This window comes from Acidimangrovimonas sediminis (genome assembly GCF_002871005.1).
In the GTDB taxonomy this organism is placed as follows: Bacteria; Pseudomonadota; Alphaproteobacteria; order Rhodobacterales; family Rhodobacteraceae; genus Acidimangrovimonas; species Acidimangrovimonas sediminis.
This window is the reverse complement of the sequence record NZ_PHSN01000001.1, coordinates 285156-397043: the sequence shown is the minus strand read 5'-3', so window position 1 is coordinate 397043 and position 111888 is coordinate 285156. Positions and strand designations below refer to the sequence as shown.

Below are 111888 nucleotides of genomic sequence, written 5' to 3'. Positions count from 1 at the left end.
AGGACCGGCTGGATACCGGCTGCCTGACGGTCACCGGCAAGACGCTGGGCGTGAACCTCGAGGGCGCCGAGGTCTACAACGACGACGTGATCCGCCCTCTGTCGAACCCGGTCTACCACGAGGGGTCGCTTGCCGTGCTGCGCGGCAACCTCTGCCCGGACGGTGCGATCATCAAGCCTGCCGCCTGCGACCCGAAGTACTATACCCACGAGGGGCCCGCGCTGGTCTTCGACAGCTACCCCGAGATGAAGAAGGCGGTGGATGACGAGACGCTGGAGGTCACCCCCGACCACGTCATGGTCTTGCGCAACGCGGGACCGCTGGGGGGGCCGGGCATGCCGGAATGGGGCATGCTGCCGATCCCCAAGGCGCTGATCAAGCAGGGGCACCGCGACATGCTGCGCATCTCCGACGCGCGAATGTCGGGGACCTCCTACGGCGCCTGCGTCCTGCACGTGGCGCCCGAAAGCTTCGCGGGCGGGCCGCTCGCGCTGCTGAAGACCGGGGATATCGTGCGTCTCGACCTTGGCGCGCGACGCCTCGACATGCTGGTGGATGACGCCGAGATCGCGGCGCGCAAGGCCGCCTGGACCCCGCCGCCGGCCCGGTTCGAACGCGGCTGGGGCTGGATGTATTCGCGCCACGTCACCCAGGCCGACCAGGGCTGCGACTTCGACTTCCTGCAATCCGATTTCGGCCGCACGGCGGGCGAACCCGATATCTTCTGAGGCCCCCATGACCCATGATCTCGACGCGGCCCTCGCCGGTATCTCCGGCATCCTCGTGACCCCCTATGACGCGGGCGGCAAGGTCGCCCCCGACCGCCTTTCCCCGATCCTCGACAGGGCATTGGCGGCCGGGCTGCACATGCCGGTGGTCAACGGCAACACCGGCGAATTCTACGGCCTGACGACCGACGAGGCCTGCCTCATGGTGCGCGAGGTGGCGCAGCTGGTGGGCGACCGCGCGCCCCTTCTGGCCGGGGTCGGCAAATCCATCGGCGATGCCTGCCGGCTGGCCGAGGAGAGTGCGAAGGCCGGGGCCACCGCCCTCATGGTGCACCAGCCGCCTGACCCCTTCGTCTCGCCCCGCGGCACGGTCGACTATGTGCGGCAGGTGGCCGAGGCCGGCGGCGGGCTGCCGCTGATGCTGTACCTCCGGAATGACGCGATCGGCACCGACGGGATCCGCGCGCTGTGCGAGATCCCGGGCGTGAAGGGCGTGAAATGGGCGACGCCGAACCCGATGAAGCTTGCGGCCGCCATCGCCGCCTGCGATCCGTCGATCACCTGGGTCGGCGGCCTCGCCGAGGTCTGGGCGCCCAGCTTCTACGCCGTGGGCGCGCGGGGCTTCACCTCGGGGCTGATCAACGTCTGGCCCGAACGCTCGCTTGCCATCCACGCCGCCCTCGAGGCGGGGGACTACCCGCGCGCCAATGCCCTGATCGCGGAGATGAAGCCGTTCGAGGATATCCGGGCGGAGGAGCTTGGCGGCACCAACGTGACCGGGGTGAAGGCCGCGCTGATCGCCACCGGGCACGATTGCGGGCCGACGCGGCCGCCCTCGGCCTGGCCCCTGACGGACAGCCAGCAGGCCCGGATGACGGCGTTCCTCAAGGCCAGCAGGCTGGCCTGAACGCCCGGGGAACTTCGCGATCACATGACCAGGGGCACCCTGTGCCCCGGATTGCCCGAGGAGGAGGCATCATGAACGAGGACACACGCGAGAAGCTGATGGGGGTGTCGGTCGCGACCCTGGCCACGGCACTTTACAAACGCGGATTGCGCAATCAGGTGATCCAGGACGTCCACCCGGTGGGCGCCAAGGGCCGCAACATGGTGGGCCCGGCCTTCACCCTGCGCTACATGCCCGCGCGCGAGGACCGCAACCAGCTGTCCGAGTTCCGCAACCCCGACCACCCCCAGCGCAAGGCGATCGAGACCTGCCCGCCGGGCCACGTGCTGGTGATGGACAGCCGCAAGGATGCCCGCGCGGCCTCGGCCGGCGACATCCTGATCACCCGGCTGATGGTGCGCGGCGGCGCGGGCGTGGTGACGGATGGCGGCTTTCGCGATGCGGCGACGATCGCCGATCTGGACATCCCCGCCTACCACCACCGCCCCTCCTCGCCCACCAACCTGACGATCAACGAGGCGATCGAGATCAACGGCCCGATCGGCTGTGGCGATGCACCGGTCTTCCCGGGCGACGTCATCGTGGGCGACGACGATTGCGTCATCGTCATCCCCGCCCATCTGGCCGACGAAGTCGCCCGCGAGGCGGTGGAGATGAGCGCCTACGAGGATTTCGTGGTCGAGCAGGTGAAGGCGGGGGCGACGATCATCGGCCTCTACCCCCGCACGAAGGACGAACACCTCGCGACCTTCAACGCCTGGCGCGAGAAGACCGGGCGCTGAGGCGCCCCTCCTCAGCCGGCTGCTCACCACGCTGCATGCGCCGTGCCCTGACACCCGGCGCCCTGACACCCGGCGCCCTGACACCCGGCGCCTCGTAGGGTGCGTTTGAACGCGCCCTACCCCTGACCCGACGCTGCCACCTGCCTGCCCCCGAAGACGACGATTGACAGGCCGCCGCATGGGCCTATGCTCACCCCCACGTCAGGGGAGTCCCGCCAAGGGGACTGAGAGGCTGACAGGGGGAAACCCCGGTGACGCGACCCTTCGAACCTGACCCAGTTGATACTGGCGTAGGAAGACCGAAGGGTATCCCCCCCAACCATCGACATGGGGGCCCTTTCGGGCCAATGGGCCCTTTTCCCTTTCACCGGGCGGGCCCCTGCGGCCCCTTTCTGCCTCCGTTTCACACTCGGGTCTTTTCGCGAGAGGAGACCAGAATGAACCGTGTCGTTCCACAGATCACCACCACCCCGCTCAGCGCCTCGCGCAAGATCTATGCCGAGGGCGCGCTGCACCCCCTTCGCGTGCCGATGCGCGAGATCACCCTGACCGATGAGGCGCCCTTGCGCGTCTATGACAGCTCCGGCCCCTATACCGACCCCGACGCAAAGATCGAGATCGCCAAGGGCCTGCCCGAGGTGCGCGGCGGCTGGCTGCAATCCCGCGGCGCGGTCGAGGCCTACACGGGCCGCACCGTCACCGCCGCCGACAACGGCTTTGCCGAGGGCGGCCGTCTGACCCCCGCCTTCCCCGTCCGCCGCGATCCCCTGCGCGCGACCGGCGGGCAGGCAGTGACGCAGCTCGCCTTCGCCCGCGCGGGCATCGTGACGCCGGAGATGGAATTCGTGGCGATCCGCGAGAACGAGGGGCGGAAGGCCGCCCACACCCGCGACGGCGACCCGATGGGCGCCGACCTGCCCGACCTCGTGACCCCGGAATTCGTGCGCGACGAGATCGCGGCGGGCCGCGCCATCATCCCCGCCAACATCAACCACCGGGAGCTTGAGCCGATGATCATCGGCCGCAACTTCCTGGTGAAGATCAACGCCAATATCGGCAATTCGGCCGTCACCTCCTCGATGGAGGAGGAGGTCGAAAAGATGGTCTGGGCGATCCGCTGGGGCGCCGACACGGTGATGGACCTGTCGACCGGCCGCAACATCCACAACATCCGCGACTGGATCCTGCGCAACGCCCCCGTTCCGATCGGCACCGTCCCGCTCTATCAGGCCTTGGAAAAGGTCGGCGGCGTGGCCGAGGACCTGACGTGGGAGATCTTCCGCGACACGCTGATCGAGCAGGCCGAACAGGGCGTGGATTACTTCACCATCCACGCGGGCGTCAGGCTGCACATGATCCCGATGACGGCCAAGCGCGTCACCGGCATCGTGTCGCGCGGCGGGTCGATCATGGCCAAATGGTGCCTGCACCATCACCGCGAAAGCTTCCTATACGAGCATTTCGACGAGATCTGCGACATTTGCCGCACCTATGACGTGTCCTTCAGCCTTGGCGACGGCCTGCGCCCCGGTTCCATCGCCGACGCCAACGATGAGGCACAGTTCGCCGAGCTGCACACCTTGGGCGAGCTGACGAAAATCGCCTGGGCCAAGGATTGCCAGGTGATGATCGAAGGGCCTGGCCATGTGCCGATGCACAAGATCAAGGCCAACATGGACGAGCAGTTGAAACACTGCCACGAGGCGCCGTTCTACACCCTCGGGCCGCTGACCACCGACATCGCGCCGGGCTACGATCACATCACCAGCGCCATCGGCGCGGCGATGATCGGTTGGTTCGGCACCGCGATGCTTTGCTACGTCACGCCCAAGGAACACCTTGGCCTGCCGGACCGCGACGACGTGAAGACCGGGGTGATCACCTACAAGCTGGCCGCCCATGCCGCCGACCTTGCCAAGGGGCACCCCGGCGCGCAGGCCCGCGACGACGCGATCAGCCGGGCGCGGTTCGACTTCCGCTGGGAGGATCAGTTCAACCTCGGCCTCGATCCCGACACCGCGCGCGAGATGCATGACGAGACGATGCCGAAGGAGGCGCACAAGCTGGCGCATTTCTGTTCGATGTGCGGGCCCAAGTTCTGTTCGATGAAGATCAGCCACGACATCCGGGCCGAGGCGGAAAAACGCGACGGGATGGAGAAGATGGCCGAGAAGTACCGCGACGGCGGCGATCTCTACATGCCGGCCGAAGAGGTGGAGGGGTGACATCCGCCGCCGACTTCCCACCGGACTTCCCACCGGACTTCTCGGTCCTCGGTGCGGGCGTGGCGGGGCTTTGCACCGCCACGGCCCTGGCCGAGCGCGGGGCGCGGGTCGAGCTGATCGACACCGACCCCGCGCCGCGCGGTGCCTCTTGGTACGCGGGCGGCATGCTCGCGCCTTTCTGCGAGGGCGAGGCCGCGCCCGAGGCGGTGGTGCAGGCCGGGCAGCTGGCCTGCGACTGGTGGGCGGCACGGGTGCCGGGCGTCGCGCGGCGCGGCACGCTGGTCGTCGCCCCGCCCCGCGACCGGGCGGAGCTTGACCGCTATGCCCGGGCCACGCGGGCGCATGAGCGCGTCGACCCCGGCGCGCTGGAACCCGCGCTGGCGGGGCGCTTCGCCACCGGCCTGCATTTCCCGACCGAGGCGCACCTCGACCCCCGCGCCGCGCGCCGCGCGCTGGCGGACCGCCTGCGCGGGCTGGGGGCCGCGCTGCACTTCGGCGCCGCCACCGAGCCGCGAGGCAGAATCGTCGATTGCAGGGGCCTTGCCGCCCGCGACCGTCTGCCCGACCTGCGCGCCGTCCGAGGCGAGATGCTGATCGTCGAGGCGCCCGACGTGACCCTGACCCGCCCGGTCCGCCTGCTGCATCCGCGCTTTCCCTGCTACGTCGTGCCCCGCGCCGACCACCGCTTCATGATCGGCGCGACGATGGTGGAGAGCGACCTGACCGGCCCGGTCACCGCCCGCGCGATGATGGAACTGCTGTCGGCCGCCTACACGCTGCACCCGGCCTTCGCCGAAGCGCAGGTGATCGAGACCGGCGCGGGCCTGCGCCCGGCACTGCCCGACAACCTGCCCCGGGTGATCGAACGGGGCGACCGTGTCTTCGTCGCCGGCCTCCACCGCCACGGTTTCCTGATGTCGCCGCACCTGGCCGAAACCGCGGCGGCCATCCTGACCAAGGAGAATGCCCATGCAGATCCTGCTTAACGGCGCCCCTGTCGAGACCGCCGCCCGAACCCTGGCCGATCTGGTCGAGGAACGCGCGCTCGACGCCACCTCGGTCGCCACCGCCCTCGACGCCGAATTCGTCCCGCGCGCCCTGCGCCCCGCGACCAGCCTGACCGAAGGCGCCCGGGTCGAGATCGTGGCGCCGATGCAGGGGGGCTGAGCCATGTTCTACGGCACCGACCTGACCAGCCGCCTGATGCTGGGCACGGCGCAATACCCCTCTCCCGCCGTGCTGGCCGAGGCGATCGCCGCCTCGGGCACGCAGGTGATCACCGTGAGCCTGCGGCGCGAAGGCCCGGGTGGCGCGGGTTTTCGCGACCTCGTCGCCGCCTCGGGCTGCCGGGTGCTGCCCAACACCGCCGGCTGCCACAGCGTCTCCGAGGCGGTCACCACCGCCCGCATGGCGCGCGAGGTCTTCGCCACCGACTGGATCAAGCTGGAGGTGATCGGCCATGCGGACACGCTTCAGCCCGATCCCTTCGCCACGGTCGAGGCCGCGAGGATCCTGTGCGACGAGGGGTTCGAGGTGTTTCCCTACACCACCGACGACCTGATCGTCGGCGAGAAGCTGATCGAGGCCGGGTGCAGGGTGCTGATGCCCTGGGGCGCGCCGATCGGCTCCGGTCAGGGGCTGAGCGATGTCGGGGCGCTGCGCCGGATGCGGGCGCATTTCGACGGCGTGCCGCTGGTGATCGACGCGGGGCTGGGCGCGCCGAGCGAGGCGGCGCGGGCGATGGAACTGGGCTTCGACGCCGTTCTCCTGAACACTGCCGTGGCGCGCGCGGGCGATCCGGTGGCCATGGCCCGGGCCTTCGGGCAGGCGGTGGCGGCAGGGCGCGCGGCCCATGGCGCGGGGCTGATGGAGCCGCGCGACATGGCCGCCCCCTCGACCCCGGTCTTCGGGCTGGCGGTGCTGTGATGCTCGATCCGTTCTACCTGATCACCGCCACGGCGGCGCGCCTCGAACGCCTCGTCCCGCAGGGCGTGCGGCTGGTGCAACTGCGCGCCAAGGATCTCTCGCCCGATGCCCTGCGGGCCGAGGCCATCCGCGCGCAGGCCTGCTGCGCCCGCCATGGTGCGCAGCTGATCCTCAACGATCACTGGGAACTGGCGCTGGATCTGGGCATCGACTTCGTCCACCTCGGGCAGGAGGACCTCGACCGTGCCGATCTTGCCGCGCTCAAACGGGCGGGCGTGCGCTACGGTCTGTCGACCCACGACCATGCCGAACTGGACCGCGCGCTGGCCTGCGCCCCCGCCTATATCGCGCTCGGGCCGATCTACCCGACGCTTCTGAAGAAGATGAAATGGGCCGAGCAGGGGCTTGCGCGAGTCACCGAATGGAGGCGGCTGGCGGGCAGTGTGCCGCTGGTGGCGATCGGCGGGCTGACGCCCGACCGCGTGGCGGGCGTGCTGGCCGCAGGCGCCGACAGCGCCGCCGTGGTCACCGATATCCAGCAGGCCGCCGACCCCGCGGCCCGCTGCCGCGAATGGCTGGCTGTCACCGCCGCCACCTCCGCCGCCGCCGGGAGGGGCGCGCCATGAGCCGCTATGACCGCCAGGCGATCCTGCCGGAGGTTGGCGCGGACGGGCAGGCCCGGCTGGCGGCGGCGCATGTGCTGGTGGTCGGCGCCGGCGGGCTGGGCGCGACCGTGCTGCCCGCGCTGGCCGGTGCCGGGATCGGCCGGATCCGGATCCTCGACCCCGACCGGGTGGAGGAGAGCAACCTTCACCGTCAGACGCTCTACCGCATGGACGACCTGGGCCAGCACAAGGCCGACTGCGCCGCGCGGGAGCTGACACGGCTGAACCCCGCCTGCCGGGTCGAGCCGGTTGCCGCGCGGCTGACCGCCGGCACCGCCGCCGCCATGCTCGATGGCGTCGGGCTGGTGATCGACGCGGCCGACAGCTTTGCCGTGACCTACATCCTGTCGGATCTCTGCCGCGACCGCCGGATCCCCCTGATCGCGGCCTCGGTGCTGGGGCGCGCGGGGCATGCGGGGGGCTTCTGCGGCACCGCGCCCAGCTATCGCGCGCTGTTCCCGGACCTGCCGAGCAGCGCGGCAAGCTGTGCGACGGCGGGGGTGATGGGGCCCGCGGTGGCGGCGGTGGGCGCGCTGCAGGCGCAGATGGCGCTCGGGGTGCTGCTGGGGCATGCGCCCTCCCCCCTCGGGCAATGCGTGACGCTGGACCTCGCGCAGTGGCGCTTTGCCAGCTTCCGCTTCGACGGCGCGCCGGAGCCGGGGGCCGGGTCCTTCCCGTTCCTGTCGCCCGACGCGCTGGCCTCCGGCGACACCGTGGTCGAACTGCGCGACACCTGCGAGGCCCCGGTTCCCGTGGTGCCCGGTGCGCTGCGCCTGTCGCCCGGGCAGGTGACGGGCTGGCAGCCACCGCCCGGTCGGGTCGTGCTGTGCTGCCGCTCGGGCGTGCGGGCCTGGCGCGCGGCGCAAGTGCTTGCCGCGCGGGGGCATGGTGCGCTCGCCGTCCTCGCGGAGGCGGGATGAACCTGCCCGCGCTTCTCCTGATCGGCGGCATGGACAGCAGCGGCGGCGCGGGGATCGTGCGCGACACGGTGACGGTTGCGCGGTTCGGGCTGACGCCGCGGGTCGTCGTGACCGCCGTCACGGCCCAGACCGATGCGGCGGTCGAAGACCTGCACCCGGTGCCCGCCGCCAGCGTCGCCGCCCAGATGCAGGCCACGACCCGGGGCACGGTCGGTGCCGTCAAGATCGGGATGCTGGGCCGCGCGGGTATCGTACGCGCGGTTGCCGCCGCCCTGCCCTCGGCGCCCCTTGTCCTCGACCCCGTGCTGGCCGCCAGCTCGGGCCGCGCGCTGCTCGATCCCCAGGGGGTCGCGGCGCTGATCGCGGAGCTTCTGCCGCGCGTCACGCTCCTGACACCGAACCTGCCAGAACTTGACCGGCTGGGCCACGCGCTGGGGCTGCCCGAGGGGGTGGACGAGGGCGCGAAGGCCGCGGCCTGCCTCGACCGCGGCTGCGGGGCGGTTCTGGTCAAGGGCGGGCACGGGACCGATCCCGCGCGGTGCGAGGACCGGCTCTACCGCCCGGGCACCGCCCCGCAGGTCTTTTCCGCGCCGCGCCAGCCGGTCGCCCTGCGTGGCACGGGCTGCCACCTTGCCAGCGCCATCGCTGCGGGATTGTGCCACGGGGCGGATCTGGCGGAGGCCATTATCCGGGCCAGGGAAGACCTGGCCCGGCGGTTCGCTTCTGCCCCGCCGCGGTGCGATGCGCCCTAGTTCGTCGCGGCGTCCAGCGCCGCGGGGGCCATGTAGGCCGCGACCTCCGCCCGGGTCAGCGGCTTGGCGCGGACCACGCCCTGCTTCAGGATCCAGTTCGATTCCGACAGGATCAGATCGGTCAGCCCGTCGTCGAGGGTCAGCCCGATGTCGACATCCTTCCACATCGCGGCCAGCGCATCGGGCGACATCGCCCCGTTCATGTCTTTCGCGACGGCGGCCATCGCAGCCTTGGGATCGGCGGCCACGTCACGGTCGGCGCGCTTCAGCGCCGCCATGAAGGCCTTGAGGTCCGCCGCCCGCTTGCCGGTCATCGCAGGCGTCGCGGCCAGGATGAAATGCACCTTGTAGCCTGGCACGCGCAATTCCTCGTAATTCGCGCCCAGCGTCTTCTTCGCCGCACCGTAGAACGTCGGGAACGGCGCGATCGCATCCACATCGCCGCGCGACACGGCGGGCACGAGGTCGGAGGGTGCGGCCGAGACGATGGTCGCCTTCACCCCGGCCTCCGCCAGCGCGGTGTCGAGGAAGTAGTGCACGTTGGTGCCGATCGTCGTGCCGATCTTGCGCCCCGCCAGATCCGAGACGCCGGTCAGCGGCCCGGCCTTCCTGTTGCCGATGATGCGCGAGCCGGTGAAGCGCGCCAGATCGCCCACGATGACGAATTTCTGCTTCATCAGCGCGCCGGTGGCGGCGGGAAACTCGGCCATGAAGGCCACGTCGACCTGCCCGCCCAGAAGCGCCTCGAACCCGGCGCGGCCGGAGTTGAAGGGCACGATCTTCACGTCGAGGCCCGCGTCCTTGAAGTACCCCTTCTCGAGGGCGACATCGACCTGCGGCGTCTGGGGGTTCGGGCTCCACGCAAAGACCAGCTGGCCGGCATGCGCCAGCGCCGGGGCGAGCGCGAGCATGGCGCCCAACGCGAGATGTCTCAGAAGGCTCATCGTCTCTCTCCTGTCGGTCTAGTGGATTGCGGCCAGCACGCCCTCGGGGCGCAGGAGGCCAAGGATTTCTTCACGGATGTCGAGCAGTTCCGACCCCGAGCGGTTGAACGCGCGCGGCCGGGGCTGCGGCAGGTGATACTGGCGGATCAGGCGGCCGGGCGCCTGACTCATCACGTGCACGTCGTCGGCCAGCAGCAGCGCCTCGTCGACGTCATGGGTGACGAACAGGACGGTCGCGCGGTGCTTCTGCCAGACCCCCATCAGCAGGTCGTGCATCCCCAGCCGGGTCTGCGCATCCAGCGCGCCGAAGGGTTCATCCATCAGAAGAACCTTGGGCCCGCAGGCGAAGGTGCGGGCGATGGCCACGCGCTGCTTCATTCCGCCCGAAAGCTGCTGCGGAAACTTGCCCGCATGGGCGCCGAGGCCCACCTCGGCCAGGGCGGCATGGGCGCGCTCGATCTCCTGCGCCCTGGGCAGGCCGAACCGGCGCAGCGCGAAACGCACGTTGCCGAGCGCGGTGAACCACGGGAACAGCGCGTATTGCTGGAAGATGACGCCCACCTTGGCCGAGGGGCCGGTGACTTCGGCCCCGTCGATGGTGATGGCGCCGCCGCTGGGGGCCACGAAGCCGCCGATCGCGTTCATCAGCGTGGACTTGCCACAGCCCGAGGGGCCGATCAGCGCGGTGAAGGTGCCGGGCCTCAGCCGCAGCGTGGTCCGGTCGAGGGCGGTCACCGGACCGTCCTTGCCCTTGAAGCGGATCGCGACGTCGTCGACGCGCACATCGCCTTCTGCGGTCATCCGGGTCATGCGTCCTATCCCTGTTGCCAATGGACGAGCTTGCGCCCGATCTGGTGCACGACCATGTCCACCGACGCGCCGAGCGCACCGAGGATGATCAGCAGCGAGAACATGCGATCGGTGCGGATGTACTGCCGCGCCTCCTGCAGCCGGTAGCCAAGGCCTGAGGACGCCCCCGACAGTTCCGCCGCAACGAGGCTGAGGAAGGCCAGCGCGACGCCCAGCCGCAGACCCGCGAAGATGTAGGGGGCGGCGGCGGGGATGATCACCGTCAGGAACTCGCGCCGGCGCGAGGCGCCGAGGCTGCGCGAGGCCCGCAAATAGATCTCGGGCACGTATTCCATGCCGTGGTGGGTGTTGAACCAGACCGTCAGGAACACGGTGTAGGAGATTACGAAGTACTTCGACCCCTCGCCGATCCCGAACCACACGATCGCCACCGGCACCAGCGCGATCGCCGGGATCGGCCGCAGCAGCGACAGGAACGGGCCAAGAAGCGTGCGGATCAGCGCGATCCGCCCGGTCATCAGCCCCAGCGCAACCCCCAGCGTGGCGCCGATGGCGAAGCCGATCGCCGCACGGCTGAGTGAGACGGCGAGGTCCCCCGCCAGGGTGCCCATCTGCCACATCTCGACCGTCGCGTTCCAGACCGTCCAGGGCGCGGGAAAAATGGTTTCGGGCACCAGTTGCGCGGCCCCAACCCCCGACCAGATCGCCAGCACGAAGACGAAGGAGATCAGCGGCCGCACCACCCGGGCCGAGCCCGCCAGCAGGCCGAGCGGCATGACGCGCGCCCCCCGGCGGGGCACGGCGGGAGGATCGCCAAGATCGCTCACAGCCATGACACCTGCTCCGCCCGGTACCGATGCGCCCGGAAGCACGAATTGTGCGCGCCCAGGATGAAGCGGTTCAGCGGCGCGGGGTATTCGTCGAAATCCGGGATCACGTATTCCCACACGGTCTCGCCCGCGGGCGTCACCTCGAACAACCGCCCGAAGGCGCTTTCGCAGATCAGCGTGTTGCCGTTCCAGAGCCGCTGGCAGCTGCCCATGTAGGGCGAGAAGAAGGTGGGCGGCATCGGGTCGGTATAGGACCAGACCACCTGCCCCGTCTTCGGGTCGAACTCCAGCGCGCGACTGAAGGGAGAGGTCGACCCCTGCCTGAGGTTGCCGTTGTCGAAGACGAGGATCGAACCGCCCTCCATCTCCATCGGGGTGTGCTGCTGGGCCACCACGTCGGGGCCGACGTGCCAGACGACGCGACCAGTTGCACGGTCCACCGCGATCACGCCGGAGGTGGTGCGCAGGCTCATCAGGATCAGCCCGTCGCGGGTCACCGACAGGCCGTTGATCATCGGCCAGTGACGGCGGTCGAAGATCGGATGGATGGGGAAATCCGCCGGGTCCAGATGCTCCCACGCGCGCCATTCCCAGACGGTTTCGCCCTTGCGGTTCACCTCGCGCACGATGTCGGACTGGATGACCCCGTCGGCGCCGTCCTTGCGCGGGTCGCCCCCGGTCACGCGGGTCGCCCGCTCTGCCGGCATCGGCGCAGCGGCGGTGTAGAGGAGGTTGCCGTTCGCCAGCCATTGCGCGTCGTGATGGTGATGGATGTCCTCGTGACGCCAGACGATCTCACCCTCCGGCGTCGCCTCGTAGAAATCGCCGCCGTGCCAGAGATCCCACGCCGGGTAGAGCGCGGCCGAGGTCGCGTGACTGCCGTTGTAACCGAGGTTGCCGTTGGGCAGGATCACCGCGTCGCGGCCCGCGCGCACCGGCATCTGCCATTGATGCGCCACCCGTCCCTCGATATCGACGAGGTCGACCCGCCCCGCGGCCGTCTGGCCCGCGAAGAGGGTGAAGCCCCCCGCCGTCCGCTGCGGGCTCAGCGCCGTCAGCCCGGTGCGGCGGCGCCGCAAGGTGATCTGGTCGGGCAATGTCGTGGCGGCCCTGTCGAGGATGGTCGCGGTCATGGCCTCTCCTTTCCCTGCGACGTTCCCGGCGCCCGGCGCCGCTTCCTGTCGCGTTAAAACGTTTTAATGACCATATGCGCTTGCTCGCCTGTCGTTAAAACGTTTTAATCAAAAGGGGGCAGCAAGTTCCCACCGGCGCCCGCCGGGCAGGCGCAGTTTCGGCGGAAATGCACAGAAAATGGACGCAAGAAGAATGGATGATCCGGAAAAGCCGGGCGGACGGCGGGCGACGGTGGTCGATGTGGCGCGACTCGCCGGTGTGTCGGCGGGCACGGTGTCGAACGCGATCAACGGCAAGCGCCGCGTCGATGCTGAGACCCGCGCCCGCATCGACGCGGCGATCCGCGAGCTGGGCTACCGTCCCAACATGGCGGCGCGCGGCATGCGCACGGGACGTGCCAACACCATCGCGCTGTTCTCCTCGATGTCGACGGCGGTGGCCGCCGGCCCCTCGAAGCTGGGCTTCATGATGGAGATCGCGGGGGCGGCGGCGCTCACCGCGCTTACCCGCGACGTGGCGCTGGTCCTCGTGCCACCGATCGCCGACCCGGAGGCGGCGCTGCGGGCGGTTCCCCTCGACGGCGCGCTGCTGGTCGAGCCGGCGCGGGACGATCCCTTCCTGCCGCTTCTCTCGGCGCGGGCGATCCCCACCGTGGCGATCGGTGCGGCGCACGGGCAGGTCGCGGCCCATGTCGATCTGCACTACCCCGAGACGGCCGACCTCCTGATTGCCCACCTGCTGGACAGCGGCGCCCGGCGCTTTCCGCTGATGATCGGCACCAGCGCACGGCGCTACTACGAGGCCTTCGAAGAGCGCTACCGCGCCCGCGCCGCCGAAATCGGCATGCCGCCCCATGTGCTGCGCGTCGACGAGACCCGGGGCGAAGCCGCCGCGGCCGAGGCGCTGACCGCACATCTCGCGGCCCACCCAGATCTCAACGGCGTGCTGGTGCCGGTCGACGCCCAGGCCACCGGTGCGATGATGGCGCTGCAGACGGCCGGGCGCGACGTGCCGCGCACTGTCCGGGTCGCGACGCGCTACGACGGGCTTCGCGCCCGCTCCGCCACCCCGCCCTTGACCGCGGTCGACCTTGACCTCGACGCGGTCGCTCGTGCCGCAACCGGTGCGCTTCTCGACCTCATCGACGGGCTGCCGGTGTCCCCCGTGATCCCCAGTCCGGCGCCAAGGCTGATCGCCCGGGCCTCCACCGGTCCCACACCGTGACCCCGCCCGGGTTCCCTCGCGCAGAGCGGGAGACGCCCGACGCGTTCCTTCCGCCGGATAAATGACGGGGGCCGGCTTTGGCCCGCCCCCCGGTCACGGTGACATCGTCAGGGCGCGTGCGCCCCCTTCCCGTCAGTCCTTGGCGCGCTCGACGTAGGTGTTGTCGGCGGTGTTGATCACCACGCGGGTGCCCACGTCGATATGCGGCGGCACCATCACCCGCACGCCGATGTTGGTCTGCGCGGGCTTGTAGCTCGACGATGCGGTCTGCCCCTTCACCACCGGCTCCGTCTCCACGATCTCCACCGTCACCTTCTGCGGCAGCTCGATCGCAATCGGGCGGCCCTCGTAGGTCTGCAGGAAGACCTTCATCCCCGGCTCCAGGTAGGCCTTGGAATCGCCCACCACTTCCTCGGTGGCCACCGTCTGGTCGTAGGTCTCGGGGTTCATGAAGTGGAACCCCTCGCCGTCGTCATAGAGGAAATCCCACTCCCGCTCGTCGACGTTGGCGCGCTCCACCTGCTCGGTGGTCTTCCAGCGCTCGGTCGTCTTCACCCCGTCGGCGATGCCGCGCATGTCGACCGAGGTCGTGGGCGTGCCCTTGCCGGGGTGGAAGTTTTCGGCCTTGAGAACGACGTAGAGCTTGCCGTTCATTTCCACGACGTTGCCCTTGCGGAGCGAAGAGGCGATGACTTTCATCTCTGGTGTCCTTGCAGATCTTGCAGATGGAGGGTGCGCGGCTTATGCGCCTTTGGCCCCGGCCCTAGCCGAGTTCGCCAGCAATTTCCAGTGGAGAGGTGCCTTGCCATGACCGAGAGCCCGTGGTGGTCCCCCGCGCGCCACGCCGACCGCCGGCCCATGTTGATGGCGCGCAACCGCGCCCAGGCGGCGATCCGTGCGCTTCTCGGGGCGCAGGACTTCGTCGAGATCGACCCGCCCGCGCTGGTCCCCAGCCCGGGGAACGAGACCCACCTGCACGCCTTCGCGACCGAGATGATCGGGAATGACGGCGCGGGGCAGCGGATGTACCTGCACACATCGCCCGAATTCGCGATGAAGAAGCTGCTGGCGGCGGGCGAGACGCGGATCTTCTCTTTCGCCCATGTCTGGCGCAACCGCGAGCGCGGGCCGCGCCATTCGCCCGAATTCACGCTGCTGGAATGGTACCGGGCGGGCGAAGCCTACAGCGTGCTGATGAACGATGTCGCCGCCATGGCCCGCGCCGCCTGCAAGGCCGCGGGCACGCCCCTGTTGCGCTTCGGCGCACTGTCCTGCGACCCGTTCGAGGCGTTCGAGCGGCTTTCGGTGGCCGAGGCCTTCCGCCGCCATGCCGGCCTCGACCTGCTGTCGACGCTTGCCGCCGACGGCACGACCGACGCCGCCGCCCTGGCCCGTCAGGCCGCGGCCGCGGGGGTGCGGACGGCGGCGGACGACAGCTGGTCCGACATCTTCTCGCGCGTGCTGTCGGAACGGGTGGAACCCCACCTCGGTCACGGCCGGCTGACCATGCTCGACCGCTACCCCGTTGCCGAGGCGGCGCTTGCGCGGGTCTGCCCCGACGACCCGCGCGAGGCCGAGCGGTTCGAGGTCTACGCCTGCGGAGTGGAGCTGGCGAACGGCTTCGGAGAACTGACCGACGCCGCCGAGCAGCGCCGCCGCTTCGAGGCCGAGATGGACGAGAAGGAACGGATCTACGGCGAACGCTACCCGCTGGACGAGGATTTCCTCGCGGCGCTGGCCCGGATGCCCCCGGCCTCGGGCATCGCTCTGGGTTTCGACCGGCTGGCGATGCTGGCCACCGCCGCACCGCGCATCGACGACGTGCTCTGGGTGCCCGTCTCCGGCGGCGCCTGACCGCTCCGCCCGCCCGGCCACGCCCCTGCCGCGCCCTCGTCGCACCAAAGCCATCGCCCCATGCCCCGCGGCACTTCCCCCGCAGGCAGACAGGCCCCTTCCCACTTTCTGTTCGAAAATATCCCACGGGGGTGCGGGGGTGTGAAACCCCCGCAGATGCGGCGGGTGCGGGGGTGTGAAACCCCCGCGGATGCGGCGTCACAGGGAATGGGCACCCCCGGCGCCGCACCTCCGGGGCAGCCGCGGCGCCCCCCCAGTCCGTGCAATCCCCGCGCGACCCCGCTTGACCCGGCGCGCGCGCGGGGGCATGACCTGCCCATGCTGATCTACAAGATTTTCCGCCGCCCAGAATGGGACGCATTCCGCAAGGCCGGCGAGACGCTGGGCGCGCCGGTCGACCTGGCCGACGGCTTCATCCATTTCTCGACCGCCGCGCAGGTCGCCGAGACCGCCGCGAAGCATTTCGCGACGGAGAGCGACCTTGTCCTCGTGGCCTTCGATCCCGACAAGCTCGGCCCCGCGCTGAAGTGGGAGCCGTCTCGCGGCGGCGCGCTGTTCCCGCATCTCTACCGCGCCCTGACGCTGGACGAGGTGGTCTGGGACAAGTCGCTGCCGCTGGGCGCCACCGGGCACATCTTCCCGGCGGGCGTGCCGTGACCGCTGTCGAGCGGCTGGGCCTCGCCGCGCTGCACCGGCTGGACCCCGAACAGGCCCACGGCCTGTCGCTCAAGGCGTTGCAGCTGGGCCTCGTGCCGCTGCCCGGCACCGTCACCTCGGAGCGGCTGCGCACCCGGCTCGCCGGGCTCGATCTGCCGAACCCGGTGGGCCTTGCCGCGGGGTTCGACAAGAACGCGACCACGCTCGCCCCTCTCGCCCGTGCGGGCTTCGGCTTTCTCGAGGTCGGCGCCGCGACGCCCCGCCCGCAGCCCGGCAACCCGCGCCCGCGGCTGTTCCGGCTGAGCGCGGACCGCGCCGCGATCAACCGCTTCGGGTTCAACAACGACGGCGCCCCGGCGATCGCCGCACGGCTGGCGCACCGGCCCGCTGCAGCGGTGATCGGCCTCAACCTCGGCGCCAACAAGGACAGCGAGGACCGCGCCCACGATTTCTCGGCCGTACTCGCGGCCTGCGGCGCGCATCTGGATTTCGCGACGGTCAACGTCTCCTCCCCCAATACCGAGAAGCTGCGCGACCTGCAGGGCAAGGCCGCGCTGTCGGCGCTGCTGGCCGGCGTGCTGCAGACCCGCGCCGCGCTGGCCCGTCCGATCCCGATCTTCCTGAAGATCGCGCCGGATCTCGCCGAGGCGGAGCTTGCGGACGTGGCCGAGGTGGCGCTGGCCTCGGGTATCGACGGGGTGATCGCCACCAACACCACGCTTGACCGGAGCGGCCTGCACGGGCCGCATGCGCAGGAAAAGGGCGGCCTCTCCGGCGCGCCGCTCTTCGAGAAATCCACCCGCGTTCTGGCGCGGCTGTCGCAGATGACCGAGGGGCGGCTGCCGCTGATCGGCGTCGGCGGCATCACCACGCCCGAGGACGCCTATGCCAAGATCCGCGCGGGCGCCTCGGCGGTGCAGCTTTACACCGCCATGGTCTACGAGGGGATCGGCCTCGCCGCGCGCGTGGCGCGGGGCCTCGACGCCCTGCTGGCCCGCGATGGCTTTGCCAGCGTGGCCGAGGCGGTGGGAACGGGACGGAAGGATTGGCTGTGACCCTGACGCTCTGGCACAACCCGCGCTGTTCCAAGTCGCGCGAGGCGCTTGCGCTGCTTGAGGACCGGGGCCTCGCGCCCACGATCCGCCGCTACCTCGACGATCCGCCGACCGAGGCGGAGATCCGCGCCGCGCTGGCGGCCCTCAACCTGCCGGCAATCGGTCTCGTGCGCACCAAGGAGGCGCTCTTCGCCGAGCTGGGGCTGACCCGCGACGCGGCCGAAGACCGCCTCATCGACGCGATGGCGGCGCACCCGAAGCTGATCGAGCGGCCGGTTCTTTTCAACGGTCCGCGCGCGGCGATCGGGCGCCCGCCCGAGGCGGTCACCGCGATCCTCTGAGCATCCGCTCAGCCCAGCTTGCCCGCGGCCGACAGCCCGCCCCGCACCAGAAGCAGGCACGACAGGATGAACAGGAAGATCTGGATCGTCCGCATGTAGACGCCCTCGGGCAGCAGCGAGGTCAGCCAGCGCCCGAGGAAGGTGCCGACGATCCCCGCGACGGCGAGACCCGCGATCAAGCTCCAATGCAGGCCATCCAGCTGGCCGATGGCATAATAGGCCGGCAGCTTGGCCAGGTTGCCGATGGCGAAGGAGATCGCCACGGTGCCCGCGAATTGCAGCTTCGGCAGCTTCTGCGGCAGCAGGTAGGCCTGCGACGGCGGCGCCCCGGAATGGGTGATGAAGCTGGCGATGCCGGTGAGCGTGCCCCAGAAGATGCCGGGCACGACGCGGGCAGGCTTCTTCTCGGGCTCGCCACGCTTGAGCCAGACCCGGGCGCAATACCAGAGGCCGATCGCCCCAGTGAAGACCAGAAGCGCCCATTCGAGCGTGTAGGGCGTGATCAGCATGGCGATCGCGACGCCGAGCACGATCGACGGCGTCAGGATCAGCAGGTTCCGCGTCGAGAAGTTCTTGCGGTAGAGCCACACGCCGATCCAGTCGGTCACGATGTAGACCGGCAGGAGCGTGGCCGCCGCCTTCACCGGGTTCATGAACAGCGCGAGCAGCGGCACGCTGATGGCGGCGGCCGAGGCAAGGCCGCCCTTCGACGCGCCGACGATGAGCGCGGCGAGGAAGAGGAGAAGGGTATCGAGCATCTGGAATCCCGGGAAACGTCAAGCGGGAGGAGGCGACGCACCGCAGGGGCGCGCCACGCATGGCGCCTGAGGGAGGAGGTGGTGAGGTGGAAACGGGGTGTCGGGGCGACAGCCCGGGGGGCCGCCACCCCGAAGACCGGCGGATCAGGCGCCGGCGTCGTTCAGCCGCGAAAGATCCTCCGCGCCCAGCGTCAGCGACGCGGCCCGCGCAAAGCTCTCGACCTGCGCGACCGAGGTCGCGCTGGCGATCGGTGCGGTCACGCCGTCCCGCGTGAGGATCCAGGCAAGCGCCACTTCGGAGGGGCTGGCATCATGGCCCGCGGCCACGTCCTCGAGCACGTCGAGGATCGCCATGCCCCGCTCGGTCAGGTACTTGCCCACCATGCCGCCGCGCTGACGACCCGACAGGTCGGCCTCGCTGCGGTACTTGCCCGACAGGAACCCGGCGGCGAGGCTGAAGTAGGTCACCACGCCGATATCTTCCTTTAGGCACAGTGTCTGCAGCGCCCCCTCGTAGGCGGACCGGTCGTAGAGGTTGTATTCCGGCTGGACCACGCCGTAGGCCGGCAGGTTCCCCGCCCGGGCGGCCTCGAGCGCGGCACTCAGCAGCGCGGCATCGTAGTTCGACGCGCCGATCGCACGGATCTTGCCGGCCTCGATCAGCGTCTGGTAGGCGCCCAGCGTCTCGGCATGCTCGACCGACGGATCGGGCCAGTGCGAGAAGTACAGGTCGATCGTCTCGACCCCCATCCGCGCCAGCGACCGGTCGACCGCCTTCAGGATCCAGTCCTTCGACAGGCCCTTCTCGCCCGGGCCGCCCATGTCGGAGCCGACCTTGGTGAAAAGCTTCACCTTGTCGCGCATGCCCGGGCGCGCGGCGAACCACTTGCCCAGCACGGTTTCGGATTCGCCGCCCTTGTGGCCGTCGACCCAGGCCGAATACACGTCGGCGGTGTCGATCGCGTCGAAACCGTGGTCGATGAAGGCGTCGAGAACGCGGAAGCTTGCGGCCTCGTCCGTGGTCCAGCCAAGAACGTTGCCGCCAAAGACGACGGGGGCGATCTCCATTCCGGTCTTGCCGAGGGTCCGGGGTGTCACGGTTGCGTCTCCTTGCTGTTTCAGGTTCGGGGCGGTCTTGCGGCATTCCGCCGCGCGGCGGACGGGCCGGACCACGCAGGCAGGGGCCTTGCCGCCCCCCCGGTCGAGATAGAGTTCGAGGCAGGGGAAAAATAGGCCTCGCATCGCACGGAGCTTTCGATAGAACCGAAAAATGGACGATCCGAAGCTCATGCGCCTGCTTGTCGCCATCGTCGACGCCGGCAGCCTTTCGGCGGTTGCGCGCCTCTGGGGGGTTGCGCCGTCGACCGTGTCGCACGGCCTGCGGCAACTCGAGGAACGGCTGGGAACCCAGCTGGTCGTGCGCTCCACCCGACAGCTTTCGCTGACCCCCGAGGGCCGCGATTTCGCCGAGCGCAGCCGCCAGATCCTGGCCGATATCGACGAGGCGATGGCGGGGGTGCGCGATGGCGGGCCGGTCACCGGGCACCTGCGGATCACCGCGACCAACGACCTTGGCCGCCAGCGCATCGCACCGCTGATCGACGCCTTCATGCGCCGTCACAAGGGCCTGTCGGTGCAGCTTTACCTCAGCGACAGCCTGGTCGATCTGGTCGAGAACGGCTACGACCTTGCGTTCCGCACCGGGCCGCTGGCGGATTCCGACCTGCGCGCGCGGCTGCTTCTGCGGGCCCGCAAGTGCATCTGCGCCGCCCCGTCCTACTGGGAGGCGCATGGACGGCCGGAACATCCGCGCGACCTGGCCGGGCACAATTGCATGATCTTCGCCCTGCCCGGCGAGACCCAGACGAACTGGCCCTTCACCGAGAACGGCCAACGCTTCCGCGTCCGGGTCAGCGGCGACCGCAGCGCCAACGACGGCCAGGCGCTGCGCGCGTGGGCGATCGCCGGCGCCGGGGTGGTGATGAAGTCCCACACCGACATCGCAGATGACATCAAGGCCGGGCGGCTGGAGACGGTACTTGAAAGCTACGCGCAGGAGGCAAGCAACCTCTACGCCGTGACGCCGCCCCGGGTGCATACGCCGAGGCGCCTGCAACTGCTGCTCGACTTCCTCTCGGCGGAACTCTCCGGCGCGGATTGAAGCCCCTGTCCCGGGCACCCCGCTTCAGCGCCGCGATGCCCCCGGTCAGGCCGCCGCCCGCTCCAGCGCCGGGTAGCGGCGCCAGAGGGTCAGCGCGCGCAGGCCGTTCAGGACCAGAAGCGCGGCCCAGAGGCCGTGGTTGCCCATGGCCGGGATCAGCACCGCCAGCGCCACGGCATAGACCGCCACCGACACCGCCATTGCGTTGCGCATCGCCGCGGTCCGCGTGGCGCCGATGAAGATGCCGTCGAACATGTAGCTGGCCACGCTGACGATCGGGATGAACGCGGCCCAGGGCAGGAAGACCCGGGCCGTCCCGCGCACGTCGGGGGCCCTGGCCATCAGGTCGATCAGCGCGGGCCCCGCGAACCAGAAGACCGCCGCCAGCACCAGTGCCGCCATCACGCCCCATTGCGACGACACGACCGAGGCGCGGCGGATCCTGCCGGGCGCCCGCGCGCCCACCGCCTGGCCCACCAGCGACTCGGCGGCGAAGGCAAAGCCGTCGAGGGCATAGGCCGTGATCTCGATGAACTGCATCAGCACCTGGTTGGCGGCCAGCGTGACATCGCCGAACCCTGCCCCGAGGAAGACGAAGGCGGTGAACGACCCCTGCAGCAGGAGCGATCGCAGCATGATGTCGGTATTGACCGAAATCATCCGCTTCAGCCGCGCCCGGTCGAACACCCGCGCCCAGTCGCGCCACTGGTCGCCGCCAAAGGCGCCGCGGCAGAACCACAGCCCGAGGGCCAGCCCGGTCCACTCGGCGATAAGCGAGGCCGCGGCCACCCCCTCGACACCCCAGCCGAGGCCGAGCACGAACCACAGATCGAGACCCACGTTCAGCGCGTTCATCGCGACCTGCATTGCCAGCACGCCCCGGGTTCGTTCCAGCGCGATCAGCCAGCCGGTGACGGCGTAGATCGAGATCGTCGCGGGCGCGCCCCAGATCCGGATCGCAAGGTACTGGCGCGCCAGCGCCTCGACCTCGGCCGAGGCGGGTGCGACCTTGAAGGCCAGCCAGAAGAGCGGCAACTGCAACACGATGAACATCAGCCCCGCGCCCCAGCCGGTCAGCAGGGCGCGCATCAGGATGGCACCGGTCTCGGGCACGTCGCCGGCGCCATGGGCCTGCGCCACCATGCCCGAGGTGCCCATCCGCAGGAATCCGAAGATCCAGTAGACCGACGACAGCACCACCGCGGCCACCCCGACCGCCCCGATCGGCGCGGCAAGCCCCATCTGCCCGACCACCCCGGTGTCGACCGCGCCGAGGATCGGCACGGTGGCGTTCGACACGACGATGGGCAGCGCGATCTTCAGGACCCGCCGGTGGGTGATGTCAGCCATCCCCGATCGCGTCCCGCGCAGGCATCAGGAAATGCCCGGTCGCCTGCGCGATCAGGCGCGAGCGGTTGTCCTGCCAGGCCTCGACATGGACGCTGGCGTACCGCCGGCCCGAGCGGTTCACCCGCGCCCGCGCATAGGCGTCACGCGGCAGGCCCGAGCGCAGGTAGTCGACGGTGAAGTCGATGGTCTTGGGCAGCCGCGGCAGCCTGGCGGGATCGAGGTTGACGGGGTCGATCTCGCCGCGCTCCATCGCCTCCCACAGGATCGACCAGCTCAGCTCGACGATCGCGGTGGTCTCGAGAAAGGCGGCCGTGACACCGCCATGGATCGCTGGCAGGAAGGGATTGCCGATCAGCTTGTCGTCATAGCGCAGGATCGCGGTCAGCTCATCTCCCCGGCGATCGAAGCTGATGCCGAGGAACTTGGCATAGGGAATGCCCTCGGCCAGCGCGCGCAGGACGGCATCGCGGCGCTGCTTGATGACCTGCACGGGTTCGGGGCGCGGACGGCTCATGCCCCGGTCTCCCCGTTCCGGCCGGCCTGCGGCTGCTCGACGGTGAAGCTGCCGGTGGCGGCGGCGACCGGGCGGCCCGCATCGTCGTCCGTCGCGCTGGCGCGCACGAAGGCGACCGAGCGGGTGATGTGGTAGCATTCGGCCCGCGCGGTGATCCGCTGCCCGGGGGTGGCGGCGCGCATGTAGTCGATCCGCAGGTCGATCGTAGCGGTGGCGCCGGGGGCGGAGGGGTGGGACATCACCGCGGCGCCCGAGGCCGTGTCCATCAACGCAGAGACCGCGCCGCCGTGGATCACCCCGGTGGCCGGGTCGCCCACGAGCCGCGCGTCGTAGGGCATGGAGATCACCGCGACACCGTTGCCGATCTCGTCGAGCTGCATGCCGAGGGCCCGGGCATGGGGGATCGCCTCGATGAACTGGCGCGCGAACCGTGCCCGGTTCTCGGGCGTGCCGTCATTCGGCCCTCCATTGGGCCCGCCGCTCGCCGCGCCGTCCGCCGTGTCGTCGCCGCCCGTCATGTCGCACACTTCCCGCTGTTTCCCCCCGTTCTTCGCGTGCCGCGCCGCCCGCCGCAAGCCCCGATGCGCCCCGACCCCCAAGGTGCGTTCGAGCGCCCCCTGCCCGACACACTTGCCGTCCGGCCACTCCTCGATTGCGCCTCAGCTGCCTCTCAGCTGCATTGAACCCACCGCGCGCCCGGCCTAGGTTATGGCCGGATCACGGAGGCGGGCATGGGCGATACCCCGATCAGTTTCAAGCAGATGTGTGCGAAGTTCGACGTCACCCCGCGCACCCTTCGCTACTATGAATACATCGAACTACTCTCTCCGATCCGCGACGGCCGCGCGCGCTTCTACACCCCGCGCGAAGTGGCGCGCATGACCCTCATCATGCGCGGCCGGCGCTTCGGCTTCTCGCTCGAGGAAATGCGCCAGTGGCTGGAGCTCTACGACGAGAAGGGCTCCGTCCCGCAGTTCGAGGTGTTCGTCGAGATGGCCGACCGCCAGCTGGCCGCGCTGGAAACCCAGCGCCGCGAGCTGGATGCCACGATCGAGGACCTGCGCGCCCTGCGCGAGGAGACCCGGCGGCTGGCTGCCGAAGGAGCACCGCGCAAACCGGCCTGAACCGGCGGGAATCGGCTGACGTTCGGTCAGCCCGGCCGTGACGTCACGTTATCTTTACGCTAACGTCAACTTCACTTGTAAACTGCAGCCCTAGATTGCATCTCACGGGCCAGACCCAGGGTTGCCTTTGCAAGCGCGGCCCGGACAGGGCGACCTGCCGATGCCACAATGGGCGACCGGGAGATGAATTGATGACGACGAACGAAGACCTGATGACGATCCGCGAGATGTGCGATTCCTTCGAGGTGACGCCGCGCACCCTGCGGTTCTACGAGGCGAAGGAGCTGCTGTTCCCGATCCGCGACGGCCAGAAGCGGCTGTTCACGCGGCAGGACCGCGGGCGACTGAAGCTGATCCTGCGCGGCAAGCGCTTCGGCTTCTCGCTCGAGGATATCCGCCAGCTGCTGGACATGTACGACCGCAGCGGCGTGCAGACCGAGCAGCTGGCCCGCACCGTCGAGAAGGCGCGCGAGCGTCTGGCGCAGATGGAGCGTCAGCAGGCCGAGCTGGGCGAGGCGATTGCCGAACTGCGCGACCAGTTGTCGTGGGGCGAACAGGAACTGGCCAGGGCCGCCAGCCGCGACGCCGCCCAGTAGCGCCCCCTCCGGCGCCAGTCGAGCGCCGCCCCAGCGGGGCACGCGAAAGACCGCCCCTCCGGGCGCATCAGGCACCGCCCCTCCGGGGCGAGAAAAGCACCGCCCCTCCGGGGCGAGGTACAGAGGATCGAGCCGCACGCCCCCTCGCGTGCCGCGAACGAAGGGAGAGAGAGCGAATGCCCGTCTACATTGCCCCCACCAAGGACATGCAGTTTCTGCTTCACGACGTGCTGCGCGTCACCGAGAGCGACGTCGCGGGCTATGCGGACATCGACCGCGACATGACCGGAGCGATCCTCGACGAGGCCGGCAAGCTTGCGACCGACGTGCTCGCGCCGCTGAACCTGTCAGGCGACCAGGAGGGCTGCCGGCTGGAAAACGGCGTGGTGACCACGCCCAAGGGCTTCAAGGAGGCGTTCGAGGCGCTGAAGGAAGGCGGCTGGAACGGGCTCGACCTGCCCGAGGAATTCGGGGGCCAGAACCTGCCCTACGTGATGGGCACCGCGGTGGGCGAGATCTTCGTCTCGGCCAACATGGCGTTCAACATGTACCAAGGCCTGACCCACGGCGCGATCTCGGCGCTGCTGGCCCACGGCTCGCAGGGGCAGAAGGAAACCTACCTGCCCAAGATGGTCTCGCTCGACTGGACCGGCACGATGAACCTGACCGAGCCGCATTGCGGCACCGACCTGGGCCAGATCCGCACCAAGGCGGAACCTCAGGACGACGGGTCCTACCTGATCACAGGGCAGAAGATCTTCATCTCGGCGGGCGACCATGACCTGGCCGACAACGTGATCCACCTGGTGCTGGCGAAAGCCCCCGGCGGCGGCGAGGGGACCAAGGGCATCTCGCTCTTCGTGGTCCCGAAGTTCCTGGTGAACGAGGACGGCTCGCTCGGCGACCGCAACGCCCTTTCGGTCGGCAAGATCGAGGAGAAGATGGGCATCCACGCCAACGCCACCTGCGTGATGAACTACGATGGCGCGAAGGGCTGGCTCGTGGGAGAGCTGCACAAGGGCATGCGCAACATGTTCACCATGATGAACGAGGCGCGGATGGGCGTGGGCCTGCAGGGCTACGCCGTGGCCGAGGCGGCGTACCAGAACGCGCTGGCCTATGCCAAGGACCGCCTGCAGGGCCGCGACGTGACCGGCGCGAAGGAGCCCGATAAGGCCGCCGACCCGATCATCGTCCACCCCGACGTGCGCCGCATGCTGATGGACCAGAAGTCGTTCGTCGAGGGCGCCCGCGCCTTCACCTTCTGGGGCGCCAGCCTGATCGACCGCGCCCACCGCGCAGGCGACAAGGACGCCGACGGCCTCGTGTCGCTGATGACGCCGGTGATCAAGGGCTTCCTCACCGACAAGGGGTTCGAGGGCGCGGTGCAGGCCCAGCAGGTCTGGGGCGGGCACGGCTACATCGAGGAAGGCGGCATGTCGCAATTTGCCCGCGACGCCCGGATCGCGATGATCTACGAGGGCGCGAACGGGATCCAGGCGCTCGACCTCGTGGGGCGGAAACTGGCGGCCGACGGCGGCAAGCACGTCATGGCCTTCTTCGAGATGGTGAAGGCCGAGTGCAAGGCGCACGACGGTGACGAGCGGATGAAGGGCTTCACCGACCCGCTCAAGGCCGCGTCGAAGCAGCTTCAGGCGGCGGGGATGTTCTTCATGCAGAACGGCATGAAGAACCCGAACGCGGCGCTGGCGGGCTCCTACGACTTCATGCACCTGATGGGACATGTCTGCCTTGGCCTGATGTGGACGCGGATGGCGAAGGCCGCCCATGCGGCGCTCGACGCCGGTGCCTCGGACCGCGACTTCTACGAGGCGAAGCTGGCCACCGGGCGCTACTACATGGCCCGCCAGCTGCCGGCCTGCGCCATGCACCTCGCGCGGATCGAAAGCGGCGCGGATCCGGTCATGGCGCTCGACGCCGAGGCGTTCTAGGCTCGCCCCCGGAGACAAGGCGGGGCGCCGGGGAACCCCGGCCCCCAACCCGGAGGAGAGGATGCCGAAACGCTTTCGCCTGACCCGCCGCTTCCCGGTCTCGATGACCGAGGACGGCTATCGCCGCCTCAAGCGCTTCGCGCGCGAGGCCGGGCTCGACGAGGGCGAGGCGCTGTCGTTCCTGTTCGAGCATTTCGACAGCGTGACGGACGAGGACAACCTGACCCACCGCCTGCGGCTCTTCAACGCGGAGCTCGACGACAGGAAGCGGTGACGGCCCGGCCCGGCGCCGGGGACCACGCGACATTTGGGGGACACTTGGGGGAGGACAAGATGCGACCGCGCTGGATGACCGACGAGCACGAGATGCTGTCGGAGATGACCCGCAAGTTCCTGACCGAGGAATGGCGCCCGCACTTCGCGCGCTGGCGCAAGGCCGGGATCATGGACCGCGAGACCTGGAACCAGGCCGGCGCGCTGGGGCTCCTTTGCCCCTCGATCCCGGAAGGCTATGGCGGCGCGGGCGGCGATTTCGGCCATGAGGCGGTGATCATCGCCGAGGCCTCGCGCGCCAACCTCGCCAGCTGGGGCCACCCGATCCACTCCGGCATCGTGGCCCACTACATCCTCGCCTATGGCACCGAGGAACAGAAGGCGCGCTGGCTGCCCGGCATGGTCTCGGGCGAGATGGTGGGCGCGCTGGCGATGACCGAACCCTCCGCCGGGTCGGACGTGCAGAACATCCGCACCCGGGCGGTGAAGGACGGCAACGCCTACCGGATGACGGGGCAGAAGACCTTCATCACCAACGGTCAGCACGCCAACCTGATCATCGTGGCCGCCAAGACCGACCCGTCGCAGGGCTCCAAGGGCATGTCGCTCATGGTGGTCGAGACCGACGGCGCGCTGGGCTTCTCGCGCGGGCGCAACCTCGACAAGATCGGCATGCACGCGGCCGACACGTCCGAGCTTTTCTTCGACAACGTCGAGATCCCGCCCGAGAACCTCCTCGGCGGGACCGAAGGCCAGGGCTTCTACCAGATGATGAAGCAGCTGCCCCAGGAACGCCTGATCATCGGCTGCGGCGCGGTCGGCGCGATGGAGGGCGCGGTGGAGCGCACCCTCGCCTATTGCAAGGAGCGCGAGGCCTTCGGCGGGCCGTTGACGCAATTCCAGAACACCCGCTTCCAGCTCGCCGAATGCCAGGCCAAGACCTGGGCCGCGCGCGCCTTCCTCGACCAGTGCATCGCGGAACATCTCGAGGGGCAGCTCTCGGTCGAACGCGCGGCGGCGGCGAAGTACTGGCTGACAGATATGCAGGGCGAGGTGCTCGACGCCTGCCTGCAGCTGCATGGCGGTTACGGCTTCATGCAGGAATACGACGTGGCGGAAATGTGGACGGACGCCCGGGTGCAGCGCATCTATGGCGGGACGAACGAGATCATGAAAGAGCTGATCGCGAGGTCCTTCCAATGAACCGGGCATCGGGGCAATCGGCAGGGAAAGGCGTGGGGGTTTCACACCCCCACACCCCCGTGGAGTATTTCGGCAAGAAAGAAGCAAAGAGCGTCTTCGGGCCCTGGAAACTTACGCGGGCAGCTTGCGATCCACCCCGCCGCAGCGCCCGACCGTCAGACGGAACGCAAGACGCGCGGCGGGGCTTCTTCCTTGACGGTCATCGGCTCTCCAGCCTGTACCGTGGGACAAAGCAGACCTCATCGCGGTTAACGAACCGTAACTGCGCCCCTTCTTTCTTGTTCAAATACTCCACGGGGGTGCGGGGGTGTGAAACCCCCGCTCCGCCCCCGGCCACACACGCGACATTCGGGAGGTGCGCATGACTGCCAAGCTCTACTGCTTCGGGGAATCCGGGAACGCCTACAAGGCCGCGCTGACGATGGCGTTGGCCGGCTATGACTGGGCGCCCGTCTATGTCGACTTCTTCAACGGCGAGAGCCGCAGCCCCGCGTTCCGGGAGCTCAACGAGATGGGCGAGGCGCCGGTCTTCGTCGAGGGGGACCTGACGCTGACCCAGTCCTGCGTGATCCAGCTGCATGTCGCCGAGAAGACCGGCAAGCTCATGCAAGGCGATCGCAACGAAATCCTGCGCTGGATGTTCTGGGACGCGCAGAAGGGCAGCGGTCAGCAGGGCAGCCTGCGCTTCCTGATGAACTTCCTGCCCGAGGAGAAGCGGCCACCCGAGGCGATCAGGTTCCTCTCGGGCCGGGTGATGTCGGCGCTCAAGACGCTGGAGGGTCACCTTAGTGACCGCGACTGGATGGTGGGAGATGCACCCACCCTCGCCGACACCGCATGCTGCGGCTACCTGTACTACCCCGAACCCTGGGGGTTCGACCGCAAGGATTTCCCCGCCATCGACGCCTGGCTCGACCGCATCGCGGCCCTGCCGGGGTGGAAGCATCCCTATGAGATGATGCCCGGCTCGCCGGCCGACCGGGCGTGAAGGAGGACCACATGACCGACGCTTACATCTACGACACGATCCGCACCCCGCGCGGCAAGGGCCGCAAGGACGGCGCGCTGCACGAGGTCACCGCCGCGCGCCTGTCAGCCTCGGTGCTGAACGAACTCAAGGCGCGCAACAACCTCGACGGGCACGCGGTCGAGGACGTGATCTGGGGCAACGTGACCCAGGTGATGGAACAGGGCGGCTGCCTTGCGCGGACGGCCGTGCTGGCTTCGGATCTCGACGAATCGATTCCGGGCGTCTCGATCAACCGCTTCTGCGCCTCGGGTCTGGAAGCGGTGAACATGGCCGCGAACCAGGTCCGCGGCGGGTCGGGGCATGCCTATATCGCCGGCGGCGTCGAGATGATGGGCCGGGTGCCCATGGGCTCGGACGGCGCCGCGATCGCCGCCGATCCGGAGATCGCGATGAAGGCCTATTTCGTGCCGCAGGGCATCGGTGCCGACATCATCGCGACCGAATACGGCTTTTCCCGTGACGATGCCGATGCGCTGGCCGTGGAAAGCCAAAAGCGCGCCGCCCGGGCCTGGGAGGAGGGCCGGTTCAAGCGCTCCGTCATGACCGTGCGCGACGTGAACGGCCTGCCGATCCTGTCGCATGACGAATACATGCGTCCGGGCACCGACATGCAGACGCTGGGCGCGCTGAAGCCGTCGTTCAAGGACATCGGCGAGCAGATGCCGGGCTTCGACAAGGTGGCGATCATGAAATATCCGCATCTGGAGCGGATCGAGCATGTCCACCATGCCGGCAACTCCTCCGGCATCGTCGACGGCGCCGCGGGCGTTCTGGTGGGCGACGCGGAGTTCGGCAAGGAATACGGTCTGACGCCCCGCGCCCGGATCCGCTCCACCGCCAAGATCGGCACCGATCCGACGATCATGCTGACCGGCCCGGTGACGGTGACCGAGAAGATCCTGCGCGAAAGCGGCATGGCGTTTTCCGACATCGACCTCTTCGAGGTGAACGAGGCCTTCGCGGCCGTGGTCCTGCGCTTCCAGCAGGCCTTCGAGGCCGACATGGACAAGGTGAACGTCAATGGCGGCGCGATCGCCATGGGCCACCCGCTGGGCGCGACCGGCGCGATCATCCTCGGCACGCTGCTGGACGAGCTGGAGCGGACCGACAAGGAGGTGGGCCTCGCCACGCTCTGCATCGGGTCCGGCATGGGGGCCGCCACGATCATCGAGCGCGTCTGATGGCCGTCTTCCGCAAGGGCAGCGCGCCGGAGGTCGAGCATGTCTCGAACTACCCGGCGCCCTTCAACCTCGGGCGCGGCAGCTATCATTACCGCCACCTGACCAATGCCGGCGGCCTGACGCAGTTCGGCATCGCGCTGGAGACGCTGCATCCCGGCCGCCAGTCGAGCCAGCAGCACTGGGAGGAGCACGAGGACGAGTTCTGCTTCCTGCTGGAAGGCTCGCTCACCGTGGTCGAGGACGATACGGAGACGGTCCTTCACCCCGGCGATTTCTGCTGCTGGAAGGCGAACGACCAAGTCGCCCACACCTTGCGAAACCATACCGACGCGCCCGCGACATACCTGATCGCGGGCGGCCGTCAGGCGCACAACATCTGCCATTATCCGGGCCTCGACCTTCTGGCGACGCCCGAGGGGTACACGCATCTGGACGGAACCCCCTACCCGCAAGAGGGAGAGGACAAATGACCGAATTCCACTATGACAAGGGCGCCGACGGCGTCGCCGTGATCACCTGGGACGTACCCGGCAAGTCGATGAACGTGATGAGCCTCGAAGGCTTCAAGGAGCTTGACGCCCATATCGACACCGCGCTGGCCGACGACAGCGTCAAGGGCATCGTCATCACGAGCGGAAAGAAGGATTTCGCCGGGGGCATGGACCTGAACGTCCTGGCCAAGATGAAGGCCGAGGCGGGGGATGAGCCGGCCCGCGGCCTCTTCGACGGCGTGATGATGATGCACGGCGTGCTGCGCAAGATCGAACGCGCGGGGATGGACCCGAAGACGCTGAAGGGCGCGAAACCCATCGCCGCCGCCCTGCCCGGCACCGCCGTCGGCATCGGGCTTGAGCTGCCGCTGTCGACGCACCGGATCTTTGCCGCCGACAATCCCAAGGCCAAGATCGGCCTGCCCGAGATCATGGTCGGCATCTTCCCGGGCGCGGGCGGCACCACCCGCCTCGTGCGCAAGCTGGGTGCCATGGGCGCGGCGCCTTTCCTTCTGGAAGGCAAGCTGAGCGAGCCGAAGAAGGCGAAATCGGCCGGCATCATCGACGAGGTGGTCGCCGACCCGGTCGCCGCCGCGAAGGAATGGGTGCTGAACGCCAAGGATGCCGATTGCGTCAAGCCCTGGGATCAGAAGGGCTACAAGATGCCCGGCGGCACCCCCTACAACCCGCAGGGCTTCATGACCTTCGTGGGTGCGGCCGCCATGGTCCACGGCAAAACCCAAGGGGTCTATCCAGCGGCCAAGGCGCTGCTGTCGGCGGTCTACGAGGGCGCAATGGTTCCCTTCGACACCGCGCTGAAGATCGAGGCGCGCTGGTTCACCCATGTGATGATGAACCCCTCGTCCTCGGCGATGATCCGGTCGCTCTTCCTCAACAAGGAAGCGCTGGAGAAGGGGGCGGTGCGCCCGAAGGACGTGCCCGACCAGCAGGTCGCCAAGGTGGGTATCCTCGGTGCCGGCATGATGGGCGCGGGCATCGCCTATGTCAGCGCCCGCGCCGGCATCGAGGTCGTGTTGATCGACGCGAAACAGGAGGCCGCGGATAAGGGCAAGGCCTATTCCGAGGGCCTCATGGACAAGGCGATCTCGCGCGGCCGCTCGACCGCCGAGAAGAAGGCCGAGCTTCTGGACAAGATCACCCCCACCACCGATTACGCCGCGCTGAAGGGCTGCGACCTGATCGTCGAGGCGGTATTCGAGGACCCGGGTGTCAAGGCCGAGGTGACGGCCCAGGCGCAGGCCGTGGTCGGGGCCGACTGCATCTTTGCCACCAACACCTCGACCCTGCCGATCACCGAGCTGGCCAAGGCCGCGCAGGATGCCCAAGGCTTCATCGGCATCCATTTCTTCTCGCCCGTCGACAAGATGGCGCTGGTCGAGATCATCAAGGGCAAACAGACCGGTGACCGCGCGGTGGCCAAGGCGCTGGATTACGCCCGCCAGATCCGCAAGACGCCGATCGTCGTCAACGACGCGCGCTTCTTCTACGCCAACCGCTGCATCATCCCCTACATCAACGAAGGGGTGCGCATGGTGGCCGAAGGGATCGAACCCGCGCTGATCGAGAACGCCGCGAAACTGGTGGGCATGCCGTTGGGCCCCTTGCAGCTGGTGGACGAGACCTCGATCGACCTCGGCGTCAAGATCGCCAAGGCCACCAAGGCCGCAATGGGCGACGCCTACCCAGACGACGCGGTGGATGCCGTGCTGTTCTGGATGTACGATCAGGGCCGCCTCGGCCGCAAATCCGCCTCGGGCTTCTACGCCTATGACGAGAAGGGCAAGCGCACCGGCCTCTGGGACGGCCTCGCCGCGCAATACCCGGTGGCCGAAAACCAGCCTGACGTGACCGAGGTGCAGCACCGCCTGCTCTTTGCCCAGGTGCTGGAGGCCGTCCGCGCGCTGGAGGACGGCGTGCTGATGGACATCCGCGAAGGCGACGTCGGTGCGATCCTCGGCTGGGGTTTCGCGCCTTGGTCCGGCGGCCCGCTCAGCTGGCTCGACATGCTCGGCGCCCCCCGCGCGGTGGAGCTTTGCGACGCGCTGACCGAACGCTATGGCAAACGCTTCGCGACGCCCAAACTCCTGCGCGAGATGGCCGAGAAGGGCGACAGCTTCTACACCCGCTTCGCCCCTGCAGCCAAAGCCGCCTGATCCCCCTTCATCTTGGCGAAAATACTCTCGGGGGGGCGCCAGTGTCACGCCCCCGGTCCGAGTGACACTGGCGACGGGGGCTGATAGCCCCCCGCCCTCTCCACCCTGCGCCTACCCGTCGAACGCATACCCAAACCGCGCGATATCCGCGGCACAAAGATCGCCCACGATCTCCCGCGTCCGGTCGTCGTAGTACCCCCGCCAGTCCCGCGCCCGCGCCGAGGCATTGGCCCGCGGCAGCGGCGTAAGCGCGACCCCCAGATGCGCCTCGAACGGCGCGAGATCCGCGTCGAGATGCTCGAGCCGGGCGAACAGATCGCAATGTTCCGTCCCGTCCGGCGCCCTTACATAGGCGCCATAGGGCCAGAGCTGAAAGGTCTGCGCAGTCAGCGGATGGGCCACGAACCCCGCGAAATCCTCGGCCTTCGCCAGCCGCACCGCCGGATGGTCCCATCCCTGTTCGCGCAGCCAATGGTAATAGCTGACCATCCGGTCCCAGGGGTTGCGCACCAGCGTCACGACGAAGCTCTCGGCGATCTCCTCGGCCGTCACCAGCCCCTCGATATCGGCCAGGGTCGAATGCTTCCACAGCCGCCCCCGGGCCTGCACGCCCTTCAGCCGCCGCGCCCGGGTGCGCGCCTTGGGCGTGTCGCCGATCAGGACGTCGTCCTTCATCGCCCGGTCTTCCAGCGCCAGCGACAATGCCGTGCCGCCGGTCTTGGGGATATGGACGAAGATGTAGCGGCGCCCGCGCGAGATGATCATGACGCCGACACTGGCCCGGCCGCCCCCCGCGGTAAAGAGGAGGATGCGCCGGCAGGGCGCGTTTAAACGCACCCTACACCCCGGCCCGCCGCTTTCGCGCTTTGCCTCGCGCCGCATCCGGGGCAAAATGTCCCCCCAGCCGAGCCGGAGCCCCCATGAACGACAGGCCCAGGATCGCGGCGGAGGACGGCGCGCGCCCGCTGCGCACCCGGATCCAGCGTCGCAACCGCAAGACCATCCTCGACGCCGCGCTCGAGGTCTTTTCGCAATACGGTTTCCGCGGCGCCACGCTCGACCAGATCGCCGAGGTGGCGGGGCTGTCGAAACCCAACCTGCTCTATTATTTCGCATCGAAGGAGGCGATCCACGTCACCCTTCTGGCCGGCCTCATGGATCTCTGGCTTGCGCCGCTGCGCGCCATGGACCCGGCCGGCGCGCCGGTCGAGGAGATCCTCGGCTACATCCGCCGCAAACTGGAGCTCAGCCGCGACTATCCCCGCGAATCGCGCCTCTTCGCCAACGAGGTGCTACAGGGCGCGCCGCGGATCCAGGACAGCATCACCGGCGAGCTGGCCGAGCTGGTGGCCGAGAAATCCGCGCTGATCCGCGGATGGAGCGCCGAGGGGCGGCTGGCCGAGGTCGATCCCCACCACCTGATCTTCTCGATCTGGGCCACCACCCAGCATTACGCCGATTTCGACGTACAGGTGCGCGGCATCCTGAAGGCCTCACCCGAGGAGACGCATGACGGCGCCATGGCCTTCCTCGATCACCTGTACCGCGGCGCGCTCACCCCGAAGGCCGCCGATCCGCGTTAATCTTTCGTCAGCACTCGCGGTCTAGGGTTTCCCGTGGGGGTGTCTCCTTTGCCGGAGGACGTGAGTGATGGTGGACTTCACGGGCTTGGGCCCGATCGCCGGCGTGCGCCTGGCGCATGACCTGACGCATCTGCCGCGGCCGATGGTGGCGAACGCGGTGCCCTCTGCGGGAGGCGCCGACCGTGCGCGCGCCGACAATGGCGGCTCGGCCGGGGCCGGAACCGGAGCGGGCACCGGGGCGGGCACCGATTCGGACAGAAAGACGGGCGGCAGGACGGGCGAGATGGCTGACTCGCAGGATCAGGCCCATACCGCCGCAGCTGCGGGGCGGACGGCCGGCCCCGCGGGCAGCCGCAACACTTCGGGCGGGGCCTCGGGTGGAGGCAGTCCCTCAAGCGCGGGCAGCGCATGCCCTCCGACGGCGGCAAACACCCCGGCCCCACCCCTGCGCGAGGATACCCCGGCGGGCCCTCCGCCCTCGTTCGAGGCCTCGATCCTCGAGATCGAGACCGACCTGCGCATCGCCCTCGCCCGGGCGCAGGCGCAGGGCTACACCCAAGCCGGGATCGCGCCGGCCCCCGCCCAGGAAGCTCACGCGGAAACTCAAGGGGTAACTCAGGGGTCGGCTGGTCAGGCGTTCGCGTGGCAGACCTCGGGAAGACAGTCCAGCCAGTCTTCGGCAGAGCCCCGCAGCGGGGCGCGGCCCGAAGGCGACGGCACGACGGCACGGAGCGAGAAGACCGCGCCCTCCCCCCGCGCCGCGCCGGCCCCCCCTCAGGCCGGGGCCGCGTCGACCCCGCCCCGCGCGACCTGAGCCAAGGGCCCTTCCCCCGCGATCCCCCGCAGGCCCCGACGGCAGGAAGCGCCGCCGAGGAGAGGCATGCGGACGGGCGGCATGCGGAGGGGAGGAGGGGCAGGCCTTACTCCGCCGCGGTGGCGGAGGGGTTGTTGGGATGCGTCGTCCAATTGGCATAATCGCCTACGACGCGCCCGGTGCGCGGGTCGGTCGCGCCCTGCTCCAGCCGTTCCATGGTGATGCAATCCTCGACGGGGCAGACGTCGACGCAGAGGTTGCAGGCCACGCATTCGGCGTCGTTCACCTCGAATACCCGACCCTCCTTCATCCAGATCGCCTGATGCGAGGTGTCCTCGCAGGCGGCATAGCAGCGCCCGCACTTGATACAGGCGTCCTGGTCGATCCGCGCCTTGGTGACGTAGTTGAGGTTGAGGTACTGCCAGTCGGTGACGTTCGGCACCGCGCGCCCCACCAGATCCGACAGCGCCATCTCCTTGGCATCGAGATAGTCGGACAGGCCCGAGATCATCTCCTGCACCACCTTGAAGCCGTAGGTCATGGCCGCGGTGCAGACCTGCACGTTGCCCGCCCCCAGCGCCAGGAACTCTGCCGCGTCGCGCCACGTGGTCACCCCGCCGATGCCGCTGATCGGCAGGCCGCGCGTCTCCGCATGCCGCGCGATTTCCGAGACCATCGACAGGGCGATCGGCTTCACCGCCGGGCCGCAATAGCCGCCGTGCGAGCCCTTGCCGTCGATCGTGGGTTCCGGTGCGAAAAGGTCGAGGTCGACCGAGGTGATCGAGTTGATCGTGTTGATCAGACTGACGGCATCTGCGCCACCACGCTGCGCCGCCTCGGCCGGCATCAGGATGTTCGAGATGTTCGGCGTCAGCTTCACGATCACCGGCATCCGGGTGTTGGCCTTGCACCAGCGCGCGACCATCTCGACATATTCCGGCACCTGCCCGACGGCGGACCCCATGCCACGCTCGCTCATCCCGTGCGGGCAGCCGAAATTGAGCTCGATCCCGTCGGCGCCGGTCTCCTCGACCAGCGGCAGGATCGCCTTCCACGCGGCCTCTTCGCAAGGGACCATGATCGACACGACGAGAGCCCGATCGGGATAATCGCGCTTGACCGCCTTGATCTCGCGCAGGTTCACCTCAAGCGGGCGATCGGTGATCAGCTCGATGTTGTTCAGCCCCAGAAGGCGCCGGTCAGCCCCGTAGACCGCGCCGTAGCGCGGGCCGTTCACGTTGACGACCGGCGGGCCCGCCTCGCCCAAGGTCTTCCAGACCACGCCGCCCCACCCCGCCTCGAACGCGCGGCGGACGTTGTATTCCTTGTCGGTCGGCGGCGCGGAGGCCAGCCAGAACGGGTTCGGGGACTTGATCCCCACGAAGTCGCTTGTCAGATCAGCCATCTCAGATCTCCCGTAGGGCGCGCTTCAGCGCACCGCCCCCGCCTGGTGCCCCATCAGGGCCGCGTGAATGTCCATCGCCGCATCGCGGCCCTCGGCCACGGCGGTCACCGTCAGGTCGTCGCCGCCCTGGGCACAATCGCCCCCGGCCCAGACCCCCTTCACCGAGGTCCGCCCCGGCCCCGTCACCGCGATCTTGCGCCCCGCTAGATGAAGCCCCTCCGGCACGCCCTCCAGCGTCTGGCCGATCGCCTTGAATACCTGGTCGGCCTTCAGCCGGAACGTGTGGTCGGTCAGCGTCAGGCCCCCCGGCCCCTCCTCGGTATAGGCGAATTCGACATGCGTCACCGCGCCCTCGCCGATCACCCGGACCGGCGCCGCGCCGGTGATGATCCGCACCCCCTTGGACGCCGCGTGTTCCCGCTCGTACTCCGACGCGCCCATCTGCGCCTCACCCCGGCGGTAGACCATGGTGACATGCTCGGCCCCCAGCAGCTTCGACTGTACCGCAGCATCGACCGCGGTCATGCCGCCGCCGATGACCACCACGTCGCGCCCGACCGGCAGCGCCGACAGATCGCCCGTCTGACGCAGTTCCGAGATGAAGTCGACCGCGTCGCGCACGTGGCTCTTCTCCTCGCCCTCGGCCCGAAGCGCGTTGACCCCGGTGAGGCCGATCCCGAGGAAGACCGCGTCGAAGTTGCCGCTCAGCCCCTCCAGGCTCAGCTCATGGCCCAGCCGTTGGCCGGTCTTCACGGTGATGCCGCCGATCTGCATCAGCCAGGCGACCTCGGATTGCGCGAAATCGTCCACCGCCTTGTAGGCGGCGATGCCGTATTCGTTCAGGCCACCCGCCTTCTCGCGCCCGTCATAGAGCGTCACGTCGTGCCCCAGCATCGCCAGCCGGTGCGCGGCCGACAGGCCCGCGGGCCCCGCCCCCACCACGGCGATCCGCCTGCCCGTCGCCGCCGCCCGCGCGAAGGGCATCGCACCCTTCGCCATCAGCCGGTCGGTCGCGAACCGCTGCAGCCGCCCGATCTCCACCGGCTTGCCCTCGGCCGCCTCGCGCACGCAGGCCTCCTCGCACAGTGTCTCGGTCGGGCAGACCCGGGCGCACATCCCGCCGAGGATGTTCTGCGACAGGATCGTCTTCGCCGCGGCCTCGGCCGTGCCGGTCGCGATCTGGCGGATGAACAGCGGCACGTCGATCGAGGTCGGGCAGGCCACCGTACATGGCGCGTCGTGGCAAAAGTAGCAGCGGTCCGCCGCCACCGCCGCCTCATGCGCATCCAGAGGCGGCGCCATGTCGGCGAAATTGTCGCCATAGGCCCCCCGGGCCAGGCGGCCCGGCACCACGCCGGGGGTGAGCTGGGTATTGGACAACGTGTCTCTCCCTTGGACATCAGTTTTGAAGAAACGCTGCCACGGCCGCTATTTTTTATCAAACGGTAAATTTTTTGACGCCGGAGGTCGCGGGGCGATTTCCGGCATTTTGGCCGCCCTCTGCACGATTCCGCATGGAAATTGCCCGCGAAATGGGCAATCTTCGGCCACCGGCACCGACAGGAACGACAGGAGCGGCCGGGCAAAGAGGCGCTTTTCACCCCCGGCGGGCTGGCGTATAAGCGCCCAATCCCAGGCACAGGCCTGCACGAGACGGGCAGCAAAGACCGACCGAGGACGGCATGACCAAGCAAACCCATGACAGCGACGTGGCCTTCATCCAGGCCCTCGCCGAGCTTTTGAACGCCAACGAGCTGACGGAACTGAGCGTCAAGCGCGAATACGGCGACAACGACAGCCTCAACGTCCGCGTGACCAAGCAGGCGACCGTAGTGACAACCGCGGCCCCCGCGCCGGTCGCGGTGGCGGCCTCCGCCCCCACGGCGGCCCCGACGGCAGCTCCGGCCCCCACGGCGCCGGCGCATGAGGATCCGGCCCAGCATCCGGGCGCGGTAACCTCGCCGATGGTCGGCACGGCCTACCTCGCGCCCGAACCGGGCGCGGCGGCCTTCATCACCACCGGCGCGCAGGTCAAGGAAGGCGATACCCTTCTGATCATCGAGGCGATGAAGACGATGAACCACATCCCCGCGCCGCGTGCGGGCACCGTGAAGCGCATCCTCATCGAGGACGGCAGCCCCGTCGAGTACGGCGCCCCCCTCGTCATCATCGAGTGAGGCGCGCGCGATGTTCGAGAAGATCCTGATCGCCAACCGGGGCGAGATCGCGCTTCGCGTCATCCGCGCCTGCCGCGAGATGGGTATCCGCTCGGTCGCCGTCCATTCCACCGCAGACGCCGACGCGATGCACGTGCGCATGGCGGATGAAAGCGTCTGCATCGGGCCGAATTCCTCGACCGACAGCTACCTGCGGATCGCCTCCATCGTCTCGGCCTGCGAGATTTCGGGCGCCGAGGCGATTCACCCGGGCTACGGCTTCCTCAGCGAGAACGCGGCCTTCGTGCAGGTGCTGGAAGACCACCACATCACCTTCATCGGCCCGACCGCGGAACACATCCGCATCATGGGCGACAAGATCACCGCCAAGGAAACCGCCAAGCGGCTGGGCATCCCGGTGGTGCCCGGCTCGGACGGCGGCGTGCCGGACGTGGCGGCTGCGATGAAGGTGGCGGCCGAGATCGGCTATCCGGTGATCATCAAGGCCACCGCCGGCGGCGGGGGCCGCGGCATGAAGGTGGCGCGCGACGATGCCGAGATGGACCGTGCCTTCCGCACCGCCCGGTCGGAGGCCAAGGCCGCCTTCGGCAACGACGAAGTCTATATCGAGAAGTACCTTCAGCGCCCGCGCCACATCGAGATTCAGGTCTTCGGTGACGGCAAGGGCAAGGCGGTGCACCTGGGTGAGCGCGACTGCTCGCTTCAGCGCCGTCACCAGAAGGTGTTCGAGGAGGCCCCCGGCCCCGCCATCACTCCCGAGGAACGCGCCCGCATCGGCAAGATCTGCGCCGACGCCGTGGCCGAGATCAACTATGCCGGCGCCGGCACGATCGAATTCCTCTATGAGGATGGCGAGTTCTACTTCATCGAGATGAACACCCGCCTTCAGGTGGAACACCCGGTGACCGAGGCGATCTTCGGCGTCGACCTGGTGCGCGAACAGATCCGGGTTGCCGCCGGGCTGCCGATGTCGTTCCAGCAGGACGAGCTGACGATCAACGGCGCCGCGATCGAGGTCCGGATCAACGCCGAGAAGGTGCCGGACTTTGCCCCCCGCCCGGGCAAGGTGAACATGTTCCACGCCCCCGGCGGCCTGGGCGTGCGGATGGATTCGGCGCTTTACTCCGGCTATTCGATCCCGCCCTATTACGACAGCCTGATCGGCAAGCTGATCGTCCATGGCCGCGACCGTCCCGAGGCGCTTGCGCGTCTCAAGCGCGCGCTGGGAGAGCTGATCGTGGACGGCATCGAAACCACGGTTCCGCTGTTCCACGACCTGCTCGAGGAAAAGGACATCCTGGAAGGGAACTACTCGATCCACTGGCTCGAGAAATGGCTGGCCAGCCACTACGGCAAGGCCTGAGGCCCGATCACTTTCACGACATTCGCAAAGGGGCGCGGCGGGCAAACCTGCCGCGCCCTTTCCCTTTTGCGGCATTCTCGCGGGATCCGCCGAGATGCTCCGCCACCCCCGAGGCCCCTAGGGTGCGATTCAACGCACCCACTCCGGCGCCCGCACCTGGCCCCCTTTAGAGCGGCCGCAGCGCGCAGGTCCCCCGCCGCATGTCGGTGTCGCGGTAATAATCCATCACGCCCTTGCGCCGCCCCTCTGGCACCGCGTCCCAGTCGACCCAGTCGATACGGTAGTTCAGCACCTCGGCCATCACCTCCATCGCCTTGAAAGACGGCACACCCTTCACCGCCACCTCCTGCCCCTCGATCTGCGGCGCGGCGTTCAGCACATTGTCCGTCCGCTCCTTCACCAACTGGATCATCGGCCCGGGGCGGCGCATGAATTCGCTGTCGACGATCACCAGCTTAGGGCCCAGCTTGCGGATCGACTGGAACAGGCGGAAATGGTCCATCAGATGGTAGAGGATGCCGAAGACCGCCACGACGTCATAGCGTTCGCCCCGCTTCGCCTCGGCATCCAGTTCGTCGTAAAGGTCGTTGCAGCGCAGCTCCACCTTCGACCGCAGCGCCGGGTCCGGGAAGCTGGGGAAGATGTCGATCAGCTCCTGCCGCGCCTCGACGCCCACCACCTGCCCCGCCCCCGCGCCGGCCAGCGCGTAGGACCAGCGCCCGTCATGCGCGGCCAGATCAAGCACCCGCGCCCCCTTCAGGTCGGCGGCGAACGGCTCGACGATCATCGCATGCCGCGCGTTCAGTCGCGCAACCGGCTGGTTGTGGTTGCGGTATGCCTCCATCTCGGCGATGAAATCGAAAAAGCCCATGGTGTCCCCTCTCGCACTACGGGCCTCAATCTGCCTTCTCGGGCCGGGTTCTCAAAGCTCTAATTCATGAGCGGACAGGGCGGGTTGCGAGGTGATGTTGAAGGAGCGCGCGATGCGGGGGCTGACGCCCGAAATGCTGCTGCAGGCCTATGCGCTCGGGATCTTCCCGATGGCGGAATCTCGCGATGCGCAGGACCTGCGCTGGATCGACCCGCGGCGTCGGGGGATCCTGCCGCTTGAGGCGTTCCACATCTCGCGCTCGCTCCGCCGCCGGATCCTGCGCCGCCCCTTCCGGATCACCACCGACCGCGATCTGCCCGGCGTGCTGGAGGGCTGCGCCGGACGCGACGAGACCTGGATCAACCCCGAAATCGTCCGCCTGACGCTGGCGCTGGCTCGCGCCGGCCATGCCCGCAGCCTCGAGGTGTGGGAGGGCGAGTCGCTGGTCGGCGGGGTCTACGGCGTCACGCTGGGGGCGGCCTTCTTCGGCGAGAGCATGTTCTCGCGCCGCACCGATGCCTCGAAGATCGCGCTGGCCTACCTAACGCACAGGCTACGGGCTGGCGGCTTCACCCTGTTCGACACGCAATTCCTGACCGAGCACCTCGCCAGCCTCGGCGGGATAGAGATCAGCCGCGCCGCCTATCAGGAGCGCCTTGCCGCGGCGCTCGGCCAATCGGCCGATTTCGATGCCGTGGAGGGCGAGCCCGCGCCTCAGGAGGTGGTGCAGTGCAGCAGCCAGACGTCGTAGCGCGGGCTGTCGAGCGGGTCGAGCGCGGGGCTTGAAGCGATCATCCAGCCCTGAAAGATCGGCTTGTCGACCTGGCTGTCGCGGATGATCAGATAGGCATAGGCGTTGGACGCCGGGTCATCGACCGGATAGCGGCACTGGGTCATCTTGATCGTCAGACGGCCCGCCTGTTTCGACTGGCCGTCCTGCAGCGGGATGTCGATCGTCTGGCCCGACACCTTGTCGAGCCAGCGCACCACACCGCCCTTGGCCTGCGCAACCTTCACCGTCTCGTCGCGCGGCCCCTGCTGTGCCGGGCCGGAATTGTTCGTCACATGGCCCAGGCCGCTGCCGTCGCTGACGAAGCCGCCCTGCCCCGAATAATCCTGGCCGGTCCCATTCTGGCCCGCAGAACTCTGACCCACAGCACCCTGGCCCGTCCCGTTCTGACCCGTCCCACCGGTCGCGGTGCCAGCCCCATTCCCCAGCCCTTGACCAACGCCGGGAACGGCCTGCGCCTGCGTGCCCTGATCTCCCTGGGAACCCTGGCTTCCCTGGGCTCCCTGGCCGTCGATCGCCTGGTCGAGCGCGCTGCCGACCGCCTGATTGATCGCGCTACCGGTTTCCGGGCTGACCGCCTGCGACCCCGACGGGCCCGCCGACTGGCCCGGCGCCTGCCCATCCAGCTGGCCGCTACCCTGATCGCCCGTCTGCTGCCCAGATTGCTGGCCTGATTGCTGGCCGATGGTCATGCCGTCGGTGCTTGGCCCCCGGCCCGGGAACGGCAGCGGCGCGCCGATGCCCTGGTCGCCGGGCTGCGGGCCGCCGTTCGAATAGGTCTGCGAAACCGCCTGCCCCGCCGCGCCGAGGATCAGCGCGACCATCAGGCCCCCGAGCAGCCCCCAGCGCGCGGCCGTCCCGCCGCCAAGGCTCATTTCGAGGCCCCTCCGCTCGCCGTCCCGTCGCTGCCGCCAACGCTGCCGCCACCCAGGCTGGCCGGGTCGTCCGATCCGGCCCCGGCCTTCGCCCCGCCCGAGCTGGAACCGGAGGAATCTCCGCCCACGAACTTCATCAGCAGCGAGATCAGGCTGACCGAGCCCTGGGTGTCGGTGATCTCGCCCCCCGGCTTGAGGTTGTCGAGCGACCCGCCGGGCACGATCTCGACATAGCTGCCGCCGAGAAGACCGTCCTGCGAGATCAGGATAGCACTGTCGGTGGGCAGCACGATTCCCTTGTTCATCTGGATCGTGGTGTCGGCACGGTAGGTCTTGGGATCGAGCGTGATCGAGGTGATCCGCCCGACCTTGACCCCCGCCAGCTTGACGTCGGCGCCGGGGCTGATCCCCTCGATCGACCGGAACGAGGCATGCAGGTCATAGCCGCCGCCCGTGGTCTGGGTCAGCCCGGTCGCCCCGGCCGCATAGACCAGGAAGGCGATGGCGATGGCCAGCACGGCGCCGCCCGCGAAGATCTCGGTGGTGTTCTCGGATGCCATGCCTCTGTTCCGCTTATTCCGGCTGCCAGGCCTCGTAGTCGCTGCGCTCGACCGGCTTCAGCCGGCGCAACGAGCCCGCCGGGGCATAGGCCATCGGCGTCCCGGTCAGGTTTTCCTGGTGGGGTTTTTCCCACGGCTTGTGCGCCAGCGGCGCCTCGGTCGGCGGCTGGTCCCAGGTGAAATGCAGCCAGCCGTGCCATTCCGGCGACACGCGGCTTGCCTCGATGTCGCCATTGTAGATCACCCAGCGGCGCTTGCCGTCCGGGGTCTGGAAGAAGGTGTTGCCCTCGGCATCCTCGCCCACCTTCTGGCCCCGGCGCCAGGTGAAAAGCTGGGTCCCGATCGTCTGGCTGTTCCACCAGGTGAGCGTGCGCTTGAGGAAGTCCATCTGATCCCTCCGGAAGGTTTCTTCCCATATGGACCAACCCGGCCCCGAGGTCCAGTACCCCGGCCCCGCGCCGCGGGGCTTTCCGCTGCCCGGCCCGCACCTCCACCGCTCCTCCTCCGTCACCGGGTGCCGCCCCCCCCTCCCTTTCATTGTTCTCCAAATACGCAGCCCGCCATCTGCGCGGCGCGGCCCGCCGCCCCCTTCCCTTCACGAAGCTTTGCGCCTATAGGGGCCAGCGAACCAAGGAGCCCGCGATGAGTACCCAAGGCAGCGCCAACCTGAACCTGATGATCAAGGCCGCCCGCAAGGCCGCCCGCTCGCTGGTCAAGGACTTCCGCGAGGTCGAGAACCTTCAGGTCTCGACCAAGGGGCCAGGCGATTTCGTCAGCCGCGCCGACATCGCCGCCGAGAAGATCATTCGCGACGAATTGATGGGCGGCCGTCCGACCTACGGCTGGGTCGGCGAGGAAAGCGCCGCGGTGGAGGGCGAGGATCCGACCCGCCGCTGGATCGTCGATCCGCTCGACGGCACCACCAACTTCCTGCACGGCCTGCCGCACTGGGCGATCTCGATCGCGCTCGAGCACAAGGGCGAGATCGTCTCTGGCGTGATCTACGACGCCGCCAAGGACGAGCTGTTCTGGGCCGAGAAGGGCGCCGGCGCCTGGATGAACGACCAGCGGCTGCGGGTCTCGGGCCGGCGCAGCATGATAGAATGCATCTTCGCCACCGGCGTGCCCTTCGGCGGCCGCGGCACCCTGCCCGCCACGCTCAAGGATCTCGCCAAGCTGATGCCTGTCTGTGCCGGCGTGCGCCGCTGGGGCGCGGCCTCGCTCGACCTCGCCTATGTCGCGGCCGGGCGCTACGACGGCTACTGGGAACGCGGGCTGAACACGTGGGACATCGCCGCGGGCCTCCTCCTCGTGCGCGAGGCCGGCGGCATGGTCGGCCCGATCCGCGAGGGCGACTCCATCCTAGACAAGGGCGCGATGATCGCGGCCAACACGCAGGTCTTCGACCCTCTGGCGAAGGCGCTGCGCGAGGCCTGAGGGCTGCTCCGGCGGGCCGCTCCCTTCGACTTACAGGAACATCTCGGATCACAAAGGAAAGGGCCGGCACCCGAAGCGCCGGCCCTTTCGCTTTCTGCTTTCCGAGATTCGGGGGCCGTCGGCCCCCGCCCCTCAGCCAGAGACGCCGCGGATCTTCTCCGACCGGCGGCGGAACAGCTCGAGGCTGCCCAACAGCACGACGGCCAGCAGCAGGATCAGCGAGGCCACGGCCAGGATCGTCGGGTCGATCGTGTAGCGCAGGTTCGTCCACATCTGCAGCGGCAGGGTCTTCTGATCCGGCCCCGCGATGAACAGCACGATCACCACTTCGTCGAACGAGGTCATGAAGGCGAAGAGCGCGCCCGAGATGATCCCCGGCAGCACCAGCGGCATCACCACCTTGAAGAACGCCGTGCGGGGAGACGCCCCGAGCGACAGCGCCGCGCGGTAGTATTGCGGCGACAGCCCCTCCAGCGTCGCGGTGACGGTGATCACAACGAAGGGCGTGCCCAGGATCGCGTGGGCGATGATCACGCCCACGTAGCTGTCGACGATGTGCAGGTACGAGAAGTAGAAGAACAGCGCTGTCGCGGTGATGATCAGCGGCACGATCATCGGCAGCACCAAGAGCGAGGTGATCAGCGTCTTGAACGGCATCCCCGGCCGGGTCAGCCCCAGCGCCGCCAGCGTGCCCAGCACCGTCGCGATCAGCGTCGCGACCGGCGCCACGATGAAGCTGTTCTTAAGCGCCAGAAGCCACTGCGGATCTGTGAAGAAATTCGCGTACCATTGCAGCGAATATGCCGAGGGCTGAAGTTCCAGCATCCCCTTGGTGAAGGTGAAGTACGGTGTCGCGTTGAACGACAACGGGATGATCACCAGAAGCGGCACCACGAGGAAGAACAGCACCACGATGCCGTAGAAGCGGAACAGGTAGAACCAGCCGTGTTCCGCCGGGCTGAGGTATCCGGGAAGTTTCTTCGGTTTCATCCGATGGTCACCTTTCCCTTGCCGGTGATCATGCCGTAGAGCAGGAACAGGATCAGCGTCACCGCAGTCAGGATCGTGCCGAGCGCGGCCGCAAGGCCCCAGTTCAGCGATTGCTGCACGTTGTAGGCGATCCGGTTCGAGATGAACTGCCCGCTCTGGCCGCCCACGAGTTCCGGCGTAATGTAGTAGCCGATCGACAGGATGAAGACGAGCAGAACCCCCGCCCCGATGCCCGACACGGTGAGCGGCGCGAAGACCCGCCAGAAGGCGCGCCACGGATGCGCCCCCATCGAGATCGCCGCCCGCATGTAGCTGTCAGGGATCGACTTCATCGTCGAATAGAGCGGCAGCACCATGAACGGCAACAGAACCTGCGTCATGACGATGATCGTGCCCAACTCGTTGTTGATCAGCTGCGGCCTGTTTGCGTCGGATACCGCGCCCGACCCCACGAGGATGGAGTTCACCACCCCGTGCGATTGCAACAGCACGATCCACGAGGTGATCCTGACCAGAAGCGACGTCCAGAACGGCAGAAGCACCGCGATCATCATCAGGTTGGCCTTGTTGTCCGGCATGCGCGAGATCCAGTAGGCCAGCGGATAGCCCAGAAGCAGCGTCAGCACGGTGATCAGCGTCGACATCCAGGCGGTGCGGATGAACAGCTTGACGTAGATCCGCTGATAGGGCGGCACGGCCTGGATCGACCCGTCCGGCCCGCGTTCCATGTCAACGGCGGCAAGGTAGTAATCCGGGGTCCACGACGCGCTCTGGCGCTTGAGCAGCGTCCAGATCGGCATCTCGCCCCATTTCTTGTCGATCTTGGTCAGTTCGTCCTTCCAGTTGGCCGGCGCCGTCTTCAGTCGGCCGGTCCGAAAGGAGGTCTTGTTGATCAGCCCAAGCGTACCGGGCATCTGTTCGTTGAGGTTCTTGGCGATCACGCCGAACTTGCGCACCTTGAAGGCGGCCTGAAGGTCCTCTGCCACGGCGGCATAGGCCTTCTCGGGCGGCAATTCCTTGCCGTCCCAGGTGGACAGCGCGCTGACTGTCTTGGGCATGTATTCGGGGATGGTCGTGTTGGCGACGCTCAGCCAGATCATGCCCACCAGCGGCACGAGGAACATCACGGTCACGAAGATCAGAAGCGGAAGGGTCAGCATGAAGGCGCCGCGCCGCTTCTTGGCCTCGGCCTTGCGCAGTCGCGCCTTGAGCGAGGAGGAGCCGGCTTCCGCCGGCCCCCCCGTTGCGGCTGTCACGTCAGCACACATGATCCCGGATCAGCTCGCCAGCCAGGACGAGAAGCGCTCCGAGAGCTGCGGGCCGTAGTTCGACCAGAACGACGCGCTCTTCGCGATCGAACTCTTCAGGTGATCGGGCGACGTGGGCATGTAGTCCATCATCTTGATCTTGTCGTTCTTCGAGAACGTCAGATCCCCCATCTGCGCGAAGGACGACTGGCGCGCGGGCGAGTAGGCGATGTACTTCGCCTGGTCGATCAGCGCCTGAGTCGTGGTCGAGAAGCGCAGGAACCGCTTGGCCTCTTCCAGGCGATCCTTGGGCAGGCCCGCCGGGATCACCCAGCCGTCCCATTCGTAGAGACCGCCGTCCCAGATGAAGCCGAAGGGCTGATTGTCCGAGGCGATCGCGTTGAAGATCCGACCGTTGTAGGCCGAGGCGATCGTCACCTCCTTCTGCGCCAGCATCTGCGGCGGCTGGGCACCCTGGCTCCACCACACGGCGTGCGGCTTCATCTCGTCCAGCTTCTTGAACGCCTTGTCCACGCCTTCCGGGGTGGCCAGGACATCATAGATCTTGTCCTTGTCCACACCGTCGGCATAGAGCGCCCACTCCAGGTTGCCGGCAGGGATCTTTTCCAGACCGCGCTTGCCCGGGAACTTCTCGAAGTCGTAGACGTCCTTGATCGTCTGCGGCGCGCCGTTCGGGAAGGCTTCCTTGTTATAGCCGAACATCGTGTTGTACGAGATCGTCGACACGAAGCCACCCGACTTGTCGTCGCCACCCGAGAGCGAGCCCTTGGTGAAATCTTCCCACGCCGGCTTGCCGTCCGAGCCCTTGTCGAGATCGGTGTTCCAGACGATCTCTTCCAGCATGCCCTGCTCATACAGGCGGTTGGCATCGGCCTGGAGCATGTCGACGATGTCCCAGGAGATGTTGCCCGACTGCTCCTGCGCGGTCAGCAGCGCCGGGCCGTTGCCCGACTTCTCGATGTTGTTGAAGCCGACCTTGTACTTGTCGGTATAGGGCTTCTGGTAGGCCTCGATCTGGCTGGTCTGATAGGCACCGCCCCAGGACACCAGGTTCAGCTTGTCCACGCCGGCGGCAGCGGCACGCTTGGCGCCGATGAGGGTGGCGAGCGATGACAGCGACACCACGCCGGCCGTCGCACCGCCCAGTGCAAGCAGCTCGCGGCGGGAAACGCCGGTGCTCCGGTCTTCGGGATCTTTCGTCATGTAGTGACCTCCAAGTTGGGTGGGGGCGTCTGTCGCCCCCGGTTGAACGCCCGGCCACGACAGCGGGCCGGTTGCACGCGTCTCAAATCAAAGCGCGTCGAGCGCGCGCGCATCCTGCGGGGCCCAGCCGATCTGGATCTTCTCGCCCGGCTTGAGCCGGGCCTGGCCCTGCGTGTTGCGTGACTTGATGACGAATTCATCGGACCCGGCCACCTTGAGCCGGGTGCGGAAGATGTCGCCCATGTAGATGAACTCCAGCACCTCTGCCGGGATCGTCTGGGCGCCTGCGGGCAGCAGCTCGGGCCGGTATTCGACCCGCTCGGGGCGGATCGAGACCACGGTCCTCTGACCCTTCGAGGTGACGTTGACCGCGGTCGCGTCGATCAACTCGCCGCTGTCCAGCCGCACCTTGGCCTTGCCGTCCGAAATCTCTTCGATCGTGCCGGGCAGCTTGTTGTTCTCGCCGATGAACTGCGCGACGAAGCTGTTCTGCGGGCTCTCGTAAAGCTCGTCCGGCGGGGCCAGCTGCTGGATCCGGCCGTCGTCGAACACCGCCACGCGGTCCGACATCGTGAGCGCCTCGCCCTGGTCGTGCGTCACATAGACCACGGTGATGCCCAGGCTTTCATGCAGGTGCTTGATCTCGAACTGCATGTGCTCGCGCAGCTGCTTGTCGAGCGCGCCGAGCGGCTCGTCCATCAGCACCAGCTCCGGCTCGAACACCAGCGCGCGGGCCAGCGCGATCCGCTGTTGCTGACCACCCGAAAGCTGCGACGGGCGGCGGTTGATGAAATCGCCCATCTGCACCATGTCCAGCGCGCGCTTGATCTTGCTCTCGCGCTCCGACTTGGGCAGCGACCGCACTTCCAGCGGGAAGGACAGGTTCTCGCCCACGGTCATGTGCGGAAACAGCGCGTAGTTCTGGAACACCATGCCGATGCCGCGCTTGTGGGGCGGCACCGCGTTGATCGGCTTGCCGGCAAGACGGATGTCGCCCTGCGTCGCCGTCTCGAACCCCGCGAGCATCATCAGGCAGGTCGTCTTGCCCGAGCCCGACGGCCCGAGCATTGTCAGGAACTCGCCCTTGCCGATCTTGAGGTTGAGGTCTTTGACGACAAGGGTCTCACCGTCATAGGTCTTCTGCACGCGGTCGAATTCGACGAAAGCGCCGTTGTGGTCCTGGGTCACCAGGGTCTCCCCATTTGGTCGCGGCACTTTGGCGTGCCTTTCTCGAAACTGTCATGAGACAAGCAAATGCCGCACTGCAATGCAACCGGCTTGTCGCAAAACAAGGCATCGCGCCAAAGATGCGGTAAAAATAGTCAGAATCCGCCGCTCTGGACGGCCAAACCGGCACCGCCCGCGGTTGTTACGGGAAAAACGCCTGCAACGCCGCACCGCAACACGTTCCAGCGCGCGCAACGGTCGCGGGGCACAGAGGCGCCCGTGCGCGCCGCATCGTGCCCGCGTCGCGCCGGCGCCCGCGCCCCTGGTGGCACAGGGGCGCCCCTCTCCCCCGGTCGGCGCGCCGTCAGATCCGGAACACGCCCTGAAGCATGCGCGGCACCAGCGCGGCAAAGCGCAGCGGGGCATCGGTGGCCGCCAGACAGATGCAATCGGGGCCCGGCTCCGCGGTGGGCACATGCTCGATATCCGTCTCGGCCACCTGCACGTCGCCCGGCCCGTAACGCCCGGTGTGATCGCTGAACGCCCCCTGCAGCACAAGCGTCATCTCAAGGCCGTTGTGCCCGTGGTCCGGCACCGCCTTGCCGCCCGGGATCGACAGAAGGCGCACCGACCCCTCCGGACCGTGGCTCAGGATGGTCTGCCGGATCCCGGCGCCCAGGCTCTTCCACCTCGGCGGCCGGTTGCCGAGCTCGGCCATCACCGCCGCGGGATAGGGCGCCACCGGTCGCGGCTCGGGCGCCGCGTCCGGCAGGGTGTCGAGCGCGGCCAGCGTACGCGCGCGCAGCTCGGTCATATCCGCCCCGTCGCCGGTGGGCGCCGGCAGCGTCTCGAGCGCGATGCCGCCCACGGCCTCGAACGCCTCGGCCGCGGCACGGCACGTGTCGCACAGCGACAGGTGCGCTGCCACCACCACCGAAAAGGCATGCGGCAGCGCGCCCGTGACATAGGCCTGGACCATCTCCTCCGGGATGTGATGCGTCACCTGCGGCATCATCAGCGAAGTTCCTTCAGTTCATGGCGCAGCCGCTCCAGCCCGAGCCGGATGCGCGACTTGATCGTTCCCATCGGCAGCCCCGTGCGCTGCCGGATCTCGGCATGCGTCAGGTCGCCGAGAAAGCTCTGCTCGATCACCGCGCGCTGCTCCTCCGAGAGCTTGGCGAGCGCCGCGCGCAGGTGACCCGTCTCCTGCCCGAGGGCAAGCGCCTGCTGGGCGTCGTCCTCGCGGTCCTCGACCCCCATCTCCACCGCGTCGGGCAGCGGCCGGCGGTTGCGACGGAAATGGTCGATCTGGCGGTTGCGGGCGATGCGGTAGATCCAGGCCGAGGCCTGCGCCCGCCCGGCATCGAACTGGCCTGCCTTCTGCCAGGCGGTCAGCATGACCTCCTGCACCAGATCCTCAGCCTGCGCGCGCGGTAGACCCGCGCGCAGCATCATCGCGGTCAGCCGCGGGGCGAAATGGTCGAACAGCCGCCCGAAGGCGACCCGGTCGCGATCGTCGCGCACCGCGATCAGCCAGATCGTCGGGGCCGAAAGCTCTCCGCCCCCGTCCTGCATCTCCGGCGTCATCCGTCCGGTCTGCCTTTCCGCCCTGCGTCCCCGGGCGAGGCGTCCGGCCAGAGCCGGCGCCGCCGCCACCGCGGGGCCAAAGTTCGTTTCCTGTTCGCTCTCAACCAGCATAGCCAGTCTACGCCCGGGGAAAAGATCCGGATCACACCGGTGCGCAAAAACCTTGCCGGGGCCGGTGCCGGGCACGTCGACCTGGCGTGCGTGCGGGAAAGAGAGGGCGGGCCGGCGGGGGCGCTGCCCCCTGCACCCCCCGGGATATTTGAGAGCAGAAAGGGGGGCCTGGGGGGTGTCGAAGTGCCCGACGGGGCCGCGCGGGGACCGGCGCTAGGCCAGTTGCTTGCGGAAGGTCAGCGAGGTCGGGCGGTCGAAGCCGGGATGCGCCGTCTCGCCCGCCAGTTCGAACCCCATCGAGGCGAAGGCCGCGTGGTTCTCGACCAGTTCGATGCGCGATTGCAGTTCCAGCAGCGGCAGGCCGAGCGCCTGCGCCCTGCCCTGTGCCGCCTCGACCAGGCGGCGGGCGAGGCCGCGGCCGCGGTGGCTGGTCGCCACCGTCAGCTTGCCGATGTAGAGCGCCCCCTCGCGCGGGGTCAGGAAGACGCAGGCGACGGGGTGGTTGTCCTCCTCCAGCACCCAGACCTCACCGGTCTCGGCCTGGGCCTCGATCGCCGCGGCGTCGAGGTCGTGCATCGAGGAAGGCGGGTCGATCCGCCCCTCCATATAGGCGAAATTGGTCTGGATCAGGCGCACCAGCGCCTGCCAGTCATAGGGCGCGGTGGCGCGCCTCGGGGTCATCTTCGCGGCAGGTCGTCGGATATAGGTAGCCATGGCAGATGTTCGTCCCAATGGACGTGTTCCTCGGGTGTGAACGCCAGCGGATCGTCGAGACTCGCGGCGTAGAAGTGGATCTCGCCGGGCCATTGCTCGGCGCGGTAGGCCATCGGCGTGCCACAGGTGGCGCAGAACATCCTCTGCACGCCGGGTGTCGAGACGTAGACCGCGGGGGCCGTGCCGGTCCAGCGCCAGCGCCCGTCGGCCACGCCGAAATAACTCGTGACCGGCGCCGAACAATTGCGCCGGCAGCTTTCGCAATGGCAATGGGCCTGCCACAAGGGCGTTCCATCGAACTCGAAGCGGACGGCGCCGCACAGGCAGTGCCCGTCCGTCACCAGTTTCTCCGCCCCGATGGCCCCGAACCGCGCGCTTGCGGACCGGGGCGCGATGTAACGTCGGGCATGCCTCTCTCCGTTCGCGTGAACGGCATTAGGCGCGCGGGCGCGCACCGGGTCAAGCGCTACATTGCGCTCTTGCGAGAAGATCCAACATCTTGTGGATAACCGCCGAAGCCCGCCCAGATCATGGGTTCTCTGTTGACTCGACTGGCGCGGATCCAGACCATGGCAAGATCGCGGGAATCAACCGAAAGGCCCCCCCTTGCGCTTTACCAGGCTGCGACTGAACGGCTTCAAGAGCTTCGTCGACCCGACCGACCTGATCATCCACGACGGGTTGACCGGCGTGGTGGGGCCGAACGGCTGCGGCAAGTCGAACCTGCTCGAGGCGCTGCGCTGGGTGATGGGCGAGAACCGCCCGACCGCGATGCGCGGCGGCGGGATGGAGGACGTGATCTTCGCCGGCGCCTCCTCGCGGCCCGCCCGGAACTTTGCCGAGGTCACGCTGACCATCGACAACCAGGAGCGGCTGGCGCCCTCGGGCTTCAACGACCAGGACCAGATCGAGATCATCCGCCGGATCACCCGCGACGCGGGCTCCGCCTACCGCGCGAACACCAGGGAGGTGCGCGCGCGCGACGTACAGATGCTGTTCGCCGATGCCTCGACCGGCGCGCATTCGCCCGCACTGGTGCGGCAGGGCCAGATTTCCGAGCTGATCAACGCCAAGCCCAAGAACCGCCGCCGGATCCTCGAGGAAGCCGCCGGAATCTCGGGCCTCTACCAGCGCCGGCACGAGGCCGAGCTGCGCCTTTCGGCGACCGAGACCAACCTTGCCCGGGTCGAGGACGTGGTGGAGCAGCTGGCAAGCCAGATCTCCACCCTTGCCCGCCAGGCCCGCCAGGCCGCCCGCTATCGTGAGATCGGCGAGGAATTGCGCAAGACCGAGGGGACCCTTCTCTACCGCCGCTGGAAGGAGGCCGAGGAGGCCCGCCTTGCCGCCGACCGCGCCCTGACGGAGACGACGCGGCTGGCCGCGCAGGCCGAGGGCGCCGCGCGCGGCGCCTCCAGGGCCCGGGCCGAGGCCGAGGACGGCCTGCCCGCCAAGCGCGAGGAAGAGGCGATCGCCGCCGCCGTCGTGCAGCGCATGAGTGTTCAGCGCGACGCGCTGAACGACGAGGAGGCGCGCGCGCGCCAGCAGATCGCCACCCTCACCGCACGGATCGAACAGCTTGGCCGCGACATGGAGCGCGAGGGCGGGCTGAACCGCGATGCGGGCGAGACGATCGAGCGGCTGGAATGGGAGCAGTCGCAGATCGCAAAGGCGCACGAGGGCCATGACGACCGCCTCGCCGAGGCGGCCGACGCCGCGCGCGAGGCCGCCTCCATCCTGTCGGAGCGCGAGGAGATGCTGGCCGAGCGGACCGAGGACGTGGCCCGCCTCGCCGCACGCCACCAGTCTGCGCAGCGGATGCTGTCGGATGCCCGCACCACAGTCGAGAAGAACGACGCCGAGGCCGCGCGGGCGCGCGACGCCGTGTCCGGCGCCCGCGCGGCGCTTGACCGTGCGTCTGAGGATTACGAAGCGGCCGAGGAGGCCTCGGGCGAGGCCGCCGCCATGGCCGAGGAGGCCGAGGCGCATCTCTCGGAGACCGAGACCGCCCGCGCCGAGGCACAGGGCCGGGAGGCCGACGCCCGCGCTCTGCGCTCCGAGGCCGAGGGCGAGGCAAGCGCGCTGCGCGCCGAGGTGGCCGCGCTGGCCAAGCTGGTCGACCGCGAATCGCACGCGGGCAGCCAGCTCCTCGACCGGGTCACGGTGACGCCGGGCTACGAGGCGGCGCTTGGTGCCGCGCTTTCCGATGATCTGCGCGCAGATGAGGTCGAGGGGGAAGAGGGCTCCGGCTGGGCACTTCTGCCCGGCTACGAGACCGACCAGCCGCTGCCCGAGGGGGTCACGCCGCTGGCCACGCAGGTGACGGTGCCCGAGGTACTGGCCCGACGGATCGCGCAGATCGGCCTGATCGACAAGTCCGACGCGGCACGCCTGCAACCGCTCCTGCAACCGGGGCAGAGGCTGGTGACGAAGGAGGGCGACCTCTGGCGCTGGGACGGCTTCCGCGCGGGGGCCGAGGATGCGCCCTCCGCCGCCGCGCTGCGGCTTCAGCAGCTCAACCGCCTCGTCGCGCTGAAACGCGATCTCGAGGAGGTCTCGGCCCGGGCCCAGGGCGCGCGGCAGGCGCATGAGCTGCTGCAGACCCGGCTGGCGGACCTGACCGAGGCCGATCGCGCCGCGCGCGACGCCCGCCGCCGGGCAGATAGCCAGGTGACCGAGGCGAACCGGGCGCTGTCGCGCGCCGAGGCGGACCGGTCGATCGCCGGGGGCAAGCTGGAATCGGCGGAGCTGTCGGTCAAGCGCTACGAGGAAGAGACGATGGGTGCCCGCGCCCGGCTGAAGGAAGCCGAGCGCGGGGTCGAGGCCTTGCCCGACCTGGACGCCGCCCGCGCCGGGATCGAGGACGTCAAGATGACGGTCGAGGCGGCGCGGATGACGATGATGACCCGCCGTTCCGGCCATGACGAGCTGCGCCGCGAGGGCGAGGCCCGGGTGCGCCGCGGGCAGGAGATCGTCAAGGAGATCTCGGGCTGGAAACTTCGGCTGGAGACGGCCGAGAAACGCTCGGCCGAGCTTGAGGCACGGCGCGAGGACAGCGAGGCGGAGCTGGAGATCGCCGCCGCCCTGCCCGAGGAGATCGACGAGAAACGGGCCGGCCTGACCGAGGATATCGAGCGCGCGGAGGCCCGCCGCAAGACCGCCGCCGACGCGCTTGCCAACGCCGAGACCGCCCTGCGCGAGGCCCAGATCGCCGAACGCGAGGCCGAACGTCTGGCCGGCGAGGCGCGCGAGGCCCGCGCCCGCGCCGAGGCCCGCACCGAGGCCGCGCGCGAAACCGTCGCCGCCGCCGCCGAGCGCATCGAGGAGGAGACCGAGATGACGCCGGCCGCTCTGCTCGCCTCGCTCGGGACCGACCCCGAGAACATGCCCGGCGCCGAAGCGCTGGAGGTCGAGGTCGGCCGCCTGCGCCGTCAGCGCGACTCGCTCGGCGCGGTCAACCTGCGCGCGGAGGAGGACGCCAAGGAGGTCACTGCCGAGCACGACACCCTTGTCAGCGAGAAGGCCGACCTCGAGGAGGCCATCAAGAAGCTGCGCGCCGGGATTGCGGGCCTCAACCGCGAGGGCCGCGAGCGCCTGCTGACCGCCTTCGAACAGGTGAACGGCAATTTCGGCATGCTCTTCACCCATCTCTTCGGCGGCGGCGAGGCGCGTCTGGTGCTGGTCGAAAGCGACGACCCGCTCGAGGCCGGGCTGGAGATCATGTGCCAGCCGCCGGGCAAGAAGCTGTCGACGCTGTCGCTTTTGTCGGGGGGCGAGCAGACGCTGACCGCCATGGCGCTGATCTTCGCGGTCTTCCTTGCGAACCCCGCCCCGATCTGCGTGCTGGACGAGGTCGACGCGCCGCTCGACGACGCCAACGTCACCCGCTTCTGCGACATGCTGGACGAGATGACCCGCCAGACCGACACCCGCTTCCTGATCATCACCCACCACGCCGTGACGATGAGCCGGATGGATCGCCTCTTCGGCGTGACCATGCAGGAACAGGGCGTGTCGCAGCTGGTGTCGGTCGACCTCAAGCGGGCCGAACAGCTGGTGGCCTGACGGCCTCCCTAAGGGCCGCGATCTTGGCGCGCAGGTGCAGCGTCTCGCGCCGCAGCATCCCCTGTGCCTCCATCGCGGCGACCAGCTCGGGGCGGGCCAGCATGATCGTCATGTAGAAATCCGTGATCTCCTCGTCCGTCGCGCCAGTCAGGAAATCGCGCAGAGCGGGCTCGTTGCGGTAGGCTCCCTTGGCAAGGCGATAGTCGAGGCCCGCGACCCAGCGCTCCGGGTCCTGCGCATGGAAGTGCAGCAGGGCGACACCCTCGGAAAACCCCTTCACCGTCAGCCGGTCATCCATCAACTTGGCCGAATGGATCGCCGGCTTGAACGCCTCGAGCCCGGTGCGGAAGAAGCACTTCCCCGCAACATGGCTCAGCATCCCCTTCTGCAGGATCCCGGCATAACGCCCGAAGACAGGCTCCAGCGCGCGGCCTTCCTCGCCCGACCGCGTGGCACGGTGAAAGTAGCGAGAGGAAAAGATGTCGTCGCCAAGCCCCGGGTCGTGCAGCGCCTCGTAGGGTTCGACGCGCAGGTATTCCGTCTCGCATGCGTCGAAGATCTCCTGCAGCGGGCGGTCGAGCACAAGGAATTCATCGACGTCGATATGCGCGATCCAGTCGACCTCCGCCCCCTCCCGGCGGTAGATCCGGCGCAGGTTGGTGACCTGCCGACGCTGATGCGCGTCGGGGCGCTGGTTCTCCGTCCCCTTGCGGTTCGACCAGTAGATGTCGTCGCAGCGGATCACCCGGATGCGGTCGACCCCCAGCGCCTCGACCTTTTCGGCAGCCGGGTCGGCGGGGTCGTCGAAATGCAGCCAGATCCGGTCAGGCCCGAGGGCGAGGTGATGCGCGACGAAGGCCAGCGCCTGTTCCTCCGGCGCCTTGAGGGTGGTGACGATCCCCCAGCGTTCGGCCATCACAGCCGCTCCAGCAGGGCACGGGTGGGCCAGGCGTCGGCGGGCAGGCCCAGGCGCGTCTGCTCGGCCTGCACCGCCTGGCGCGTCTGCCGCCCGAGGATGCCGTCGACCGCGCCAACGTCGTGGCCCCTTGCCGCCAGCTTGCGCTGCAGCGCCTTCATCTCGCCAAGGTTCAGCTGCGGCGCGGGATGGCCCTTGTCGAAAGGCGGCGCGCCCTCAAGCCGGGTCGCGAAATAGGCGGCGGTGGTGACGTAGACGAAGCTCTTGTTCCAGTGAAACAGCACCTCGTAATTCGGGAACACCATGAAGGCCGGGCCCTTCCGCCCCTGCGGCAGCAGGATCGAAGCCGGCAGCCCCGCCCCGGGCAACCGCCCGTCCCGCGCCCGCACCCCCATCGCCGCCCATTGCGCGGGCGTGTAATGATGGTCGAGGCCGGTCTTCGCCCAGTCGAGGCTTGCAGGCACCTTCACCTCCACCAGCCAGGGCTGGTTCGGCCGCCAGCCCAGCATCGACAGCGTATGCGCCGCCGACAGGATCGCATCTGGCGCCGAGGTCTTCAGCGTCACCTTGCCGTCGCCGTCGCCGTCCACCCCGCGCTCGAGGATGTCCTTCGGCAGCATCTGCACCATCCCGATCTCGCCCGCCCAGGCGCCGGTGGTGCGTTGGGGATCGAACTCGCCCTTCTCGTAAAGCGTGATCGCGGCCATCAGCTGGGGCTGAAAAACGTTCGGACGCCGGCAATCATGCGCCAGCGTCACCAGCGCGTTTCGGGTGTTGAACGTGCCCTGCACCGCCCCGTAATCCGTCTCGAACGCCCAGAAGGCCAGCAGGATCCCCTTCGGCACGCCGTAGTCCCGCCGCGCCCGCGCGAAGACCGAAGCATATTTCTTCGCGTTCCGCGCACCGTTCACCAGCCGCGACCGGCTGATCAGCGCGCCCGAAAACTCGGTGAAGGTCTTGCGGAACACCCCCTGCGCCCGGTCGGCGGCCAGTACCTTGGGGTCGATCCGCGCGCCGCGAAAGAACCCCTGCACCGCTGCGCGCGCATGGCCCGCGGCGACCGCCTCGACCTCGAAATTCCTGACGAAAGAGGAAAACGACCCGCCACAGGGCGCAGCGCCCGCCGGCCCCGCCCCCAGGGGCGCCGCCAGCGAGAGGGCAAGAAGGGTAGCGGCGAATTGCGGGCGCATGGGTCACTCCGGTCAGTCCGCGGCCAACTTAGCAGCCAAGACCCCGAACGCAATCTCGGGCACCCGCCCACGCCTCCCGCGCGCCCGCATCCGCGGGGGTTCCCCCGCACCCACCGCATCCGCGGGGGTTTCACACCCCCGCACCCCCGTGGGATATTTTCACTCAGAAGAAAGCACATCCGTCTCTTCTTCTGAGTGAAAATATCCCGGGGGGTCATTGCCGCCCTCTTCGCTGAAGCGGCGCTCGAATTCGATGAGCCGCTGCTTGCGCCAGAGCCCGCCGCCGTAGCCGGTCAATGATCCGTCGGCGCCGATCACCCGGTGACAGGGCACGATCAGCGCGATCTGGTTGGCGCCGTTGGCACGGGCCACGGCGCGCACCGCGTCGGCGCGGCCGAGCGTGCGGGCAAGTTCGGAATAGCTGCGGGTCTCTCCCGCCGGGATCTCGCACAGCGCCTCCCAGACGCGACGGGAGAACGGGGTGCCGTGCAGCGCGAGCGGCACGGTAAAGCGCGCCGCACGGCCCTCGAAGAATGCCGCGAGCTGTGCCTCGGTCGCGTCGTGGACCGCCGTGCGGCCGATCCCGAGGCGGCCCTTCGCCGCCGCGTGCAGCCGGCGCAACTCGGTGGGCAGCGCCTTGCGGCCGACGAATTCCAGCAGGTGCAGCGCCCGCGCATCGGCCACCGCGATCATCGCGCCCAGCGGCGTCTCGATCCAGCCGGCCGAGAGCAGGGGCGCGCGGTCCAGCGCACCGGGGGCGATGCCCGCCATCCGTGCGAAGGCCTCGCGGAAGGCCGAGGGCGAGGCAAAGCCCGCATCCATCTGCGCCTCGATCACCTTGCCGCCGGCGGCAAGCGTCTTCACGCCCGCCCCCAGCCGCCGCTGCCGGGCCAGATCGAGGAAGGTCATGCCGAAGTGCCGCCGGAAGGCGCGGCGCACGGTCGAGGGATCGTAGCCCTCGGCCACCAGCCGCGCCTCGCTCCACCGGGCGTCGGGATCGGCCCTGAGCGCCTCGACCAGCGGCCGCACCACCGGGTCGCTCTCGGCCTCGGGGCCGAGCGGGCGGCACCGCTTGCAGGGCCGGAACCCTGCCGCCACCGCCTCGGCCGGGGTGACGAAGAAGCGGCAGTTCTCGGGCTTCGGCGTGCGGGCGGGGCAGGTCAGCCGGCAGAAGATCCCGGTCGAGGTGACGCCCACCACCGCCCGCCCTTCCCAGGCCGAATCGCGGCTGTCGAGGGCCGCGTAAAGCACCGCGTCGGGCGGCAGGCGGGTGTCGGCTTGGTCGTGCATCGGGTCGGGCTCCTGCATCGGAACGGGCGGAACGTCCCATGGTTAGCCCTGCAATGCGCGGTTGTCCGCCGGAAACCGTGCGCCACCATGATGTTTCGGACGTTCACGCACAATTTGTCGCTCTTGAACAGGAGACCGAGGTAACCTTTATTAATCTACGTTAAGCGCGGATACATCCGGATGCGCCCGGGTGGGTCGCGCGTTCCGTCGCCGGAACGGTGGGGGCGGGGACTTTGGGGAGACAGCGAATTGCCTGTCCTGATCGTGGAATGTGACGCCGAGCGCAGCCGGCTCTGGCAACAGGCGATCAGCTCTCTGGGGCTGAACGTCACCGTCGTGGGCACCCAGGAAGACGCGATCAGGATGCTGCAGACCCACGATTACAAGCTGATGGTCATGAACCTCGACCTGCAGGGGGCCAGCGCTTTGGCAATCGCGGATTACGCAAGTTACCGTCACCCCGAGCTGCGGATCATCTTTCTCAGCGCGAGCGGCGTCTTCTCGGACGGGTCGATCTTTCAGCATGCGGCCAATGCCTGCGCCTACCTGCCGGCCTCGACGCCGCCATCGGACCTTGCCGCGATGGTCGAGCATTACCGTTCAGCCGCCTGACATCCTGCAAGGCATGCCGCCGGCGGACGGCGGGACGAGCGTGCCCCTGATGCCGGAGGCGCGGCGCCCGCGGGTTTCCCGTCGCTCGGCAGCGGCTGGCGCGCGGGACGGAACCCCGCGATATCCTCGAAGGGCTGGTCCGGGTCGTGGCGGGGCGTCGGCCCAGGTCGCAGCGGTTGACCCGCGCGAAGCAGCAGCGCGTCGGTCCAGATCCCGATGATGGCGTTCAGCATGGCCTTGCCTCCTTTCGGCGCCAGATGACTCCGCTTGCGCCCTGCGCTCAAACGAGTTTACCCTCCGACAGACTTAACCTGAGGTTATGCGACATGCGCCGAGGCCGCCTTCCTCTGACCGCGCTCCGGGCCTTCGAGGCGGCGGGGCGGCTGGAAAGCGTGACCCGCGCCGCCGAGGAGCTGGCGGTGTCGCAGGCTGCGGTCAGCCGCCAGATCCGCGCGCTGGAGGAGGATCTCGGCACCCGGCTGTTCGAGCGCCTGCACCGGGGCCTGCGGCTGACCGAGGCGGGAGGGCGGCTGCAATCGGCGCTGAGCACGGCGTTCGACGGGATCGACGAGGCGCTGGCCGAGGTCGCGACCAACCGCCACGAGGTGCTGACGGTCAGCGCCGACCCCTCCTTTGCCGCCTGCCTGCTGGCCCCCTCCCTCGCCCTGTTCCAGTCCCGCGCGCCGGAAGCCGACGTGGTGCTGAATTCCGACGCGCGGATCGTCGACCTGGCGACCGAGGGCGTCACCTTTGCCATCCGCTACGCCAAGGACCGCGACCACTGGCCCCGGACCGAGGCGAAGTGGCTGTGCAACTCGCGGCTCACCGCCTATCTCTCGCCCGCGCTGGCCGGACGGCTGATCCTCGACCGGCCGGAGGCGCTCCTGCCGTTGCCGAGGCTGCACGAGGACAGCCGCGACCACTGGCAAAGCTGGTTCGCGGCGGCGGGGGTGCAGGTGGCGCCGGATGCGCGGGGAATGCTGTTCAACGACAGTGCCGTCTTGCTGCAGGCGGCGATCGCCGGCCAGGGGGTGGCGCTGCTCGACGAGACGTTCGCCGAAGCGGCGGTGGCGCGCGGCGACCTGATCCGCCCTTTCGCCACCGCGATCCCCGCCGGCGCCTACTGGCTCGTGGCGCGAAGCTTCGCGCGATTGTCCCCCGGGGCACGGGATTTCGCGGCCTGGCTGCAGGAGGTGCTGCGGCCCGGCATCATTTCCGAAAGTTTCGTGAAACCTTAACTTGATCTTTGGCGTTTTCAGAGCAGACTTCGGCGAGAGAGGGAACGAAGATGCTTGAACACCTGCCTGTCGAAGTGCGCCAGGGCCTTGAAATGGCCCGCAAACGTGAAGCCCGCAAGCGGTCGCGCCTGCGTGTGCATGTGGGCGAGACCGTCTATCCGGTGCTGCGCCTGTGGGAGAGCGGGTTTGCCCTCGATGCGGAAACAGACCCGCACCTGCGCGGGCTGGTCGACATCTATGACGGCAGCCGCCACCTCTACCAGGCCCTGATCGTCGCCTCGAACACCGAGGCGGGCGAGGTGGTGTGCGACTTCAAGCGCGCAACCCCGGCCCTCGACCGTGCGCCACTCGATTTCGTGCGGCCGGACGATGCGCCGAGCGGGCTGTTGCCGAAACGCTGAAATCCCGATCGGCACTCTGCGATACGGCGCGCGCCGGGGGCTGATCCGCGCGCGCCAAGGCGCTACCCCAAGGCACTACCCCTTGAGCCGCGCCATCAAGGCGGCATGCAGCCCCGGCGGGGCTGCAAGGATTCCCGCGGCGCGCGGGTCGGCGGTGTTGTAGTTCAGCGCGACGCCGTTCTTGTCGGTCACCTGCGCCCCCGCCTGCCGCGCGATCAGATCGCCCGCCGCGATATCCCATTCAAAGGCCTGCCGCAGGCTCAGCGCCGCGTCGTGCCGCCCCTCGGCCACCAGGCACAGGCGATAGGCCAGCGACGTGCGGAACGCCCGCCGCATCCGGGGCACGCCGCCGGGCCAGTTCCCGGGATCCAGCGTCGCGCCGGAAGTCAGCAGCGTCGCGTCGTCCGGCTCCGACGCGCCCGAGACCCGCAGCACCTCGCCATCGCGCAGCGCCGGACTGTCGAGGCTGGCGGTATAGAGCCGCCCCAGCGCCGGCAGGAACACCGCCCCCGCCACCACCTCGCCGCCGCGCGCCACCGCCAGCGAATGCGCAAAGGTATCCTCGCCCTGCATGAAGGCGCGGGTGCCGTCGATCGGGTCGATGATGAAGACGTATTCGTCGCTCAGCCGGCCGGCCCCGTCCGCGCTTTCTTCGCTCAGCCAGCCGTAGCCGGGCCGCGCCGCGCGCAGCTCGCGCTCCAGCATCCGGTTGACGGCAAGGTCGGCCTCGGTCACCGGCCCGGCACCGTCGGGCTTTTCCCAGCTTTCGGGCGCACGCTGCCAGTAGCTCAGCGCGATCTCGCCCGCCGCCCGCGCGGCATCGGCGAGCAGGGCCAGGTCGTCGTCAGGCGCCGGCAAGCGTCAGCCCCTCGACGAGCAGCGAGGGGACGACGGTCGACAGGTGCAGCCGCGCGTCGTTGGCAGGCACGATCCGGCGCAGCATGTCGCGCAGGTTGCCCGCGATGGTACATTCGTTCACGGGATAGGCGATCTCGCCGTTCTCGACCCAGAAGCCGGAAGCCCCGCGCGAATAATCCCCGGTGGTCGCGTTGATCGACGACCCCATCATCGAGGTGATCAGAAGGCCCGTCCCCATCTCGGCCATCAGTTCCTCGCGCGTCTTGTCGCCCTGGGTCAGCGCGACGTTCGACGTGCCCGGCGACGGCGGCGAGGACATGCCGCGCGCGGCGCTCGCCGTGCTTTCCATGCCCAGCTTGCGCGCGGTGCCGAGGTCGAGCGTCCAGCCCGTCAGCACGCCCTTGTCGACGATCGCGCGCCGGCGCGTGGCCAGCCCCTCGGCGTCGAACGGCCGGGTGGAGCCCGCGCGCGGACGCAGCGGATCCTCGATCAGCGACAGGTGGTCGGGCAGCACCGCCTCGCCCAACGCATCGCGCAGCCAGCTGGCGCCGCGGGCGATCGCGCTTCCGTTGACGGCACCGAGAAGGTGCCCGATCAGCGAGGCCGCGACCCGTTCATCGTAGAGCACCGGGTAGGCGCCGGTCTTCGGCCTGCGCGCCCCGGCCCGCGCGACCGCGCGTTCGCCCGCGGTGCGGCCAATCTCCTCGGCGCTCATCAGGTCGGATTGATAGACCCGGCCGTCGCCATAGCCGTCGCGCTCCATCGTCAGGCCCTCGCCGCTGATCGCGACACAGTGGAGGGCGCGCGAGGTGCGCGCATAGCCACCCTCGAAGCCGTTGGTCTGGGCCAGGTAGATGCGGTTGCGACCATAGCCCGCGCCGGCGCCCTGCACCTGGCTGACGCCGGCGACGGCAAGCGCGGCGGCCTCGGCCCGGCGCGCGTCCTCCTCCAGCGCGGCGGGGTCGGGTTCCGCCGCCGGATCGGCCATCTCCAGCGCCGCGATATCCCAGGCCGTGGCCAGCTGCGACGGCTCGGCAAGACCCACGGTCGCATCCTCGGGTGCCTCGCGCGCCATGGCGACGGCACGCTCGGCCACCGCCTGCACCGTCGCGTCGCGGGTATCCGAGGCCGAGACGCAGGCCTGCCGCTTGCCGATCAGCACGCGCAGGCCCATCTCCACCGCCTCCGAGCGTTCGGCCTGTTCCAGCACCCCGCCCCGCACGTCGATCGAGACCGAGGTCCCCTCGGCCACCAGCGCATCCGCAGCCTCCGCCCCGGCCTTGCGGGCCGCGGAAAGAAGGGCATGGGCGAGGGACTGAAGCTGATCGGACGGATCGGACATGTGCGGCACCTGCATTTCCTGCGTGTAGGCGTTCGGCCTATCTTGCAACCGTCGGCGGCGCAAGTCACCCGGCCAGAGGCCACGCGCCCACCCCTGCCGTCCTGGCAGCGCGCCGAGGGGACGAAACTGCCCCCCTACCGGCCCGCACCGGCCCGGGGCGCCTCCCCCAAGGCTGGCGCGCTCCCGCCGCGCACCGCTCACCGACAGGCGCGCGCCCGGTCGGGGCCCCGCGCAGCGGGCCCCGGCACGCGGGCGGCAGGAAAACACATTTGCCGGTGAACCGGCGGCTTGCATCGTGCGTATGCCTTTCTGAACCCAGCAAAACGCAGCCAGACCCCGAAGCCAGCCCCCGAGGAGCCGCCATGTCCTTCGACGCCCCCATGACCCCGCCGGACCGGCCCGGGCGCCGTATCGCCGTGATCGGCGCCGGAATATCGGGGATGGCGGCGGCCCACCTTCTGGCGCCGGGCAACCGCGTCACGCTGATCGAGGCCCAGCCGCGGCTTGGGGGCCATGCCCGCACCGTGGTCGCCGGCCGGCGCGGCGACCAGCCGGTCGACACCGGCTTCATCGTCTTCAACTATGCCAACTACCCCAACCTCACCCGCCTCTTCGCCGAGCTCGACGTCCCGGTGGAGAAAAGCGACATGAGCTTTGGCGTGACCCTGGGCGGCGGGCGGCTGGAATACGCGCTACGCAACCTGTCGGGTCTGTTCGCCCAGCGCAGCAACCTCGCCTCCCCCGCGTTCCTGCGCATGCTGCGCGACATCCAGCGGTTCAACACGCGGGCCGAATCCGAGGCCGCGGCGGGCGGCCCCGGGATGAGCGTCGACGAGCTGATCGGCCGGCTGGGCCTGGGTGCGGGCTTCCGCCACCACTACCTGCTGCCGATCTGCGGCGCGATCTGGTCGACCCCCTCGGGCGAGGTCGGGCGCTTTCCGGCGCAAAGTCTGCTGCGTTTCTTCCGCAATCACGCGCTGCTCTCGGCGAAGGGCCAGCACCAGTGGTGGACGGTCTCGGGCGGGTCGGTCGAATATGTCCGCCGCCTCGGCCGCCACCTCGAACGCCAGGGGGTGGAGATCCGCCTCGGCTGCCCCGTGGAAAGCGTCGTGCGCAGCGCGGGCGGGGTGATGCTGCGGCCACGCGGGGGCGTGGCGGAACGCTTCGACGAGGTGGTGATCGCCTGCCATTCCGACCAGGCGCTGGCGCTGCTCACCGATCCCACGCGCGCCGAACGCGCGGCCCTGTCCGCCGTCGCCTACCGTCCGAACCGCGCCGTCCTTCATGCCGACCCGGGGCAGATGCCGAAACGCCGGGCCTGCTGGTCCTCCTGGGTCTACCAGGCCGAGGAGATCGGCACGGAAACCGCGGTCGGCGTGACCTACTGGATGAACCGGCTGCAGAACATCCCCGAGGACGACCCGATGTTCGTCACCCTCAACCCGCAGCACCCGATCGACCCTGCCACGATCTACGACGAAGTCACCTTCGACCACCCGGTGTTCGACGGCCCGGCGCTTCAGGCGCAACAGGCGATCGCGGCGGCGAACGGCACCAACCACACATGGTTTGCCGGCGCCTGGCTGCGGTGGGGCTTTCACGAGGACGGCTTCGCCAGCGCCCGGCGCATTGCCCGGGCCATGGACGGCCGCGTCGAAAGGGCCGCTGCATGAGCGTCATGCCCACCCCTTTCCAGCCCGAACCTCGCCGTTTCTCCCCGCCCTCGCCCCCTCGGGCGCAGACCGGAACCGACGAGGAGGCCCGCAGGGCCGAGGACGCGACCTGGCCCGAACACCTTCGCGGCGTGACCACCCATGTCCGGCGCGGCGCCATCGGCCACAGCTTTCGCTACAACGTCGATTATGTACTGATCGACCCCGACAGCCGCCGCGGCCCGGCGCTCTTCTCGCGCAACCGGACCAACCTCGCCTCGGTCCATGACCGCACCCACGGCGGCCCCCGCGGCGCCGGGCGCGGCGCCGACTGGGCGCGCGACGTCTTCGCCCGCGCGGGCCTCGCCCCCGGCTACCGCCTGCGGCTCCTGACCCAGCCACGTCTGCTGGGGTTCTGGTTCAACCCGGTCAGCTTCTGGCTTGCCTTCGCCGAGATGCCGGACGCCCCGCAGGCCCCCGCCGCGCTGCTGGCCGTGATCGCCGAGGTCTCGAATACCTTCGGCCAGCGCCATTCCTACCTCTGCGCGCGGCCCGGCTTCCCGCCGATCACCCCGGCGGACGAGATTGCGGCCAAGAAGGTCTTTCACGTCTCGCCCTTCCAGGACCTGAGCGGCGGCTACCGCTTCCGCTTTGCCGTCACACCGGACCGGATCGCCATCCGCATCCACCTCGGCAATGGCGACGAGGGGGTGATCGCCACCCTCTCCGGCCCGCGCCGCCCGCTCACCAACGCCTGCCTGGTCGGCGCCGCGCTGCGCCGCCCGTTCGGGCCGCTGCGCACGCTGGCCCTGATCTACTGGCAGGCGCTGCGCCTCAAGCTCAAGGGCGCGGCCTATCGCCCCGTTCCCCCCGCCCCGACAAGGGAGGTCACCCGATGATCCCGACCGCCACCCGCCGCCTTCGCCACGGCCTCCTCGACGCCTGCGCGAGGATCGAGACCGGCCAGCTGCGCCTGATCACCCCCGAGGGGCACGTGCACCGTTTCGGCAGCGACGGCCCCGAGGCCGAGCTCACCCTGCACGACTGGACTACCGCCAGCGCCATCGCCGCCCGCGGCGACGTGGGCTTCGGCGAGGCCTATGTCGCGGGCCTGTGGGACACGCCCGACATCGAGGCGGTGGCGACGCTCGCGCTCGACAACCTCACGGCGCTCGGCCCCGCCGCCCGGCCCGGAACCGTCGAGCGCTGGAAGATGGCCGCGATCGACAGGGTGCTCAGGCGTAACACCCGGGCCGGGTCGGCGCGCAACATCCGCGCCCATTACGACGTCGGGAACGAGTTCTACCAGCTCTGGCTCGATCCCTCGATGACCTATTCCTCGGCGCTCTACACCCCCGGGGACACCGACCTCTCCCGCGGGCAGGACCGCAAGTACGACCGCATCCTCGACCGCCTCGACGGCGCGGACGAGGTGCTGGAAGTCGGCTGCGGCTGGGGCGGCTTCGCCGAGCGCGCGGCCGACCAGGGACGCCGCGTTACCGGCATCACCGTCTCGCCAAGCCAGAAGGGCTATGCCGATGCCCGCCTCGACGGCCGCGCCGAGATCCGGCTTCAGGATTACCGCGACACCTCCGGGCGCTACCCCGCCATCGTCTCGATCGAGATGGTCGAGGCGGTCGGCGCGCGCTACTGGCCCACCTATTTCGCCACCCTCAGGGACCGTCTGGCCGAGGGCGGACGGGCCGTGATCCAGGCGATCACCGTGCCCGACGCGCAGATGGCCCGGTACCGCCGCCGCTCCGATTTCATCCGGCAATACACCTTTCCCGGCGGCATGCTCCTGTCCGAAGCCACCATCGCGGAAGAGGCCGGGCGCGCGGGGCTGCGCGTCGCCGACAGCTTCGCCTTCGGCCAGGATTACGCCCGCACCTGCCGCGACTGGCGCGCCGGGTTCGAGGCGGCAGTGCCGAAGATCCTGGCCCAGGGCCATGACGGCGCCTTCCTGAGGACGTGGCGCTATTACCTCGGCATCTGCGCCGCGACCTTCGCCACGGGCCGCACCGATGTCGTGCAGGTGGAGCTTCAGCATGCCTGAGATCCTGACCGATGGCACCTGGACGACGGCCGGTGCCCACCTCGTCGTGGCCTTGGTCGTGGCATTCGTTGCGATCGCCTGCGTGCTGCTCGCGCTGATCCTCCTGCGCGCGCGCCTGTTCTCCTTCCGCGCCCAGCGCCCCGACCATTACGCCGCAACCGCGCCCGGCTTCGACCCGCGCACGGTGCTGAATGGCAAGCTCGCCTCCGAGGGCGTGATCTTCGGTCCCACCGGCCGCGTCGTCTCGCGCTTCGTCGCGACGATGGAAGGCCGCTGGACCGGCCGGACCGGAACGCTGTCGGAACATTTCCGCTACGACAGCGGCACCGAACAGGACCGCTGCTGGACCCTGACGCTGCACGAGGACGGCCGGCTCAGCGCCACCGCCGACGACATTCTCGGCACCGGCACGGGCCAGGCCAGCGGCGCCACGCTGAACCTGAAATACCGCCTGCGCCTTCCGCCGCAGGCCGGCGGCCACGTCCTCGACGTCACCGACTGGCTCTACCTCATGCCCGACGGCACCATCATCAACCGCTCGCAGATGACCCGCTTCGGCCTGCCGCTGGCGGAACTCGTGGCGACCATGCGCCCGCTTCCCGCCGATGAACAGCGTACCTCACGGCCCCCTGCGCCGGCCGCGCCGCAGACCGCCGTGGCCGGAGGATAGCGCGATGGGCGAACGCTGGTGGATCCTCGGCGCAAGCGCCGGTCTCGGCGAAGCGGTCGCGCGGGCGCTGGCCGCCGAGGGCGCGGAACTCGTGCTGAGCGCGCGCGGCCGCGACAAGCTCGACCGCCTGGCGGCAGACCTGCCCGCAGCCCGCGCCCTTCCTCTCGACGTGACCGACGCCGAAGCGGTCACGGCCGCGCTGCCCGAGGCCTTCGACGGGCTGATCTACTCGGTGGGCTTCTACGAGCCGATGAAAGCCACCGCCTGGGATACCGCGACCGCGGTGAAGATCACCGAGGCCAACTACATCGGCCTGCTCAACGTCCTGGGCGCGGCCCTCCCCGCGATGCGCGCCCGCGGCCGGGGCCGGATCGTGCTGATCGGCTCGGTCGCGGGGTTCCGCGGCCTGCCCGGCGCGATCGGCTACGGCGCCAGCAAGGCCGCCGTGATCCACCTGGCCGAGAACCTGCGCGCCGACCTCAAGGGCACCGGGATCCGCGTGCAGCTCCTCAATCCCGGCTTCATCGACACCCAGCTGACCCGGAAGAACGACTTCAGGATGCCGATGCTCATGACCCCGGAGAAAGCCGCCTCCCACGTCGTGAAGGCCCTGAAGACCGACCGCTTCTCGACAAGCTTCCCCGCACCCTTCTCGACCCTCTTCGAACTCGGCCGCCTCCTGCCCATCGCGCTCTTCCAGCGCCTCTTCAAGACCTGACGCCACCTCCCTTTCTGCTCGAAAATATCCCGGGGGGAGGCGCGCGCAGCGCGACGGGGGGCAGCGCCCCCCCCTCGCCCCCCCGCCACGGGGCGCATCAGGAGGCGCATAAGGCGGACATACGGGCCACTTCAGCCGATCACCTCGAACCGGTCCACGTCGACCATCCCGTGATCGGTGATCTTCAGATGCGGGATCACCGGCAGCGCGAGGAAGGCCAGCTGCAGGAACGGCTCTTCCAGCTCCACCCCCAGCCCCGCCGCCGCGGCACGCAAGCGCACCAGCCCGTCGCGCACCACCTCGAACGGCTCGAGGCTCATCAGCCCCGCGACCGGCAGCGCGACCTCGGCCAGCACCGCGCCATCGCGCACCACGACGAACCCGCCCTCGATCTCGCCCAGCCGGTTCGCGGCCAGCGCCATGTCGGCGTAATCGGCGCCCACCACCGCGATGTTGTGGTGATCGTGGCAGACGGTCGAGGCGATGGCTCCCGCCTTAAGCCCGAAACCGCGCACGAACCCGGTGGCCATGTTGCCATTCACCCCGTGCCGCTCGATCACGGCGATCTTCACGAGGTCGCGGTTCAGGTCCGGCCGCTTGTCGCCATCCACCGGGGCGATCTCCTCGACCAGGTGCTCGGTGATGATCTTGCCCGGAAGGATGCCGATCACCGGCGTCTCGGCGCGGTTACCGGCGGTGCGGAAATCCTGCGGACCGACCTTCCGCGCCTTCACCGAGTGCCGCGCCACCGGCGCGATCAGCTCACGCGCCGCAAAGGCCGCATCGCCCACCTCGACCCCGCCGCAGATCACGCCGCGCGCGTTGCACCCCTCAAGGCTGTCGATCCGCACGATGTCGGCGCGCTTGCCCGGCGCGATCAGCCCACGGTCCTTGAGGCCAAACGCCTCGGCCGCCGACAGCGACGCCGCGCGGTAGACCGCCAGAGGCGCGGCCCCCAGCGAAATCGCCGTACGGATCATGTAATCCAGATGCCCGTGCTCGCCGATGTCCAGCGGGTTGCGGTCATCCGTGCACAGGCACAGGTAGGGCGAGAACCGCTCGGTCAGCAGGGGCGCCAGCGCGTGCAGATCCTTGGACACCGAGCCTTCGCGGATCAGCACGCGCATCCCCTTGCGCAACTTCTCCAGCGCCTCCTCGGCGGTCGTCGCCTCGTGCTCGGTCCGGATCCCCGCGCTGATGTAGGCGTTCAGGTCGCGGCCGCGCAGCAGCGGGCAGTGACCGTCGATATGCCGCCCGCGGAAGGCCTCCAGCTTCGCCATGCAGCCCGGGTCGCGGTGAATCACGCCGGGGAAGTTCATGAACTCGGCCAGCCCGATCACCCGGGGATGATCCATCAGCGGGATCAGATCTTCGGCCTCCAGCCGCGCGCCCGCTGTCTCCATGTGGGTCGAGGGCACGCAGGACGACAGGTTCACACGGATATCCATCACCGTGCGGCTTGATGCCTCGAGGAAGTAGCGGATCCCCTCGATCCCCGCCACGTTGGCGATCTCGTGCGGGTCGCAGATCGCGGTGGTGACGCCCCGGGGGCCGACGCAGCGGTCGAATTCGAACGGCGTGACGGCCGAGCTTTCGATATGCAGGTGGGTGTCGATGAAGCCGGGCACGAGGATCTCGCCGGTGCAATCGATCACCCGGGCGCCCTCGTAATCGGCGAAGGTGCCGACGATGGTGTCGCCGCAGATCGCGACATCGGTCTCGACGAGCTCCCCGGTGATGAGGTCGAAGACGCGCCCGCCCTTGAGCACGAGGTCCGCGGGCGTCTCGCCCCGCCCCTGCGCGATCGCCCGTTCCAGATCCGCCGTCATCGCCTGCCTCCTTGCGTTTGCCCCAGATGACAGGCTTTGGCGGCCGAGGTCCAGCCCCGCGGCACCGCCTCTTCGGGCGCCTCCGCCCCCTCATCGTCGCCCCTCATCACCTCCCCGCCCTGCCGCATGCCGACGACGCACAGCGAAGCGCACGAGGAGGCCGCCACTCTCAACCCCGTCTCCCGGCCCCCGTCCGCCGTCTCCCGTCCCCCGTCTCCCGGCCCCGTCTCCCGGCCCCCGTCTCCCGGCCCCCGTCCCGCGTTCAGGCGTTTCGCCCTTTTCCCTCCCCGGCAAACCTGCTTCACAGGCCCGTGGGGCGCGCCGCCCCGGGGAACATGCCATGCGTCCGCTTCGCGGCATCGCGCTCAAGATCGCCTCGGTCACCGTGCTGATCGGGATGTCCACGCTGATTAAGATGGTCTCGGACCACGTCCCCCCGGGCGAGGTCGTGTTCTTCCGCTCGCTCTTCGCGATCCCGGTGATCGTGGTCTGGCTCGCGCTTCGCCATGAGCTCCGCACCGGGCTGCGCACCCGGGTGCCGCTCGGCCACGTCTGGCGTGGCGTCGTCGGCACCACCGCGATGGGGCTGAGCTTTGCCGCACTCGGCCTCCTGCCGCTGCCCGAGGTCACCGCGATCGGCTATGCCGCGCCGCTGCTCGTCGTGATCTTCGCCGCCATGTTCCTCGGCGAGGAGGTGCGCGCCTTCCGGATCTCGGCGGTGGCGCTCGGGATGGCGGGCGTTCTCATCGTGCTGGCGCCGCAGCTCGACAGCCTGTCGGGCGGCGGGCTGGACGGAACCGCGACGCTGGGCGCCATCCTGATGCTGGGCTCGGCGGTTTTCGCGGCCCTCGCGCAGGTCTTTGTGCGCAAGCTGGTGTCGACCGAGAAGACCGCGGCGATCGTTTTCTACTTCTCGGTCAGCGCGACCGTGCTGTCGTTCGTCACCCTGCCCTTCGGATGGGTCGTGCCGACCGCGGGCGAGGCCGCGCTCCTGATCCTCGCGGGGCTGATGGGCGGGGTCGGGCAGATCCTGCTGACCTCCTCCTACCGCGAGGCCGACGCCTCGCTGATCGCGCCGTTCGAATACACCTCGATGCTGCTCGCGCTGGCGCTCGGCTACGCGGTGTTCGGAGAGATCCCGGGGCTCACCACGCTGGGCGGCGCCGCGCTCGTCGTGACCGCCGGCATCGCGATCATCTGGCGCGAGAGCAGGCTGGGCCTGGAACGCGTGCGACAGCGCAAGGCGATGACACCGCAGGGCTGAGACGCCGCGGAGCTGACCTCCCCCCGGCGCGGGCCGGCCCAGCCCTGACCGGCGCCACAATGGCCAGCCCGGACCGCTGCAATCGGAAGAGGCCGAAGAGACCAGGGTGGTCCGCACAGAGAGACCCCACGGCCGCCAGAGCGAAACCGACGGGGAAACGCCACCGGGCAACCGGCCGCGAAAGGACCAGGGTGCAGGGCCGTGGACCATGTGCCGCGGTCCGCTAATCGCCCCCCTCGCCTTGACTTGGCCCCCCGCCCTCCCCCATCTAGGTCGAGGACAGTCAAGATATCGGGCGGCCCGGCCGCACCGCACATAAAAACCAAGAGAACGCCCGGGATGCCCCTAGCCCTGATCGCCGCGCTGCCATTTCTCGGCGCCCTTCTGCCCGGACTGATGGCGCGTGCGGGCCGCAACACCGCCGCCCTCGTGACCGGGGCCGTCACCGCGCTGGCGCTTCTGGGCCTCGTGCTGCACGCCCCCGCGGTGATTGGGGGACAGGTGCTGCACCAGCACATCGCCTGGGTGCCGCAGATCGGCCTCAACGCCGATTTCTTCCTCGACGGCCTGGGGTTCCTCTTCGCGCTCCTGATCCTCGGGATCGGCCTGCTGATCGTGATCTACGCGCGCTTCTACCTCGACCCGAGCGAGAACACGGGCGAATTCTTCACCTACCTGCTGCTGTTCCAGGGCGCGATGCTGGGCATCGTGCTGACCGACAACGTGCTGATGCTGCTGGTTTTCTGGGAACTTACCTCGCTCAGCTCCTTCCTGCTGATCGGGTTCTGGAAGCACCTGGCCGAGGGTCGGCAGGGCGCGCGCATGGCGCTGACGGTCACCGGCATGGGGGGCCTGTCGATGATCGCGGGGATGCTGATCCTCGGTCATATCGTCGGCAGCTACGACATCTCGACCATCCTGCAGCACGCGGAAGAGATCCAGGCCTCGCCGCTGTTCCTGCCAGCGATGATCCTGGTCCTGGTCGGCGCCTTCGCCAAGTCGGCGCAATTCCCGTTCCACTTCTGGCTGCCCCACGCCATGGCGGCGCCCACGCCGGTCTCGGCCTACCTGCATTCGGCCACCATGGTGAAGGCGGGCCTCTTCCTGATGGCGCGGCTCTGGCCGGTGTTCGCCGGGCGGCCCGAGTGGTTCTACGTGGTGTCGACAGTGGGCCTCGTGACCATGGTGATGGCGGCGAAGATCGCGCTGTTCAAGGACGACCTGAAGGCGCTGCTGGCCTATTCCACCGTCTCGCATCTGGGCCTCATCACCTTCCTCTTCGGCCTCGGCACCAAGGCGGGGGCGATCGCGGGCGTCTTTCACATCATCAACCACGCCACCTTCAAGGCCGCGCTCTTCATGACCGCGGGCATCGTCGACCACGAGACCCACACCCGCGACGCGAAGCGGCTGGGCGGCCTGATGACGCTGATGCCGATCACCTTCACCATCGCGACAGTGGCCGGCCTTTCCATGGCCGGGATCCCGCCCTTCAACGGGTTCCTGTCGAAGGAGATGATGCTGGAGGCCGCGGCCCATACCGGGTGGTGGGGGCTTGACTGGATCGTGCCGCTGGGGGCGACCGTGGGCGCGCTCTTTTCGGTGGCCTATGCGCTGCGCTACGTGGCGCATGTCTTCCTCGGGCCGGTGCGCGACGATTATCCCACCCAGCCGCACGACCCGGTGCCGGGGATGTGGATCTCTCCGGCCATCCTTGCCACGCTGGTGATCCTGATCGGCCTCTTCCCGATGACCATGGCGGGCTGGCTTGTGACGGCGGCGGCCAGTGCCGTCACCGGCGCCGAGGTCCACCCGCATATCGTGCTCTGGCACGGGATCACCCCGGCGCTGTGGATGTCGGTCATCGCCATCGCGGGCGGCGCGCTGCTGCTGGCTTTGCACGCGCCGCTGAACCGGCTATGGGAGGCCACGCCGAAGCCCCACGCGAAGGCGATGTTCGACGCGGTGATCGACTGGGCCGCCCGGGGCGCGCGTGGCTTGACGCAAGGCCTGCACAACGGCGCGATCAGCCGCTACCTCGCGATCTTCTCGGTCGTCGTGCTGGTTGCCGGTGTCTGGGCTTTCTTCACCGGCGCCTACAGCCCCGGCACACGGCCGATGACCCCGCTGGAGCCGGTCCCCGTCATCGCCTGGTTCGCGCTGATGGCGGCGACGGTGGCGGTGGTGCGTTATCACCACAACCGACTTCTGGCGCTGGTGCTGGTGGGGATCATCGGGCTGATGGTCTCCATCGCCTTCGTCTACCTCTCCGCCCCCGACCTGGCGCTGACCCAGATCTCGGTCGAGGTGGTCACCGTGATGCTCCTGCTGCTGGCGCTGAACTTCCTGCCCAAGGACAGCCCGCGCGAAAGCTCCGCCCCGCGCAAAACCCGCGACGCGGTGATCGCAATTGCAAGCGGTCTGGGCCTCGGCGGGCTGATCTACGCGCTGATGACCCGGGATTTCGCCTATCCGACGATCTCCGACTGGCACATGGCCCATTCCAAGGCCGAGGCGGGCGGCGAGAACGTGGTCAACGTGATCATCGTGGACTTCCGCGGCTACGACACCTTCGGCGAGATCACCGTTCTGGGGATCGCGGCGCTGGCGATCTACGCTTTGACCGACGCCCTCCTGCGGGGGCCGGCGAACGCGAGGCTGCGCGGTTGGGTGCCCGATCTGAAACGGGCCGGCGACCGGCATCCGCTGATGCTGGTGGTGGCAACGCGGGTGATGATGCCAATCGCGGTGCTGGTCGGCGCCTTCATCTACCTGCGCGGCCATAACGAACCCGGCGGCGGCTTCGTCGCGGGTCTGGTGATCGCGATCGCGCTGCTGATGCAGTACATGGCGTCGGGCTTTGCCTGGGCGCATCTGCGGCAACGCGCGAACTACCAGAACCTGATCGGCTTCGGCGTGCTTCTGGCCGCGGCCACCGGGATCGGCGCCTTCTTCAACGGGCGGCCGTTCCTGACCTCGGATTTCGGCCATTTCTACCTGCCCTGGCACCTGGGCGAGTTCGAGCTGGCCACCGCCATGGGCTTCGACGCGGGCGTGTTCCTGACCGTGGTCGGTGCGGTGATGCTGGCGCTGGCCAGCCTGTCGCTGATCGCCCGGCGCGCGGGCGAGACGGTGAACCAGACCCCCATGAGCACCGATCCGAGCAAGGCGAAGACCCCCGAGGAGAAGGCGAACGCCTTGGACGAGGCCGCCGCCGAACCCCACGACGACGCCTCGGAGGAGCATTGAAATGGAGCTTCTCGTTGCAAGCGCGGTAGGCCTGATGTCGGCGGCGGGGATCTACCTCGTCCTCAGGCTGCGCACCTTCCCGGTGATCCTCGGCCTCGCCATGCTGTCCTACGCGGTCAACCTCTTCCTCTTCGCCACCGGCCGCATCGTGGTGGGCGAACCGGCAATCCTGTCGCTGCATCTGAACCATTACACCGACCCCCTGCCCCAGGCGCTGGTGCTGACCGCGATCGTGATCTCCTTCGGGATGACCGCGCTCGTCGTCATGCTCTCGCTCGGCGCCTACCTCGAGACCGGCAACGACCGCATCGACATGGTCGACGAGGTCGAGAAGCCGCAGATCGACCCGGAACACATGCCCGCCCCCAGCGCCCCCGAAAGACACCCCGCCGGGCAGGAGCCGCAACGATGATCGCGACCCTGCCCTCCCTGGCCCTCTCCTCCCTGACCCTCACCGCATCCGCCGCGACCGAGGCGGTCTCGCAGGCCGCAGGCCACGCGACCACCCAGGTCGCGACCGCGGCCGCCGGCGCCCCCGTCGATCCGGTCAGCCACTGGATCATCGCGCCGGTGCTGCTGCCGGCGGTGCTGGCGCCGCTGATGGTCCTCCTGATGCGGTTCGACCTCCTGTTGCAGCGGGTCTTCTCGCTGGCGGGGGCGGTCGCGCTGGCGGGCCTCGCCGCCTGGCTGATGGCCGATGCCAGCACCGGACACATCGTCGACTACCGCCTCGGCAACTGGCCGGCGCCCTTCGGCATCATCCTCGTGCTCGACCGGCTGTCGGCGCTGATGCTGACGCTGACGGCGGGGTTGTCGGTGCCCGTCCTCCTCTATGCCATCGGCTCCAACTGGGATACGCGGGGGCGGCATTTCCACGCCCTCTTCCAGTTCCAGCTGATGGGGATCAACGGCGCCTTCTTGACCGGCGACGCCTTCAACCTGTTCGTCTTCTTCGAGGTGCTGCTGATCGCTTCCTACGGGCTGATGATCCACGGCGGCGGGGCCGAGCGGATGAAGGCGGGCGTGCAATACGTGGTCTTCAACCTCGCGGGCTCCACCCTCTTCCTCTTCGCGCTCGGCACGATCTATTCCGTCACCGGCACGCTGAACATGGCCGACCTGGCCGAGAAGGTGGCGCATCTGCCCGCTGGCGATGCCGGGCTGATCCGGGTGGGCGCGATGCTGCTGATCCTGGTCTTCGCGGTGAAAGGCGCGCTGGTGCCCCTGCAGTTCTGGCTGCCCAACACCTATTCCCACGCGCCGGGGCCGGTGGCCGCGCTGTTCGCCGTGATGACCAAGATCGGCGCCTATGCGATCCTCAGGGTCTACACCCTGATCTTCCCGCCCACGACGCCCGCCACCGGCACCATGTTCGCCGATATCCTGCTGCCCGCCGCCCTTGTCACGCTGGCGATCGGCATGATCGGGATCATGGGCGCGAAGCAGATGGCCCGGATGGTCAGCTTTGCCGCGATCGGCTCCATGGGGACGCTCTTCATCGCCATCGCCCAGTTCACGCCCGCGGGCAATGCCGCCGCGCTCTACTACACCGTGCATTCGACCCTGGCCGCCGCGGCGCTGTTCCTGATCACCGATCTCACCATCGCCCGGCGGGGTGAGTTCGGGGGCGCGCTTCGGGCCGCGCCCAAGATCACCCAGAGCGGGCTGATCGCCGCCCTCTTCTTCGTCGCCGCCATCGCCACGGCGGGGATGCCGCCGCTCTCGGGCTTCCTCGGCAAGCTGCTGGTGATGCAGGCGACATGGAACGCGCCGCTCCGCTGGTGGATCTGGGGCGCGATCCTCGTGACCTCGCTGATCTCGATCGTGGGCTTCGCCCGCGCCGGCAGCTCGCTCTACTGGAAGGCAAACGCGATCGCCCCGGGCGGGCGCCTCTCGGTCCCGGAAGAACGGCCTTTGCTGCCCTTCGTCGCCACCGGCATGCTGCTGGCCGGGCTGGTCGCGCTGACCGTCTTCGCCGGGCCCGTGACGCACTGGATGCAGGGCACCGCAACGCAGCTGCTGGACCGCACCGCCTATATCACCGCCGTCCTGGGCCACCGGTAGGAGACGCGCATGATCCTCACACGGCTCTTTCCCCACCCGCTGCTGACGCTGCTGCTCACCGCCTGCTGGATGATGCTGCAGAATTCCTGGAGCCCGGGCGCGATCCTCTTCGGTCTGATCCTCGGCATCCTCGTGCCCTTCCTGACCCAGCGCTACTGGCCCGACCGGCCGCGCCTGCACCACCCGCTGAAGATCGCGGAATACATCCTTGTCGTCCTCTACGACATCGTCATGGCGAACTGGACCGTGGCGAAGATCGTCGCGACCATGCCCAACGACAAGCTGCAACCGGCCTGGATCTCGATCCCGCTGGACCTGCGCTCGCCCGAGGCGATCACCGTGCTGGCCGGCTCGATCACCCTGACGCCGGGAACCCTGACGGCCGAGCTCAGCTCGGACGCGCATGCGCTTCTTGTCCATTGCCTCCACGCGCCCGACCCCGACGCCGTGCGCGACGAGATCAAGTCGCGCTACGAACGCCGCCTGATGGAGATCTTCGCATGATCCACTACGCCATGACCTTCGCCCTGGCCTGTTTCGGTTTCGCGCTGATCCTCAACCTCTACCGCGTGTTCCGCGCGCCGGGGGTGCCCGACCGGGTCCTCGCCCTCGACACCATGGTGATCAACACCATCGCCCTGCTCACCCTCTTGGGCATGATCGAGGGCACCACCGTCTATTTCGAGGCCTCGCTGCTCTTCGCCATGGTGGGCTTCGTCTCGACCGTGGCCTACGCGAAGTTCATGCTGCGCGGCGACATCATCGAATAGGGGACAGGGATGAACATGGCCTTCGACATCGCGGTCTCGATCCTGCTGGTCATCGGCGGGCTTCTGGGGCTGATCGGGTCCTTCGGTCTGGTCAAGCTGCCCGACCTGATGACCCGGCTGCACGCGCCCACCAAGACGACGACGCTGGGGGTTGGATCGGTGCTGATCGCCTCGATGCTGTGGTTCGCGGTGCGCGAGGGGGAGGTGAGCTTCCACGAACTCCTGATCTCGATCTTCCTCTTCGTGACCGCGCCCCTGACCGCGAATTTCATCGCCAAGGCGCACCTCCACCGCGAGGGCCACAAGGAAGACCTCCCCGAGGTCGGCGACGGCACCGTCTGGGCCGGTCAGCTGGCCCCCGAGGACGAAGAGATCGACGAACCCCACTTCCTCCCCGAAAAGGGCGTGGGCGACGCACTCTGATCCGCGCCCCCGCCCCCCTTTCATTGTTCCCCAAATACGCAAACCCCGCCTCCGCCCCGCGCCCCCCATCGCGAAGCTGAGAGCGGCCGACGCGTCCCCGGCAGGGCCGCCCTTCTGCCTGCCTCCCCCCCTGTCACCCTTCCTGCCACCCTTCCGGCCACCCCTCCCTGCCCCCGCGTCCCGCCTTGCCAAGCCGCCCCGCGCCGTGCCAGTTTCGCGCCCTGCCCGAGGGAGGACACATGCAGACCGACAACGCCCATCCGGCGGCACCGGCGGCGGCCGCAACTGCGTCGCAGCTTCCGCAAGTCACCCCGCCGCACGGCCACCCGCGCAATCCCGGCCAGCCGCTTGACCTCGACTGGGTCGCCCGCGTCCAGGCCAACACCCCCGCGATCGAGCGCCGCGCGGCCACCCTGCCCGGCCGCCGCTCGGTCAAGAAGGAGTATCAGGCCGCGTGGCTGTGCAAGGCCGTCAGCCTGATCGACCTCACCACCCTTGCGGGCGACGACACCGAGGGCCGCGTGCGCCGCCTCTGCGCCAAGGCGCGCCAGCCGGTGCGTCCCGACCTCTTGCACGCGCTGGGGATGGAGGGGCTCACCACCGGCGCCGTCTGCGTCTACCACGAGATGGTGGAAACCGCCGTCCGCGCGCTGGAGGGCACCCGGATCCCCGTCGCCGCCGTCTCCACCGGCTTTCCCGCGGGTCTGTCGCCCTACCGCCTGCGCATCGCCGAGATCGGCGAGAGCGTCCGCGCAGGTGCGAAGGAGATCGACATCGTCATCTCGCGCCGCCACGTGCTGACCGGCAACTGGCAAGCGCTCTATGACGAGATGCGCGAAATGCGCGAGGCCGCCGGAGAGGCCCATATCAAGGCAATCCTCGCGACCGGCGAACTCGGCACCCTGCGCAACGTGGCCCGCGCCAGTCTGGTCTGCATGATGGGCGGCGCGGATTTCATCAAGACCTCGACCGGGAAGGAGGGCGTGAACGCCACCCTTCCCGTCTCGCTGACCATGATCCGGGCGATCCGCGACTATGAGGCCGCGACCGGCTACAAGGTGGGCTACAAGCCCGCGGGCGGGATCTCAAAGGCCAAGGATGCGCTGGTGTACCTGAGCCTCATGAAGGAGGAGCTGGGCCTTCCCTGGCTGCAGCCCGACCTTTTCCGCTTCGGTGCCTCGTCGCTGCTTGGCGATATCGAGCGTCAGCTGGAACACCATGTCACCGGCCAGTATTCGGCCGCCAACCGCCACGCGATGGGGTGAAGCCATGACAATCCGCGACATCTTCGACGCCATGTCCTATGGCCCCGCCACCGAAAGCGCCGCCGAGGCGATGGCCTGGCTCGACACCCATGGCCGCCGCTTCGGCCATTTCATCGACGGCGCCTTCACCCAGCCAGGCGAGTCCTTCGCCACGATGAACCCCGCCACCGGCGAGACGCTGGCCGAGGTGACGCAGGGCAGCGCCGATGACGTCGCCCGCGCTGTGGCGGCGGCGCGCAAGGCGCAGGCGCCGTGGGCGGCGCAAAGCGGCCACCAGCGGGCGCGCGTGCTTTATGCGCTGGCGCGGCTGATGCAGAAACACGCCCGCCTTTTTGCCGTGCTGGAAACCCTCGACACCGGCAAACCCATCCGCGAGAGCCGCGACATCGACGTGCCGCTGGTCGCGCGGCATTTCTACTATCACGCGGGCCTTGCCCAGCTCATGGATGCCGAGCGCCCGGGGATGGAGGCGCTTGGCGTTTGCGGCCAGATCGTGCCGTGGAACTTCCCCCTGCTGATGCTGGCATGGAAAGTGGCCCCCGCGCTCGCCGCCGGCAACGCGGTGGTGCTGAAGCCTGCCGAATACACGCCCCTCACCGCCCTCCTCTTCGCCGAGATCAGCCGCGAAGCGGGGGTGCCGAAGGGGGTGATCAACATCGTCACCGGGGATGGCGAGACCGGTGCGGCGCTGGTCGTGGCGAAGGTCGACAAGATCGCCTTCACCGGCTCGACCGAGGTAGGGCGGAAGATCCGGGAGGAGACCGCGGGCCGGGGCATCGCGCTGACCTTGGAGCTGGGCGGCAAGTCGCCCTACATCGTCTTCGACGACGCCGATCTGGACAGCGCGGTCGAGGGGTTGGTGGATGCGATCTGGTTCAACGGCGGGCAGGTCTGCTGCGCCGGCTCGCGCCTCTTGGTGCAGGAAGGTGTGGCTGCGCGTTTCCACACCAAGCTGCGCGCCCGCATGGACACGCTGCGGGTGGGCGATCCGCTGGACAAATGCATCGACATGGGCGCGATCGCAGGCCCGGTGCAGCGTGACCGCATCGCCGCGATGGTCGCCGCGAATGCCGAGGGTGACACCCATGTCGCGGCCTGCGCGGTGCCCGAGGGCTGCTTCTACCCGCCGACGCTGATCGCTGGCCTGTCGCCCTCCAACCCGCTGATGCAGCAGGAGGTGTTCGGGCCGGTGCTGGTCTCGTCCACCTTCCGCACGCCGGGTGAGGCGACGGAGATGGCAAACAATTCGCGCTATGGCCTTGCCGCCTCGGTCTGGACCGAGAACGTGAACCTTGCCCTCGACATGGCGCCGAAACTGGCGGCCGGGGTCGTCTGGATCAACGGCACCAACATGTTCGACGCCGCTGCAGGTTTCGGCGGCGTGCGCGAAAGCGGCTTCGGCCGCGAGGGCGGATGGGAGGGGCTGATGGCCTATCTGCGGCCCGCCCGGACGCCCCGGGCGCTGAAGCCCGTAGCACCCAACCCCGCCCCCGCGTCCGCCAAAGTCGAGGGGATCGACCGCACCGCGAAGTTCTATATCGGCGGCAAGCAGGCCCGGCCCGACAGCGGCTATTCCACGCCGGTCTGGGGCGCGAAGGGTCGGCTGCTGGGACATGTGGGCACAGGCAGCCGCAAGGACATCCGCAACGCGGTGGAAGCCGCGCGCGGCGCCAGGGGCTGGGCGAAGACCACTGCCCACAACCGCACGCAGGTGCTCTATTACATCGCCGAGAACCTTTCCGCCCGGGCCGTGGAATTCGCGGCACGGCTGAAGGCGATGACCGGCAAGGCGGGCGAGGCCGAGGTGGAGGCGGCGATCTCGCGCCTGTTCACCTACGCCGCCTGGGCCGACAAGGTCGAGGGGGCGGCGAAGCCGGTGCCGATGAAGGCGCTGGCGCTGGCGCTGCGCGAACCCGTGGGCGTGATCGGCGCGCTCTGCCCCGACGAGGCGCCGCTGCTGGGCCTCGTGTCGGCGATGGCGCCGGCGATCGCGATGGGCAATGCCTGCGTGCTGGTGCCCTCCTGCGCGCATCCCCTGATGGCGGCGGATCTGGCCCAGGTGCTGGACACCTCGGATCTGCCCGGGGGCGTGGTGAATTTCGTCGCCGGCCCGGCCGCGGATCTGGCGGCGGCCCTGGCCGGGCACATGGATGTGGATGCGGTCTGGAGCTTCTCCTCGGCCGATATCTCGGGCCTCGTCGAGCGTCTCTCGGCCGGGAACCTGAAACGGACATGGGTCAACGACGGCCGCGCGCGGGACTGGTTCGGGGCCGAAGGCGAGGGCCGGGAATTCCTGGCGCAGGCGGTGGAGGTGAAGACCGTCTGGGTGCCCTACGGCGAGGGCTGACCGTGCGTGGCAGGCAGGGGGGCCGTCTGCCCCCCTGCACCCCCCGAGGATATTTCCGCTCAGAAGAAAGGCATGGACCTTTTGTGCGGGTGGGGTCAGGCTTCGGTCATGGACGCTGAACCACCGATCCCGCCATGAGCCGCGCCTTCGTCAAGGAGGACGGGCCGGACAATGCGCCGTTGCCCGACCTGCCCGTAAGCCCGCATCCGAATTACGTCACGCCCTCGGGGCTGGCGGAGCTGCGCGCGCGTCTGGCCGAGGCGCAGGCGCGGCTGATGGCGCTGCGGGCGCGGGAAGACCGGCTGGACAGGCTGCCGGAGGCGGCGGCGGAGCGTGATATCCGCTATCTCGAGGCGCGGCTGCGATCGGCGATCCCGGTGGAGATGGCGGCGCAACCGCGGAGCGAGGTGGCCTTCGGCGCCACGGTGACGGTGGCGGAGGAGGACGGCACGGAGCGGGTCTTTCGCATCGTCGGCGAGGACGAGGCCGCGGCGGCGAAGGGCTGGATCGCCCCCCAGGCGCCGCTGGCGCGGGCGCTGATCGGGGCGGGGATCGGCGACGTGGTGCGCTGGCCGCGACCCGGCGGCGCGCGGGAGCTGGAAGTGGTGGCGATCGCCTATCCGGACTAGGCCCTGCGCGCCCTCGCCCGCGGCCGGCTGAGCGAGATCAGGACGCCTGCGATCACCAGCGCCGCCGAGACGGCGAAGCGGTGGGTCAGCGGTTCGGCCAGGAAGAGCGCGCCGCCCGCCATGGCGATCAGCGGCACGGTCAACTGCGCCACCGCCGCCGACGAGGCCGCGAGGCGGGGCAGCACGGCATACCAGAGCGCGTAGCCGAGCCCCGAGGTCACCGCGCCGGACAGGATCGCCAGCACCGCCCCTTCCGCGCTGACATGCAACGGCCCGGGCACGAACGGCAGCGCGACGAACGCGATCGGCGTGGCGAGCAGGAAATTCGCGGCGGTCGCGGCCTGCGGGTCGCGCGCGCCCCTGCCCTTCAGCGAGTAGATCCCCCAGCCCGCGCCCGCCGCGGCCATCATCAGCGCCCCCGCCGCCGGCGGCGCGCCGACGCCGGTGGGCCAGAGCAGCCAGACGAGGCCCGCGAAGGCCAGCGCGGCGCCCGCCCAGCGGCGCGGCGGCATGGTTTCGCGCCCGAGCGCGGCGCCGGCGAACATCGTGATCTGCACCATCCCGAACAGGATCAGCGCACCGAGGCCCGCGGGCAGCGTGAGATAGGCGAAGGAGAACCCCAGCACGTAGACCGCCAGCGACAGCACCCCGGCGATCCGCCCGGGCGCGGCAAGGCCGAGAGGCGCGCGGCGCAGGTGTACCAGCACACCCAGCATCACCGCCCCCGAGGCAAGCCGCAGCACCGCGAATTCCGCAGGTCCGATATCGGGGCCCTGCCCCATACCGGGCCCGTGCCCCGCCAGCGCCAGCGCCAGCCGGGTCAGGACCGAGTTGGCGGCGAAGGCGATCATGGTGAGGGTGGCAAGCAGGAAGAGGCGCATGCGCCTTTCATGCCGCGTGGCGGGGGGCGAGAGCAAGGGGCGGATCGTTCCCGGCGCCGGTGCAGGTCGACCGCGAGGGGTCCGGATCACTCGGATCAGACCGGGTCCCAGCGCCCCTCGCGCCAGTCGGCGAAGGAGCGGCGCACCTCCTCGGGGTCGTAGCCGTCGCGGATCCATTCGCGCAGGCCGATGCCGGTGCGACGCTGCTCGCGGCCGTAGTAGCGCAGGAAATGATCGAGGATACCGGTGCGCGAGCGTTCGACATGGGCATATCTCAGCGACAGCTGCTTCTGCGCCTCCTCGACCGTCGCGCCCTCGTACAGGAGCAGGTAGAGCGCCGAGGCAAAGCCCGCCCGGTCGGCCCCCGACTTGCAATGCATGACGAAGGGTCGCGGGATGGTGCGGAACACCTCGTCCAGCTCCATCAGGCGCTCGGCGGTCACCAGGTCGCGGGCCTGAAGCTGGAGGTCGACGATCTCGATCCCCGCCTCGCGCGCCGCGGCCTTCTCGAACAGGTGGAAGGGCTTGCGGCCGTCGCCCCGCAGGTTGAGGATCGCCTTGATCCCCATCCGGCCATAGCGCAGCACCCGCTTTCCGTCGGGCTGGTTCGAACGGTAGACGCCCTCGGCCACCGGGAAGAAGTTGGTCCAGACCCCGCGCAGGATCCCGTGGTCGAGGAACAGCAGCCACGCCATCGCCCGGCGCCGCACCCTCGGATCCTCGATCCGCGTGTAATCGGCATCCGCGATACGATGCTCCAGCGCCTTCAGCCGCCGTCCGAGTGCCTTGAACATCCGCTCTCCAACCGGCCCGGGATCCGGGGGGTGCCACCGTGGCGCCGCGCCCTGCCTGCCCGGGCATCCTGCCCGCGCCGGGGTCTATCCGCTCCGCCCCACTCTGGCAAGCGAAGCCTCGGCGAGGGCGGGGCGGGGCGACAGGGTGAGGGAGGCGGGGGGATGGCGTGGCACGGCGGGCGGGGTGCAGCGGGGGCCAGCCCCCGCACCCCCGGGATATTTGCGCTCAGAAGAAGGGAGGGGCGTGTCTTCCTTCGAGGCGGAATGGTCCGTGGAGTGGCGAGGGGCGCGGGCGGGCTTTGAGCGGTCTTTGTAAGCGGGCGGGGGCCGCGCCGTGCGCTCGACCTTCGGGCCGGGGGCGGCGGCGCATTGACCCTTCCCGCGGCGCGGCTTACGCAGGGACGTTCATCCGTGCGGAGCCTCTCATGTCACTTGCCAACGGCCGTTCCTACGTCGCCATTCCCGGCCCTTCGGTCATGCCGGACCGGGTGCTGCGCGCCATGCACCGCGCCTCGCCCAACATCTACGAGGGCGAACTGCACCGCACCTCGGCCTCGATCGCCGACGACCTGCGCAAGGTCGCGGGCACGACACAGAACGTGGCGATCTACATCTCGAACGGTCACGGCGCATGGGAGGCCGCGAATTCCAACCTGTTCTCGCGCGGGGACAAGGCGCTGTCGCTGGCCACCGGCCGGTTCGGCGAAGGCTGGGCCAACCATGCCCGCGCCCTGGGGATCGAGGTCGACATGATCGACTTCGGCAAGAAGGGCCCGGTCGACATGGACCGCCTCGCCCGAGCGCTGGAGGCCGACAAAGACCATGCCTACAAGGTGGTGCTGGTGACCCATGTCGATACCGCCACCTCGGTCACCAACGACATCGCCGCGGTGCGGGCGACGCTCGACGCGGTGGGGCACCCGGCGCTTCTGGCCGTGGACACGATCGCCTCGCTCGGCTGCCAGGAATACCGGATGGATGCCTGGGGCGTCGACCTTACCGTCGGGGCAAGCCAGAAGGGGCTGATGACGCCGCCGGGCCTTGGCTTCGTCTGGTTCTCGGACCGGGCGCGCGCCGCCTGCGAGGGGGCGGATCTGCGCACGCCCTACTGGGACTGGACCGTGCGCGCCGATCCGCAGGAATTCTACCAGTATTTCGGCGGCACCGCGCCCACGCACCACCTCTTTGCCCTGCGCGAAGCGCTCGACATGATCGCCGAGGAAGGCCTTCCCGCGATCTGGAAGCGGCACGAGGTTCTGGCAAGCGCAGTCTGGGCGGCCTTCGACGCCTGGGGCGAAGGCGTGCCCGAGATCGGGCTGAACATCGCCGAGCCGGCACACCGCGCGCGGTCGGTCACCGCGGCCCGGCTGGGGGCCCCGCATGCCACCGCGCTCCGCGACTGGACCGAGCGTGAGGCAGGCGTGACGCTGGGCATCGGCCTTGGCATGGCGCCCCCCGGCGACCCGGCCTACCACGGTTTCCTGCGGGTCGCGCACATGGGCCACGTCAATGCCCACATGACCCTTGGTGCGCTGGCAGTGATGGAAGCCGGGCTTGATGCGCTGGGGATCCCGCACACCCCGGGCGGGGTGCAGGCGGCGGCGCGGACGGTCGCGGCGGGCTGAACGCGCGCAGTGCACCGGCCCTGACGCGTGCAGCGCCCCGGGCGCGCGCCTGCCGCCTGTGCCCCCGCCGGGGCGCGCGCCGGGCACCCGCTCAGGGCAGAACCATCACCTGCAGCCCCCCGACCCCCAGCGCGTTCAGCCGCGCCGGGGCAAGCCCGGTGTTGCCCGCCAGCACCGACGAGATCACCGCCGAGGCGGAGGGGCGCGTTCCGTCCGGCGTCATCTGGCTGCTGCCCGGCAGCGGCCCGAGCTTGCCGGTCGAGGCATTCGCGCCGAAGGCGTCGATGCGCAATTGCCCGGCGCCGTCCATGGTCAGTACCAGCGCCTCGTCGCCCGGACGGTCGGGCAGGAAATCGCCCGCCAGGAAGACACAGCCCGGCTGTCCGCCGGTCAGGCTGCGCCCGCAGGCCTCGGCCCAGGCGTTGAGCTGCCAGGCGCTGCGGCTGTCGAGGACCTGCGCCAGCAGCCTGGCGCCGTCAGGCCCGCCTCCCCCCGCCGCCTCGGGCCGGACCGGCATCATGCGCATCAGCCTCTGACGCAGCGCCACGAGATCCGAGGCGCCGGGCATCCCCGGCGTCAGCCGCCCGGCATCGAGATCGGCGAACCGGGCCTTTAGCGCGGCGTGGTCGGGGCTTTCTGCCAGCTTCCGCAGCCTGGCAAGCGCATCCGCCCCTGCCCGACCCAGGTCGGTCCTGAGGTAGTTCAGATCGACGGTCTGGGCCCGGGTCTCCCCAGTGGTGTAGCGCGCCAGCCGGTTCTGGGCCGAGATTCTCTCGGCGTTCAGCACCGGCGTCAGCCAGAGCGCCGAGAGCAGGATCACCCCCACCGCCAGCGCCACGTTGTCGCGGCGGATCCGCCGGCCCCAGTCGCCGCGCATCAGCACCGACACCGCGTAGACCACCCCATAGGCCAGAAGCACTCCCGACGCGGTCAGCCCGGCAATGCGCGTCGGCGTCAGCCCGTGCTCCTCGACCCGGAGCCAGACCGCCCAGCCCCCCAACGCCGCAAGCGCCGGCAGCATCAGCGCCAGCAGTTGTACCGCGCCGCGCATCAGCCGTCCCTGCACCGATTCCTGCGCGCTGCGGTCCAGCGCGGTGGTCACCAGCGTCGCCGCCGCCACCGCCATCGCCAGCAGCGTCCCGGCGACCGAGAGCTGGCCGAAGAGGTTGCCGAAGCCATGCACCGGCAGCGCGATCAGGAACACCGCCACCACCAGCGTGACCACCGGCATCACCACGCGCAACAGCCGCAGGATCAGAAAGGGCGAGAGATATTCGTAAAGCTCGTCGACCACGGCAAGGCCGACACCAAGCGCCAGCCCGGTCATCACGTAGGCAACCCAATCGGCACGCAGGATGTCGCTGATCAGCCGGATCCCCACCAGCTGCAGAAGCTGGTCCGACAGGAAGATCACCGCCCAGACCACCGCGACGAAAAGCCAGGCCGAGGCGTAGCGCACCACGATCGACCACGACAGCGAGAACAGCGCCGGGTAATCCCACCAGCGACCGCCGCGCCGCCCGGCGGCTGCGAGATAGGGCAACGGCAGGGTCGACAGCAGGATCACCGCGATCACCGTCTCGGAATGCGAGAAGACGTCGAGCGGGGCGTCGTAGCGCAAGCTGGCCCAGCCGCAGAGCCCCGCGACCACCGCCCCCAGGGCCAACGCCGACAACGCCGCCCGCGCCAGCCGCAAGGGACCCACGAGAATCAGGAAGGCGCCGAAGGTGACGCCCGCGAACAGCGTCAGCATCAGGTGCAGCCGCGGCGTGATCCGGCCCGGCCCGTAGACATCGAACAACAGCCAGGCACAGACGCCAGCCAGCGCCCCCGTCAGCCCAAGGAGCAACCGCAGCCGCATCTCCAGCACGTTCCTCGCCACGTCGTCCGTCCCCGTTGACCGCTCTGGGCCAAACCTATCCGCCGGACGACCCGGGCGCCAGTCATCGCGCGGAACTCGGCGGAATGGCGGCAGGCGAGGTGACAGGGTGCGAAGCGACGGGACGCGGGCACGGTTGCCCGCCGTCCTGAATAGGCGTCGGCGGGGCAAGGCGGGACCGGGCCCGCCTGTCGGCGGGGCAGAAATCCGGGGCGTCAGAAATCGGTGGGGGCCCCGCCCTCCTCCTTGCGCTTCGCCACGAAGGCGTCGAGCGCGCCGCGGGCGGCGTCGTCCATCGGCGGCGGCGTGAACTCAGCCAGGATCGCGCGGTAGATGCGGTGCGCGCGCTCGGGCGTCCATACGGCACCATCGGCGACCCAGGCCTCGTAATTGCGCCAGTCGCTCGCGAAGGGTTGGTAGAACGCGGTCTGATAGCGGTCCTGCGTGTGCTGGCAGCCGAAGTAATGGCCCTGCGAACCCACCTCGCGGATCGCGTCGAAGGCCAGCGCATCCTCGGAGGTATCGGTGATCGCCTCCTCGAAATACCGCTGGATCATTTGCAGGATCTCGCAATCCATGACGAACTTTTCCGGGCTGGCGATCAATCCGCCTTCGAGCCAACCCGCCGCGTGGTACACGAAGTTCGTCCCGGAAGTAACTGCGGCCCAAAGGGAATTCGAGGTTTCCCACATCGCCTGCCCATCCGGAACATTGGCCGCGCAGACCCCGGAGGAACGTAGCGGCAACTTGTAGAACCGCGCAAGTTGCCCGGTCATCTGGGTCGCGCGCATGTATTCCGGGGTGCCGAAGGCGGGTGCGCCCGACTTCATGTCGACATTTGACGTGAAAGTGCCGATCCCGACCGGGCATCCGGGCCGAATATATTGCAAAAGTGCAATCGCCGAGAGCCCCTCGGCCAGGCTCAGCGCCACCGCCCCGGCCATCGTCACCGGCGCCATCGCACCGGCAAGGGTGAAAGGCGTGACCAGAACCGGTTGATTGCGGCGCGCCAGACGCATCGCGCCGTCGAGCATCGGGAAATCGTGCTTCAGCGGCGAGACCGAGTTGATGTTGGTGTACATTCGGGGCGTCGCCTCGAAGTCGTCATGCGAAAGGCCACCGGCAAGGCGCGTCATCTCCATCACGTCCTCGACCCGCTCCGCCCCCAGCGAATAGGCGTGCACCACCTTGTCGGTCGCCACCAGCTTTTCGCGCAGGCAGTCGAGGTGACGGACGGAGGGGTGGATGTCGATCGGTTCCACCGGGTAGCCGCCCGCGACGTGGATGCAGTTGAAATACTGGGTAAGCTGCATGAATTCCTGGAACGTCGCGAAATCGCCGGGGCGCTTGCCGCGCGCCATGTCCCAGGCATTGGGCGGCGAGGAGACGTTGACGAAGACCATCGACTTGCCGCCGACGGTGATCTGCCGTGCGGGGTTGCGCGGGGTGATGGTGAAGCTGTCGGGCGCATGGCCCAGCATCTCCATCACGAAATCCTCGTCCATGCGGACGTTGGTGCCCTCGACCCGGCAACCGGCACGTCGCAGGATCTCCACCGCTTCGGGGTTCAGGAACTCGATCCCGATCTCGGAAAGGATCCGCATCGCCCCCTTGTGGATCGCCTGCACCCCGTCCGCATCCAGCGGCTCGGTCGGGCGGTCGGGGTTCTGCGGGATCCGCCAGGGCATCTGCTCCACCGCGGCATGGCCCGCCCGCGTCTGATGCCCCGCGCGGCCGCCGGCGCGGCGGCGCCTCTGGGCCGGGGCGCCGGTCGTGGGCGCGGTCTGCGCGGCAGTCTGCGTGGCGGTCTCCGGGGCGGCGCTCTCGTCCATGGGGTTCTCCTGTGCCATGCCCAAGAGAAGCCAAGCGGCCGGGGCCGACCTTGCCCTTTGCGACGGATCGCGTCGTTTTTGGAACGTCAGGCCGCCAGAGTGTCGAGCCAGTCAGGAAGATGCCCGATGTCCGGCAGGACCGCCTCGGCCAGCGGGCCAAGCTCCGCCTCGGTCGCCAGGCCGGTGAGCACGGCGATCCGGCGCATCCCCGCCGCCCGGCCCGCGATCAGGTCGTGCAGGCTGTCCCCGACCATCACCACCTGTGCCGGGTCCAGCCCGTAACGGTCGGCGAAGGCCAGAAGCATTCCCGGATGCGGCTTGCCGCCATAGCCGCTGTCGAAGCCGGCGACGAAGTCGAACAGCCCCGTCACGCCCTGCGACGCGAGATGCGCGCGCGCGGCTTCCTCGGCGTCGTTGGTGGCGACACCCAGCTTCAGGCCGCGCGCCCGAAGGTCGGCCAGCAGCGGCCCCAGCGGAAAGGCCGGCACCTGCGGCGCCTGGGCGGCCAGAACGTTCATGCGCGCCACCAGCGTTGCCGGCGAATGCCCCGGCAGATGCGGCAGCAGCGCCGCCGCAACCTCGTCCGGCGTGTGGGCCACGACGATCGAGTCGGGCGCGAAACGGCGCTGCGCGGTGTCATATCCCAGAACCGAGGCCAGGCGGCCGGCTCGCGACGGGTCGCCGCTGGCCAGCTCATGCAAGAGCCCCTCGGTCCAGTCGCCCCACGTGGCGTTGAAATCGAAAAGAGTGCCGTCCTTGTCGAAAAGGATGCCCGCGATCATGTTGTCCTCCCGCCCCGGAGCCCGGGCGCGCGCACAATCGCCCGGGCGGCGCGACAATGCAATATTCGCCGGGCCGACAGATCGGCGCAAGCAGGGCATCGCCAGTTCCGGCCAAACCGCGCCGCGGAAGAACAATATTCCCCGCGACGGCGCCAGAGCGAGGAAACCGCGCCGAAAAATCCCGGAACGCGAAACATGCGTTCCGGATGCGTCATTAATGCGCAAACCCGATCCTTATTATTATCATTCAATTGCAATATGTTATGGAGTTCTACATTTTTACCGAGGCGGAGCGGAAGCCCCGCGATCCATCCCCAGCCATCCGACCCACAGGAGCGACCAGATGCTGAGTGCGATCCCCCATGCCTGGATCTTCGGGCTTGCCGGAGGCCTGATGATCGGCCTTGCCGCGGCGGTGCTGCTGCTCGGCAATGCGCGGATCATGGGCGCAAGCGGGATCGTCGGCGGGCTGGTCGACGGCACCGGCCAAGACAATCTCGTGGAACGGCTGATCTTCGTGGCCGCCCTCGTGGGCGTGCCCGCCATCGTGGTGGCGGTCACCGGCGCGCCGGACGCCCATGTCTCCGGCGACCTCGGGCTTCTGGTTCTGGCCGGGCTGCTGGTCGGGTTCGGCACACGGATGGCGAACGGCTGCACCTCGGGGCATGGCGTCTGCGGCATGTCGCGTTTCTCGACCCGCTCGATCGTCGCGACCCTTGCCTACCTTGGCGCCGGCTTTGCCACGATGGCCGTCGCCCGCCACATCCTGGGAGTGATCTGATGCGTCTTCTCATCTCGGCCCTTTCCGGCGGCCTGTTCGGCCTCGGGCTGCTGATCTCGGGCATGACCGATACCGCGAAGGTGCAGGGCTTCCTCGACCTGTCGCGCGACTGGGACCCCACGCTGATGTTCGTCCTCGGCGGCGCCATGCTGCCGATGCTCGTGGCATGGCGCATCGCGGCGCGGCGCAAGCGCGCGTTGATCGGCACGCCGATCCCCGCCATGCCGGACCAGACGCTGGACGGCCGGCTGATCGCCGGATCGGTGCTGTTCGGGCTGGGCTGGGCGCTTGCGGGCTTCTGCCCCGGGCCGGCGATCGCCTCGCTCGGGTGGAGCGGGACCGGCGGCGTGGTCTTCGTCATCGCGATGTTCGTGGGCATGGTGGGGCACCACCTCTACACCCGCCGCCGCCGCGCCAACTGCGCCGCCTGATACCGCCACCGGGCGGGTTCCGCCCGGGTCAGGGTTCGGTGCATCAGGGTGCGGCGCGCGGGGCCGTGTCAGGCAAGCGTCCGTGTCAGGGCGTCCACTTTTCCACTTCGCCGGTCACCCCCTCCCACGCACCGGGGATAAGCTCGTATCCCAGCACGCGGTCGGGGTTGGTCGGCGGCGGCATCACCACGCCCTCGCGCTTGCAAAAGCCGAAGCGCCGGTAATAGGGCGCGTCGCCCACCAGAAGGACCCGGGCCCATCCAAGCCGCCGGGCCTCGGCCAGGCTCTCGTAGATCAGGTAACCGCCCAGCCCCTCGCCCTGCCGCGTCGGGTGCACAGCCACCGGGCCGAGAAGCAGCACCTCCCGCCCCGCCACGCGCACCGGCCAGAATCGGATCACGGCCGCCAGCACCCCGTCCTCACGCAGGATCAGGCACAACGGGCGCACCGGATCGACCCCGTCGCGCAGGCGGTATGAGGACAGGGCCGTGCGCCCCGGCGCGAAGCACAGATCGTAGAGCGCCTCGACCTCCCAGCTGTCGCCGGGTTCCTCTTCGCTGAGCTGGTACAGGGCGCGATCCTCTCTCCATCCCGGCCCGCCGTTTCGCCGACCGGCTCTGGAAAGCCGCGTAGCATGGGGCTAGGTCAGGGGCAAACCGATCCGCCCGCGGATCCGGTTCCCCACGCCCCATCCCGCCCCCCGGCGCAACCGCACCGGGCGCGCCAAACGCCGAGGAGAGACCCATGTTCTACCGCCCCGCCGACGGACACGGCCTGCCGCACAACCCGTTCAACGCGATCGTGACGCCGCGGCCAATCGGCTGGATCTCGACCCGCGGGCTGGACGGGTCCGAGAACCTCGCGCCCTATTCCTTCTTCAACGCCGTCGCCTACACCCCGCCGCAGGTGATGTTCTCGACCACGGGGGAAAAGCCCGACCGCCCGCGCGGCAAGGATTCGCTGTCGAACATCGAGGAATCTGGGGTATTCTGCGTCAATATCGTGGGCCGGGCCGAGGCCGAGGCGATGAACCGCACCTCCGGCCCCTACCCGCGCGAGGTCGACGAATTCACCGAGGCCGGGCTGGAGCGGGCGAACTGCGAGACGATCGCCTGTTCGCGCGTGGCCGGGGCGCCAGCGGCGCTGGAATGCCAGCTCCGGCAGGTGATCCGGCTGGAAGGCGCCGCGAACTTCATGGTGATCGGCGAGGTCACCGGAGTGCACATGCGCGACGATTGCCTCGTCGACGGGCGGTTTGACGTTACCCGCTTCAACCCGGTCTCGCGGCTGGGCTACCGGGATTTCGCGGTCGTCGAAGAGGTCTTCGAGATGATCCGCCCCGGAGAACGTTGACCGAGAACGCTGACCCTCGGCGCAGCACCCCCATAGCGCGTCCTTTCGCGACCCCGGCGCCTCAGCCGCCGCCCATCCCGGCCATGGGAAGCGGCGGGAGGCCGCCCTCTTCCTCGTCGAAGGCTGACATGCCAAAGCCCGACGGCAGGTCAAGGCTCATCGGCGCCGCCATCGGCAGATCGTCGAGGCCCCCGGCCCCGCCCAGATCGGCAAGCGGATCGGCAAGTGGATCTGCGGGCGCACCGGGCAGCGGGTTTGCCATCGGCATCGGATCGGCCAGTCCTGCCGGTATCTCGCGGTGCGCGCCCCCCTGCGCGGGCGCGAGGTCCTCGGCCTCCGCCGGGCTGCCGGGCTGGCGCGGCATCCGGCTCAGCCGCACCGCGCGCAGGCCGCGGTTCTGGCCCAGCCGCCCCCCGCCCAACCGTCGCCCGTCGAGGGCCTGAAGCTCAATCCGGTCGAGCGCGGTATCGGGCACCGGCAGCAGATCGCCGGGCTTCAGCCCAAGTACTGCCCCCAGCGGCAGGCGCACGCGGTGCAGCACGCCCATAAGCTGCGCCTCGGCCGCCATCACCGCCTCGGACAGCGCCGCGCCAAAGGCCGCCTGAGCCGCGGCCTCGGCCGCCTCCGCCCCGGGCGCCTCGTCCCCGTCGCCCGCGGGCCGTGCCGGGCCCGGGCCGCGCCCCTCGGCCGGAAGGGCAAGCAGGATCTCCCCCTCACGGCTCCCGCCCAGGGTGACCGAGGCACGGAACAGCCGGAACGGGATATCCTCCAGCAGCAGGCCCAGCGGCCGCGGATTATCGAGGAACGAGGCATAGCGGAAGCCGCCCGCCCAGGTCAGATCCGGCGCCTCGGACAGCAGCGTCTCCAGCCCGGCCAGCACCCTGTCGATCAGCCCCGCGCACATCGCTGCATCCGTCCGGGTGGGCTTGCGCGCAGGACGCGCCTCGGCGGCCAAGCGCCCCATGGTCTGCACCTCGACGATCGCCGTCAGCACGGGTTGCGACAGCACGACAAGGCCCAGCCCCTCCACCGGCCCCTCGACCACGGCAAGAAGCGCCCGCTCCGGCAGCAGTTCCAGCAGTTCCGCCAGGGTGCGCCGGTCATCACTGAGCCCGTCGACGGTAAGATCGAGGCCGGGCACGGCCTGAACCGACCGCGCCACGGCCTGCCGCACCGCCCGGCCCACAAGGGCCGCAGCCTCGACCCCGGGCAATGCGCCGCCCGCCGGCTGCCGCGCCGCCTTGCGCCGCAGCACCGGTTCGCCGGCCACCGTCGGCCCGGCGCCGCCCGGCCCGGCCCTGCTTTCCTTCAGCTTGTCCGTCTCTGCCATGCCCGTATCCCGCGTTGAGCCCAGCCATCGCAGATCGAGGTTGAGAAAGTCCTACCCGGGATGTCCTGCCGGCAAGTTTCGTCGCAAAGCTTCTCCGCAAACTTTCCCCCGGAACGGTCCCGGCGAACGTTCCCGGCGAACGCGCCGCCGCGCTCACGCGGCCCGGGCGCGGCGCCGCGGCAGGGTCACGCGGAAGGCCGCACCGCCCTGCCCCGGCACATAGGCGATGGAGCCCTCGAGCCGGCCCATGATCTCGCGGCAGATCGCAAGGCCGAGGCCCGCCCCCCCGGCACGCGCGGAATCCCCCAGCCGCGCGAATTTCTCGAAGATGATCCCCTGCGCGTCGCGCGGGATACCGGCGCCGTTATCGACAAAATCCACCTCGACCGAGGTGCCGCGCTTGCGCACCGCGATCTTCAGCCGCGGCCTCTCTGCCTCGCAATACTTCCGCGCGTTCGAGGCAAGGTTGATGAAGACCTGCGCCAGACGGTCGGGGTCGGTCGTCACTTCCACCGCCTCCGCCGCCCGGTCGCGCTCGATCACCCAGTCGCGCCGGGTCTCGCCGTGGAACCCCGCCGAAACCAGCGCCCGGTCGATCAGCGACTGAAGGCTCACCGCCTCGTGGCTCAGGCCGACCTGGCCGTTCTCCAGCACGCTCAGGTCGAGCAGATCGTCGAGCAGCCGCGTCAGCCGGATCGCCTCGGCATGAATCACCCCGGCGAAACGGGCGCGCTCCCCGGTGTCCAGCCCACCTTCCATCAGGATCTCGGAAAACGAGCGGATCGAGGTCATCGGGGTGCGCAGCTCGTGGCTGATCTGGCTGAGAAAGGCATCCTTCTGCACCGACAGCCGGGTCAGCTTGGCATTGGCCTCGCGCAGGGCACGGGCCGTGCGGGCAAGCTCCTCCGACTTGGCCTCGATCTGGCTGGAATATTCCATGATCTGCGCGGTCTCGTTCGCCACCGCCATCAGATCCTCGACCGAGACCGCGGCGCCGCCGACGATCTGCGCCACCATGGCATGCGCCGTGGCGCCCCCGACGGAGCCCGCAAGCCGCCGCTCCAGCCGCTCGAGGAAATCGGGGGTGGTGTCGGGCAGGTAACCCGCCTTGCCCTGCCGGCGCGTGGCGGCAAGGAAGAAGGCCTGAGCCTCCTCGGCACCAAGGATGCGCTGCGACATCACCAGCAGGTCCTCGGCCTCGGCCATCCCGCGCGCCCAGCCGCGGGTCCCGCCGCCTTGGTCGAAGGCATTGACGAAGGCCGCGCCCTGCAACCGCTCCACCGGCTGCGGGAAGGTCAGCAGCGATCCGGCGCAGAAGGCCAGGGTGTTGAAGCTCAGCGACCAGAACAGCGCATGCAGCAGCGGGTCCATCCCGCTCACCCCGAAGAGCGCGTGCGGGCGCAGCCACGACAGGCCGAAAGGCCCCCCGCCGATCAGATCCCCCGCCATCAGCGCGTCCGAACCGAAGCTTGGCAGAAACAGGGTGTAGAGCCAGACCACGAAACCCAGGATCAGCCCCGCCGCGGCGCCGGCGCGGGTGGCGCCGCGCCAATAGATCCCGCCCAGCATCGCCGGCAGCACCTGCGCCGCGCCGACGAAGCTGATCAGGCCGATGGAAGCCAGCGCCGCGCCCCCGCCGGTAAAGCGGTAATAGGCATAGCCCAGCCCCAGCACGGCGGCGATCGACAGCCGCCGCGCCGCCAGCACCGTGGCCCGCACGTCGCCCGATTGCGTGGCCCGCCCCGCCCGAAGCCACAGCCACAGCGGCATCACCACGTGGTTCGACACCATGGTCGCCAGCGCGATCGCCGCGACGATCACCATCGCCGAAGCCGAGGAGAACCCGCCGAGGAAGGCCAGCATCGCCAGCCATCCGCGATCGAGGTGCAGCGGCAGCGTGAGGACAAAGAGATCGGGGTTGGCGCCCTCGGGCAGCGTCTCGAGGCCCACCACGGCGATCGGCAGCACGAAGAGGCACATCAGGAACAGGTAGGCCGGGAAGGCCCAGGCCGCGGTGGCGAGGTGGCGCTCGTCCGCATTCTCGACCACCAGCACCTGGAACATCCGCGGCAGCGTCACCACCGCCGCGGCGGAGAGGAAGGTGATCCCGGCCCAGCGGCCGGGCCGCATGTGCCATTCCGCCAGCGGTGAGGCCTGGATCCGCGCCAGGATGTCGGCCGGCCCCTGCGCCACGCCCCAGACCACGAAGATGCCGATCGCCATCAGCGCCACCAGCTTCACCACCGCCTCGACCGCGATGGCGGTGACGATGCCCTGGTGCTGCTCGTTCGCGTCGAGGTTGCGGGTGCCGAAGAACACGGTGAAGACCGCCAGCCCCGCCGCGACCCAGAGCGCGGTGACGGCCGGGGCAGGCACGTGCCCGCCCCCCACCGCCGGCCCGGAGGCGGCGCTGGCGATGGCGCCGAAGCTCAGCGTCACCGATTGCAGCTGGAGCGCGATGTAGGGGGTGGCCGCGACCACCGCCATCAGCGTCACGATCACCCCCAGCGCGTTCGACTTGCCGTAGCGCGACGAGATCAGGTCGGCGATCGAGGTGATCCGCTGGGTCTTGCCGATCCGGACGAGCTTGCGCAAGAGCGACCACCACCCGACGAAGACAATAGTGGGCCCGAGGTAGATGGTGACGAACTCGAGCCCGCTGCGCGCCGCCGATCCCACCGCGCCGTAGAACGTCCAGGCGGTGCAGTAGATCGACAGCGACAGGGTATAGACCCAGGGGGAGCGCAGCCAGCGGATGCCCCCCGCCGCTGCACGCCGTTCCACCGCGAAGGCCACGAGGAACAGGAAGCCGACGTAGCCCACGCAGGTAAGGACGAGGATATCGAAGGGGATCATCGCGGCCCGGCACCCCCGGTGCCCGCAGGCAGGCGCGCGGCCTCGCCGCCCGGGCCGGGGCCAGCATCGTCACCGTCGGACGGCCCGGCCCCGCCGGCCTCGTGCGCGAGGCGGCGCGAAATCAGGTAGGCGGCCAGGATCAGCCCGGCCCAGGCGACGATCAGGTAGATCCCGTCGGCCGCGGTGGACCGTCCCTCGCGGCTGTCCCACAGAAGCGGCAGCAGGAACAGGAAGGTGGCCAATACCGGCATCAGCCGCGCCGCATCCATCAGGCGCCGCAGCCGGTAACTGCGCCGGGCGAGGAAGAGGGGCTGGCGCGACCCCTCGGTCACGACCCGTCCGGCGCCGTACCCCGCGCCGTGCCAGGAAACGTGCCCGGAACCGTCGCGTCACCGGCCTCCGGATCCGAGGTGGCATCCCCGGCAGCGGCATGCACCGCGCCAAGGTCGCGCACCGCAGCCAGGATCTCGGTGTTGGCGAAGGGCTTGGTCATGAACCGCGTCGCCCCAAGCCGCTCGGCCTGCTCGCGGTCGCGTTCCTGCCCCTTGGCGGTGAGCATCAGCACCGGCAGCCCGGCAAGGCCGGGATCGGCGCGCAGGTCTTCCAGCACCTCGAACCCCGAGCGGCCCGGCAGCATCACGTCGAGCACAAGCACATCGGGACGCAGGGACCGCACCCGGTGGACCGCATCCCTTCCGTCGGCATGGGTCGACACCCGCCAGCCGTCGCGCGTCAGCAAAAAGCGCAGCGCCTCGCTGATATTCGGTTCGTCCTCGATCAGAAGGACATGGTTGCCCATCCGATATTCTCCCCCCGTTTCGGTTCTTTTTTGCAAGAGTATCCCGAAAGCGCGTGACTCTGTCAAAAAACCTTTGCCGTGCCGGTGGGCCCTTGGCCACCCGATGGCCAACCACCATGCGGGCAATCTGCGCGCTGGCCCGGCACCCGGCCACCGGCCGGCGCCGGTCAGGCCTCCGCGCCCAGGATCGAAGGTTCGCGCCGGGCCGGGCAGCCCGCGCGGGGGCAGATCCGGCAAGAGGTGCCCACCGCCTGGGCCGGGCCGGACCCCGCCCCCTCCTCCGGCAGCATCAGCATCCACGACGCGACCACCTGCGGGCCGTCGAAGCCGCCGGGGTGCGAGGGCTGGCAGACGGCATAGCTCAGATAGCGCCGCTGCCCCCGCCCCGTCATCTGGATCGGCGCCCGGATCGGCGCCATCGGTCGCGATAGCGCCTGGTAGAGCGGCCAGAGCGGGCAGCCCGGGCCGAAACGTGGCAGCACGAAGCCCTCAGCCGGCTTGCGGAAGGTCAGTGCGCCCGAGCCATCGCAGGCCACCAGCCCCAGTCGCGGCAGGCCCTCGCCCTCGGGCAGCGCGGCGAGGCGGCGGAAGATCACCGGCAGCGGCTGACCGAAGCGCTCGGCCAGCCGCCCGGGTTCTGGCCCGATCTCGGCCAGCGCGGGCAGGAGCGCAGCCATCGGCAGGCGCGCCGCGTCGGCGGCATAGCGGCGCGCATGTTCGACGACCAGCCGGCGCGCCGCGGCCGGCAGCTCCGGCGCCAGCGTTTCGGGCGCTGCGGGGGCCGTGCCCTCGAGCTCGGCCAGGTGATAGCCGCGCGCGCCCAGCCACTCCTCGAACAATTCCTGGGGGGCGGCCTGCCCAGCCTCGCGGGTGCGCGGTGCGTCGAGATAGGCCACCAGCGCCTCGGCCCCCTCGGCCAGCCGCACGCTCTCGCCCTCGAGATTGGCGTGGAAACGGGCGCGCCATTCGGGTTCCAGGTCATCCGTCTCGGCCAGGATCGCGGCGGTGGAACGCAACGCGGTCACCGCCGACAGGATGTCGTGCAGCGAGGCCGAGAGCGTCGGGTCATGCGCCAGCCGGTCACCGAGGATCTCGACGCTACGCTCAAGATGGGCGACCCGGCCCTGAAGCCGGGCAAGCAGCCCCGCCCAGCCGGGAAAGCGGCCGACGAATTCCTCGATCCGGTCGAGTTCCGGCCCGTCGACGACGGGAGGCTCGGCCGGCCCCGGCTCCCCCCCGCCGCGCACCTCGCCCGTCCGCGCCTCGCCCGTCCGCCCCTCGGCGATGCGCGGGTCTGACCGCCCCTCGCCCGCCCCCGGGCCGGCAGGGCCCTCGCCGGCAGAGCCGGTCGGCTGAACGCCCCCTTCGCCACCGCTCACCGCCTCGCGCAGCCCGGCCAACAAAGCCGCGCCGGCCCCTTCGGACAACTGCGCAGGGTCGAGCTTCAGCACCTCGGCGATGCGGCGCAAAAGCGCCGCGCCGACGTTCCGGCGGTTGTGTTCGATGAGATTGAGATACGAGGCCGAGATGCCGACCTCGCGCGCAAGATCGGCCTGACGCAATCCGGCGGCGGTGCGCCTCTCACGGATACGGCTTCCGGCAAGCGCCTGGCGCGGCATCTCCTCCCCCTCCTGTCGGTCAGGAAAATTGACAGAAATGTCGCCGTCGGACAAGCGTTTGGTCCAGCCTTTTCCGCACCGAACGCGATCGGCCCCGAGGCTGCAACCCCGGGGCCGGGAATGTTCTGGGCGTGGCGCGCGCGGGGGTTTCCCCGCGCCGGCCAGGTCTTCGGATCAGTTCTTCAGAGTCTGGACAACCTTGCAATCGGTCATGTGATTGGTTTCCACGACCTTGCGAACCGTGGGGCTGCCATCGGCCAGGTTGCGCGCGACCACGGCCTTGCAGCTGGCAAGCGCCGCCTCCTGCGCGCTCGCGGGCGACGCCTGGCCCCAGCTCACCCCCATCTGGGACGCCTCCGACACCGCAACCGCGCCGTAGCCGGGGGCCTTCAACTTGTCCATGTAGGGCGTGCTGTAGTACTTCTCGGCGCCGTAGCTGACACCCTTGGTGCTCGAGACGTCGCCCTTGAAACCGATCGGCACGAGCGTGGCATAGATGTCGCACGCACCGCCGGAGCGAAGCTCGCACGAGCGCTTGGCGATCTTGGTGGCGGCCTGAAGGCTGTTGTACCCCCGGACAGCGAAGCTCTCGCCGTCCTTGGTCGAAATGGCCATCGCACCGAAGTAATTCCCGTGGTCCGACAGCCAGTCGAACGTCGCCTGCTGCGGCGGGGCCAGCGGGCCGCTGCCGTATTTGAGAACCTTCGCCGTGGTGCCGTAGAGCACCGGTTCCGCCGAGGCGCCGAGGGTTCCGGCGGCGAGCGCAAGCAAAGCCGCAGCCGCGATCTTTCCGTGAAATACTATCATCGTTCCCACCCGTTTTAAGGCCAATATCGTTCGTTTTTGACAGGAAAAAAATCGCCGAGCGGACCACACGGATCCATCACGCCTTCGTGATACTTCGGCACGAGCGGCCTTGCTCATGCAGTAATCCGACACCTGCATCTGCGGCCAGGTACGCACCATGTGACTGCGTTTTCAATGGGTTGAAATGCTGACCCTTCCCGCGCGCCTACCACGCCCGGGGCACCCTGAATGACGTCAAGAACTGGCGCAAAAACCGGCAACCCACCGCCGAGACCGCGCGTCGGCGGCCCGAGATCAGCTCACCAACGCCACCTTCAGCAGCGTGCCAGAAAGGGCGCCGCGGCCACGGCCTGCGAGAAGATGCTGCGACAGTATGGCGCCCCCGGGAGGTGTGCGCCATCCGTTACGCATCAGCGACTTACGGCACAAATATTGCCAAGGCCCGCTCGTTGATTCTCAATGATTTTTTCTGAGGATTGCAAAGGCCCGCGCTAGGGCCACCTTGCCCCTCACCTAGGCTCCGACACAAAGGGCGGAAAGCGGAGGTTCGCCATGCACTCAACAGCTAACGCTTGTATCGGTCTAAATAGACGTTGGACCCCGGTCCAACTTAACATGCAAGGGATTATGCGGTAAGCAACATATTGCTGTCACTACAGGCCAAACGAGAATACGCTAAGCTCAATACATCCCAATGGTGGTGAGGCGTAGATTTGCTTTTTTCCGAATGCTTTAAAGTCGAAATCGATGGTTCTGAGCCGTGGTTTGACCCACTTCTTAATCTAGACACGAAGCTCTACATCGATCCGTTCTTGGTTTTCCAAGATGAATTCGGTCCCTTTGTCGGCGCACACCAAGAACTCATCGACTTTTATGATGCTGCCTTTCAGTTAGTAGCTGAAGCAGGCGAAGCCAAAGCTGAGCGCCCATGGAATAAAGCAGTCTCAATCCTCGGAACTCCGGAAGTTGAGGAGCTTTGTTTGGGAGTTACAGCGTCAGGTACTCGCGGAGCTGGTGCTGCGGGAGGTAAGGCAAAGCTGATTGCCGAGGCGTTCCACAAGGCGATCCTTTTTGGACTAGCAAACCCTCGACACTTCGAGACCGTGCAACTTTTTCAGGAGGGCATTGCCGAAGACACGGTTTCAGATGCTGTAGGTAACATATTGCGCCACCGCTTCGGCGCGTACACGAAGGCTATCTGCGATGAGCTAGGTATCCCGACCGAACAACATCCGCACTATCGCGGTCGCTTTAACCCTAAGACGCGCAGGTGGGAGCGTATAGTCATAGACGCACCGATAAATCCATTCAGTGGCAAACAGGTGCTTCTTGTTCCAAAGCAATACCTTAGGCCGATGCCTACACTGAATCCTGATGATTTTTGGGGCTACTGCTTTGATCAGAACGCGCAAGAACTTCGAACCGAACTCGGAGAGGAGATCAGCCGCAACGTGAAGAAGGAGATCATTCTTGAGAAGGCCCTTGGGGACTATCAGAGCGTTGAACAGTTTGTAGCGTTCTTGGAGCGGATCGGTGGTGCGCCATATGACTTGGATGCTGACCCCAAAGGGCTTGTGAAGTGGTATCACAAGACGAGGGAATTTGTTCGCGAAAACCCCGTGAAACTAGCGTTCACTGGTCAACAGGACTTCCCAGATTTCATCATGAAGCTTGTGGCGATCTTCAAGAACTATGTCGAAAATCAAGGAGGTTGGGAACTAATCCACAACGACGACGGTCAACCAAAGAGTGAAAGCGCCTGTCAACGTTTGTTCCTAGGCATTGTCCGCCACTACTGCCTTGCGAATGATATTGACGTTTCGCCGGAAGTGAACATCGGGCGAGGTCCAGTGGACTTTAAACTGTCTCGCGGTTCATCTCTGACAGCCTTGATCGAAATGAAGCTGGCAAAGAACACAAAGTTCTGGTCGGGCTTGGAGAAGCAGCTGCCGAAGTACCTTCAGGCGGAGGAAGCCCGTATCGGGCACTTTTTGATAGTTACGTTCACCGACGCAGACGTTGAGCGTCTCAACGACATCTATGAACGTGTTGCGGCTGTGAACGCGAAGACGGGTTACGAGATTACGCACAGTCTGGTTGAAGCCGTGTTTAGGCCGCCGTCCGCATCTAAATTGAGATGACGGACTTCGATGAGTTGAATAAGTCATGATTTTGTGCAGCCCTCCGAAGCCTAAGAAATGGGGTTGTATAAGTGGTGTGTGAGTGCGATGCCGAATTTCGGCGCAATCCTCGGCCAATTGACATGTACAGACATTGAACATGAAAACCTTGTGGGCCTTTCCTTCAATCACGTTGACCGTTGCTCGCCCGAGCCAACTGCGCGAGGTTACGGATGACCGGTTCGGAAAGGCCGCGCCGCAACGTTGGCCATCCCAATGGAAGGTCGGCAGAGGGCCGAAGATACCTGCCTTTGGAAGTTTCCGACGACTTGCGTTTAATAGAAATTTGGAACAGTCTCTCTTGATGGGACTGGTTTATCAAATCAACTTCATCGGCCACGATGCGTGGATACATAGCGGGTTCGACCCGCGCCTGTCTCAGGGCGACGTCATTACTCGTGACGGAGAGATCATCGGCACGTGGCGCGTTTTAGGCTATGATCCAAATGATGAGTATTCTAGCGGGCTTTTTGAATTTTCGGCTTCTGGGGAAGGAGTGGCGAAGTTCACGGCAGACTTTGCAATGCTTGATGTACGCAATAGCCGGGGCGCAGCGCTGTCAACGCTGTCTAGAGCCATCAGAGAATGGTATGAGGCCAGCAACGCAGAGAACTCGCAATAGTGCGGCAGTGGGAAGAATGACGGAAATGCAGGCTGTATCCTCAGCAGTGCCGGTATCCGCCTGAAAGCCGGTTGGGGCCGACATTACCCCCTCTCTGCCGCTCAGGTTTCTTGCGGAAAGGTTTACGCTTGGCGCGCCGTTACGTCGCATATGTCGACCTTAGTCATACCGACGGGTAATTGAGTTTGCGCTGGTGATCATCAATTCTAGCACCTCGATTGTAGACCGATCAGGCACACCGTTAAAGCTCTTCACTCTTTCTAGCGCGCGTTTGGCGGATTCCAGTATTTCTTGTGGTCTTCTCTCTCTTGCGTTCGAGGTGTCCAAAGCGTTTTGGAGGGCTATTGCCGCGTGATAAAATAAGAACGGCGGGTCGGACGAGAACCTGTCTTCGAGCCAACTGATGTCAGCTGACATCGGCACCATTTGCATCATTGCTATCGCAGCTAAACGACTACCTGCCGAACCTGACTCCTTATACTTATCCAAAAACTCTACGAGACTAGGGGAGAGCGAACGCATTTGAACGACAATTCGCGTCATAGCACGTGTACGGATCTCGCCCGAAGGAAGATTGCGTCGAAGAGCGTCAAATTCAAAGCACAGTCGGTTTAGTTCATTCAAAAGAGGCCGCGAGCCTAGGTCACTTTTCTCAACCGCAATTCGGGCGGCAACGTCTTTCTGATTTGGCGTGACCTTCCCGGCTTGCTCTTCCTTTTCCGCATCAGCCAAGCGCTCAAGCTCAACCTTCACGCCCGCGATCGAAGCCGTCTTTACGCGATCAAGCATAGATGGAATGCGATTAATGGCGGATCGCAGCACGTCCCTAAACAGTAGAGCTGTTAGGAATAGCGCTAAAGGCCATGCAACCGCGCCAAGGACCGCAGCAACCGCAGTTAAGAGTTTGGCCCAGTCGTCCATTGTCACCCCGACGCCAACATTCAATCGTTAAGCTCGCTGGACCTTACCCATGTGACACTCTATCGGCCAGCTAATAACATGCTTAGACAGGCCGCCGCGTGCGGTGATCGCTGCGGCGCACCAGCTCTGACCTACGTTCGCTTGTGAGTGAAGGATAGTTCGCAGCGCTAAGGATGAAGGTCGGCTCTGGGCCGGTTTCCCCACCGATGTAGCCGTCCTGAATAGCTAACCGTGCTCGGCATACCTGTCACTGCGGTCGTGGGATAAGTCTGCCCGGGGATAGGGGAACCTCGCCTAAAAGCCGAATTGCGCAACAGAGTCGTGCTGATCGGCAGTGACTGTTCGGGTCCGCGACCAATGAGTTCGGACCGAGGACACAGATCGTAAACTCAGAGCTTCAACAGACTTTCCGCGATTTTCGCTGAGACTGCTCTCCATTCAAATTGTGCGACATGCGAGTCAACGAGGGCCTCAAGGTCAACCGTCCGGGTCAGACCATTGTCGAGAGAGATCCTCGCCTCTGTATCGCGCTGGCTGCGCGCGATGCCATCCACGACTACAGCGATGGCGTTCGCCAACGCGACAATGTCACCTGGAGGCACGAGACGGCCTAAATCTCCCGCGACATGAGGAATATTGTAGCCCGCGTATCCGACCGGAATGCAGCCGGCGCGCAAGGCTTCGACTATCGGTTTGCAAAAGCCCTCGTGATAGGAGGGGATCACGAGTACATGCGCCTCGGCCAAGAGGCGATCGCGCGCGGCGTCGTCCACCTCGCCCAGGAATTCTATGCGGTGAGGAGAGGCCGCTGCCCGAACGTTGATCTCAGCGATGATCCCCGAATCCGAAAAGCTCGCGTTCCCCGCCAGCCGCAGACGTAACGGCGGCAATTCAGATGGATTGAGACGATCGAGCGCATCGAGCAAGTCGATGATGCCCTTGGATTTCACCATTCTGCCAAGGTACAGGAGCTCGACTTGCTGGTCTGGCTTGTCCTTCAGGACTGAGCGCGCCGGGGTCTCGACCAAGAGCGGACAGACTGTCACCGCAGGGTGACGAAGACCGAGAGCCTCCAGCGCCAGCACGTTCGTCTGGCTTGCCGCCCAGACGGCGTCCGCCTCAGAGAAGAGGTAAATCTGCTCTATCGACCGATCAATGATCGGCTTCGCCGCAGCCGGAAGGAATCGGGCAGGCGTAACGTTATGAAAATACACAACCTGTTTCGCCTTGCCGTTGCCGACCAGCAGGTAGTTGAAGATCGTAGAGAACACGCCGAAATGATAGATGATCACGTCGGCGGCGGCGAAATCGGGGTGTTCGAACAGGCGAAACGGTTCGCCGACGACGGTCGAGCGGACCTCAGGATACTCGTTGCTACCGGAAATCAATGTCGCGGAATAGCCTTCCAACGCCTCGATGATACGCCAGTTGTTGATGGCGGCACGGGAAATGGCGTCATTGCGTGCCAGGATCGGCGCAACGATCACAACCCTGACGGTCATGTGCCTCCCTCCAGGTCCGCACCTTCCTGCCAGGAACTCGCTACCTCCCGCATGAACATGTCAAGTTCCTCGGCGATCTTGTCGGCGCTGAAATGCGTCTCGAAGCGCGCGCGCGCCACCGCCCCCATGTGGCTGCGCATCGCGGGATCTCTTATCAGACTATCGAGTGCGGCCTCTAGCGAGTCAGCATCCGCGGGCTGGGCAAGAATGCCGGAGACGCCATCCTCTACTACGTCCAGCATACCGCCGGCGGCGCAGCCGATGACCGGTTTCCCAAACATCATACCCTCCAGCAGCATCAGACCGAAGGATTCGTAACGCGACGGCCCCACCATGATGTCGCAGGCCTCGTAGAAGCCCCGTAGCTGGGCCTCGTCGACCTCGCCGTGGAACTGGATCCGTTCCGCGATGTCCCGGGGATGATTACGGGCAACGAAAAGTTCCTGGTAGGTCTTTCCGTCCTCCGACGCGATCTTGTTGTTGCCTACGATGTCGAAGTGCAGATGCGGGTACTTCTCGAGCAGCTTCGGCGCCACCTCAAGCAGGATGTCGATCCCTTTGCGCCGTTCGAGCCGGCCGACAAACAGGACGCGGATCATGCCATCCTTAAGCGGTTTTGGGGATGTGCGCGGCAGCAGAGTCCAATCCGCGAGGCCATGCGGTATCAACCTCACCCGCGAATCTCCCTCGTCGATGCCATAGGAATCTACCAACCCCTTCACGAGCTGGGCGCTGTTGGCGTGGAGGGCATCGGATTTGAAAAGCAACTCCTTCTCGACCTTTAGCATTGGCGTGCCATGGCTCGTCATATACTGCTCGTCATCAAGCCAGTGTGGGTGACTATCGAGCCAGAACCGCAGCGTCGTTTGCAGGGCGAGGAGAAGCGGGAATTTCCGCCGGCGCAGCACACCGATCCCCTCGCTATCCCAGATCGGCGCGTAGACTGCCGAAACCGGACGTGTCTGGTCTATTTCTTCGATTCGGTCGGCGACGGTGGCCGCGCGGGCATAGAGCTGTTCGGGCATCGAACTGAGATCTTCTGGCAAGGAGCGCGCTTTTGTCGACGGCAGTCGCTCAACCCAGACACCGTCTTCGAAGTCAATGCGCGGGTGCGCTTCGGTGCTGGCGATGATGCGCACATGGTTTCCTCGCGCGGCTAACCCACGCGAGAGTTCTTGCATGTTTCTGCCAATTCCGCCGACCCGCTCCGGAGGAAATTCCCCCGTAACCAGTACATAGTGCTCGCGTCCGTTCGCGGGTGTAAGGCGTGGAAAGCTGACGAAGGCCGGGGGTGGTCGCATACTCGCGGGTTCAAGCGTTCTGCGCTGCCCGCTGAGACCGCGACGCATGCCGACCTCCCAAGCGCGCGACAGATCGGCGTCGAAGGCCTCGAGGTCGCTCCAAGGAAGCCGCCCGGCTTCGCAATGGAATTCCAGATCCCGCCGGCTGTCCTCAGCAAAGCGGAGCATGTCGCGCACAGCATGATCAACCGAGTAGTGACCGTGGTTGTTGATCAGCGAAAAATACAGCTTGTTCTTCAGGACGGCGTAACGCGCCCGGGTGATGCGATTTGCATCGCGAATTTTGCTGGGCAGGAACTTGTGATGCACGATGGCGTCAGGAAGTTGTCGAATCGTCCAGCCACGGTCGACCATGCGACAGCAGACATCCGTCTCATCGAGATAGAACTCGTATTCTTCATCGAACGCGCCAACCTCGAGAAGCATTGACTTGCGGAAGGCACTGTTAGTTCCCTGAAGGTAGGGAAACTCGTAAGAATAGGGGAAGTTGAAGTGATCCGCGGGCGTCTGTCGCTGCCAGTCGGCATTACCCAGGCGATTTGCCGAAGCGTAGCGGTACTGCGGCCACCAGCCGGTGTGATCCATGACCAAGCCGCCGGTACCGGAGACCAAGGGGTCCTCGAATGGTGCAATCAGTTGCCTCAGCCATTCGGGTTCGGGGTTTCCGTCGTCGTCGATGAAGGCGACGAAGTCCCCGCTGGCTGCGCGAATACCGATGTTTCGCGATTCCGAGAGATTCCGGTTCGGGGTGCTGAATACCTTGATGGCATCGCCCCATCCGGCCACGATCTCGGCGGTGCCGTCTTGGGTAGGTCCGGTCACCACGATGACCTCAAACTCCGGCCCCTCGAGATACTGCAGGGACTTGAGGGTCTGGGCCAAGGCGGCGGCGCGACCGTCCGTTGCGATCACAATAGAAGTGCAAGTCATACGGCGCTCCAAGCTTCGACTTCCGCGAATTTCGGAGACCAAGGGCACCGAGAAACGAGAGATGTGCCGGGGCAGTTACGATCGAATATAGCTGCCATGTCGACGCCCTCACCCCCCAAATTAACGCACATTCCACTCACCATAGAGATGTTATTTGAAAGCAATTCGAAAATCAGGCGTACTTGAATTCCGCCACACTTCGCTTAAGACTTGGCCGCTGATGCGATTTGGTGCGCCTCGCCACTTCGGTATTCCTAAGAATACTGCGGTGATCGGTAGGGCTAGACGAAAACATCTCAAGCGCCCTATGCCTCGGGCTTCCTCCCATAGATCTCGAACTCGAAGCACTTTCCATTCCGTCGCCCGGTAACGGGAACTTCGATATCGACGAAGCCGGCTTCAGCCAATAGCTCAGCCATGCTGTCAGGCGACAAAAGGTTATAGTGGTAATCGCCGTCATAATCCTGGGCACCGAATAGCACTTCGCGGAAATCCTCGAACCCGTAGGTTCCAGCACCAGCCGCCGAGATCATAGCAGTGGCATCCGGGGTAATCGCACTGAGTTTGCCCCCCGGCTTGAGGCAAGCGAACCAGTGCGGAAGCAGCTTGCGGCGTAGCGCCTCCTGAGGGAAGTGCTCTACGAGGTGGGAAGAGAAGATCTCGTCTACCGAGCCTTCTTCAAAGGGCAGTTCGCCGACATTCGACTTTATGTCGACATTCGGTAGTTCGCGCATGTCGACATTCACGTAGCCTTCGAGCGTGATATGACCACAGCCTAGATTCAGGCGCAGATTACCCTCGCCGCGCATCCGTTCCACCTTTGCCTCGTCAAGCAGCTTTGCGGGCATAGCCGCCGCCGTATTGGAGCGCGAGAGACCAGATCCATGGTGAAATTCATAGAAAATTTCGCGGCGCACGAACTCGATGCGTTCCCAGAGGCTTGCAATCGAGCGCTCGTTCGCAGACACTCTTTCGTCTTGGGGGGCCAAGCGTCGGGCGAATTCCGCCTGCATTTGTTCGATAGCCTCCTGCTGCTGTTCGCTCAGGGTGCCTAGCCTTTCCTTACTATCCATCAGAACGTCCAAGGACGCTTCTGCCTTACCAACTCTGTGCGCGAGTGCCGGCACCGTGCCGACAGCGTTCAGGACCCGAGGAACCATTGCCTCAATGGCATCGAAGCGGTCCTCGAAGAGAGCAACCCTCCCTTGTAGATCAGCAAGTTCGTTTCGCAGTTCGTTGGATCGGTCGTGTGCGCCCCTTTCAATCGCATCTGTCTTAGCTCGGAGCTGCGCGACTCGGCTGTCGTTGCGAGGCAGGCGAAAAAAAGCTTCGACTAGATGGAGAATATACCCGAGGACTGGGATTTTATAAATTTTCTTGTCTCTGGACGCCATGAACTAAGTTCCGAACATATTAATGTACCCCTGTCATTTAGGCGCACACATTCAAGTCAGACAAGAGCCTGTCTCAGGCGCGCGCGGGGCTGTTGCGTCGAGGTGTCAGTAGGTGCGGTCGGTAGTGCCGTGAGCGGTGGTGTAGGAGGCCGCCAAAGAGCAGGCCGGACTGGTGCATGCGCGGGTTCAGCCCGAAGTAGCTCACCAGCTTCTGCGGCGACTTGAAGCGGTTGATGCCGCCGATCGCGGCCATCAGTCCGGCAGCGACCGTCAGATTGATGCTAGCGATCGTCAGGAGGCGATGGATCGCCTCATCTTCCAGCGCGTCCTGAGCGTGGCGCGCGGTCGCGGCCTGTTCGTCCTCCGGCCCGGCTGACGTGTCAGTCAGTCCCGGCCACGACGGTTGAAGAGATCGGCATTCGGGCACTTCGGTGTTGATCTTTTCAAGTCAGTTACAATTGAGCACCCGACCTAAACAGGGCGCCTTAACATCCTGAAGTTCCCCCAGATCAGGGCGGTATAGACTGCGGCCCGCTCAGGTCGTGTCGGTCAGATCCAACCATGCCCTTCTTGAATCTGATCGTCGTCATCACTCTCTCCGCTCGGGCCGCTCAGCGCGGGCCTGTCTTGTCGATCGCGGCGCGGAAGTCCCGCACCGCCTGAAGCTTGGAATTGGCGCAGCGCCGGCCGTGCATCTCGGCCGAGGCCGCAAGCGAGAAGTCCATCTCGTTCGCCGGCCGGGCCCCGGACCAGCCCGGGCAATCCGTCAGGTCGAGGCCCCGCAAGGCCGCCGTGACCCCGGCCCCCGGCTCAGGGCCACAGGCGCCGAGCAGCGCCAGCGAGATAATCGCTAAGAGGCGCATCGCCCCCGGGGTCCGATTGCAGCGCATGGTCTCTCTCCGTCGCGGTTGCGTCGATCTCGGCCCGGCGGGCATCGTCGGCCTGCCGGATGCGTGCGGCCTCCTCGTAGGCCGCCACCTGCGCCTCCGAGGCGGCGAGGTCCTTCCGGGTGGTGACCAGCGTGGCCGCGAGGCTGGCGGCGCGGTCGATCTGCCACCACGCGACCCCGGCCGCCGCCAGCGCCAGGGCCGCGAGCGCCGCTGCGATGTAACCGAGGAAAGGTTTGACGAACCGCCCGACGAGCGAGCCCAGCAGGCCGGTCAGCCCCATGCGATCGTCCTCGCCCGGAACTGGGCCTGCGTCATCCGCAGGGACGGCGACATGAATTCCTCGGCCCGGAGGATCCAGCCGCCCTTCCCCCCTGCCCGCGTCCTCGCATACTTGCGGTTCGCCGGCCGCGCGTCGGCGATCCCGAAATAATAGCTGCGCCGCGCCACCGCGTAGGCATCGGCAATGCTGCCCCCTGCCGCCGCCTCGGCCGAGGCGACAGCCCCGAGCGTCTTCGGCCCGATCGCCCCGTCATCGGCCGCCGGAAACCCCATGCTCGTCACCAGGCGCTGGAGGATCTTCACCGCGTTGTTGCCGCTGTTCACGTACATGTCGAAGACCTGCACCCGAAGCTTCGGATCGCGGAGCCGGTCGATCTGCGGGCGGCGATAATAATGCTCGATGAAGATCTCGACCGCCTGGCGCTGCGTCAGCAGCTGGACGTCGCGCGTGTCGACATCGCCGTCATGGTCGAGGTCGAGCCCGAGGCGCCGCATCGTCCCGAGGGTCACGCCCCAGTTCGTGGCGCCGCCGAGGTCGTCGGGATCGTTCACGTAGCCACCCTCACGGGCGACGATCCCCATCGCGATCTCTTCGACGGAATAGCTCATGGCGCGCTCCTCTTCGTCATCCAATCCATCCCGAACGCCATCGCGGCGCCGAGGAAGGCGGGGTCCAGCAGCAGCTTGAAGACCTCGAACGCCCGGTCACCGAGCCAGATCGAGGCGGTGCCGAGCCCGATCGTGAAGACCAGGACCAGCCCGAAGAATTCCCGCTTGTAGGTCTTCACCGCTGCAGTTCTCCTTTCCTGAGAGCCTCGTAGAGCAGGCTCTTGATGTCCTTCATGTCGCTGGCGATCTGGGCGACGCTGGTGGCGGTGGAGGCGGTCGAGATCTCGACCTGACGGATGCGACCGCTATTGGCGTCGATCCGGTCATCCTGCCGGGCGTCATTGGCCTTCTGGTCGGCGGCCGTGCGGGCCACCGTGCCCTCAAGCCGGCCGACCTGCGCCTTCAACTCGTTCTGCGAGGATTGGAATTTGGTCACCTGCGCCCCGACCTGGTACACGGCGGACCCGATCCAGACGGCGGAGCCGCCGAGCGTCCCAAGGATGGTGATCAGTGCAATCCAGTTCACCCGCAGAACGGTGTGCCCCTCTTCGGTTTTCTCGAGCTTCATCGGCACGGCGCCCCCTTGTCTGTCTGCACTCGGCAATCGAACGCCCGGCCGTGGTGACGGCCGGGCGTGTCTGTCGCGATGGATCTGGCTGGAGGACGCTAGCGCGCGGCGGCGGCCGTGAAGAAGGCGTCGATCGCGTCCGCGTCGAGATCGTAGACCTCTGCGACGAAGCTCATGAACGTGTCGCCCATGCTGATCGTCGTCAGGGTCGCGATGGTGATCTGGAGGTCGGCCTGTTCGGCGTCGGAGCGCGCAGACAGAGCCTCGGAGAGCCTGGCGGGCAGCGTTCCGGTCGTGACCGCAGTCACCGCTTCTTCCGTGGTGACCAGACCTGCTGATCTTGCCTGAAGCCAGAACTGCGTCTTGGTGATCGTGGTCGGCGCCGCCACCGGATCCGCCGCCCGGTCAGAGGTGCTGAACCCCTTCCCCTTCACAGCGAAGACCTTCCGCGCGGCGATGTCATCCATGATGCCCGCGATCTGCGCCTCGGTCACCGCGATCCCGCCGCCCCCCGTCGAGGTCGAGAGCGTTCCATAGCCTTTGTCGTCGATGAACAGCTGCATCAGACGCACACCCCCCAGATGCTCATGTTGACCGCATAG

Annotated in this window: 110 protein-coding genes and 1 pseudogene (2 of these 111 running past the window's edge); 57 read left to right on the top strand and 54 right to left on the bottom strand. The window is 68.2% G+C overall.

The annotated features are described in order from the left end of the window. From araD to thiD, 10 genes are all read left to right on the top strand, one after another. A protein-coding gene (gene araD / locus CVV76_RS01780; protein ID WP_102222887.1) for an L-arabinonate dehydratase crosses the window boundary here: on the top strand, positions 1 to 728 show its 3' portion. 1015 nt of this gene lie to the left of the window's left edge; the window shows 728 of its 1743 coding nt (coding positions 1016-1743); its start codon lies beyond the left edge, outside the window; the stop codon is at positions 726 to 728. Between the two features lie 7 nt (positions 729 to 735). Beyond that, a complete protein-coding gene (locus CVV76_RS01775; protein ID WP_102222886.1) occupies positions 736 to 1635 on the top strand; it encodes a dihydrodipicolinate synthase family protein in 900 nt (299 codons plus the stop codon). A 71-nt stretch (positions 1636 to 1706) separates the two neighbouring features. Beyond that, entirely contained in the window at positions 1707 to 2417 is a 711-nt protein-coding gene (locus CVV76_RS01770; RefSeq protein ID WP_102222885.1) for a ribonuclease activity regulator RraA, read from the top strand. A gap of 437 nt (positions 2418 to 2854) precedes the next feature. Then, positions 2855 to 4642, top strand: a complete 1788-nt coding sequence (gene thiC / locus CVV76_RS01765) for a phosphomethylpyrimidine synthase ThiC (RefSeq protein ID WP_102222884.1) — start codon at positions 2855 to 2857, stop codon at positions 4640 to 4642. After that, complete coding sequence (locus CVV76_RS01760) at positions 4639 to 5628, top strand: FAD-dependent oxidoreductase (protein ID WP_102222883.1); 990 nt, start codon at positions 4639 to 4641, stop codon at positions 5626 to 5628. The genes thiC and CVV76_RS01760 overlap by 4 nt, the downstream gene beginning before the upstream one ends. Continuing rightward, positions 5612 to 5809, top strand: a complete 198-nt coding sequence (gene thiS, locus CVV76_RS01755; RefSeq protein ID WP_102222882.1) for a sulfur carrier protein ThiS — start codon at positions 5612 to 5614, stop codon at positions 5807 to 5809. Before CVV76_RS01760 ends, thiS begins: the two co-directional genes overlap by 17 nt. A 3-nt stretch (positions 5810 to 5812) precedes the next feature. Beyond that, complete coding sequence (locus CVV76_RS01750; protein WP_102222881.1) at positions 5813 to 6568, top strand: thiazole synthase; 756 nt, start codon at positions 5813 to 5815, stop codon at positions 6566 to 6568. Then, complete coding sequence (locus CVV76_RS01745; protein ID WP_102222880.1) at positions 6568 to 7194, top strand: thiamine phosphate synthase; 627 nt, start codon at positions 6568 to 6570, stop codon at positions 7192 to 7194. The genes CVV76_RS01750 and CVV76_RS01745 overlap by 1 nt, the downstream gene beginning before the upstream one ends. Further along, positions 7191 to 8153 (top strand): HesA/MoeB/ThiF family protein, encoded by a 963-nt coding sequence (locus tag CVV76_RS01740; RefSeq protein ID WP_102222879.1) that lies wholly within the window; start codon positions 7191 to 7193, stop codon positions 8151 to 8153. The genes CVV76_RS01745 and CVV76_RS01740 overlap by 4 nt, the downstream gene beginning before the upstream one ends. Beyond that, the gene (thiD, locus tag CVV76_RS01735; protein ID WP_102222878.1) at positions 8150 to 8905 is read left to right on the top strand and encodes a bifunctional hydroxymethylpyrimidine kinase/phosphomethylpyrimidine kinase; all 756 of its coding nucleotides are present in this window, start codon (positions 8150 to 8152) and stop codon (positions 8903 to 8905) included. Before CVV76_RS01740 ends, thiD begins: the two co-directional genes overlap by 4 nt. Here the strand turns inward: thiD and CVV76_RS01730 are convergent. From CVV76_RS01730 to CVV76_RS01715, 4 genes are read right to left on the bottom strand one after another with little or no spacing between them, the layout of a single operon-like run. Beyond that, a complete protein-coding gene (locus CVV76_RS01730; protein WP_102222877.1) occupies positions 8902 to 9849 on the bottom strand; it encodes an ABC transporter substrate-binding protein in 948 nt (315 codons plus the stop codon). The two genes, thiD and CVV76_RS01730, sit on opposite strands and share 4 nt — an antisense overlap. A gap of 18 nt (positions 9850 to 9867) precedes the next feature. Continuing rightward, a complete protein-coding gene (locus CVV76_RS01725) occupies positions 9868 to 10659 on the bottom strand; it encodes an ABC transporter ATP-binding protein (protein WP_102222876.1) in 792 nt (263 codons plus the stop codon). Positions 10660 to 10664: 5 nt separating this feature from the next. Next, positions 10665 to 11492, bottom strand: a complete 828-nt coding sequence (locus tag CVV76_RS01720) for an ABC transporter permease (protein WP_102222875.1) — start codon at positions 11490 to 11492, stop codon at positions 10665 to 10667. Then, positions 11483 to 12622 (bottom strand): aryl-sulfate sulfotransferase, encoded by a 1140-nt coding sequence (locus CVV76_RS01715; RefSeq protein ID WP_102222874.1) that lies wholly within the window; start codon positions 12620 to 12622, stop codon positions 11483 to 11485. The genes CVV76_RS01720 and CVV76_RS01715 overlap by 10 nt, the downstream gene beginning before the upstream one ends. A gap of 178 nt (positions 12623 to 12800) precedes the next feature. Between CVV76_RS01715 and CVV76_RS25665 the strand changes: the two are divergent. Both CVV76_RS25665 and CVV76_RS01710 read left to right on the top strand, forming a co-directional pair. Continuing rightward, positions 12801 to 12977: pseudogene (locus CVV76_RS25665) on the top strand (LacI family DNA-binding transcriptional regulator); the annotation flags it as partial. 69 nt (positions 12978 to 13046) lie between these two features. After that, positions 13047 to 13847 carry a substrate-binding domain-containing protein gene (locus tag CVV76_RS01710; RefSeq protein WP_408607870.1) on the top strand — a complete coding sequence of 267 codons (801 nt, stop codon included), beginning with the start codon at positions 13047 to 13049 and terminating at the stop codon, positions 13845 to 13847. A 132-nt stretch (positions 13848 to 13979) separates the two neighbouring features. On the opposite strand, the gene efp is transcribed toward CVV76_RS01710, so the two are convergent. Then, on the bottom strand, positions 13980 to 14546 hold the full coding sequence (efp, locus tag CVV76_RS01705; protein WP_102222872.1) for an elongation factor P: 567 nt from the start codon (positions 14544 to 14546) through the stop codon (positions 13980 to 13982). 108 nt (positions 14547 to 14654) lie between these two features. Between efp and epmA the strand changes: the two genes are divergently transcribed. The 4 genes from epmA (at position 14655) to arsC (ending at position 17754) form a co-directional block, all read left to right on the top strand. Then, complete coding sequence (gene epmA, locus CVV76_RS01700) at positions 14655 to 15701, top strand: EF-P lysine aminoacylase EpmA (RefSeq protein WP_102222871.1); 1047 nt, start codon at positions 14655 to 14657, stop codon at positions 15699 to 15701. A 318-nt stretch (positions 15702 to 16019) separates the two neighbouring features. Continuing rightward, a complete protein-coding gene (locus tag CVV76_RS01695; RefSeq protein WP_102222870.1) occupies positions 16020 to 16358 on the top strand; it encodes a DUF952 domain-containing protein in 339 nt (112 codons plus the stop codon). Continuing rightward, a complete protein-coding gene (locus tag CVV76_RS01690; RefSeq protein ID WP_102222869.1) occupies positions 16355 to 17413 on the top strand; it encodes a quinone-dependent dihydroorotate dehydrogenase in 1059 nt (352 codons plus the stop codon). Before CVV76_RS01695 ends, CVV76_RS01690 begins: the two co-directional genes overlap by 4 nt. Next, complete coding sequence (arsC, locus tag CVV76_RS01685; RefSeq protein ID WP_233192663.1) at positions 17404 to 17754, top strand: arsenate reductase (glutaredoxin); 351 nt, start codon at positions 17404 to 17406, stop codon at positions 17752 to 17754. The genes CVV76_RS01690 and arsC overlap by 10 nt, the downstream gene beginning before the upstream one ends. A gap of 8 nt (positions 17755 to 17762) precedes the next feature. On the opposite strand, the gene CVV76_RS01680 is transcribed toward arsC, so the two are convergent. Together CVV76_RS01680 and CVV76_RS01675 are read right to left on the bottom strand one after the other, a co-directional pair. Continuing rightward, positions 17763 to 18512 carry a sulfite exporter TauE/SafE family protein gene (locus CVV76_RS01680; RefSeq protein ID WP_102222868.1) on the bottom strand — a complete coding sequence of 250 codons (750 nt, stop codon included), beginning with the start codon at positions 18510 to 18512 and terminating at the stop codon, positions 17763 to 17765. Positions 18513 to 18656: 144 nt separating this feature from the next. Next, the gene (locus tag CVV76_RS01675) at positions 18657 to 19610 is read right to left on the bottom strand and encodes an aldo/keto reductase (RefSeq protein WP_102222943.1); all 954 of its coding nucleotides are present in this window, start codon (positions 19608 to 19610) and stop codon (positions 18657 to 18659) included. Between the two features lie 172 nt (positions 19611 to 19782). Here CVV76_RS01675 and CVV76_RS01670 point away from each other — a divergent pair, with 172 nt between their 5' ends. Beyond that, positions 19783 to 20673, top strand: a complete 891-nt coding sequence (locus CVV76_RS01670; RefSeq protein ID WP_102222867.1) for a LysR family transcriptional regulator — start codon at positions 19783 to 19785, stop codon at positions 20671 to 20673. A gap of 45 nt (positions 20674 to 20718) precedes the next feature. Here CVV76_RS01670 and CVV76_RS01665 read toward each other — a convergent pair whose 3' ends face one another. From CVV76_RS01665 to CVV76_RS01655, 3 genes are read right to left on the bottom strand one after another with little or no spacing between them, the layout of a single operon-like run. Continuing rightward, complete coding sequence (locus CVV76_RS01665) at positions 20719 to 22023, bottom strand: MATE family efflux transporter (protein ID WP_102222866.1); 1305 nt, start codon at positions 22021 to 22023, stop codon at positions 20719 to 20721. Further along, positions 22016 to 22537 carry a PaaI family thioesterase gene (locus CVV76_RS01660; protein ID WP_102222865.1) on the bottom strand — a complete coding sequence of 174 codons (522 nt, stop codon included), beginning with the start codon at positions 22535 to 22537 and terminating at the stop codon, positions 22016 to 22018. The genes CVV76_RS01665 and CVV76_RS01660 overlap by 8 nt, the downstream gene beginning before the upstream one ends. After that, positions 22534 to 23055 carry a PaaI family thioesterase gene (locus tag CVV76_RS01655; protein WP_102222864.1) on the bottom strand — a complete coding sequence of 174 codons (522 nt, stop codon included), beginning with the start codon at positions 23053 to 23055 and terminating at the stop codon, positions 22534 to 22536. The genes CVV76_RS01660 and CVV76_RS01655 overlap by 4 nt, the downstream gene beginning before the upstream one ends. A gap of 213 nt (positions 23056 to 23268) precedes the next feature. On the opposite strand from CVV76_RS01655, the gene CVV76_RS01650 reads away from it, so the two are divergent. From CVV76_RS01650 to CVV76_RS01610, 9 genes are all read left to right on the top strand, one after another. Then, positions 23269 to 23661 carry a MerR family transcriptional regulator gene (locus CVV76_RS01650; RefSeq protein WP_102222863.1) on the top strand — a complete coding sequence of 131 codons (393 nt, stop codon included), beginning with the start codon at positions 23269 to 23271 and terminating at the stop codon, positions 23659 to 23661. Positions 23662 to 23852: 191 nt separating this feature from the next. After that, complete coding sequence (locus CVV76_RS01645; protein ID WP_102222862.1) at positions 23853 to 24257, top strand: MerR family transcriptional regulator; 405 nt, start codon at positions 23853 to 23855, stop codon at positions 24255 to 24257. Between the two features lie 176 nt (positions 24258 to 24433). After that, positions 24434 to 26209, top strand: coding sequence for an acyl-CoA dehydrogenase C-terminal domain-containing protein (locus tag CVV76_RS01640; protein ID WP_102222861.1), 1776 nt, complete (start codon positions 24434 to 24436; stop codon positions 26207 to 26209). 61 nt (positions 26210 to 26270) lie between these two features. Continuing rightward, positions 26271 to 26483 (top strand): hypothetical protein, encoded by a 213-nt coding sequence (locus tag CVV76_RS01635; RefSeq protein ID WP_102222860.1) that lies wholly within the window; start codon positions 26271 to 26273, stop codon positions 26481 to 26483. Between the two features lie 59 nt (positions 26484 to 26542). Continuing rightward, positions 26543 to 27685, top strand: coding sequence for an acyl-CoA dehydrogenase family protein (locus tag CVV76_RS01630; RefSeq protein ID WP_102222859.1), 1143 nt, complete (start codon positions 26543 to 26545; stop codon positions 27683 to 27685). A gap of 361 nt (positions 27686 to 28046) precedes the next feature. Further along, entirely contained in the window at positions 28047 to 28673 is a 627-nt protein-coding gene (locus CVV76_RS01625; protein WP_102222858.1) for a glutathione S-transferase family protein, read from the top strand. An 11-nt stretch (positions 28674 to 28684) separates the two neighbouring features. Beyond that, positions 28685 to 29896, top strand: coding sequence for an acetyl-CoA C-acetyltransferase (locus CVV76_RS01620; protein ID WP_102222857.1), 1212 nt, complete (start codon positions 28685 to 28687; stop codon positions 29894 to 29896). Continuing rightward, a complete protein-coding gene (locus CVV76_RS01615; RefSeq protein WP_102222856.1) occupies positions 29896 to 30366 on the top strand; it encodes a cupin domain-containing protein in 471 nt (156 codons plus the stop codon). The genes CVV76_RS01620 and CVV76_RS01615 overlap by 1 nt, the downstream gene beginning before the upstream one ends. After that, entirely contained in the window at positions 30363 to 32561 is a 2199-nt protein-coding gene (locus CVV76_RS01610) for a 3-hydroxyacyl-CoA dehydrogenase NAD-binding domain-containing protein (protein ID WP_102222855.1), read from the top strand. Before CVV76_RS01615 ends, CVV76_RS01610 begins: the two co-directional genes overlap by 4 nt. Positions 32562 to 32672: 111 nt before the next feature. On the opposite strand, the gene CVV76_RS01605 is transcribed toward CVV76_RS01610, so the two are convergent. Beyond that, positions 32673 to 33326, bottom strand: coding sequence for a sulfotransferase family 2 domain-containing protein (locus CVV76_RS01605; protein WP_102222854.1), 654 nt, complete (start codon positions 33324 to 33326; stop codon positions 32673 to 32675). 155 nt (positions 33327 to 33481) lie between these two features. On the opposite strand from CVV76_RS01605, the gene CVV76_RS01600 reads away from it, so the two are divergent. Both CVV76_RS01600 and CVV76_RS01595 read left to right on the top strand, forming a co-directional pair. After that, on the top strand, positions 33482 to 34144 hold the full coding sequence (locus CVV76_RS01600; RefSeq protein WP_102222853.1) for a TetR family transcriptional regulator C-terminal domain-containing protein: 663 nt from the start codon (positions 33482 to 33484) through the stop codon (positions 34142 to 34144). Between the two features lie 67 nt (positions 34145 to 34211). After that, positions 34212 to 34958, top strand: a complete 747-nt coding sequence (locus CVV76_RS01595) for a hypothetical protein (RefSeq protein WP_102222852.1) — start codon at positions 34212 to 34214, stop codon at positions 34956 to 34958. A gap of 106 nt (positions 34959 to 35064) precedes the next feature. Here CVV76_RS01595 and preA read toward each other — a convergent pair whose 3' ends face one another. After that, positions 35065 to 36363, bottom strand: coding sequence for an NAD-dependent dihydropyrimidine dehydrogenase subunit PreA (preA, locus tag CVV76_RS01590; RefSeq protein WP_102222851.1), 1299 nt, complete (start codon positions 36361 to 36363; stop codon positions 35065 to 35067). A 24-nt stretch (positions 36364 to 36387) separates the two neighbouring features. Continuing rightward, a complete protein-coding gene (locus CVV76_RS01585; RefSeq protein WP_102222850.1) occupies positions 36388 to 37743 on the bottom strand; it encodes an NAD(P)-dependent oxidoreductase in 1356 nt (451 codons plus the stop codon). A 302-nt stretch (positions 37744 to 38045) separates the two neighbouring features. Between CVV76_RS01585 and accB the strand changes: the two genes are divergently transcribed. Beyond that, the gene (accB, locus tag CVV76_RS01580) at positions 38046 to 38540 is read left to right on the top strand and encodes an acetyl-CoA carboxylase biotin carboxyl carrier protein (protein WP_102222849.1); all 495 of its coding nucleotides are present in this window, start codon (positions 38046 to 38048) and stop codon (positions 38538 to 38540) included. A gap of 10 nt (positions 38541 to 38550) precedes the next feature. Continuing rightward, positions 38551 to 39903, top strand: coding sequence for an acetyl-CoA carboxylase biotin carboxylase subunit (accC, locus tag CVV76_RS01575; RefSeq protein ID WP_102222848.1), 1353 nt, complete (start codon positions 38551 to 38553; stop codon positions 39901 to 39903). A gap of 166 nt (positions 39904 to 40069) precedes the next feature. Here accC and CVV76_RS01570 read toward each other — a convergent pair whose 3' ends face one another. Continuing rightward, entirely contained in the window at positions 40070 to 40774 is a 705-nt protein-coding gene (locus tag CVV76_RS01570; RefSeq protein WP_102222847.1) for a class I SAM-dependent methyltransferase, read from the bottom strand. 112 nt (positions 40775 to 40886) lie between these two features. Here CVV76_RS01570 and aat point away from each other — a divergent pair, with 112 nt between their 5' ends. Continuing rightward, positions 40887 to 41525, top strand: a complete 639-nt coding sequence (aat, locus tag CVV76_RS01565; RefSeq protein ID WP_102222846.1) for a leucyl/phenylalanyl-tRNA--protein transferase — start codon at positions 40887 to 40889, stop codon at positions 41523 to 41525. On the opposite strand, the gene CVV76_RS01560 is transcribed toward aat, so the two are convergent. Genes CVV76_RS01560 through CVV76_RS01550 form a run of 3 tightly spaced genes read right to left on the bottom strand, consistent with a single transcriptional unit; the run spans position 41489 to position 43387 of the window. Next, a complete protein-coding gene (locus CVV76_RS01560) occupies positions 41489 to 42439 on the bottom strand; it encodes a DUF2155 domain-containing protein (RefSeq protein WP_233192662.1) in 951 nt (316 codons plus the stop codon). The two genes, aat and CVV76_RS01560, sit on opposite strands and share 37 nt — an antisense overlap. Continuing rightward, positions 42436 to 42999, bottom strand: coding sequence for an outer membrane lipid asymmetry maintenance protein MlaD (gene mlaD / locus CVV76_RS01555; RefSeq protein WP_102222845.1), 564 nt, complete (start codon positions 42997 to 42999; stop codon positions 42436 to 42438). Before mlaD ends, CVV76_RS01560 begins: the two co-directional genes overlap by 4 nt. A gap of 13 nt (positions 43000 to 43012) precedes the next feature. Next, complete coding sequence (locus CVV76_RS01550; protein WP_102222844.1) at positions 43013 to 43387, bottom strand: NADH:ubiquinone oxidoreductase subunit NDUFA12; 375 nt, start codon at positions 43385 to 43387, stop codon at positions 43013 to 43015. Positions 43388 to 43641: 254 nt separating this feature from the next. Between CVV76_RS01550 and CVV76_RS01545 the strand changes: the two genes are divergently transcribed. Then, a complete protein-coding gene (locus CVV76_RS01545) occupies positions 43642 to 44436 on the top strand; it encodes an inositol monophosphatase family protein (protein ID WP_102222843.1) in 795 nt (264 codons plus the stop codon). A gap of 132 nt (positions 44437 to 44568) precedes the next feature. On the opposite strand, the gene CVV76_RS01540 is transcribed toward CVV76_RS01545, so the two are convergent. The 8 genes from CVV76_RS01540 to CVV76_RS01505 all read right to left on the bottom strand — a co-directional run bounded on the left by CVV76_RS01540 (position 44569) and on the right by CVV76_RS01505 (position 51817). After that, entirely contained in the window at positions 44569 to 45426 is an 858-nt protein-coding gene (locus CVV76_RS01540; RefSeq protein WP_102222842.1) for an ABC transporter permease, read from the bottom strand. Continuing rightward, complete coding sequence (locus tag CVV76_RS01535; protein ID WP_233192661.1) at positions 45423 to 46682, bottom strand: ABC transporter permease; 1260 nt, start codon at positions 46680 to 46682, stop codon at positions 45423 to 45425. The genes CVV76_RS01540 and CVV76_RS01535 overlap by 4 nt, the downstream gene beginning before the upstream one ends. A 21-nt stretch (positions 46683 to 46703) precedes the next feature. Next, positions 46704 to 47897, bottom strand: a complete 1194-nt coding sequence (locus CVV76_RS01530; RefSeq protein ID WP_102222840.1) for an extracellular solute-binding protein — start codon at positions 47895 to 47897, stop codon at positions 46704 to 46706. Positions 47898 to 47984: 87 nt separating this feature from the next. After that, positions 47985 to 49085: an ABC transporter ATP-binding protein gene (locus CVV76_RS01525; protein WP_102222839.1), complete on the bottom strand. Its 1101-nt coding sequence runs from the start codon at positions 49083 to 49085 to the stop codon at positions 47985 to 47987. Between the two features lie 343 nt (positions 49086 to 49428). Continuing rightward, positions 49429 to 50076: a ChrR family anti-sigma-E factor gene (locus CVV76_RS01520; protein WP_102222941.1), complete on the bottom strand. Its 648-nt coding sequence runs from the start codon at positions 50074 to 50076 to the stop codon at positions 49429 to 49431. Positions 50077 to 50078: 2 nt separating this feature from the next. Beyond that, a complete protein-coding gene (locus CVV76_RS01515) occupies positions 50079 to 50651 on the bottom strand; it encodes a sigma-70 family RNA polymerase sigma factor (RefSeq protein ID WP_102222838.1) in 573 nt (190 codons plus the stop codon). A 324-nt stretch (positions 50652 to 50975) separates the two neighbouring features. Further along, positions 50976 to 51443 carry a GNAT family N-acetyltransferase gene (locus CVV76_RS01510; RefSeq protein WP_102222837.1) on the bottom strand — a complete coding sequence of 156 codons (468 nt, stop codon included), beginning with the start codon at positions 51441 to 51443 and terminating at the stop codon, positions 50976 to 50978. Then, positions 51440 to 51817 (bottom strand): GFA family protein, encoded by a 378-nt coding sequence (locus CVV76_RS01505; protein ID WP_102222836.1) that lies wholly within the window; start codon positions 51815 to 51817, stop codon positions 51440 to 51442. Before CVV76_RS01505 ends, CVV76_RS01510 begins: the two co-directional genes overlap by 4 nt. A gap of 265 nt (positions 51818 to 52082) precedes the next feature. On the opposite strand from CVV76_RS01505, the gene smc reads away from it, so the two are divergent. Then, positions 52083 to 55538, top strand: coding sequence for a chromosome segregation protein SMC (gene smc / locus CVV76_RS01500; protein WP_102222835.1), 3456 nt, complete (start codon positions 52083 to 52085; stop codon positions 55536 to 55538). Here smc and CVV76_RS01495 read toward each other — a convergent pair. The 3 genes from CVV76_RS01495 to CVV76_RS01485 all read right to left on the bottom strand — a co-directional run bounded on the left by CVV76_RS01495 (position 55510) and on the right by CVV76_RS01485 (position 58934). Continuing rightward, positions 55510 to 56454 carry a glycosyltransferase family 2 protein gene (locus tag CVV76_RS01495; RefSeq protein WP_102222834.1) on the bottom strand — a complete coding sequence of 315 codons (945 nt, stop codon included), beginning with the start codon at positions 56452 to 56454 and terminating at the stop codon, positions 55510 to 55512. The genes smc and CVV76_RS01495 overlap by 29 nt on opposite strands. Next, positions 56454 to 57644, bottom strand: a complete 1191-nt coding sequence (locus tag CVV76_RS01490; protein ID WP_102222833.1) for a lytic murein transglycosylase — start codon at positions 57642 to 57644, stop codon at positions 56454 to 56456. The genes CVV76_RS01495 and CVV76_RS01490 overlap by 1 nt, the downstream gene beginning before the upstream one ends. Positions 57645 to 57803: 159 nt before the next feature. Then, positions 57804 to 58934, bottom strand: a complete 1131-nt coding sequence (locus CVV76_RS01485; protein WP_102222832.1) for a bifunctional transcriptional activator/DNA repair enzyme AdaA — start codon at positions 58932 to 58934, stop codon at positions 57804 to 57806. 249 nt (positions 58935 to 59183) lie between these two features. Between CVV76_RS01485 and CVV76_RS01480 the strand changes: the two genes are divergently transcribed. From CVV76_RS01480 to CVV76_RS01465, 3 genes are all read left to right on the top strand, one after another. Beyond that, a complete protein-coding gene (locus CVV76_RS01480; protein WP_102222831.1) occupies positions 59184 to 59546 on the top strand; it encodes a response regulator in 363 nt (120 codons plus the stop codon). A gap of 326 nt (positions 59547 to 59872) precedes the next feature. Then, positions 59873 to 60784, top strand: coding sequence for a LysR substrate-binding domain-containing protein (locus tag CVV76_RS01470; RefSeq protein ID WP_102222829.1), 912 nt, complete (start codon positions 59873 to 59875; stop codon positions 60782 to 60784). 50 nt (positions 60785 to 60834) lie between these two features. Continuing rightward, positions 60835 to 61185, top strand: a complete 351-nt coding sequence (locus CVV76_RS01465) for a hypothetical protein (protein ID WP_102222828.1) — start codon at positions 60835 to 60837, stop codon at positions 61183 to 61185. A 75-nt stretch (positions 61186 to 61260) separates the two neighbouring features. On the opposite strand, the gene CVV76_RS01460 is transcribed toward CVV76_RS01465, so the two are convergent. Beyond that, positions 61261 to 62043 carry a 3'(2'),5'-bisphosphate nucleotidase CysQ gene (locus CVV76_RS01460; RefSeq protein ID WP_102222827.1) on the bottom strand — a complete coding sequence of 261 codons (783 nt, stop codon included), beginning with the start codon at positions 62041 to 62043 and terminating at the stop codon, positions 61261 to 61263. Continuing rightward, positions 62030 to 63385, bottom strand: a complete 1356-nt coding sequence (locus CVV76_RS01455; RefSeq protein WP_102222940.1) for a TldD/PmbA family protein — start codon at positions 63383 to 63385, stop codon at positions 62030 to 62032. The genes CVV76_RS01460 and CVV76_RS01455 overlap by 14 nt, the downstream gene beginning before the upstream one ends. A gap of 362 nt (positions 63386 to 63747) precedes the next feature. Between CVV76_RS01455 and CVV76_RS01450 the strand changes: the two genes are divergently transcribed. Genes CVV76_RS01450 through CVV76_RS01430 form a run of 5 tightly spaced genes read left to right on the top strand, consistent with a single transcriptional unit; the run spans position 63748 to position 68481 of the window. Beyond that, entirely contained in the window at positions 63748 to 65058 is a 1311-nt protein-coding gene (locus tag CVV76_RS01450) for an NAD(P)/FAD-dependent oxidoreductase (RefSeq protein WP_102222826.1), read from the top strand. Continuing rightward, positions 65055 to 65936, top strand: coding sequence for a DUF1365 domain-containing protein (locus CVV76_RS01445; RefSeq protein ID WP_233192660.1), 882 nt, complete (start codon positions 65055 to 65057; stop codon positions 65934 to 65936). Before CVV76_RS01450 ends, CVV76_RS01445 begins: the two co-directional genes overlap by 4 nt. Then, a complete protein-coding gene (locus tag CVV76_RS01440; protein WP_408607868.1) occupies positions 65933 to 67093 on the top strand; it encodes a class I SAM-dependent methyltransferase in 1161 nt (386 codons plus the stop codon). The genes CVV76_RS01445 and CVV76_RS01440 overlap by 4 nt, the downstream gene beginning before the upstream one ends. Continuing rightward, complete coding sequence (locus CVV76_RS01435) at positions 67086 to 67763, top strand: DUF3833 domain-containing protein (RefSeq protein ID WP_102222825.1); 678 nt, start codon at positions 67086 to 67088, stop codon at positions 67761 to 67763. The genes CVV76_RS01440 and CVV76_RS01435 overlap by 8 nt, the downstream gene beginning before the upstream one ends. A gap of 4 nt (positions 67764 to 67767) precedes the next feature. After that, positions 67768 to 68481 (top strand): SDR family NAD(P)-dependent oxidoreductase, encoded by a 714-nt coding sequence (locus CVV76_RS01430; protein ID WP_102222824.1) that lies wholly within the window; start codon positions 67768 to 67770, stop codon positions 68479 to 68481. A 131-nt stretch (positions 68482 to 68612) separates the two neighbouring features. Here the strand turns inward: CVV76_RS01430 and ade are convergent, their stop codons facing one another. Continuing rightward, the gene (gene ade, locus CVV76_RS01425; protein WP_102222823.1) at positions 68613 to 70310 is read right to left on the bottom strand and encodes an adenine deaminase; all 1698 of its coding nucleotides are present in this window, start codon (positions 70308 to 70310) and stop codon (positions 68613 to 68615) included. A gap of 340 nt (positions 70311 to 70650) precedes the next feature. On the opposite strand from ade, the gene CVV76_RS01420 reads away from it, so the two are divergent. The 10 genes from CVV76_RS01420 (at position 70651) to CVV76_RS01375 (ending at position 82321) form a co-directional block, all read left to right on the top strand. Then, entirely contained in the window at positions 70651 to 71574 is a 924-nt protein-coding gene (locus CVV76_RS01420) for a DMT family transporter (protein ID WP_102222822.1), read from the top strand. A 339-nt stretch (positions 71575 to 71913) separates the two neighbouring features. Continuing rightward, positions 71914 to 74823, top strand: coding sequence for a monovalent cation/H+ antiporter subunit A (locus CVV76_RS01415; protein WP_102222821.1), 2910 nt, complete (start codon positions 71914 to 71916; stop codon positions 74821 to 74823). A 1-nt stretch (position 74824) separates the two neighbouring features. Further along, positions 74825 to 75235, top strand: coding sequence for a Na+/H+ antiporter subunit C (locus tag CVV76_RS01410; protein ID WP_102222820.1), 411 nt, complete (start codon positions 74825 to 74827; stop codon positions 75233 to 75235). Continuing rightward, positions 75232 to 76887, top strand: a complete 1656-nt coding sequence (locus tag CVV76_RS01405) for a monovalent cation/H+ antiporter subunit D (protein WP_199178461.1) — start codon at positions 75232 to 75234, stop codon at positions 76885 to 76887. Before CVV76_RS01410 ends, CVV76_RS01405 begins: the two co-directional genes overlap by 4 nt. 9 nt (positions 76888 to 76896) lie before the next feature. Next, the gene (locus CVV76_RS01400) at positions 76897 to 77391 is read left to right on the top strand and encodes a Na+/H+ antiporter subunit E (protein WP_102222819.1); all 495 of its coding nucleotides are present in this window, start codon (positions 76897 to 76899) and stop codon (positions 77389 to 77391) included. Next, positions 77388 to 77657, top strand: a complete 270-nt coding sequence (locus CVV76_RS01395; RefSeq protein ID WP_102222818.1) for a K+/H+ antiporter subunit F — start codon at positions 77388 to 77390, stop codon at positions 77655 to 77657. Before CVV76_RS01400 ends, CVV76_RS01395 begins: the two co-directional genes overlap by 4 nt. A gap of 9 nt (positions 77658 to 77666) precedes the next feature. Then, complete coding sequence (locus tag CVV76_RS01390) at positions 77667 to 78080, top strand: Na+/H+ antiporter subunit G (protein WP_102222817.1); 414 nt, start codon at positions 77667 to 77669, stop codon at positions 78078 to 78080. A 239-nt stretch (positions 78081 to 78319) separates the two neighbouring features. Next, on the top strand, positions 78320 to 79345 hold the full coding sequence (gene deoC / locus CVV76_RS01385) for a deoxyribose-phosphate aldolase (RefSeq protein WP_102222816.1): 1026 nt from the start codon (positions 78320 to 78322) through the stop codon (positions 79343 to 79345). A 4-nt stretch (positions 79346 to 79349) separates the two neighbouring features. Next, positions 79350 to 81692 (top strand): aldehyde dehydrogenase family protein, encoded by a 2343-nt coding sequence (locus CVV76_RS01380; protein WP_102222815.1) that lies wholly within the window; start codon positions 79350 to 79352, stop codon positions 81690 to 81692. Positions 81693 to 81826: 134 nt separating this feature from the next. Then, positions 81827 to 82321: a GreA/GreB family elongation factor gene (locus CVV76_RS01375; protein ID WP_102222814.1), complete on the top strand. Its 495-nt coding sequence runs from the start codon at positions 81827 to 81829 to the stop codon at positions 82319 to 82321. Here the strand turns inward: CVV76_RS01375 and CVV76_RS01370 are convergent. Beyond that, positions 82318 to 83202, bottom strand: coding sequence for a DMT family transporter (locus CVV76_RS01370; protein WP_102222813.1), 885 nt, complete (start codon positions 83200 to 83202; stop codon positions 82318 to 82320). The genes CVV76_RS01375 and CVV76_RS01370 overlap by 4 nt on opposite strands. A 95-nt stretch (positions 83203 to 83297) precedes the next feature. Then, complete coding sequence (locus tag CVV76_RS01365) at positions 83298 to 83996, bottom strand: tyrosine-protein phosphatase (RefSeq protein ID WP_146010226.1); 699 nt, start codon at positions 83994 to 83996, stop codon at positions 83298 to 83300. Positions 83997 to 84421: 425 nt separating this feature from the next. Here CVV76_RS01365 and CVV76_RS01360 point away from each other — a divergent pair, with 425 nt between their 5' ends. Continuing rightward, on the top strand, positions 84422 to 85621 hold the full coding sequence (locus CVV76_RS01360) for a pyridoxal-phosphate-dependent aminotransferase family protein (protein ID WP_102222812.1): 1200 nt from the start codon (positions 84422 to 84424) through the stop codon (positions 85619 to 85621). A 91-nt stretch (positions 85622 to 85712) separates the two neighbouring features. Here the strand turns inward: CVV76_RS01360 and CVV76_RS01355 are convergent, their stop codons facing one another. The 3 genes from CVV76_RS01355 to CVV76_RS01345 form a co-directional block, all read right to left on the bottom strand. After that, complete coding sequence (locus CVV76_RS01355; RefSeq protein ID WP_146010225.1) at positions 85713 to 87503, bottom strand: DUF4153 domain-containing protein; 1791 nt, start codon at positions 87501 to 87503, stop codon at positions 85713 to 85715. A 212-nt stretch (positions 87504 to 87715) separates the two neighbouring features. Next, the gene (locus tag CVV76_RS01350; RefSeq protein ID WP_102222810.1) at positions 87716 to 89332 is read right to left on the bottom strand and encodes a trimethylamine methyltransferase family protein; all 1617 of its coding nucleotides are present in this window, start codon (positions 89330 to 89332) and stop codon (positions 87716 to 87718) included. Between the two features lie 86 nt (positions 89333 to 89418). Further along, positions 89419 to 90114, bottom strand: a complete 696-nt coding sequence (locus CVV76_RS01345; protein ID WP_102222809.1) for an HAD family hydrolase — start codon at positions 90112 to 90114, stop codon at positions 89419 to 89421. Between the two features lie 343 nt (positions 90115 to 90457). Here CVV76_RS01345 and CVV76_RS01340 point away from each other — a divergent pair, with 343 nt between their 5' ends. Together CVV76_RS01340 and CVV76_RS01335 are read left to right on the top strand one after the other, a co-directional pair. Beyond that, on the top strand, positions 90458 to 90895 hold the full coding sequence (locus tag CVV76_RS01340; RefSeq protein ID WP_233192659.1) for a YeeE/YedE family protein: 438 nt from the start codon (positions 90458 to 90460) through the stop codon (positions 90893 to 90895). Continuing rightward, complete coding sequence (locus CVV76_RS01335; protein WP_102222808.1) at positions 90895 to 91326, top strand: DUF6691 family protein; 432 nt, start codon at positions 90895 to 90897, stop codon at positions 91324 to 91326. Before CVV76_RS01340 ends, CVV76_RS01335 begins: the two co-directional genes overlap by 1 nt. Before the next feature lie 85 nt (positions 91327 to 91411). Here the strand turns inward: CVV76_RS01335 and CVV76_RS01330 are convergent, their stop codons facing one another. After that, a complete protein-coding gene (locus CVV76_RS01330; protein WP_102222807.1) occupies positions 91412 to 91897 on the bottom strand; it encodes a GNAT family N-acetyltransferase in 486 nt (161 codons plus the stop codon). A 173-nt stretch (positions 91898 to 92070) separates the two neighbouring features. On the opposite strand from CVV76_RS01330, the gene CVV76_RS01325 reads away from it, so the two are divergent. Beyond that, on the top strand, positions 92071 to 92679 hold the full coding sequence (locus tag CVV76_RS01325; RefSeq protein ID WP_102222806.1) for a flavin reductase family protein: 609 nt from the start codon (positions 92071 to 92073) through the stop codon (positions 92677 to 92679). 61 nt (positions 92680 to 92740) lie between these two features. On the opposite strand, the gene CVV76_RS01320 is transcribed toward CVV76_RS01325, so the two are convergent. The 6 genes from CVV76_RS01320 to CVV76_RS01295 form a co-directional block, all read right to left on the bottom strand. Further along, entirely contained in the window at positions 92741 to 94009 is a 1269-nt protein-coding gene (locus CVV76_RS01320) for a FliM/FliN family flagellar motor switch protein (protein WP_102222805.1), read from the bottom strand. Positions 94010 to 94162: 153 nt separating this feature from the next. After that, entirely contained in the window at positions 94163 to 96862 is a 2700-nt protein-coding gene (locus tag CVV76_RS01315) for an ATP-binding protein (protein ID WP_199178465.1), read from the bottom strand. Next, complete coding sequence (locus CVV76_RS01310; protein WP_102222803.1) at positions 96862 to 97197, bottom strand: hypothetical protein; 336 nt, start codon at positions 97195 to 97197, stop codon at positions 96862 to 96864. Before CVV76_RS01310 ends, CVV76_RS01315 begins: the two co-directional genes overlap by 1 nt. After that, positions 97194 to 97664, bottom strand: a complete 471-nt coding sequence (locus CVV76_RS01305) for a response regulator transcription factor (RefSeq protein ID WP_102222802.1) — start codon at positions 97662 to 97664, stop codon at positions 97194 to 97196. The genes CVV76_RS01310 and CVV76_RS01305 overlap by 4 nt, the downstream gene beginning before the upstream one ends. A gap of 167 nt (positions 97665 to 97831) precedes the next feature. Then, positions 97832 to 99283 (bottom strand): helix-turn-helix transcriptional regulator, encoded by a 1452-nt coding sequence (locus CVV76_RS01300; RefSeq protein WP_102222801.1) that lies wholly within the window; start codon positions 99281 to 99283, stop codon positions 97832 to 97834. Positions 99284 to 99457: 174 nt separating this feature from the next. After that, positions 99458 to 100090, bottom strand: coding sequence for a DUF4189 domain-containing protein (locus tag CVV76_RS01295; protein ID WP_158243084.1), 633 nt, complete (start codon positions 100088 to 100090; stop codon positions 99458 to 99460). Positions 100091 to 100803: 713 nt separating this feature from the next. Between CVV76_RS01295 and CVV76_RS24585 the strand changes: the two genes are divergently transcribed. Both CVV76_RS24585 and CVV76_RS25295 read left to right on the top strand, forming a co-directional pair. Further along, positions 100804 to 102231: a hypothetical protein gene (locus CVV76_RS24585; RefSeq protein WP_146010223.1), complete on the top strand. Its 1428-nt coding sequence runs from the start codon at positions 100804 to 100806 to the stop codon at positions 102229 to 102231. A 139-nt stretch (positions 102232 to 102370) separates the two neighbouring features. Next, positions 102371 to 102892, top strand: coding sequence for a hypothetical protein (locus CVV76_RS25295; RefSeq protein WP_233192658.1), 522 nt, complete (start codon positions 102371 to 102373; stop codon positions 102890 to 102892). Between the two features lie 159 nt (positions 102893 to 103051). On the opposite strand, the gene CVV76_RS24580 is transcribed toward CVV76_RS25295, so the two are convergent. The 11 genes from CVV76_RS24580 to CVV76_RS01235 all read right to left on the bottom strand — a co-directional run. Next, a complete protein-coding gene (locus CVV76_RS24580; protein WP_146010222.1) occupies positions 103052 to 103813 on the bottom strand; it encodes a hypothetical protein in 762 nt (253 codons plus the stop codon). Between the two features lie 389 nt (positions 103814 to 104202). Then, positions 104203 to 105315, bottom strand: a complete 1113-nt coding sequence (locus CVV76_RS01280) for a glycosyltransferase family 4 protein (RefSeq protein ID WP_102222797.1) — start codon at positions 105313 to 105315, stop codon at positions 104203 to 104205. Further along, a complete protein-coding gene (locus CVV76_RS01275; protein ID WP_102222796.1) occupies positions 105312 to 107546 on the bottom strand; it encodes a glycosyltransferase in 2235 nt (744 codons plus the stop codon). Before CVV76_RS01275 ends, CVV76_RS01280 begins: the two co-directional genes overlap by 4 nt. Before the next feature lie 305 nt (positions 107547 to 107851). Further along, positions 107852 to 108940: a methyltransferase domain-containing protein gene (locus tag CVV76_RS01270; protein WP_102222795.1), complete on the bottom strand. Its 1089-nt coding sequence runs from the start codon at positions 108938 to 108940 to the stop codon at positions 107852 to 107854. A gap of 73 nt (positions 108941 to 109013) precedes the next feature. Further along, the gene (locus CVV76_RS01265) at positions 109014 to 109367 is read right to left on the bottom strand and encodes a transposase (RefSeq protein ID WP_199178460.1); all 354 of its coding nucleotides are present in this window, start codon (positions 109365 to 109367) and stop codon (positions 109014 to 109016) included. 383 nt (positions 109368 to 109750) lie between these two features. Then, a complete protein-coding gene (locus tag CVV76_RS01260) occupies positions 109751 to 110110 on the bottom strand; it encodes a hypothetical protein (RefSeq protein ID WP_102222794.1) in 360 nt (119 codons plus the stop codon). Continuing rightward, positions 110101 to 110718 (bottom strand): holin-associated N-acetylmuramidase, encoded by a 618-nt coding sequence (locus CVV76_RS01255; RefSeq protein ID WP_102222793.1) that lies wholly within the window; start codon positions 110716 to 110718, stop codon positions 110101 to 110103. Before CVV76_RS01255 ends, CVV76_RS01260 begins: the two co-directional genes overlap by 10 nt. Next, positions 110715 to 110897 (bottom strand): hypothetical protein, encoded by a 183-nt coding sequence (locus CVV76_RS01250; protein ID WP_102222792.1) that lies wholly within the window; start codon positions 110895 to 110897, stop codon positions 110715 to 110717. The genes CVV76_RS01255 and CVV76_RS01250 overlap by 4 nt, the downstream gene beginning before the upstream one ends. Then, a complete protein-coding gene (locus CVV76_RS01245; protein WP_102222791.1) occupies positions 110894 to 111286 on the bottom strand; it encodes a hypothetical protein in 393 nt (130 codons plus the stop codon). The genes CVV76_RS01250 and CVV76_RS01245 overlap by 4 nt, the downstream gene beginning before the upstream one ends. Positions 111287 to 111384: 98 nt before the next feature. Beyond that, positions 111385 to 111849 carry a hypothetical protein gene (locus CVV76_RS01240; protein WP_102222790.1) on the bottom strand — a complete coding sequence of 155 codons (465 nt, stop codon included), beginning with the start codon at positions 111847 to 111849 and terminating at the stop codon, positions 111385 to 111387. Further along, a protein-coding gene (locus CVV76_RS01235) for a hypothetical protein (RefSeq protein ID WP_102222789.1) crosses the window boundary here: on the bottom strand, positions 111849 to 111888 show its final stretch. It continues 686 nt past the right edge of the window; only the last 40 of its 726 coding nucleotides appear in the window; its start codon lies off the right edge, out of view — the gene reads right to left on this strand; its stop codon occupies positions 111849 to 111851. Before CVV76_RS01235 ends, CVV76_RS01240 begins: the two co-directional genes overlap by 1 nt.

Coding starts and splice junctions, on each gene's coding strand:
- CVV76_RS01775 (WP_102222886.1), top strand. CDS start 736: ATGACCCATGATCTCGACGCGGCCCTCGCCGGTATCTCCGGCATCCTC.
- CVV76_RS01770 (WP_102222885.1), top strand. CDS start 1,707: ATGAACGAGGACACACGCGAGAAGCTGATGGGGGTGTCGGTCGCGACC.
- thiC (WP_102222884.1), top strand. CDS start 2,855: ATGAACCGTGTCGTTCCACAGATCACCACCACCCCGCTCAGCGCCTCG.
- thiS (WP_102222882.1), top strand. CDS start 5,612: ATGCAGATCCTGCTTAACGGCGCCCCTGTCGAGACCGCCGCCCGAACC.
- CVV76_RS01750 (WP_102222881.1), top strand. CDS start 5,813: ATGTTCTACGGCACCGACCTGACCAGCCGCCTGATGCTGGGCACGGCG.
- CVV76_RS01745 (WP_102222880.1), top strand. CDS start 6,568: ATGCTCGATCCGTTCTACCTGATCACCGCCACGGCGGCGCGCCTCGAA.
- CVV76_RS01740 (WP_102222879.1), top strand. CDS start 7,191: ATGAGCCGCTATGACCGCCAGGCGATCCTGCCGGAGGTTGGCGCGGAC.
- thiD (WP_102222878.1), top strand. CDS start 8,150: ATGAACCTGCCCGCGCTTCTCCTGATCGGCGGCATGGACAGCAGCGGC.
- CVV76_RS01730 (WP_102222877.1), bottom strand. CDS start 9,849: ATGAGCCTTCTGAGACATCTCGCGTTGGGCGCCATGCTCGCGCTCGCC.
- CVV76_RS01725 (WP_102222876.1), bottom strand. CDS start 10,659: ATGACCCGGATGACCGCAGAAGGCGATGTGCGCGTCGACGACGTCGCG.
- CVV76_RS01720 (WP_102222875.1), bottom strand. CDS start 11,492: ATGGCTGTGAGCGATCTTGGCGATCCTCCCGCCGTGCCCCGCCGGGGG.
- CVV76_RS01715 (WP_102222874.1), bottom strand. CDS start 12,622: ATGACCGCGACCATCCTCGACAGGGCCGCCACGACATTGCCCGACCAG.
- CVV76_RS01710 (WP_408607870.1), top strand. CDS start 13,047: ATGTCGACGGCGGTGGCCGCCGGCCCCTCGAAGCTGGGCTTCATGATG.
- efp (WP_102222872.1), bottom strand. CDS start 14,546: ATGAAAGTCATCGCCTCTTCGCTCCGCAAGGGCAACGTCGTGGAAATG.
- epmA (WP_102222871.1), top strand. CDS start 14,655: ATGACCGAGAGCCCGTGGTGGTCCCCCGCGCGCCACGCCGACCGCCGG.
- CVV76_RS01695 (WP_102222870.1), top strand. CDS start 16,020: ATGCTGATCTACAAGATTTTCCGCCGCCCAGAATGGGACGCATTCCGC.
- CVV76_RS01680 (WP_102222868.1), bottom strand. CDS start 18,512: ATGCTCGATACCCTTCTCCTCTTCCTCGCCGCGCTCATCGTCGGCGCG.
- CVV76_RS01670 (WP_102222867.1), top strand. CDS start 19,783: ATGGACGATCCGAAGCTCATGCGCCTGCTTGTCGCCATCGTCGACGCC.
- CVV76_RS01665 (WP_102222866.1), bottom strand. CDS start 22,023: ATGGCTGACATCACCCACCGGCGGGTCCTGAAGATCGCGCTGCCCATC.
- CVV76_RS01660 (WP_102222865.1), bottom strand. CDS start 22,537: ATGAGCCGTCCGCGCCCCGAACCCGTGCAGGTCATCAAGCAGCGCCGC.
- CVV76_RS01655 (WP_102222864.1), bottom strand. CDS start 23,055: ATGACGGGCGGCGACGACACGGCGGACGGCGCGGCGAGCGGCGGGCCC.
- CVV76_RS01650 (WP_102222863.1), top strand. CDS start 23,269: ATGGGCGATACCCCGATCAGTTTCAAGCAGATGTGTGCGAAGTTCGAC.
- CVV76_RS01645 (WP_102222862.1), top strand. CDS start 23,853: ATGACGACGAACGAAGACCTGATGACGATCCGCGAGATGTGCGATTCC.
- CVV76_RS01640 (WP_102222861.1), top strand. CDS start 24,434: ATGCCCGTCTACATTGCCCCCACCAAGGACATGCAGTTTCTGCTTCAC.
- CVV76_RS01635 (WP_102222860.1), top strand. CDS start 26,271: ATGCCGAAACGCTTTCGCCTGACCCGCCGCTTCCCGGTCTCGATGACC.
- CVV76_RS01630 (WP_102222859.1), top strand. CDS start 26,543: ATGCGACCGCGCTGGATGACCGACGAGCACGAGATGCTGTCGGAGATG.
- CVV76_RS01625 (WP_102222858.1), top strand. CDS start 28,047: ATGACTGCCAAGCTCTACTGCTTCGGGGAATCCGGGAACGCCTACAAG.
- CVV76_RS01620 (WP_102222857.1), top strand. CDS start 28,685: ATGACCGACGCTTACATCTACGACACGATCCGCACCCCGCGCGGCAAG.
- CVV76_RS01615 (WP_102222856.1), top strand. CDS start 29,896: ATGGCCGTCTTCCGCAAGGGCAGCGCGCCGGAGGTCGAGCATGTCTCG.
- CVV76_RS01610 (WP_102222855.1), top strand. CDS start 30,363: ATGACCGAATTCCACTATGACAAGGGCGCCGACGGCGTCGCCGTGATC.
- CVV76_RS01605 (WP_102222854.1), bottom strand. CDS start 33,326: ATGATCATCTCGCGCGGGCGCCGCTACATCTTCGTCCATATCCCCAAG.
- CVV76_RS01600 (WP_102222853.1), top strand. CDS start 33,482: ATGAACGACAGGCCCAGGATCGCGGCGGAGGACGGCGCGCGCCCGCTG.
- CVV76_RS01595 (WP_102222852.1), top strand. CDS start 34,212: ATGGTGGACTTCACGGGCTTGGGCCCGATCGCCGGCGTGCGCCTGGCG.
- preA (WP_102222851.1), bottom strand. CDS start 36,363: ATGGCTGATCTGACAAGCGACTTCGTGGGGATCAAGTCCCCGAACCCG.
- accB (WP_102222849.1), top strand. CDS start 38,046: ATGACCAAGCAAACCCATGACAGCGACGTGGCCTTCATCCAGGCCCTC.
- accC (WP_102222848.1), top strand. CDS start 38,551: ATGTTCGAGAAGATCCTGATCGCCAACCGGGGCGAGATCGCGCTTCGC.
- CVV76_RS01570 (WP_102222847.1), bottom strand. CDS start 40,774: ATGGGCTTTTTCGATTTCATCGCCGAGATGGAGGCATACCGCAACCAC.
- aat (WP_102222846.1), top strand. CDS start 40,887: ATGCGGGGGCTGACGCCCGAAATGCTGCTGCAGGCCTATGCGCTCGGG.
- CVV76_RS01560 (WP_233192662.1), bottom strand. CDS start 42,439: ATGAGCCTTGGCGGCGGGACGGCCGCGCGCTGGGGGCTGCTCGGGGGC.
- mlaD (WP_102222845.1), bottom strand. CDS start 42,999: ATGGCATCCGAGAACACCACCGAGATCTTCGCGGGCGGCGCCGTGCTG.
- CVV76_RS01550 (WP_102222844.1), bottom strand. CDS start 43,387: ATGGACTTCCTCAAGCGCACGCTCACCTGGTGGAACAGCCAGACGATC.
- CVV76_RS01545 (WP_102222843.1), top strand. CDS start 43,642: ATGAGTACCCAAGGCAGCGCCAACCTGAACCTGATGATCAAGGCCGCC.
- CVV76_RS01540 (WP_102222842.1), bottom strand. CDS start 45,426: ATGAAACCGAAGAAACTTCCCGGATACCTCAGCCCGGCGGAACACGGC.
- CVV76_RS01530 (WP_102222840.1), bottom strand. CDS start 47,897: ATGACGAAAGATCCCGAAGACCGGAGCACCGGCGTTTCCCGCCGCGAG.
- CVV76_RS01520 (WP_102222941.1), bottom strand. CDS start 50,076: ATGCCGCAGGTGACGCATCACATCCCGGAGGAGATGGTCCAGGCCTAT.
- CVV76_RS01515 (WP_102222838.1), bottom strand. CDS start 50,651: ATGACGCCGGAGATGCAGGACGGGGGCGGAGAGCTTTCGGCCCCGACG.
- CVV76_RS01510 (WP_102222837.1), bottom strand. CDS start 51,443: ATGACCCCGAGGCGCGCCACCGCGCCCTATGACTGGCAGGCGCTGGTG.
- CVV76_RS01495 (WP_102222834.1), bottom strand. CDS start 56,454: ATGGCCGAACGCTGGGGGATCGTCACCACCCTCAAGGCGCCGGAGGAA.
- CVV76_RS01490 (WP_102222833.1), bottom strand. CDS start 57,644: ATGCGCCCGCAATTCGCCGCTACCCTTCTTGCCCTCTCGCTGGCGGCG.
- CVV76_RS01485 (WP_102222832.1), bottom strand. CDS start 58,934: ATGCACGACCAAGCCGACACCCGCCTGCCGCCCGACGCGGTGCTTTAC.
- CVV76_RS01470 (WP_102222829.1), top strand. CDS start 59,873: ATGCGCCGAGGCCGCCTTCCTCTGACCGCGCTCCGGGCCTTCGAGGCG.
- CVV76_RS01465 (WP_102222828.1), top strand. CDS start 60,835: ATGCTTGAACACCTGCCTGTCGAAGTGCGCCAGGGCCTTGAAATGGCC.
- CVV76_RS01455 (WP_102222940.1), bottom strand. CDS start 63,385: ATGTCCGATCCGTCCGATCAGCTTCAGTCCCTCGCCCATGCCCTTCTT.
- CVV76_RS01450 (WP_102222826.1), top strand. CDS start 63,748: ATGTCCTTCGACGCCCCCATGACCCCGCCGGACCGGCCCGGGCGCCGT.
- CVV76_RS01445 (WP_233192660.1), top strand. CDS start 65,055: ATGAGCGTCATGCCCACCCCTTTCCAGCCCGAACCTCGCCGTTTCTCC.
- CVV76_RS01440 (WP_408607868.1), top strand. CDS start 65,933: ATGATCCCGACCGCCACCCGCCGCCTTCGCCACGGCCTCCTCGACGCC.
- CVV76_RS01435 (WP_102222825.1), top strand. CDS start 67,086: ATGCCTGAGATCCTGACCGATGGCACCTGGACGACGGCCGGTGCCCAC.
- CVV76_RS01430 (WP_102222824.1), top strand. CDS start 67,768: ATGGGCGAACGCTGGTGGATCCTCGGCGCAAGCGCCGGTCTCGGCGAA.
- ade (WP_102222823.1), bottom strand. CDS start 70,310: ATGACGGCGGATCTGGAACGGGCGATCGCGCAGGGGCGGGGCGAGACG.
- CVV76_RS01420 (WP_102222822.1), top strand. CDS start 70,651: ATGCGTCCGCTTCGCGGCATCGCGCTCAAGATCGCCTCGGTCACCGTG.
- CVV76_RS01415 (WP_102222821.1), top strand. CDS start 71,914: ATGCCCCTAGCCCTGATCGCCGCGCTGCCATTTCTCGGCGCCCTTCTG.
- CVV76_RS01410 (WP_102222820.1), top strand. CDS start 74,825: ATGGAGCTTCTCGTTGCAAGCGCGGTAGGCCTGATGTCGGCGGCGGGG.
- CVV76_RS01405 (WP_199178461.1), top strand. CDS start 75,232: ATGATCGCGACCCTGCCCTCCCTGGCCCTCTCCTCCCTGACCCTCACC.
- CVV76_RS01400 (WP_102222819.1), top strand. CDS start 76,897: ATGATCCTCACACGGCTCTTTCCCCACCCGCTGCTGACGCTGCTGCTC.
- CVV76_RS01395 (WP_102222818.1), top strand. CDS start 77,388: ATGATCCACTACGCCATGACCTTCGCCCTGGCCTGTTTCGGTTTCGCG.
- CVV76_RS01390 (WP_102222817.1), top strand. CDS start 77,667: ATGAACATGGCCTTCGACATCGCGGTCTCGATCCTGCTGGTCATCGGC.
- deoC (WP_102222816.1), top strand. CDS start 78,320: ATGCAGACCGACAACGCCCATCCGGCGGCACCGGCGGCGGCCGCAACT.
- CVV76_RS01380 (WP_102222815.1), top strand. CDS start 79,350: ATGACAATCCGCGACATCTTCGACGCCATGTCCTATGGCCCCGCCACC.
- CVV76_RS01375 (WP_102222814.1), top strand. CDS start 81,827: ATGAGCCGCGCCTTCGTCAAGGAGGACGGGCCGGACAATGCGCCGTTG.
- CVV76_RS01370 (WP_102222813.1), bottom strand. CDS start 83,202: ATGCGCCTCTTCCTGCTTGCCACCCTCACCATGATCGCCTTCGCCGCC.
- CVV76_RS01365 (WP_146010226.1), bottom strand. CDS start 83,996: ATGTTCAAGGCACTCGGACGGCGGCTGAAGGCGCTGGAGCATCGTATC.
- CVV76_RS01360 (WP_102222812.1), top strand. CDS start 84,422: ATGTCACTTGCCAACGGCCGTTCCTACGTCGCCATTCCCGGCCCTTCG.
- CVV76_RS01350 (WP_102222810.1), bottom strand. CDS start 89,332: ATGGACGAGAGCGCCGCCCCGGAGACCGCCACGCAGACTGCCGCGCAG.
- CVV76_RS01345 (WP_102222809.1), bottom strand. CDS start 90,114: ATGATCGCGGGCATCCTTTTCGACAAGGACGGCACTCTTTTCGATTTC.
- CVV76_RS01340 (WP_233192659.1), top strand. CDS start 90,458: ATGCTGAGTGCGATCCCCCATGCCTGGATCTTCGGGCTTGCCGGAGGC.
- CVV76_RS01335 (WP_102222808.1), top strand. CDS start 90,895: ATGCGTCTTCTCATCTCGGCCCTTTCCGGCGGCCTGTTCGGCCTCGGG.
- CVV76_RS01325 (WP_102222806.1), top strand. CDS start 92,071: ATGTTCTACCGCCCCGCCGACGGACACGGCCTGCCGCACAACCCGTTC.
- CVV76_RS01320 (WP_102222805.1), bottom strand. CDS start 94,009: ATGGCAGAGACGGACAAGCTGAAGGAAAGCAGGGCCGGGCCGGGCGGC.
- CVV76_RS01305 (WP_102222802.1), bottom strand. CDS start 97,664: ATGGGCAACCATGTCCTTCTGATCGAGGACGAACCGAATATCAGCGAG.
- CVV76_RS01300 (WP_102222801.1), bottom strand. CDS start 99,283: ATGCCGCGCCAGGCGCTTGCCGGAAGCCGTATCCGTGAGAGGCGCACC.
- CVV76_RS01295 (WP_158243084.1), bottom strand. CDS start 100,090: ATGATAGTATTTCACGGAAAGATCGCGGCTGCGGCTTTGCTTGCGCTC.
- CVV76_RS25295 (WP_233192658.1), top strand. CDS start 102,371: ATGAAAACCTTGTGGGCCTTTCCTTCAATCACGTTGACCGTTGCTCGC.
- CVV76_RS24580 (WP_146010222.1), bottom strand. CDS start 103,813: ATGGACGACTGGGCCAAACTCTTAACTGCGGTTGCTGCGGTCCTTGGC.
- CVV76_RS01280 (WP_102222797.1), bottom strand. CDS start 105,315: ATGACCGTCAGGGTTGTGATCGTTGCGCCGATCCTGGCACGCAATGAC.
- CVV76_RS01275 (WP_102222796.1), bottom strand. CDS start 107,546: ATGACTTGCACTTCTATTGTGATCGCAACGGACGGTCGCGCCGCCGCC.
- CVV76_RS01270 (WP_102222795.1), bottom strand. CDS start 108,940: ATGGCGTCCAGAGACAAGAAAATTTATAAAATCCCAGTCCTCGGGTAT.
- CVV76_RS01260 (WP_102222794.1), bottom strand. CDS start 110,110: ATGGGGCTGACCGGCCTGCTGGGCTCGCTCGTCGGGCGGTTCGTCAAA.
- CVV76_RS01255 (WP_102222793.1), bottom strand. CDS start 110,718: ATGAGCTATTCCGTCGAAGAGATCGCGATGGGGATCGTCGCCCGTGAG.
- CVV76_RS01245 (WP_102222791.1), bottom strand. CDS start 111,286: ATGAAGCTCGAGAAAACCGAAGAGGGGCACACCGTTCTGCGGGTGAAC.
- CVV76_RS01240 (WP_102222790.1), bottom strand. CDS start 111,849: ATGCAGCTGTTCATCGACGACAAAGGCTATGGAACGCTCTCGACCTCG.